This is a genomic window from Actinomadura madurae (genome assembly GCF_900115095.1).
Classification (GTDB): domain Bacteria; phylum Actinomycetota; class Actinomycetes; order Streptosporangiales; family Streptosporangiaceae; genus Spirillospora; species Spirillospora madurae.
Genome location: NZ_FOVH01000007.1, coordinates 115344 through 229439, shown reverse-complemented (window position 1 = coordinate 229439; position 114096 = coordinate 115344). Strand labels below are relative to the sequence as shown.

At 70.7% G+C, this 114096-nt stretch carries 95 protein-coding genes, 3 tRNA genes and 7 pseudogenes (2 of these 105 running past the window's edge); 62 read left to right on the top strand and 43 right to left on the bottom strand.

The window, feature by feature from the left end; translation table 11 throughout:
- The 6 genes from BM339_RS21285 to BM339_RS21260 all read right to left on the bottom strand — a co-directional run.
- Positions 1-232, bottom strand: the start of a protein-coding gene (locus BM339_RS21285; RefSeq protein ID WP_256255407.1) for a class II fructose-bisphosphate aldolase. Its footprint begins 581 nt before the window's first position; 232 of the gene's 813 nt are visible here — the first part of the coding sequence; its start codon is at positions 230-232; its stop codon lies off the left edge, out of view.
- A complete protein-coding gene (locus BM339_RS21280; protein WP_024936658.1) occupies positions 225-1148 on the bottom strand; it encodes a 1-phosphofructokinase family hexose kinase in 924 nt (307 codons plus the stop codon). Before BM339_RS21280 ends, BM339_RS21285 begins: the two co-directional genes overlap by 8 nt.
- Complete coding sequence (locus tag BM339_RS21275; protein WP_177287745.1) at positions 1145-2038, bottom strand: SIS domain-containing protein; 894 nt, start codon at positions 2036-2038, stop codon at positions 1145-1147. Before BM339_RS21275 ends, BM339_RS21280 begins: the two co-directional genes overlap by 4 nt.
- 63 nt (positions 2039-2101) lie before the next feature.
- Positions 2102-2923: a carbohydrate ABC transporter permease gene (locus tag BM339_RS21270; protein ID WP_083597808.1), complete on the bottom strand. Its 822-nt coding sequence runs from the start codon at positions 2921-2923 to the stop codon at positions 2102-2104.
- 26 nt (positions 2924-2949) lie between these two features.
- The gene (locus tag BM339_RS21265; RefSeq protein ID WP_075021976.1) at positions 2950-3897 is read right to left on the bottom strand and encodes a carbohydrate ABC transporter permease; all 948 of its coding nucleotides are present in this window, start codon (positions 3895-3897) and stop codon (positions 2950-2952) included.
- 1 nt (position 3898) lies between these two features.
- Positions 3899-5188, bottom strand: a complete 1290-nt coding sequence (locus BM339_RS21260) for an ABC transporter substrate-binding protein (protein WP_083597807.1) — start codon at positions 5186-5188, stop codon at positions 3899-3901.
- A gap of 99 nt (positions 5189-5287) precedes the next feature.
- Here BM339_RS21260 and BM339_RS21255 point away from each other — a divergent pair, with 99 nt between their 5' ends.
- Positions 5288-6340: an amidohydrolase family protein gene (locus tag BM339_RS21255; protein WP_075021975.1), complete on the top strand. Its 1053-nt coding sequence runs from the start codon at positions 5288-5290 to the stop codon at positions 6338-6340.
- Position 6341: 1 nt separating this feature from the next.
- Here the strand turns inward: BM339_RS21255 and BM339_RS21250 are convergent, their stop codons facing one another.
- From BM339_RS21250 to BM339_RS21230, 5 genes are all read right to left on the bottom strand, one after another.
- Positions 6342-7988 (bottom strand): hypothetical protein, encoded by a 1647-nt coding sequence (locus BM339_RS21250; RefSeq protein WP_075021974.1) that lies wholly within the window; start codon positions 7986-7988, stop codon positions 6342-6344.
- A complete protein-coding gene (melA, locus tag BM339_RS21245; protein WP_075021973.1) occupies positions 7985-9289 on the bottom strand; it encodes an alpha-glucosidase/alpha-galactosidase in 1305 nt (434 codons plus the stop codon). The genes BM339_RS21250 and melA overlap by 4 nt, the downstream gene beginning before the upstream one ends.
- 269 nt (positions 9290-9558) lie before the next feature.
- Positions 9559-12612, bottom strand: a complete 3054-nt coding sequence (locus BM339_RS21240) for a discoidin domain-containing protein (RefSeq protein ID WP_075021972.1) — start codon at positions 12610-12612, stop codon at positions 9559-9561.
- A gap of 14 nt (positions 12613-12626) precedes the next feature.
- The gene (locus BM339_RS52325; RefSeq protein ID WP_075021971.1) at positions 12627-13940 is read right to left on the bottom strand and encodes a beta-1,3-glucanase family protein; all 1314 of its coding nucleotides are present in this window, start codon (positions 13938-13940) and stop codon (positions 12627-12629) included.
- A gap of 90 nt (positions 13941-14030) precedes the next feature.
- A complete protein-coding gene (locus BM339_RS21230) occupies positions 14031-16208 on the bottom strand; it encodes a discoidin domain-containing protein (protein ID WP_075021970.1) in 2178 nt (725 codons plus the stop codon).
- 181 nt (positions 16209-16389) lie between these two features.
- Between BM339_RS21230 and BM339_RS21225 the strand changes: the two genes are divergently transcribed.
- From BM339_RS21225 to BM339_RS21205, 5 genes and pseudogenes are all read left to right on the top strand, one after another.
- The gene (locus BM339_RS21225) at positions 16390-17754 is read left to right on the top strand and encodes a S1 family peptidase (RefSeq protein WP_083597806.1); all 1365 of its coding nucleotides are present in this window, start codon (positions 16390-16392) and stop codon (positions 17752-17754) included.
- A gap of 185 nt (positions 17755-17939) precedes the next feature.
- Positions 17940-18509: a TerD family protein gene (locus BM339_RS21220; protein ID WP_021600514.1), complete on the top strand. Its 570-nt coding sequence runs from the start codon at positions 17940-17942 to the stop codon at positions 18507-18509.
- Positions 18510-18515: 6 nt separating this feature from the next.
- Entirely contained in the window at positions 18516-20246 is a 1731-nt protein-coding gene (locus tag BM339_RS52320) for a TerD family protein (RefSeq protein WP_075021969.1), read from the top strand.
- A 329-nt stretch (positions 20247-20575) separates the two neighbouring features.
- Positions 20576-21262, top strand: a pseudogene (locus tag BM339_RS21210) (glycoside hydrolase family 11 protein); the annotation flags it as partial.
- A 21-nt stretch (positions 21263-21283) separates the two neighbouring features.
- Positions 21284-21973 carry a polysaccharide deacetylase family protein gene (locus BM339_RS21205; RefSeq protein WP_075021968.1) on the top strand — a complete coding sequence of 230 codons (690 nt, stop codon included), beginning with the start codon at positions 21284-21286 and terminating at the stop codon, positions 21971-21973.
- Positions 21974-22045: 72 nt separating this feature from the next.
- Here the strand turns inward: BM339_RS21205 and BM339_RS21200 are convergent, their stop codons facing one another.
- The gene (locus tag BM339_RS21200; protein WP_075021967.1) at positions 22046-22522 is read right to left on the bottom strand and encodes a DUF4279 domain-containing protein; all 477 of its coding nucleotides are present in this window, start codon (positions 22520-22522) and stop codon (positions 22046-22048) included.
- Positions 22523-22614: 92 nt separating this feature from the next.
- On the opposite strand from BM339_RS21200, the gene BM339_RS21195 reads away from it, so the two are divergent.
- Positions 22615-23244, top strand: coding sequence for a ClpP family protease (locus BM339_RS21195; protein ID WP_024934846.1), 630 nt, complete (start codon positions 22615-22617; stop codon positions 23242-23244).
- Positions 23241-23843 carry a ClpP family protease gene (locus BM339_RS21190; protein WP_075021966.1) on the top strand — a complete coding sequence of 201 codons (603 nt, stop codon included), beginning with the start codon at positions 23241-23243 and terminating at the stop codon, positions 23841-23843. The genes BM339_RS21195 and BM339_RS21190 overlap by 4 nt, the downstream gene beginning before the upstream one ends.
- Before the next feature lie 8 nt (positions 23844-23851).
- On the opposite strand, the gene BM339_RS21185 is transcribed toward BM339_RS21190, so the two are convergent.
- Positions 23852-24229 carry a helix-turn-helix domain-containing protein gene (locus BM339_RS21185; RefSeq protein ID WP_021599657.1) on the bottom strand — a complete coding sequence of 126 codons (378 nt, stop codon included), beginning with the start codon at positions 24227-24229 and terminating at the stop codon, positions 23852-23854.
- Positions 24230-24334: 105 nt separating this feature from the next.
- On the opposite strand from BM339_RS21185, the gene BM339_RS21180 reads away from it, so the two are divergent.
- Positions 24335-25474 (top strand): NAD(P)/FAD-dependent oxidoreductase, encoded by a 1140-nt coding sequence (locus BM339_RS21180; RefSeq protein ID WP_177287744.1) that lies wholly within the window; start codon positions 24335-24337, stop codon positions 25472-25474.
- A 24-nt stretch (positions 25475-25498) separates the two neighbouring features.
- On the opposite strand, the gene BM339_RS21175 is transcribed toward BM339_RS21180, so the two are convergent.
- A complete protein-coding gene (locus tag BM339_RS21175) occupies positions 25499-26764 on the bottom strand; it encodes a hypothetical protein (RefSeq protein WP_021592868.1) in 1266 nt (421 codons plus the stop codon).
- A gap of 124 nt (positions 26765-26888) precedes the next feature.
- Here BM339_RS21175 and BM339_RS21170 point away from each other — a divergent pair, with 124 nt between their 5' ends.
- On the top strand, positions 26889-27974 hold the full coding sequence (locus tag BM339_RS21170) for an NAD(P)H-dependent amine dehydrogenase family protein (RefSeq protein WP_021592867.1): 1086 nt from the start codon (positions 26889-26891) through the stop codon (positions 27972-27974).
- 27 nt (positions 27975-28001) lie between these two features.
- Positions 28002-28736, top strand: coding sequence for a glucose 1-dehydrogenase (locus BM339_RS21165; RefSeq protein WP_021592866.1), 735 nt, complete (start codon positions 28002-28004; stop codon positions 28734-28736).
- 21 nt (positions 28737-28757) lie between these two features.
- On the opposite strand, the gene BM339_RS21160 is transcribed toward BM339_RS21165, so the two are convergent.
- Positions 28758-29642 carry a lytic polysaccharide monooxygenase auxiliary activity family 9 protein gene (locus tag BM339_RS21160; protein ID WP_244938603.1) on the bottom strand — a complete coding sequence of 295 codons (885 nt, stop codon included), beginning with the start codon at positions 29640-29642 and terminating at the stop codon, positions 28758-28760.
- Positions 29643-30013: 371 nt separating this feature from the next.
- On the opposite strand from BM339_RS21160, the gene BM339_RS21155 reads away from it, so the two are divergent.
- The 9 genes from BM339_RS21155 to BM339_RS21115 all read left to right on the top strand — a co-directional run bounded on the left by BM339_RS21155 (position 30014) and on the right by BM339_RS21115 (position 40563).
- On the top strand, positions 30014-31234 hold the full coding sequence (locus tag BM339_RS21155) for a cytochrome P450 family protein (protein ID WP_083597804.1): 1221 nt from the start codon (positions 30014-30016) through the stop codon (positions 31232-31234).
- A 220-nt stretch (positions 31235-31454) separates the two neighbouring features.
- On the top strand, positions 31455-33080 hold the full coding sequence (locus BM339_RS21150; RefSeq protein WP_024934848.1) for an ATP-binding protein: 1626 nt from the start codon (positions 31455-31457) through the stop codon (positions 33078-33080).
- 134 nt (positions 33081-33214) lie between these two features.
- Positions 33215-33619 carry a roadblock/LC7 domain-containing protein gene (locus tag BM339_RS21145; protein WP_024934849.1) on the top strand — a complete coding sequence of 135 codons (405 nt, stop codon included), beginning with the start codon at positions 33215-33217 and terminating at the stop codon, positions 33617-33619.
- Complete coding sequence (locus BM339_RS21140) at positions 33616-33978, top strand: DUF742 domain-containing protein (RefSeq protein WP_021592860.1); 363 nt, start codon at positions 33616-33618, stop codon at positions 33976-33978. The genes BM339_RS21145 and BM339_RS21140 overlap by 4 nt, the downstream gene beginning before the upstream one ends.
- Positions 33959-34600, top strand: coding sequence for a GTP-binding protein (locus BM339_RS21135; protein ID WP_024934850.1), 642 nt, complete (start codon positions 33959-33961; stop codon positions 34598-34600). The genes BM339_RS21140 and BM339_RS21135 overlap by 20 nt, the downstream gene beginning before the upstream one ends.
- Positions 34597-35832, top strand: coding sequence for a cytochrome P450 (locus BM339_RS21130; protein WP_021592858.1), 1236 nt, complete (start codon positions 34597-34599; stop codon positions 35830-35832). The genes BM339_RS21135 and BM339_RS21130 overlap by 4 nt, the downstream gene beginning before the upstream one ends.
- 23 nt (positions 35833-35855) lie before the next feature.
- Positions 35856-36035: a hypothetical protein gene (locus BM339_RS21125; protein WP_075021965.1), complete on the top strand. Its 180-nt coding sequence runs from the start codon at positions 35856-35858 to the stop codon at positions 36033-36035.
- Between the two features lie 91 nt (positions 36036-36126).
- Positions 36127-38487 (top strand): ATP-binding protein, encoded by a 2361-nt coding sequence (locus tag BM339_RS21120; RefSeq protein WP_075021964.1) that lies wholly within the window; start codon positions 36127-36129, stop codon positions 38485-38487.
- 9 nt (positions 38488-38496) lie between these two features.
- Positions 38497-40563, top strand: coding sequence for an ATP-binding protein (locus BM339_RS21115; RefSeq protein WP_143118539.1), 2067 nt, complete (start codon positions 38497-38499; stop codon positions 40561-40563).
- Here BM339_RS21115 and BM339_RS21110 read toward each other — a convergent pair.
- The 6 genes from BM339_RS21110 to mmsA form a co-directional block, all read right to left on the bottom strand.
- Positions 40553-41470: an FAD:protein FMN transferase gene (locus tag BM339_RS21110; protein ID WP_075021962.1), complete on the bottom strand. Its 918-nt coding sequence runs from the start codon at positions 41468-41470 to the stop codon at positions 40553-40555. The genes BM339_RS21115 and BM339_RS21110 overlap by 11 nt on opposite strands.
- A 402-nt stretch (positions 41471-41872) precedes the next feature.
- Complete coding sequence (locus BM339_RS21105; RefSeq protein ID WP_021592853.1) at positions 41873-42253, bottom strand: VOC family protein; 381 nt, start codon at positions 42251-42253, stop codon at positions 41873-41875.
- Between the two features lie 53 nt (positions 42254-42306).
- Positions 42307-43044 carry an AfsR/SARP family transcriptional regulator gene (locus BM339_RS21100; RefSeq protein ID WP_075021961.1) on the bottom strand — a complete coding sequence of 246 codons (738 nt, stop codon included), beginning with the start codon at positions 43042-43044 and terminating at the stop codon, positions 42307-42309.
- 163 nt (positions 43045-43207) lie between these two features.
- A complete protein-coding gene (locus tag BM339_RS21095) occupies positions 43208-44311 on the bottom strand; it encodes a substrate-binding domain-containing protein (RefSeq protein ID WP_021592851.1) in 1104 nt (367 codons plus the stop codon).
- An 83-nt stretch (positions 44312-44394) separates the two neighbouring features.
- The gene (gene mmsB, locus BM339_RS21090) at positions 44395-45717 is read right to left on the bottom strand and encodes a multiple monosaccharide ABC transporter permease (RefSeq protein ID WP_075021960.1); all 1323 of its coding nucleotides are present in this window, start codon (positions 45715-45717) and stop codon (positions 44395-44397) included.
- The gene (gene mmsA / locus BM339_RS21085; RefSeq protein ID WP_021592849.1) at positions 45714-47297 is read right to left on the bottom strand and encodes a multiple monosaccharide ABC transporter ATP-binding protein; all 1584 of its coding nucleotides are present in this window, start codon (positions 47295-47297) and stop codon (positions 45714-45716) included. The genes mmsB and mmsA overlap by 4 nt, the downstream gene beginning before the upstream one ends.
- Positions 47298-47598: 301 nt before the next feature.
- Between mmsA and BM339_RS21080 the strand changes: the two genes are divergently transcribed.
- Together BM339_RS21080 and BM339_RS21075 are read left to right on the top strand one after the other, a co-directional pair.
- Positions 47599-48810 (top strand): ROK family transcriptional regulator, encoded by a 1212-nt coding sequence (locus tag BM339_RS21080; RefSeq protein WP_021592848.1) that lies wholly within the window; start codon positions 47599-47601, stop codon positions 48808-48810.
- Positions 48811-48846: 36 nt separating this feature from the next.
- Positions 48847-49761 (top strand): ROK family protein, encoded by a 915-nt coding sequence (locus tag BM339_RS21075; RefSeq protein ID WP_075021959.1) that lies wholly within the window; start codon positions 48847-48849, stop codon positions 49759-49761.
- A gap of 83 nt (positions 49762-49844) precedes the next feature.
- Here BM339_RS21075 and BM339_RS21070 read toward each other — a convergent pair whose 3' ends face one another.
- On the bottom strand, positions 49845-53099 hold the full coding sequence (locus BM339_RS21070) for a GH92 family glycosyl hydrolase (protein ID WP_075021958.1): 3255 nt from the start codon (positions 53097-53099) through the stop codon (positions 49845-49847).
- A 129-nt stretch (positions 53100-53228) separates the two neighbouring features.
- Here BM339_RS21070 and BM339_RS21065 point away from each other — a divergent pair, with 129 nt between their 5' ends.
- Positions 53229-54245 carry a LacI family DNA-binding transcriptional regulator gene (locus BM339_RS21065; protein WP_033331045.1) on the top strand — a complete coding sequence of 339 codons (1017 nt, stop codon included), beginning with the start codon at positions 53229-53231 and terminating at the stop codon, positions 54243-54245.
- 11 nt (positions 54246-54256) lie between these two features.
- On the opposite strand, the gene BM339_RS21060 is transcribed toward BM339_RS21065, so the two are convergent.
- The 5 genes from BM339_RS21060 to BM339_RS21040 are packed head-to-tail and all read right to left on the bottom strand — an operon-like array spanning position 54257 to position 59832.
- A complete protein-coding gene (locus BM339_RS21060; protein ID WP_021592844.1) occupies positions 54257-55249 on the bottom strand; it encodes a LacI family DNA-binding transcriptional regulator in 993 nt (330 codons plus the stop codon).
- Positions 55246-56646: a GH1 family beta-glucosidase gene (locus tag BM339_RS21055; RefSeq protein ID WP_075021957.1), complete on the bottom strand. Its 1401-nt coding sequence runs from the start codon at positions 56644-56646 to the stop codon at positions 55246-55248. Before BM339_RS21055 ends, BM339_RS21060 begins: the two co-directional genes overlap by 4 nt.
- A 38-nt stretch (positions 56647-56684) precedes the next feature.
- Entirely contained in the window at positions 56685-57563 is an 879-nt protein-coding gene (locus BM339_RS21050; protein WP_111831404.1) for a carbohydrate ABC transporter permease, read from the bottom strand.
- Complete coding sequence (locus BM339_RS21045) at positions 57563-58534, bottom strand: carbohydrate ABC transporter permease (protein ID WP_021592841.1); 972 nt, start codon at positions 58532-58534, stop codon at positions 57563-57565. Before BM339_RS21045 ends, BM339_RS21050 begins: the two co-directional genes overlap by 1 nt.
- Complete coding sequence (locus BM339_RS21040; protein WP_075021956.1) at positions 58531-59832, bottom strand: ABC transporter substrate-binding protein; 1302 nt, start codon at positions 59830-59832, stop codon at positions 58531-58533. Before BM339_RS21040 ends, BM339_RS21045 begins: the two co-directional genes overlap by 4 nt.
- Positions 59833-60117: 285 nt before the next feature.
- Here BM339_RS21040 and BM339_RS21035 point away from each other — a divergent pair, with 285 nt between their 5' ends.
- Positions 60118-61509 carry a glycoside hydrolase family 16 protein gene (locus tag BM339_RS21035; protein ID WP_075021955.1) on the top strand — a complete coding sequence of 464 codons (1392 nt, stop codon included), beginning with the start codon at positions 60118-60120 and terminating at the stop codon, positions 61507-61509.
- Between the two features lie 69 nt (positions 61510-61578).
- On the opposite strand, the gene BM339_RS21030 is transcribed toward BM339_RS21035, so the two are convergent.
- The gene (locus BM339_RS21030; protein WP_218163714.1) at positions 61579-64740 is read right to left on the bottom strand and encodes a family 78 glycoside hydrolase catalytic domain; all 3162 of its coding nucleotides are present in this window, start codon (positions 64738-64740) and stop codon (positions 61579-61581) included.
- A 582-nt stretch (positions 64741-65322) separates the two neighbouring features.
- Between BM339_RS21030 and BM339_RS51545 the strand changes: the two are divergent.
- Positions 65323-65808, top strand: a pseudogene (locus BM339_RS51545) (DUF2637 domain-containing protein); the annotation flags it as partial.
- 159 nt (positions 65809-65967) lie between these two features.
- On the opposite strand, the gene BM339_RS51540 reads toward BM339_RS51545, so the two are convergent.
- Entirely contained in the window at positions 65968-66324 is a 357-nt protein-coding gene (locus BM339_RS51540) for a hypothetical protein (RefSeq protein ID WP_256255416.1), read from the bottom strand.
- Positions 66325-66653: 329 nt separating this feature from the next.
- Here BM339_RS51540 and BM339_RS49965 point away from each other — a divergent pair, with 329 nt between their 5' ends.
- The gene (locus tag BM339_RS49965) at positions 66654-66908 is read left to right on the top strand and encodes a hypothetical protein (RefSeq protein ID WP_177287735.1); all 255 of its coding nucleotides are present in this window, start codon (positions 66654-66656) and stop codon (positions 66906-66908) included.
- Between the two features lie 60 nt (positions 66909-66968).
- On the opposite strand, the pseudogene BM339_RS52670 reads toward BM339_RS49965, so the two are convergent.
- Positions 66969-67142, bottom strand: a pseudogene (locus BM339_RS52670) (DUF1254 domain-containing protein); the annotation flags it as partial.
- Positions 67143-67563: 421 nt separating this feature from the next.
- Here BM339_RS52670 and BM339_RS21015 point away from each other — a divergent pair.
- From BM339_RS21015 to BM339_RS21005, 3 genes are all read left to right on the top strand, one after another.
- Positions 67564-69021 carry an aldehyde dehydrogenase family protein gene (locus BM339_RS21015; protein WP_075021951.1) on the top strand — a complete coding sequence of 486 codons (1458 nt, stop codon included), beginning with the start codon at positions 67564-67566 and terminating at the stop codon, positions 69019-69021.
- A gap of 113 nt (positions 69022-69134) precedes the next feature.
- A complete protein-coding gene (locus tag BM339_RS21010; protein ID WP_075021950.1) occupies positions 69135-70766 on the top strand; it encodes a GMC family oxidoreductase in 1632 nt (543 codons plus the stop codon).
- Complete coding sequence (locus BM339_RS21005; RefSeq protein ID WP_075021949.1) at positions 70763-71248, top strand: hypothetical protein; 486 nt, start codon at positions 70763-70765, stop codon at positions 71246-71248. Before BM339_RS21010 ends, BM339_RS21005 begins: the two co-directional genes overlap by 4 nt.
- Positions 71249-71360: 112 nt before the next feature.
- On the opposite strand, the gene BM339_RS21000 is transcribed toward BM339_RS21005, so the two are convergent.
- Positions 71361-71621, bottom strand: coding sequence for a hypothetical protein (locus BM339_RS21000; RefSeq protein WP_075021948.1), 261 nt, complete (start codon positions 71619-71621; stop codon positions 71361-71363).
- 59 nt (positions 71622-71680) lie between these two features.
- Here BM339_RS21000 and BM339_RS52665 point away from each other — a divergent pair.
- From BM339_RS52665 to BM339_RS20940, 12 genes and pseudogenes are all read left to right on the top strand, one after another.
- A pseudogene (locus BM339_RS52665) lies at positions 71681-72049 on the top strand (pyridoxal-phosphate dependent enzyme); the annotation flags it as partial.
- Positions 72050-72176: 127 nt separating this feature from the next.
- Complete coding sequence (locus BM339_RS20990; protein WP_075021947.1) at positions 72177-72554, top strand: Rid family detoxifying hydrolase; 378 nt, start codon at positions 72177-72179, stop codon at positions 72552-72554.
- A 62-nt stretch (positions 72555-72616) separates the two neighbouring features.
- Positions 72617-73501, top strand: a complete 885-nt coding sequence (locus BM339_RS20985; protein WP_075021946.1) for a dihydrodipicolinate synthase family protein — start codon at positions 72617-72619, stop codon at positions 73499-73501.
- Between the two features lie 245 nt (positions 73502-73746).
- Complete coding sequence (locus BM339_RS20980) at positions 73747-77232, top strand: indolepyruvate ferredoxin oxidoreductase family protein (RefSeq protein WP_075021945.1); 3486 nt, start codon at positions 73747-73749, stop codon at positions 77230-77232.
- Positions 77233-77237: 5 nt separating this feature from the next.
- A complete protein-coding gene (locus BM339_RS20975) occupies positions 77238-78431 on the top strand; it encodes an NAD(P)/FAD-dependent oxidoreductase (protein ID WP_075021944.1) in 1194 nt (397 codons plus the stop codon).
- A 6-nt stretch (positions 78432-78437) separates the two neighbouring features.
- Complete coding sequence (locus tag BM339_RS20970; protein WP_075021943.1) at positions 78438-79541, top strand: proline racemase family protein; 1104 nt, start codon at positions 78438-78440, stop codon at positions 79539-79541.
- Positions 79538-80581 (top strand): proline racemase family protein, encoded by a 1044-nt coding sequence (locus tag BM339_RS20965; RefSeq protein ID WP_256255412.1) that lies wholly within the window; start codon positions 79538-79540, stop codon positions 80579-80581. Before BM339_RS20970 ends, BM339_RS20965 begins: the two co-directional genes overlap by 4 nt.
- Positions 80582-80715: 134 nt before the next feature.
- Positions 80716-82203, top strand: coding sequence for an aldehyde dehydrogenase family protein (locus BM339_RS20960; protein WP_075021941.1), 1488 nt, complete (start codon positions 80716-80718; stop codon positions 82201-82203).
- Positions 82204-82226: 23 nt separating this feature from the next.
- Positions 82227-82988, top strand: a complete 762-nt coding sequence (locus BM339_RS20955; RefSeq protein ID WP_075021940.1) for an SDR family oxidoreductase — start codon at positions 82227-82229, stop codon at positions 82986-82988.
- Positions 82985-83767: an SDR family oxidoreductase gene (locus BM339_RS20950; RefSeq protein WP_075021939.1), complete on the top strand. Its 783-nt coding sequence runs from the start codon at positions 82985-82987 to the stop codon at positions 83765-83767. Before BM339_RS20955 ends, BM339_RS20950 begins: the two co-directional genes overlap by 4 nt.
- Positions 83768-83851: 84 nt before the next feature.
- Entirely contained in the window at positions 83852-84913 is a 1062-nt protein-coding gene (locus BM339_RS20945) for a phosphotransferase family protein (RefSeq protein WP_075021938.1), read from the top strand.
- Positions 84913-86139 carry an acyl-CoA dehydrogenase family protein gene (locus tag BM339_RS20940; protein WP_075021937.1) on the top strand — a complete coding sequence of 409 codons (1227 nt, stop codon included), beginning with the start codon at positions 84913-84915 and terminating at the stop codon, positions 86137-86139. Before BM339_RS20945 ends, BM339_RS20940 begins: the two co-directional genes overlap by 1 nt.
- A gap of 75 nt (positions 86140-86214) precedes the next feature.
- On the opposite strand, the gene BM339_RS20935 is transcribed toward BM339_RS20940, so the two are convergent.
- The 5 genes and pseudogenes from BM339_RS20935 to BM339_RS20920 all read right to left on the bottom strand — a co-directional run bounded on the left by BM339_RS20935 (position 86215) and on the right by BM339_RS20920 (position 90350).
- Complete coding sequence (locus BM339_RS20935) at positions 86215-87204, bottom strand: NAD-dependent epimerase/dehydratase family protein (protein ID WP_075021936.1); 990 nt, start codon at positions 87202-87204, stop codon at positions 86215-86217.
- Between the two features lie 11 nt (positions 87205-87215).
- Entirely contained in the window at positions 87216-88091 is an 876-nt protein-coding gene (locus BM339_RS20930) for an SDR family NAD(P)-dependent oxidoreductase (RefSeq protein WP_075021935.1), read from the bottom strand.
- Positions 88092-88132: 41 nt separating this feature from the next.
- The gene (locus tag BM339_RS20925; protein WP_337959925.1) at positions 88133-88906 is read right to left on the bottom strand and encodes a phosphotriesterase family protein; all 774 of its coding nucleotides are present in this window, start codon (positions 88904-88906) and stop codon (positions 88133-88135) included.
- 100 nt (positions 88907-89006) lie between these two features.
- A pseudogene (locus BM339_RS52510) lies at positions 89007-89066 on the bottom strand (hypothetical protein); the annotation flags it as partial.
- Between the two features lie 87 nt (positions 89067-89153).
- Positions 89154-90350: a mandelate racemase/muconate lactonizing enzyme family protein gene (locus BM339_RS20920; RefSeq protein ID WP_177287743.1), complete on the bottom strand. Its 1197-nt coding sequence runs from the start codon at positions 90348-90350 to the stop codon at positions 89154-89156.
- A gap of 74 nt (positions 90351-90424) precedes the next feature.
- Here BM339_RS20920 and BM339_RS20915 point away from each other — a divergent pair, with 74 nt between their 5' ends.
- The 5 genes from BM339_RS20915 to BM339_RS20895 all read left to right on the top strand — a co-directional run bounded on the left by BM339_RS20915 (position 90425) and on the right by BM339_RS20895 (position 96641).
- A complete protein-coding gene (locus BM339_RS20915) occupies positions 90425-92089 on the top strand; it encodes an ABC transporter substrate-binding protein (RefSeq protein ID WP_083597801.1) in 1665 nt (554 codons plus the stop codon).
- 48 nt (positions 92090-92137) lie between these two features.
- A complete protein-coding gene (locus BM339_RS20910) occupies positions 92138-93190 on the top strand; it encodes an ABC transporter permease (RefSeq protein ID WP_083597800.1) in 1053 nt (350 codons plus the stop codon).
- Positions 93187-94071 (top strand): ABC transporter permease, encoded by an 885-nt coding sequence (locus BM339_RS20905; RefSeq protein ID WP_075021931.1) that lies wholly within the window; start codon positions 93187-93189, stop codon positions 94069-94071. The genes BM339_RS20910 and BM339_RS20905 overlap by 4 nt, the downstream gene beginning before the upstream one ends.
- Entirely contained in the window at positions 94068-95852 is a 1785-nt protein-coding gene (locus tag BM339_RS20900; RefSeq protein ID WP_075021930.1) for an ABC transporter ATP-binding protein, read from the top strand. Before BM339_RS20905 ends, BM339_RS20900 begins: the two co-directional genes overlap by 4 nt.
- A gap of 72 nt (positions 95853-95924) precedes the next feature.
- The gene (locus BM339_RS20895; RefSeq protein ID WP_083597798.1) at positions 95925-96641 is read left to right on the top strand and encodes a GntR family transcriptional regulator; all 717 of its coding nucleotides are present in this window, start codon (positions 95925-95927) and stop codon (positions 96639-96641) included.
- A gap of 290 nt (positions 96642-96931) precedes the next feature.
- Here BM339_RS20895 and BM339_RS51535 read toward each other — a convergent pair.
- A pseudogene (locus BM339_RS51535) lies at positions 96932-97054 on the bottom strand (NUDIX domain-containing protein); the annotation flags it as partial.
- Positions 97055-97275: 221 nt separating this feature from the next.
- Here BM339_RS51535 and BM339_RS52860 point away from each other — a divergent pair.
- Both BM339_RS52860 and BM339_RS52855 read left to right on the top strand, forming a co-directional pair.
- A pseudogene (locus BM339_RS52860) lies at positions 97276-97386 on the top strand (Lsr2 dimerization domain-containing protein); the annotation flags it as partial.
- A gap of 125 nt (positions 97387-97511) precedes the next feature.
- Positions 97512-97604, top strand: a complete 93-nt coding sequence (locus tag BM339_RS52855; RefSeq protein WP_420883412.1) for an Lsr2 family DNA-binding protein — start codon at positions 97512-97514, stop codon at positions 97602-97604.
- Positions 97605-97837: 233 nt separating this feature from the next.
- Here the strand turns inward: BM339_RS52855 and BM339_RS48790 are convergent, their stop codons facing one another.
- Positions 97838-98176 carry a class I SAM-dependent methyltransferase gene (locus tag BM339_RS48790; RefSeq protein ID WP_143118537.1) on the bottom strand — a complete coding sequence of 113 codons (339 nt, stop codon included), beginning with the start codon at positions 98174-98176 and terminating at the stop codon, positions 97838-97840.
- A 134-nt stretch (positions 98177-98310) separates the two neighbouring features.
- Between BM339_RS48790 and BM339_RS48785 the strand changes: the two genes are divergently transcribed.
- The 3 genes from BM339_RS48785 to BM339_RS49960 all read left to right on the top strand — a co-directional run bounded on the left by BM339_RS48785 (position 98311) and on the right by BM339_RS49960 (position 99528).
- Positions 98311-98520, top strand: coding sequence for a hypothetical protein (locus BM339_RS48785; protein ID WP_143118536.1), 210 nt, complete (start codon positions 98311-98313; stop codon positions 98518-98520).
- 72 nt (positions 98521-98592) lie between these two features.
- The gene (locus tag BM339_RS48780) at positions 98593-99108 is read left to right on the top strand and encodes a recombinase family protein (RefSeq protein ID WP_143118534.1); all 516 of its coding nucleotides are present in this window, start codon (positions 98593-98595) and stop codon (positions 99106-99108) included.
- 192 nt (positions 99109-99300) lie between these two features.
- A complete protein-coding gene (locus BM339_RS49960; protein WP_177287742.1) occupies positions 99301-99528 on the top strand; it encodes a hypothetical protein in 228 nt (75 codons plus the stop codon).
- A 50-nt stretch (positions 99529-99578) separates the two neighbouring features.
- Here BM339_RS49960 and BM339_RS20870 read toward each other — a convergent pair.
- From BM339_RS20870 to BM339_RS20860, 3 genes are all read right to left on the bottom strand, one after another.
- A tRNA-Val gene (locus BM339_RS20870) sits at positions 99579-99653 on the bottom strand.
- Positions 99654-99684: 31 nt separating this feature from the next.
- Positions 99685-99755 (bottom strand) — tRNA-Cys (locus BM339_RS20865).
- A gap of 40 nt (positions 99756-99795) precedes the next feature.
- A tRNA-Gly gene (locus BM339_RS20860) sits at positions 99796-99867 on the bottom strand.
- Between the two features lie 126 nt (positions 99868-99993).
- Between BM339_RS20860 and BM339_RS20855 the strand changes: the two genes are divergently transcribed.
- From BM339_RS20855 to BM339_RS20815, 9 genes are all read left to right on the top strand, one after another.
- A complete protein-coding gene (locus BM339_RS20855) occupies positions 99994-100698 on the top strand; it encodes an ArsR/SmtB family transcription factor (RefSeq protein WP_075021926.1) in 705 nt (234 codons plus the stop codon).
- Complete coding sequence (locus BM339_RS20850; protein WP_021592836.1) at positions 100695-101711, top strand: chorismate-binding protein; 1017 nt, start codon at positions 100695-100697, stop codon at positions 101709-101711. Before BM339_RS20855 ends, BM339_RS20850 begins: the two co-directional genes overlap by 4 nt.
- On the top strand, positions 101662-102498 hold the full coding sequence (locus BM339_RS20845) for an aminotransferase class IV (RefSeq protein WP_075021925.1): 837 nt from the start codon (positions 101662-101664) through the stop codon (positions 102496-102498). Before BM339_RS20850 ends, BM339_RS20845 begins: the two co-directional genes overlap by 50 nt.
- Positions 102499-102580: 82 nt before the next feature.
- Positions 102581-104008, top strand: a complete 1428-nt coding sequence (locus BM339_RS20840; protein ID WP_075021924.1) for an extracellular solute-binding protein — start codon at positions 102581-102583, stop codon at positions 104006-104008.
- Positions 103980-104924, top strand: coding sequence for a carbohydrate ABC transporter permease (locus BM339_RS20835; RefSeq protein WP_083597795.1), 945 nt, complete (start codon positions 103980-103982; stop codon positions 104922-104924). The genes BM339_RS20840 and BM339_RS20835 overlap by 29 nt, the downstream gene beginning before the upstream one ends.
- Positions 104921-105748, top strand: a complete 828-nt coding sequence (locus BM339_RS20830; protein WP_021592832.1) for a carbohydrate ABC transporter permease — start codon at positions 104921-104923, stop codon at positions 105746-105748. The genes BM339_RS20835 and BM339_RS20830 overlap by 4 nt, the downstream gene beginning before the upstream one ends.
- Entirely contained in the window at positions 105748-106872 is a 1125-nt protein-coding gene (locus BM339_RS20825) for an ABC transporter ATP-binding protein (RefSeq protein WP_075021923.1), read from the top strand. The genes BM339_RS20830 and BM339_RS20825 overlap by 1 nt, the downstream gene beginning before the upstream one ends.
- On the top strand, positions 106869-108065 hold the full coding sequence (locus BM339_RS20820; RefSeq protein WP_075021922.1) for a CehA/McbA family metallohydrolase: 1197 nt from the start codon (positions 106869-106871) through the stop codon (positions 108063-108065). The genes BM339_RS20825 and BM339_RS20820 overlap by 4 nt, the downstream gene beginning before the upstream one ends.
- Positions 108056-110779: a glycoside hydrolase family 38 N-terminal domain-containing protein gene (locus tag BM339_RS20815; protein WP_083597794.1), complete on the top strand. Its 2724-nt coding sequence runs from the start codon at positions 108056-108058 to the stop codon at positions 110777-110779. The genes BM339_RS20820 and BM339_RS20815 overlap by 10 nt, the downstream gene beginning before the upstream one ends.
- Here BM339_RS20815 and ppgK read toward each other — a convergent pair.
- Both ppgK and BM339_RS20805 read right to left on the bottom strand, forming a co-directional pair.
- On the bottom strand, positions 110776-111606 hold the full coding sequence (ppgK, locus tag BM339_RS20810) for a polyphosphate--glucose phosphotransferase (RefSeq protein WP_083597793.1): 831 nt from the start codon (positions 111604-111606) through the stop codon (positions 110776-110778). The genes BM339_RS20815 and ppgK overlap by 4 nt on opposite strands.
- 28 nt (positions 111607-111634) lie before the next feature.
- Positions 111635-111955: a DMT family transporter gene (locus tag BM339_RS20805; protein WP_021598702.1), complete on the bottom strand. Its 321-nt coding sequence runs from the start codon at positions 111953-111955 to the stop codon at positions 111635-111637.
- 108 nt (positions 111956-112063) lie between these two features.
- Here BM339_RS20805 and BM339_RS20800 point away from each other — a divergent pair, with 108 nt between their 5' ends.
- Positions 112064-112669 (top strand): TetR/AcrR family transcriptional regulator, encoded by a 606-nt coding sequence (locus tag BM339_RS20800; protein WP_075021920.1) that lies wholly within the window; start codon positions 112064-112066, stop codon positions 112667-112669.
- 53 nt (positions 112670-112722) lie between these two features.
- Positions 112723-114096 carry the 5' portion of a Si-specific NAD(P)(+) transhydrogenase gene (sthA, locus tag BM339_RS20795; RefSeq protein ID WP_075021919.1) on the top strand. Its footprint extends 30 nt past the window's final position, so 1374 of the gene's 1404 nt are visible here — the first part of the coding sequence; its start codon is at positions 112723-112725; the stop codon falls past the right edge of the window.

The window sequence follows — 114096 nt, the reverse complement described above, 5'->3', positions numbered from 1 at the left end:
TGGCGTGGTCGAGATGGGCGACGACCGGCACGGTGGCGGCCCGCCCGACCGCCAGCACCGCCCGCCCGAGCGGCGCGAGCGCGCCGTGGTAGGCGACGCAGTTCTCGCTGATCTGGAGCACGACCGGGGTCCCGGCCCGTTCCGCGCCCGTGACGATCGCCTCGGCCTGCTCCAGCTGGATCACGTTGAAGGCCCCGAGCCCGCGGCCGGGGGCGCCGACGACTTCACTCATGGGGACGAGCGGCATGGTTCTCCTCGGTCCGGAGGGTGACATGGGGGACGAGCGCGGGGATCTCGGCGGCGTCGATCTCGCCCGCGACGGGGGAGCGGACCGCGCACGCGGCCAGCGCGACGGCGTGCCGGAGCCGGTCCGGCCAGGGCAGGCCGTCGGCGATGCCCGCCGCCAGCCCGGCCACGAGCGCGTCGCCGGCGCCCGTCGGGTTCCCCGCGACGGGACGGTCCAGCGCCGCGCGCAGCACGCCGTCCGGGGTCGCGGCGACCAGGCCGTCCGCGCCGAGCGACGCCACCACGGTCCGCGCGCCCGCCTCGCGGAGCGCGCGGATCCCGGCGCCGGTGTCGCCGGTCCCGCTGACCCGGGCCAGCTCGTCGGCGTTCGGCTTCACCACGTCCGGGCGTCCGGCGAGCCCGAGCCGCAGCGCCTCGCCGTCGGCGTCCAGGATCACCGGGCCGGGGGCCAGCCGGGCGAGCACGGCGTAGGCGTCCGGGGGGACGCCCGGCGGCAGGCTCCCCGACAGGACGACGGCGGCGGCGTCCCGGGCCAGCGCCGCGTAGCCGTCCCGGAACGCCGCCCATTCGGCGGCGGTCACGACGGGACCGGGCTCGGTGAACATCGTCACGCCGCCGCCGACGATCGTGACCGTCCGGCGCGATTCCCCGGCCACCGGCGTGAACGCGGCGGGCACGCCGAGGGAGCCGAGGCCCTCCTCGATCTGCCGTCCCGCGGCGCCGCCGGCCAGCCCGGCGGCCACCACCTCGCGGCCGAGGCCGTGCAGCACCCGGGCGACGTTGACGCCCTTGCCGCCGGGCCGCCGGTGCACCGTCTCCACCCGGTTGACCTCGCCGAACCGCGCGTCTGGCACCTCGTAGGTGTCGTCGATCGCCGCGTTCAGCGTGACCGTGAGGATCATGCGCCGGACTCCAGGATCACCGAGCGGGTGAGGTGGCGGGGCCGCTCCGGGTCGAGGCCCGCCGCCCGCGCCCGCGCGACCGCGAGCCGCTGCGCCACGATCAGGTCGGCGAGCGGATCGGCCGGCGCGGCCCGCAGGAGCCCGCCCGTCGCGGCGACCTGGCCGGCGAGGCCGCCGGGCACCTCCCCGAACATCCACACCGCCCGGCCGGGGCCGGTGATGCTGATCGGGCCGTGCCGGTACTCCATCGCCGGGTACGCCTCCGTCCACAGGCCCGCGGCCTCGCGCATCTTCAGCGCGGCCTCCTGCGCTATGCCGACCGTCCAGCCGCGCCCGAGGAAGGTGATCTGCTCGACGCCCAGCAGCTCGGCCGGGAGCGGTCCGGACACGGCGGCCTCGGCGTCGGTGATCGCGGCCGCCAGGTCCTCGCCGAGGTGCGCGCGCAGCAGCGCCAGCTGGCTGGTGGCGAACCGGGTCTGGACGACCGACTCCTCGTCCGCGAAGTCCAGCGCGATCACCCGGCCCGCGCTCGCGGACACCGGGGTGTCCGGGTCGGCGGTGATCGCGGTCGTCGGGACGGTGCCGCCGAGCCGGTCGAGGACGTCGAGGACCTCGGTCGTCGTCCCGGACCGCGTCAGCGCCAGCACCCGGTCGTAGCGGCGGGCGAGCGGCGCCTCCGAGGCGGCGAACGCGTCGGTCTCGCCGTGCCCGGCCGCCTCGCGCAGCGCCGCGTAGGCCTGCGCCATGAACAGCGAGGTGCCGCACCCGACGACCGCCACCCGCTCCCCGCGGGCCGGCAGCGCGTCCCGGACCCGCGCGGCCATCCCGGCGGCCCGCCGCCAGCACTCCGGCTGCGCGGCGATCTCGGTCATGATGCGGTTGTCGGCCATGAACACTCCATCTCTGCACTGGTTTCGGGCAAGCGGGATCCGCGCCGCGTCGTCACCGGGGCGTCAGCCCTTCAGGCCGCTGAACGACATCGTCGCGATGAAGTGCCGCTGCGCCACGAGGAAGGCGACCAGCAGCGGCGCGGTGGCGAGCGTGTTGCCCGCCATCAGCGACGACCACTCCGTGTGCCGCGTCCCGGAGAACGTCGACAGGCCCATCTGGAGCGTGAACGTGTCCTCGGACGTGATCGCGATGAGCGGCCAGATGAGATCGTTCCAGGACCCGAGCAGCGTGAAGACGACCAGCGTCGCGAGCGCCGGGCGGGCCATCGGCAGGACGATCCGGAAGAACACCCCGAGCCGCCCGCAGCCGTCGATCCGCGCCGCCTCCTCCAGCTCCGGCGGCACGGACAGGAAGAACTGCCGCATGAGGAAGATGCCGAACGCGCTGGCCAGCCAGGGCACGAACGCGGCGCCGAGCGTGTCGATGAGGCCCAGCGTCCGGAAGATCAGGAACGTCGGGATCATCAGGAGCTGCACCGGGATCATGATCGTGACCATCACCGCGAGGAAGCCGAGCCGCCCGCCCGCGAACCGCAGCCGCGCGAACCCGTAGCCCGCGAGCGAGCACAGCACCACATGGGACAGCACGGCCACGGTGGACACGACGAGCGTGTTCAGGAACCAGCGCGGATAGTCGTTCTCGGTGAGGACCGTCCGGTATCCGTCCAGCGTGACGTGGTCCGGCAGCAACCGCGGGGGCAGCCGGTTCAGGTCGGCGTCCGGCATCAGCGACGTCAGCACCATCCACACCAGCGGCGCCGCGAACAGCACCGCCACCGGCACGAGGACGACGTGCAGCACCCACCGCCGATTCGCGCCGCTCATGGCTGTGCTCCTTGCGCGGACGAGGCTCATGGTCGTGCTCCCGCCGCCGTGCGCGCGGACCGCCGCAGCATGACGGCCGACACCACCAGCGTGAACACGAACAGCGCGTACGCCACCGCGGCCCCGTATCCGGCGGCGAACTGCTTGAACGCCTGCTCGTAGAGGTAGTAGACGATCACCGAGGTGGAGTCCAGCGGCTGCCCCTTGGTCGTGGTGTACACGAGGTCGAACAGCTGCAGCGACATGATCATCTGCCAGATCACGACGAACGTGGTCGCCGGCCGCAGCTGCGGCAGCGTCACGTTCCGGAACGCCTGCCAGGGGGTCGCGCCGTCCACCAGCGCCGCCTCCCGCAGCTCGCGCGGGACGTCCTGCAGCGCGGCGAGGTACACCACCACCGGCAGCCCGACCGACCACCACAGCGACACCGCCACCAGCGTGTACAGCGCCTGGCCGGGGTCCTGGAGGAACCCCGCGCCCGGCAGCCCGAGCGCCTTCACGCCGCCGTTGACGATGCCGAACTCGGGATCGAGCACGAAGTTGGACAGGATGCCGACGGCCGCCGCCGAGGTGACGTACGGGACGAAGATGCACGTCCGGTAGATCCCGATCCCGCGGATGCGCTGGTTCAGCGCCACCGCGAGCGGCAGCCCGAGCAGCACCGACCCCGGCACGTACAGGACGGTGTAGACGACCGTGTGCCACGCCGCGTCCCGCAGCGCCGGGTCGTGCACCATCTCGCGGTAGTTCGCCAGGCCGACGAACTCGCCGCTGGAGATCAGGTCGCTGTCGTGGAAGGACAGCCACAGCGCCCAGACCGCGGGGAAGATCGCCAGGCCCACGACCACCAGGGTCGCGGGCCCCACGAACCCCCACCCCACCAGGTGCGGCATGAGGCGCCGGCGCGCCGTCTTCCTGTGCCGCGCCCCGTGCGCCGCCTGCGCGAGAGGCGGCGGAGCGGTGCTCACCGTCATGTCACTTTTCCTTGGCGAGCAGGTCGTCCGTCTTCTTCGCGGCCTCGCCCAGCGTCTTGCTCGCGGGGTCCCCGGCGATGAGCGACGTGGTGATGGCGTTGCCTACCGCCTCGGAGAACTTCGCGTACGCCGCGCTGCTCGGGCGGGCCTTCTTCGCATTGGCGAGGTTCGCGACGAACTCGGCCGCTCCCGGGAAGTCGGCGACGTACTTCTTGTACTCGGGCAGCTGCGTCGTGGCCTTGCGCAGCGGCAGGTTGCCGACCGCGAGCGACCAGCGGGCGTCCTGCTCCGGCTTGGAGAGCCAGGCGGCGAACTCCTTGGCGGCCTTCTCGCGCCGCGACCCGTTGTCGAACAGCACCCAGAAGTCCGGGCCGGAGATCGTCTCGTGGTTGCCGTTGTAGCCGGGCAGCTGCACCGCGCCGTAGTCGATGCCGTGCTCCTTGAAGTCCAGCAGGGCGAACGGCCCGGTCACCACCATCGCGACCTTGCCGGACTGGAACAGCGGGAGGAACTTCTCGCCGTTCTGGTCGAGGTACACCGACTTGTCGTCGCGCGCCATGCCGCGCCAGAGGTCGAGGGCCGCGGCCGCCTGCGGGGTGTTGAACGCGGCCTTCTTGCCGTCCGGCGTCAGGATGCTCCCGCCCTGCTGCCACAGCATCGGCCACAGCCGCCAGACGGTGTCCTCGCCGCCGCTCACCGGGTAGGCGGTGCCGTAGACGTTCTTGCCCGGGTTGGTCAGCCTCTTGGCCGCGGCACGGAAGTCCTCCCACGTCCAGTCTGCCTTCGGGTGGGGGACGCCGGCGGCGTCGAACAGCTTCTTGTTGTAGACGACGCCGAGGTTGTCGACCACGGCCGGGACGCCCACCACCTTGCCGTCCACGGTCGCGGCGGCGCGCTCGGACTCCCAGAAGTCGGCCCAGCCGAACGAGGGGTCCTTCACGGTGTCCGACAGGTCGACGACCTTGCGGTTCTCGGCGAGGGCCGCCGTCCACGACCCGTACATGTACGCGATGTCCGGGGCGTCGCCGCCCGCGAGCGCCGCGGTCACCTTCTGCAGCATGTCGTCGACGTTGCTGGTCCCGAGCTGGGGGACGATCTCCACGTCCGGGTGCGCCCGGGAGTACTCCGCGGCGAGCTTCTTGAGCGGCTCGTCGTACGGAGCCGACTGCCCGTGCCACCAGGTGATCTTGACCTTCCCGCCGTCCGCGTCGTCGCCGCCGCAGCCGGCCGCGGTCAGGGCGAGCAGCGCCGCCGCCGCCAGCGCGACCGCACCGCGCAGTCCGTTGCCCATCGGCCCTCCCGAGGTTGGGTGTGGTTCGAAACCTTATGCTTACTTATGCTCGGAATAGAAGAGAAGAGAGCAGAAATCATCATCGATGGACGGGGTGAGATGTCCGAGTCCGGCGACCTGCGGCTGTCCGACTACGTTCCGCGCCCGAGCGTGGAGATCCCGGGAAGCGACGTCCCGCGCCCGCGGTTCCGGTGCGTGGACGCCCACAACCACCTCGGCCGCTGGCTCACCGGCGACGGCGGCTGGATGGCCCCCGACGTGGGGCGGCTCCTCGCGCTGATGGACGCGCACGACGTCGACGCGATCGTGAACCTGGACGGCATGTGGGGCGAGGAGCTGTCGGCCAACCTCGACCGCTACGACCGCGCCCACCCCGGCCGGTTCCTCACCTTCTGCCAGCTCGACTGGAACCTGCTGCGCGAACGCGACGGGATCGGCCGGCTCGTGCGCAGCCTGGAGAACTCGCGGACGCTCGGCGCGCGCGGCCTGAAGGTCTGGAAGACCCTCGGCCTGCACTACACGGACGCGGACGGCCGCCTCGTCCTGCCGGACGACCCGAGGCTCGCCCCGGTGTTCGAGGCGGCGGGAGCGCTCGGGCTGCCCGTCCTGATCCACACGGCCGACCCGGTGGCGTTCTTCGCCCCGGCCGACCGCCGCAACGAGCGGCTGGAGGAACTGCTCGCCCACCCCGACTGGCACTTCGGGCGCCCCGGCCTGCCGTCGTTCGCCCGGCTCATGGACGCCCTGGAGGGCCTGGTCGCGTCCCACCCGCGCACGACGTTCATCGGCGCGCACGTCGGCTGCTACGCCGAGGACCTCCGGTGGGTGTCACGGATGCTGGACGAGCACCCCAACCTGCACGTCGACATCGCCGGGCGGCTCGCCGAGCTCGGCCGCCGCCCCCGGGCGGCCCGTTCGCTGATGACGCGGCACCCCGGCCGCGTGCTGTTCGGCACCGACGCGTTCCCCCTGTCGGCCTCGTCCTACCCGACGCACTTCCGGTTCCTGGAGAGCGACGACGAGCACTTCCCCTACGCGCCGGACGAGGAGGTGCCGCCGCAGGGACGCTGGGCGATCTCCGCCCTCGACCTGCCGCCGGACGTCCTGGAGCAGGTGTACGCGGGCAACGCGCGGCGCCTCCTCTCGCTCTGACCTAGGGCCTGTTCTGCCGTACGAGCCGGACGAACCGGACGTCCAGGTCGTCACCGCGGCCGGTGGCGATCCGGAAGTCGGTGCCGCCGTTCAGCCCGTTCGCGAGGACCGGCCCGGGCAGCCGGAAGGTCGCGGTCTTCCACGACCCGTCGCCGGTGCGGCGGACGGCCGGTGAGCGCCCGCCCTCATGCTCGATCCACCAGTCGCCCGTGCCCGCGTCCCGGTACGTCACCTTGATCTGCACCGGTTCGCGCCGTCCGTCCAGGAAGCGGTCGTCGAGGTCGAAGTACAGCGATGTCTGCCCCTTCGCGCGGTCGGTCCGCAGCCCCTCGTAGGCCGTGCCGTTCTCCTCCGTCAGGACATGCGTGTGGACGTCGGCCGTGGAGCGACGTGCCCTGCCGTCCGGCGCGACGTCCCGCTGGACGAGCCAGCGTTCGAGGTTGCGCACCCATGGGCGGCTCGCCCATTCCCGGGCACCGGTGAACGGACCGGTCCGGTCCTTCCAGTAGGTGTCCTCCGCGTCGCGCAAAGCCGCCCACGCGTCAGGTGAATCGGCCGTGGTCTTGCCGATGCTCAGCCGCACCCAGTTCCAGTGATCCGGGTACTCCTTCATATAGGACGGGCCCGGGACCACGTATACCCAGTTCATTCTCAGTTGCAGCGACTTCAGGTTCGACTGCCGGACGGCATAGTACGGCTCGTCCGTCGTGTAGCCGCAATCGTTGAAGCACTCGTTCTCGGTGGCGACGACATGCCGCCCGTCGTGGACGGGCAGGCGTTCGTCCACCGTCATGTGCCCGTTCCGTTCGACACGGCTTCCGTACGAGGGCGCCTCGTTGAGATGGAAGTTGAACTCCTCGGTGATGCCCGTCCGGATGCCGAGACCCGCGTCGACCGCCTGCCTGGCGAACAGGTCCGTCTTCGACCCCCACGGCCCCCAGGGGTAGTCCTCGCCGGTGAACACGAGCTTGGTGCGGTAGGGGCCGAAGATCTCAACGAGATCGCGCCAGGCGTGCCGGTACCACGACCGGTACTTCTCGAATGTCAGCCCCTCCTCGGCGGCCTGGCTGATGACGTCGTAATCGAACTCCGCCCATGTGAACGCGCCCGGCACATAGACGAAACGCAGCCGCGGATCAGCGCGAAGGTTCTTCTCGACGAACAGCTTCCGGTAGACGCCGAGAAGCCGTCCCCACACGCATTCGTCCCAGATCGGCAGGTGGTACTGCCCGTCGTAATCGGGCCCGACCGGCTGCACCCGGCACTCGACGGCCGCCCATTCCGGAGCCCACCGCGACCCGCTGGCGAACACGCGCATCCAGAACGGCCGGCCGTCCGCGAGCTGGTCGCGTAACGACGCGAAGTCCATGCCCTGGGCGGAGCCGGTCGTGTCAGTGCGCAGTCGCTCGGGACCGTCCGGCTGAAGCTGCCGCCAGGTGAGGTCGAGACCGCGCGTCCCCACCTCGAACTCCGGCGCCGCCTTCTCGGAGAAGAACCCGGAGTTCGCCGACGGCCGGACCCAGCCCGGCAGCGTCCAGTCGTCGCCCGCCCGCACCCGCACGCCGCCGGTCACCGCGTCCGCCGCGCCCGCGCCGGCCATCGGGAGCAGCACCGCGATCGCGGCCAGGGCCGCCGCCGCCCGCCTCATGACAGGCCGGTCCGGCGCAGCGGCTCGGGCAGCAGGTCGCCGTGCGCCTTCACCATCTCGTCGCACAGCGTCCAGATCTCCTCGATCGTGAGCGTGGCGGCCGTGTTCGGGTCGGCCATGGCGGCGTGCCGGATGTGGTCGGGGCGCCCCTCCGCCGCCGCCCGCACGGTCAGCTCGCCGACGTTGACGAACGACCGGTTGAGCGCCGCGCACTGCGGCGGGAGGTCCCCGACCGCGGTCGGCTGCACGCCCTGCGCGTCCACCAGGCACGGCACCTCGACCGCGCACCCCTCCGGCAGGTTGCCGATCAGGCCCCGGTTCACCACATTGCCGTACACGACCCGGGGCCTGCCGGTGACCATGCTGTGGATGATCTGCGGCGCGTACTCCATGCTCCCCTCCACCGGGATCGGCTCACCCGCCGCCAGTGCCGCCCGCGTCGTGGCGTACTCGCGCAGGTTCTCCTCGCTGACCCGGATGTACTCGTCCACGGGGATGCGCAGCCGCGCCACCTCCGCGTCGTGCCGCATGAACCACGGGACGTACTCCGCCGAATGCTCGCTGGTCTCGGTCGGGTAGTGACCGAGCCGCCGGTACATCTCGACCCGCACGCGGCGCCGCAGCTCCGGGTCGCGCTCGATCGCCTCGTCCAGCCTGGGGTACAGGTCCTCGCCGTCCCGCTGGAACGTGAGCACCCACGCCTGGTGGTTGACGCCCGCGGCCAGGTACGACACCTCCTCGTACGGGACGCCTACCAGCTCCGCGAGGCCGCGGGTCGTCCAGTACACCGAATGGCACAGCCCCACGGCGTTGCGGACGGGCGTCGCGGCGGCGAGGTACCAGACGTTCATCGCCATCGGGTTGGTGTAGTTCAGCAGCCACGCGTCCGGGCAGCACTCCGCCATGTCCGCCGCGATCCCGTCCAGGACGGGGAAGGTGCGCAGCGCCCGGAAGATCCCGCCCACCCCGATCGTGTCGGCGATCGTCTGGCGGAGCCCGAACCGCGCCGGGACCTCGAAGTCGATGACGGTCGAGCCGTGCCCGCCCACCTGGATCATGTTGATCACGAAGTCGGCGCCGTCGAACGCCTCCCGCCGCTCCAGATGCGCCGTGATCACCGGCCGGGCGCCGCGCGCCTCGGCGATCCGCCGCGCCGCCGCCTCGGCCGTCGCCAGCCGCTCGGCGTCGACGTCGTGCAGCGCGATGCGGGCGTCCGCCAGCTCCGGGAACCCGAGCAGGTCGGCGAGCAGCGCCTGCGTGAACACCACACTCCCGGCCCCCACAAAAACAATCTTCGTCATCGGACGCCCCTCCCGGCCGACCCGTCCTGGCACCCTTCGGTCCAGGTAGAGCCAGGCACGCATGCGCAATCACGCTCGAAATATCCACCAATCATCCACAAACAAACACCACCACACAAGACCGAGCGGGCGTCGGCGGCCCATCTGGGCGCCGTCACCACCGAGCCGGCCACGGTCGCGCTGAGCACCGACAGGCCGGGACCGGTCAGCCCGAGGGGCCCCGCCGGCTCGTGGGAGGCGGCGGGGCCTTCGGGGTGGGGGAGCGGGGGCTACGGCCAGCTCTGGATGCCGGCGCCGTAGGGGTACAGGGGGTCGCCGTAGTCGGTGGGTGGGGGCTGGCCTGCGTCGATGCGGGCGTGGATCTCGGCGCGTTCGGCGGGCGTGGCGCCCAGGTCGTACGGGATGTTCCAGTTCTCCACGGCGTCCTCGGGCCGGTCGACGCCGCCCGGACGGAGGATCTGGTCGACAGTGCGCGGAAGCTGCCAGGGCAGCCGCCCGCGCGGCTCGTAGTCGCCGAACAGCAGGCCCGCGGTCGCCGGGCCCACCTCCTCGCCGCCCCGGTAGGTCATCACGATGGCGTCGGCGATGCCGTTCCATTCGCTGATCACCGTGGGCCTCGGCAGGTCCATCACCACGACCACGGGCACGCCCTGGTCATGGAACCGCCTGATGAGCGCGAGCTGGTCGGGCGGCAGGTAGGGCCGCTCGTTCACCCACGCGGTCGCGTGGGTGTAGGAGGGTTCGCCGACCGCGACGACCGCGAGGTCCGGTGCGGGGGCGCTGTCCTGGTGGACGGTGACGCCCGCCTTCGCGGCACGGGCCTTGATCGCGTCCAGCAGGGTGAGCGAGCCGTGGTTCGGGTGGAAGTAGCTCGTCCAGATGCAGCACGCGGCGCCGTCCGTGGCGCGCGGCCCGGCCACCACGAGGTCGTCGCCCTCCTTCAGCTTGAGCGGCAGGACGCCGTCGTTCTTCAGCAGGGTGATCGACTCGCGGGCGGCCTGGTTCGCGAGCGCCGCGTAGGACGGCTGGTGGAACCGGTAGGGGCCGTTCACCGGGTCGCCGTACGGCCGGTCGAAGATCCCGAGTTTGAACTTGAGCCGCAGGACGCGCCTGACCGCGTCGTCGATCCGGCTCACCGGCACCCGCGCCGTGAAGTCGGCCATCGAGAACCCGGCCGCGCCGGGGTCGGCGCCGCCCATCACGTCCGACCCGGCGTTGGCCGCGCTCACCCACGCGCCCGACGGCAGCCAGTCCGTGGTGATGAGCCCCGTGTAGCCGAGCTCGTCGCGCAGGTACCGCAGGATCGGCGCGCTGTTCCCGGCACCCGGCCCGCCCGGATCGAGGTACTCGCTGCCCGCGTACCCGGGCATGACGTTGACGGCGCCGGCGTCCAGCGCCGCCCGCCACGGGATCATGTGGTACTTGATCGTCACCTCGTCGTAGGTGATGCCGGCCTCGCCGCCGGCGCCCTCGCCGGGCCAGTGCTTGACGGTGGCGAGGACGGAGCCCGGGTTCAGCTCCGGGCCGCCCTGCAGCCCGGCGACCAGCGCGCGCACCTGGGCGGCGGCCACGCCGGCGTTCTCGCCGTTGCCCTCCTGGATCCGGGGATAGAGCACCTTCGTCCCGACCTCGGCGAGGGGGCCGAGGACGCCGCGGGCCCCGATCTCCAGCTCCTCGCGGCGCTGCATGTCGCCGAGCCTGTAGTCGAGGGGGTAGTTCTTCGCGGCGGCGAGGGCGCTCTGCAGGGGATAGGTCGTCTCGTAGCCCGCGATCGTGTCGCCCGCCGACACCGGCGGGATGCCGAGACGCGTGCCGGCCGCCGCGCGGAGCACGGTGTGGAGGTCGTTCGGCTGGGCCGGGCCGAAGTGCCAGCCCGACCGGGCGTACGCCTGCGCGTTGTAGAACATCTGGTACGCCTTCTCCTCGGTGGTCATCCTGCCGAGAAGGTCGTCGACGCGGTCCTCAACGGGCCGGCGCCAGTCCTCGTACGGCTCGATCGAGCCGTTCTTGTTCAGGTCGCGGGCTCCGTTGACGATGCCGACTCCGTCGTCCACCGTCTCGATCTCGGGGAGGTAGACGCTGAACGTCCGGATGTTCGAGGTGGTCCGCGCGCCGGAGCCGTTCACCGCGACGACGTACCACCGGTACGTCCAGCGGTCGCCGATGTCCCAGGACGGTGCGTAGCTCGTCCCGGACGTCTCGGCGACCTTGGTGTAGAGGTCCAGCAGCGGGCCGGACGCGGTGAAGTCGTAGTCCGTGCGGCTGATGTTGATCCACACCTCGTAGCGGGCCGCCCCGGGGACGCCCGCCCAGGACAGGACGGGACGTCGCGTGTTCGTCACCATCGCGTGGTCGGCGGGCGTCACCAGCGCGAACTGGCCGGTCGTGCCCGGCGCCTTGGAGGGCGCGGAGAGCAGGGGAGGCGTGGTGGACGACGAGTCGACGGTCCCGAAGACCTGGAACTCCCAGAACGAGTACCCGTAACCCGTCGCGCGGTCCGTGCCGGAGAACCGGATGTAGCGGCCCTTCCCGGTGACGTCGAGGTTCTCGACGCCTCCCTTGCCGGTGGTCGTGGAATAGAGGGTCGTCCAGGACGTGCCGTCGCCGGACACGTCGAGGCGGTAGCCGGTCGCGTACGCCGCCTCCCAGTTCAGCGTGACGCCGGTGATCGTCGCGGTGCCGCCGAGGTCGACGCGGAGCCACTGGTCGTCGCCGGCCTCGCTGGACCAGCGGGTCGTGGTGCGGCCGTCGAGTGCCGCCGCGGGCGCGTTGCCGCCCTCCCAGGAGGACGCCGTCACCTGCTTGAACGCCGAGATCGGCGTCGTTCCCGGTGGCGGCCCGGTCTCGGCCTCGCCGTAGACCGAGAACTCCCACAGGGAGTATCCGTAGCCGGTGGCACGGGCGGTCCCGTACATCCGGATGTAGCGGCCGCGACCGGTGACGTCGAGGGTCTGGTTCCCGCCGGAACCGGTGGTCGTGGAGTAGATGGACGTCCAGTCGGAGCCGTTGCCGGAGACCTGGATCTGGAAGGCGGCCGCGTACGCCGCCTCCCAGTTCAGGACGACCTGGCTGATGTCCCTGCTCTCCCCGAGGTCGATCCGCACCCACTGGGGGTCGCTGAAGGCGCTCGACCAGCGGGTGCCGGCGTTGCCGTCCACCGCGGCGGACGCGGGGTAGGCGTCGCCCTCGCTGGACGACGCCGTCGCGGGCTTGTTCAGGGACAGCAGCGTCGCGGCGCGGGCGGCGCGCGCGGGGACGGTCAGGAGTGCGGCGAGCACCGCCAGCACGGTGAGGGCGCTCGTGTACCGCTGTCGTGCGGTCATCGGGTTCTCCCGGGTTACCAGCCGACGGCGACGAGGAGGTACCGCGGGTCGCCGTGCGAGATGAAGGAGGAGCGGCCGGCGTAGTCGTCGTACGGGAAGCCGTAGGCCAGCCGCCCGATCGCGTGGTCGTGCCAGAACTTCGCGTAGTAGTTCGCGGGCGCGGCGTTGTAGAACAGCGCCGGGTCGGACCACTGCGACCGCGGCAGGTGCGCGACGTGCCGGTTGAGCGCCGAGCACATCCCGGCGTCGTTCGCGAGCGGCCCGGAGCACCCGGTGACCTGCTGCGTCGTGGCCGAGACGCCGACGGACGCGGCGTAGGAGGCGAAGTAGCCCGCCTGCGCGCCGCCCGGCTGGAAGACGGGCGAGTTGCCCGGCGCCGGGATGCGGTACGGGGCCTCGACGGTCGCCAGCGAGTCGAACTCCGGCGGCACCTCGTCCACGAACCGCTGGAACGTGGCCGCCCGGTCCTCGGCGAAGGTGGCCTGGTCCTCGCCGACGGACACGTCGTACCCGTCGTGCGCCCGCAGGCGCATCGCGAGCTTCAGGCCGAAGCCGTCGACCCGGGTGGTGTTGCCGTTGAAGACGTCGGCGCCGACCGTGAACTCGATGAAGTCCTGGTAGCGGCTGGTGGGCGAGCCGAGGAAGAAGTACATCCGCCCGGCGGAGTTGACGGGCATGTCCAGGTACGGCTGCTCGGCGATCGAGTGGGTCTGACCGTTGAAGCTCCAGTACACCTGGCTGTCGGGATACCGGCCGTTCGTCCGGTTGAGCACCTTGACCATGAGGACGTTCCGCGCCGGCGGGATCGTCGAGGTGTCGCCCCAGAAGTCGTCCTCGGGCGGCGTGGTCGTCCCGGTCGTGTGGACGGCCATGCCGAACAGCGAGTAGCCGTACTGGGTGCCGCGGCTCGTCCCGTACATGCGGACGTAGCGGCCCTTGCCGGTGACGGCGAGGGTCTGGCTCCCGCCGGATCCGGTGGTGGTGGAGTAGGTGGAGGTCCAGTCGGTGGCGTTGTCGGAGACCTGGATCTGGAAGGACCTGGCGTAGGCGGCCTCCCAGGAAAGGACGACCCGGCAGATCTCCTGGCTGGTGCCGAGGTCGATCTGGAGCCACTGGGGGTCGCCGAAGGCGCTCGACCAGCGGGTGGCGGGGTTCCCGTCCACGGCCGCCGAGGCGGGGAACGACGCGTTCTCGGTGGACGAGGCGCCGGCGGGACGGTTCAGGGCGGCGTCCGACGTCCCGCACGCGGCGGCGTTCGCGGGGGCGCCCGGCGCGAGGGCGGCGGGCAGGAGCAGGGACAGGGCGGCCATGGCCGCGGAAAGCCTCATGGCATCTCCGTTTCGAGGGGGGCGGAGAGGAGGGGCGCGAGCCCCCGCGGGCCCGCCCGGCGCGGACCCGCGGGGAGCGTCAGCCGGGGATCAGGGGTAGGCGACCACGGTGGCCGGGACGGTGTCGGTGCCGGACGCCTCCGGGCCGGTGTCGTTGACGACGTGCCGGATGACCCCGTTCCCGCCCAGCGAGACCGTGAGCAGGCCGTGGAACCGCACACCGGGCCGGTTCGGCACCTCGAACCCGCGCGCCGCCACGATCGACGGGTCGACGTTGAAGTAGCAGTAGCTGCCGAGCCCCCAGCCCTCGTGCGTGGTGACCGAGTCGGCCACCTTGTACGCGGCGTAGCCGTCGGGCGAGTCGGCGCGCCAGGCGGACTGGTCCGGCGGGTCGTACGGCATCTCGTTCTGGAAGAAGATCGTCCTGCCGCCGTCGCCGTTCCAGATCAGCTGGTACTTCTGGTAGTGCTCCACGAACAGGCCGTAGGCGGTGACGTCGTCGCCGTTGACGACCACCCCGTTGGCCGCGGTGTTGACCGTCCAGCCGACCCCGGCGCCGTGGTCGGCGCGCCACGCCCAGATGTGGTCGAGCAGGACGTCGTCGCTGTTGACCACCAGGCTCGTGGACGCCCTGCCGGGCCCGGCGCCGCCGATCCGGAAGAACACGTCCTGCACGGACGCGGGGTTGCCGGCGTGGTCGGCGTTCCCGTTCTCGGGCCCGAGCCGCAGCAGCACCGGCGACTCGACCGGCCCGGCGTCGAACAGCAGCCCGGCCAGCTTGACGCCGTCCACGTCGGCGACGTTCATCGCCGTCACGCCGTTGCCGGGGATGAGGGTCGGGTAGCCGACGCCGAGCACGACGGTGTCGGGACGGGTCACCTCGATCGTCCGGTCGAGGTGGTACACGCCGGGCGTGAACAGCAGGTTCAGGCCCTGGCTCAGCGCGGCGTTGATGGTGGCCGCCGAGTCGCCGGGCTTGGCCACGTAGAACCGCGTCAGCGGGATGGACGAACCGGGCGTCGACCCGCCGGACCAGGTCGTCCCGCGCGAGTCGCGCCGCAGACCAGGCACGAAGACGTTGTACGCGCCCGCCGCGTCGACGTACAGGTACGGCTTCTCGCGCGTCACCGGGCTGGTGTTCAGCGTCGTGTACGGCGGGTTCGGGAAGCTCTGCGCGGGCGCGCCCTCGACACCGGAGAACACCATGTTCCAGACGCCGTTGAGGTTGCCGCCGATCTGGCTGTCCCGGGTGAGCCACTGCTGCTGGGAGTACGGCTGCACCTGGCCGTCCACCTTCGAGTCGGCGATGTAGCCGCCGCTCGCCCAGCCGTAGCCGGTGGGGGCGAGGTTGAGGTCGCCGCGGACGTGGATCCGCCGGAACGGCGCCGCCTGCGACACCGCCCACTGGTTCGTCCCGCCGGGCGGGCTGATCGACAGGTTCTCGGCGGACCGCCAGAAGTTCTGCGTGGCGTTGCCGCCGAACCAGCCGGCGTCCACGGTGACCCCGTTGAGGGTGACGTCGTCGGGGTCGCGGCCGAGGCCGGCGATCGAGGTGTAGAAGCCGATGTTCGCGTTGACGTTGTAGCTGCCCGGCTTGAACAGCAGCGCGTACCGGGCCGTCCCGAACTGGTCGCTCTCCTGCTCGCGGAAGACGGCGTCGAGCCTGCCCTGGATGTCGGACGCGCTCATCGACGGGTCGAACACCAGCACGTTCGGCCCGAGGTCCCCGCCGCCGGGGAGCGGCCCGCCGCCGGAGCCGGTGTGCACGGCCATGCCGAACAGCGAGTAGCCGTACTGGGTGCCGCGGGCGGTTCCGTACATCCGGACGTAGCGGCCCTCGCCGGTGACGTCGAGGGTCTGGGTGCCGCCGCTCGCGTTCGTCGTGGAGTAGATCGAGGTCCAGTCGGAGGCGTTGCCGGAGACCTGGATCTGGAACGCCTTGCCGTACGCGGCCTCCCAGGTCAGGACGACCTGGCAGATCTCCTGGCTGGAGCCGAGGTCGACCTGTAACCACTGCGGATCGGTGAACGCGCTGGACCACCGTGTTCCGGAGTCACCGTCGACGGCCGCGGAGGCGGGGAAGGCCGCGTTCTCGGTGGTCGAGGCGGTGGCCGGGCGGTTTAGCGCGGCGTCCGCGGTGCCGCAGGCCGCCGCCGCGGCGCGTCCCGTGGGACCGGGGACGGCGAGGGCGAGAGCGAGCAGGAGCGCGAACGCGGCCGCCGGCCAGGCTCTCCCGAACGGCGGCGCAGGGGGTGGGACGGGATGCATGGCGCATCTCCTTCGGGGTGGGTGCGACTGAGCTGGGCCCCTTTGATCACGCTTTATTTCACAGCCTGATTTAAGGCGGGGAATATGTGGCCGTCAAGAGCCCCCCGAGACGTGTTGAACTCCCGCCCGCCGGGGCGCGTACCCCTCCGCGTAGATCGACACCCCGGAACCAGGAGGGTTCATGAGGCGCCGGAAGAGCGTGAGGAACAATCGGCTGCGCACCGTGGTCACGACGACCGCGGTGGCCGCCGGATCCGCCGGGCTCGTGGCCGGCTCGCTGTACGTCGTGCACGCCGAGGGACGGTCGGGCGGCCAGGAGGCGAAGCTCGCGGGGGACGCGCGGGCCGGGCGCCAGGGCGCGGGCCAGGACGCGGTGCGCGCCGCGCGGACGACCGGGCAGGCCGCCGCCAAGGCCGCCGGCATCGCCGACCGCCTCGGCGACCGCACGACCGGCGCCTACGTCGACTCGGCGGGACGCCCCGTCGTCACGGTCACCAACGCCACGGACGCTGCCGCGGTGCGGTCCGCCGGGGCCGTCCCCAAGATGGCGCAGCGCAGTCCCGCGACGCTGAAGCGTGTCACGAACACCCTCCAACGGTCGGTGGCGGACATCCCCGGCACCGGATGGGCGGTCGACCCCGCCACATCCAAGGTCACGGTGTGGACGGACGACACGGTCACCGGCACGCGGATGGCGGCAGTCCAGCGCACGACCCAGCAGATGGGCGCGGCGATCCGCATGGTGCGCATCCCCGGGAAGCTCCGCTCGTTCGCCCTCGGCGGCGACGCGATCTTCGGCGGGGGCGCCCGCTGCTCGCTCGGCTTCAACGTCAAGCGCGGCCAGCAGGACTTCTTCCTGACCGCGGGCCACTGCGGCAACGAGGTCCAGGAGTGGACCTCGGACCAGCAGGGCGCCGAGGCCGTCGGCACCACCGTGCAGAGCAGCTTCCCCGGCAACGACTTCGCGCTCGTGGAGAGCGCGGAGGGCGCCGCGGGCGAGAGCGCGGTCAACCTCTACAACGGCGAGTCGCAGGAGATCACCGAGGCCGCCGAGGCCGTGGTCGGCCAGCGCGTCCTGCGCAGCGGGAGCACCACCGGCGTCTCCGACGGCACCGTCACCGCGACCGGCGCCACGGTGAACTTCGCCGAGGGCACCGTCACCGGGATGATCCAGACCACCGTCTGCGCCGAGCCGGGCGACAGCGGCGGCCCGCTCTTCGCCGACACCACCGCCCTCGGCCTCACCTCCGGCGGCTCCGGCGACTGCCAGACCGGCGGCGTCACCTTCTTCCAGCCCGTCACCGAGGCCCTCGACGCCTTCGGCGCGGAGATCGGGGCGGCCAGCGGCGGCCAGGGCGCAGGCGGCGGCGAAGGGGCCGGCGGCGGCCAGGGCGCCGGTGGCGGTGAGGGCGCAGGCGGCGGCGAGGAGGCCGGGGGAGGCCAGGAAGGCGCCGGCGGCCAGGAGGGCGCCGGGGCTCCCGAAGGCGGCCAGGCTCCCGAAGGCGGTCAGCCCGCAGGGAACGGCGAGCCCTCCAGGGGCTACTGACCGGGAACGGCCAAGGAAGCCCAGTCCACATCCGGCCTGGGCTTCCTTCGGGCCCCGCGCCACCTGACAGGTCGCCCCGGACGTCACGGATCAGGTGACAACAGGGTGGATCGGCTGAAAGGCTTTCCTCGCACGACGCGCTCACGGGTTCGCGCGGCAAGGGGAATGGCGAGGAGGCGACGGCTGTGACCGTCTCGATGGTTAAGGGTCAGCGGATCTCGCTGGAGAAGCCCGGCGGCGCGCTGAGCATGGTCCGGATGGGCCTCGGCTGGGACGCGGTGAAGAAGAAGGGGTTCTTCGGATCCCGCGAGCGGGAGATCGATCTGGACGCCTCCTGCGTGCTCTTCGCCGACCGCAACCTCGCCGACGTGGTCTACTTCGGCAAGCTGGTCAGCGACGACGGCTCCGTCCGGCACACCGGCGACAACCTGACCGGGGCGGGCGACGGCGACGACGAGTCGGTGATCGTCGACCTGGCGCGGCTGCCGGTCCACGTCACCTCGCTGGTGTTCACGGTGAGCTCCTTCAACGGGCAGACCTTCAACGAGGTGGAGAACGCCTTCTGCCGCCTGGTCAACGAGGTGGACGGCGGCGAGATGGCCCGGTACACGCTGACCGGCGGCGGCGCCCACACCGCGATGGTGATGGCCCGCATCTACCGCCACGGCGGGGCCTGGAAGATGAACGCGATCGGCGAGCCGTGCCATGGCCGCACCTTCCAGGACATGCTGCCGACGATCGCCGCGCACTGCTGACCGCCGATGGCCGACCTCCCACGTGGCGGCAACGCTCCGCTGCCCGCCCGGCGGGTGACCGCCACCGTGTCCTGCGCCGTGCCCGTCGACGTCAGCGCCCTGCTCGTCGGGCCCGACCTGCGGGTGCGGTCGGACGCCGACCTGGTCTTCTTCAACGCCCCCGAGGCGCCCGGCGTCCGCTGGGCCGACGGCGGCGCCGGCCAGCGCGTCGAGCTCGACCTCGACGCGGTCCCCGCCGGGCTCACGGTGCTGATCGCGGTGAGCCTGGCGGGCGCGGGCTCCTTCGGGACGATGCCGCCGCCGCGGCTCCGCCTCACCGCGAGCGGCGGCGACCCCGCGGCCGAGTTCACCGTCCGGGGGCTCGGCCCGGAGAAGGCGATCATCGGGCTGGAGATCTACCGCCGCGCCGAGGCGTGGAAGGTGCGCGCCGTCGGCCAGGGCTACGCGGGGGGCCTGGCCGAGCTGGTGGAGGCGCACGGCATCGAGGTGGACGACCCCGGCGAGCAGGACGCCGCCATGGCCGCCCCGCCCCCGGGACCCGCGGTGGGCGCGCCCCCGCCTCCCCGGCCGCCGCAGCCGCCCCCCGCGCAGCCGCCCCCCGCGCAGCCGCCCCCCGCACAGCCGCCCCCCGCACAGCCGCCCTCGGCACCGCCGCCCCCCGCACAGCCGCCGCCGGCCTCGGCACCGCAGCCGCCCGCGCCGGGGCAGCCGTCGTCCACCGAGGTCGAGTACATCGAACGCTGCTGGCTGGTCTGGGAGGACGCCAGCCGTTCGGTGGCGGCCTTCCGCGCCGCCACCGAGCACGCGCTCACCCTCCGCAACGAGGAGATCGCCGGCCGGCAGCCGCGCGGGCGGTTCGAGCAGCTCATGCGGGAGGCCGACGAGCGCCTGCGCGCCGACGCCGGCCAGCTGCGCGACGAGCTGGCGAGAGTGGAGCCGCAGCTCACGCCCGAGGTGGCGCCGTTCGACGCGCCGTCCTGGCTGACCTGGCGGCCCGGCGTCGACCTCGCCGAGGGAATGCTGCTCGGCCGGCTGTCGACCGCCGAGCTGCCGGGCCTGCGGGTGCCGCTCGTGCTGCGGCTGCCCTGGCGCCGCGCCATGTGGATCTCGCGCGGCGTGATGCCCGGCGACGCGGCCGCCTACGCCTGGTCGCTCGCGACCCGGTTCCTCGCTGCCGTGCCGCCCGGCGTCCTCGGCCTGGAGGTGATCGACGCGGCCGGGCTCTCCGGCGCGGGCTGGCTGCACGGCTTCGACCCGGCCACCTGCGCCCGCCTGCTGGGCGGCGGCGTGGCCACCGGCCCGCACGCGGCCGAGCGGCTCCGCCGCCTCCTCGACCTGGTCGACCTGCGCCGCATCGGCGGCGCGGAGGAGTCCCTCGCGGGCCCGATGGGCGGCCCGCCGGTGCGCCTGGTGATGATCCTCGACGCCGGCGCCGCGCTCGACGGCGAGGACGCGGACCGGCTGCTGCGCCTGGTCGAGGACGGCCCGCTGGTCGGTGTCCCGGTGCTGCTGGTCGAGACCGACACGCCGGCGGCCGAGTCCGTCCGCGCCATGCGGGTCCGCCAGTCGTGCAACAACCTCCCGTCCAGCGAGGACGCCATCGGCGACTCCTGGGTGGGCGTCGACTGGACCCTCACCCCGGAGGTCCTCCCGGACGCCGGCGACGGCACGCGCCCACCGGCCCTGTTCACCCACGTCCTCGGCGCGCACGCCCGGAGCATCGCCTCCCACGGCTGAGCCAAGCCCCGGCGAACGGCATAGGGACGCCTCTCGAAACTTTCGAGAATTGCGTCCAGTGATCGCTCATCGAGCCTCGTGAGAATTGGATGCCGCACGCATTCGACACGCGTCCTGCGACGTCAACCGTCCTGTGGAACGATCTAGATTCGACCGGATGACCGAAATGTTTCGAAAGGAATCGTTGACACTGTCGGGGAAGCGCGCGCATACTCACACCCGATCGGCCGGTTCCGCCACCGGTTCCGCCGCCGGATCCACCCCTTCGGGGGCGCGGTCATCGGTGGCGGGACGGCCGAGCCCCCCGCCGATGCTCCCGAGGAGGAAGCATGTACGAGCACGCCACCCCCGCCGGCCCGATCACCCGCAGGCGCCTCATCGGCGCGGGCGCTCTCGGCGCGGCCCTGGTCGCGTCCGCCGCCCTGCTGCCCGGCTCGGCCGCCGCCGACACGGTCATCACCACCAACCAGACCGGGACCGACAACGGGTACTTCTACTCGTTCTGGACCGACGGCGGCGGGTCGGTGTCGATGACGCTGAGGAGCGGCGGCAGCTACAGCACCTCCTGGTCCAACGCCGGGAACTTCGTCGCGGGCAAGGGCTGGAGCAACGGCGGCCGCAGGACCGTGAACTACTCGGGCAGCTTCAACCCGTCCGGCAACGGATACCTGGCCCTCTACGGGTGGACGTCGAACCCGCTCGTCGAGTACTACATCGTCGACAACTGGGGCAGCTACCGGCCCACCGGAACCTACAAGGGCACCGTCACCAGCGACGGCGGCACCTACGACATCTACAAGACCACGCGGTACAACGCCCCGTCCGTCGAAGGCACCAGGACCTTCGACCAGTACTGGAGCGTCCGGCAGTCCAGGCGGACGGGGGGCTCCATCACCACCGGCAACCACTTCGACGCCTGGGCGCGCGCCGGCATGAACCTGGGCGCCTTCCGCTACTACATGATCATGGCCACGGAGGGCTACCAGAGCAGCGGCAGCTCCAGCATCACCGTCGGCTGAGCGCCGGAGGAGCCCGCCATGCGCACCGGATCACCCTTGCCCAGACGCACGCTGTCGACGGCACTGGCCGCCGCGGCGGCGGCGACCGCGGCCCTCGCCGTGACCGCCGCCCCCTCCCACGCCGCCGCCTGCAACGGATACATCGGGCTCACCTTCGACGACGGCCCGTCCAACGACAACACCCCGAGCCTGCTCAACGCGCTCACCCAGTACGGCCTGCGGGCGACGATGTTCAACCAGGGCCAGTACGCCGCCGCCTACCCGGCCCAGGTCCGGGCCCAGGTCAACGCCGGCATGTGGGTCGGCAACCACAGTCACACCCATCCGCACATGACCCAGCTCAGCGAGGCGCAGATGGACTCGGAGATCTCCCGGGCCCAGCAGGCCATCGCCGGCGCCGGAGGCGGCACTCCCCGGCTGTTCCGCCCGCCCTACGGCGAGACCGACGCGACCCTGCGCTCGGTGGAGACCAGGCACGGCCTCACCGAGATCATCTGGGACGTCGACTCGCAGGACTGGAACGGGGCGAGCACCGACGCGATCGTGCAGGCCGCCGGCCGCCTCACCGCCGGTCAGATCATCCTCATGCACGAATGGCCCGCCAACACGCGCGCGGCCATTCCGCGGATCGCCCAGGTCCTGGCCGCTCGCGGCCTCTGCGCGGGAATGATCTCACCGCGGACCGGCCGTGCCGTCGCCCCCGCCTGATCGAAGAACCGCGAGAGCCGGGCGCGGCGGCCCACAAGGCCGCCGCGCCCATCGCCGTCCGGAGCGGCCTGCTCAGCCGTAGGCGTACTCGTCGATGTCCAGCTCGGCGCGTGTGAGGCGGAGGAACTCCAGCACCCGCCCGTCCAGGTGCCAGCCCAGCAGCTGGTGCTGACCGGGGAGTTTCTCCAGGCCGCCGGCCGGGGCGGGCCGGGCCTCCTCCTCGCCGTCCGGATGCTCGAACACCCGCACCACCTGGAGGGTGGCCGCGCGCCACCCCTCACCGGCGCCGTCGAGTTCGAGGGCCAGGGCGCCGATGCGTTCCGCGTGCTCGAACAGCCTGTCCACGACCCGGGCGATCTGCTCGTCCACGGTGAGCCCGGGCCGGCGGCAGACGATCCGCCACGTGTGCGCGACGGGACGCGGCGGCCGCGCCAGACGGCTTCCGCGCACCTTGCTCTCGTCCGCCTCGATCCCGAGCCGCGCGCTGATCTCGGTGGCCGGCACCCGCGTCGATTTCAGAGCGAAGTAGACGTACTGGGACACCCGCATCCGGTGACCCTATCGACGCCGCTGCTGAGAGCGGATCCGCCGTGGGCGGATCGGACTATGACCACCGCATGGCCCCGCGCAGAGTGAAAGGCATGAGCGAGGAACCAGGAATCCCCATGTTCAACGAGCGCGTGCGGCGCGAGCTCTACCAGCAGCGTGTTCTCGTGCTCGACGGCCCACTCGACGACGACAACGGCACCCTGCTGGCGACGCAGCTGATCACCCTGGCGAAGGAGGACGCGTCGTCCGACATCGCGCTGTGGATCCATTCGCCCGGCGGGTCGGTGCCGTCGATGCTCGCCATCCGCGATGTCATGCGGCTCGTCCCGTGCGACGTGTCCACGGTGGTGCTCGGCATCGCCTACAGCGCCGGGCAGTTCCTGCTGTCGTCCGGCACCCGCGGCAAGCGCCGCGCCCTGCCGCACGCACGCGTGCTGATGCATCAGGGCTCCGCCGGGATCGCCGGCGCCGCCGTCGACATCGAACTGCAGGCCAACGACCTGCGGCACACCCGCGACACCGTCCTCGGCCTTATCGCCGAGGACACCGGCCAGCCCCTCGACCGGGTCTTCGAGGATTCGCTGCACGATCGCTGGTACACCGCGCAGGAGGCCCTCGAATACGGATTCATCGACTCCGTCGTCGGCACGCTGGACGACGTCGTCCCCGTGGTCCACCGCACCGTCGGGCTCGGCGTCCCGGCCGAAGGAGGCGTCCGATGAGCACCTACACGATCCCGAACGTCATCGCCCAGCACCCGCGCGGCGAGCGGATCATGGACGTCTACTCGCACCTGCTGACCGAGCGGATCATCTATCTCGGCACCGCCATCGACGCGGGCGTCGCGAACGCCCTCGTCGCGCAGCTGCTGTACCTGGAGGCCGACAACCCCGACGGCGACATCCAGCTCTACATCAACTGCGAGGGTGGTGACCCGAGCGCGATGCTCGCCGTCTACGACACGCTGCGCTACATCCGTCCCCAGGTGGCGACGACCTGCGTGGGGCAGGCGGTCGCCGTCGGCGCCGTGCTCCTCGCCGCGGGCACTCCCGGGAAGCGCGCCGCGCTGCCGCACACCCGCGTCGTCCTGCACCAGCCGGTGGGGCAGGGGCGCGGGGCGATCCCGGACCTCATCCTCCAGGCGGACGAGGTCGTCCGCGTCCGCGCGGACATCGAGGACATCCTCTCCCGGCACACCGGGCAGGACACCGCGACGCTGCGCACCGACACGGACCGGGACCGGGTGTTCACCGCGACGACGGCGCGGGACTACGGCCTCATCGACCACGTGATCGAGGAACGCCGGCCGCTCCCCATGTGAGGGACCGCCTAGGCGGCCAGCGCGTAGGCGACCTGGCAGGTGGGGCCCGCCGGAGCGGTTCCGGCGGGCATCGCCAGAAGGCTCGTCGCGATCGCGAGCGTCAGGTCGCCGAGCGTGACGTCCAGGGCGCCGGCCACCGCGGCGATCATCTCGCTGGACGGCTCCTTGACCCCGCGCTCCATCTCGGAGAGGTACTGCGGGGAGACGCCGGCGCGGCGGGCGGTCTCGACCAGGATCTCGCCGCGTTCCAGGCGCAGCCGCCGCAGGCACTGGCCGAGCGCGTCCCGCCACAGCGGTTCCGTCGGCTGGGGTGGCGCGGCCGGCCCGTGCGGCGGCTCGTGCGGCGGCTCGTCGGCGGGCATCAGCGGGCGGGCGGTCTCGGCCATGCCGTCATGGTAGATCGGCGGTACCGTCCACCCCCAGGCATTCCGCCCACCGCAGAACCGGGCCGCTCTCCCGCCGGAACGCCGGGGTCGGTCATCCTTGATGGCATGCGGATACTGGTCGTGGGCGCGGGGATCGTCGGGGCGGCGCTGGCGGACCGGCTCACCCGCCCGGGAGCCGGCGGCCGAGCGCGCCCGCGGGACGAGGTCACGGTGGTCGAGGCGCGGGAGCCCGGCGCCGGGACGTCCGGCACCGGCTACGCCTGGCTCAACGCCAACGACCCCGGCGACCCGGCCTACCACCGGTTCCGGACGGCGGCGCTGGCCGCGTGGCGGGACCTGGCCGCCGGGTTCGGCGCCCCGGCCTGGTACCACCCGGCGGGCTGCACGACGTGGGCGGCGGACGGGGACGCCCGCAGCCAGCTGGGGGACCGGGTCGCCCGCCTGGCCGGCCTCGGATACGCCGCCGAGCTCATCGACGCCGGCCGGTTGCGTGCGCTCGAACCGCACGTCCGAGCCCCACGGGACGCGATCATCGCGCACTACCGCGACGAGGGCTACGTGCACGGCGGCCCGGCCGCGCGGGCGCTGGCCCGGCGCGCGCGTGCGTCGGGCGCCGGGTTCGTCACCGGTCACTGCGCGGTCGCGCTCACCACCGAGGGCGAGCGCGTCACCGGCGTGCGGCTGGACGACGGCCGCGGCCTGGACGCCGACCTCACGGTCTGCGCCGCGGGCCGGCACGCGCCCGCGCTGCTGGCAACGGCCGGCGTCGCGCTCGCGCTGGTCGACCCGTCCGAGCCCGGCTCGGCCGCCCCCTGCCTCGTCGCCACCACCTCCGCGGCGCCGGGCGCCCTCAACGGGCTCGTGCACGCTCCCGGCCTGTCCGCCCGGCCGTCGGAGGACGGAGGTCTCGTGCTGGAGGCCGGCGATCTCGACGCCGGGGTCGACGAGTCGGCCACCCCGGAGCTGGTCCGGGAGGTGGGCGCCGAACTCCTCGCCCGTGCGCGCGCCGTCGTCCCCGGCCTGACCGCGGAGGTCGCCGCGGTGCGGCGGTGCGTCCGTCCCCTGCCCGCCGACGGGTATCCGCTCATCGGTTTCCAGCGGCGCGGTCTGTACACCGCCGTCACCCACAGCGGGATGACGCTCGCTCCCCACCTCGCTTCGCTGATCGACCAGGAGATCCACGGCCGCCCGTCGCCGGCGCTCGACGCCTACCGGCCGGATCGGGCGGGCCTGGACCGCTCGTGACCGGCGAGGCACCCCGCGCAGGCGTCAGACGGGAGTGATCGGCAGGGAGCGCCGCGGCTCGAAGGCGAACCCGGTGCCGGTGCTGAACCGGACGACGGCGACCTCGTCGGCCTCGGGGGTCGGCAGGTCGCGGCGGAGGACGTCCAGCCGCCATGCCCCGCCGGACCCGAGCGCGGCGGCCTCGACGTCGAGGCAGGGGTCGACGGCGCGGACGGCGGCTCGGAGCGGAGCCGTCCACTCGGGGCCGCACAGGGAGATCCAGGCACCGTCCTCGTGGGCGGGCGACGGGCGGACCTCGACGCTCCCGTCCCCGATGACGGCATCGACGTAGGCGGAGGGGTTGAGGAGCGGGTGCACCGCCAGCAGGCGGGCCGCTCCCCGCGCGTCCCCCGGCAGGTCCAGGGCGCGGGCGAGACGCTCCGCGGCGACGCCGGCGATCCCCACCAGCTGCTTGCGGCGGATCCGGAGCAGCTCGCCGTCGTCGGCGGCCCGCTCGGCCACGGCGAGGCCGAAGGCCCGGTCGAGCAGGTGCATCTGCAGGCAGACCTCGTCGGCGATCCGGGCCAGCGCGGATCGCGAGAAGGCGGCGAAGTCGAGGTCGGACAGCAGCGGTCCCGAGTAGTCGGCGAGGCCGTCGTCGGACGGGTCGATCGGCGCCAGGCCGAGGTTCGCGGCCCGGGAGCGCTCGTTGACGGCCAGCAGCGGGATGCCCCGCGCGTCCGGGTACGACTCGTCGATGATCACGGTCCACGCGCAGTGGGGGTGCCGGTCGGCCGGCGTCCGCGGGGGCCGGTGGATCGGCCGCACCTGAGCCTTCGGGTTGGTCGCGACCGCGGTCGCGTCGAAGGTCGGGTCCTCGATGTCGTGGCACATGGAGCGGACGTAGGCCTCGCCCATCGGCTCCACGTCCATCAGGGCGCCGCAGTGATCGAGGTGGAACTCGCCGTGCCACCGGTCGTGGACGGTGTAGCGGAAGTCCATGAACTGCGGCGGAGCGCCGATGTCGAGCTGGAGGCCCTTGAAGATGGTCGGGACGTCGCCCTTCCCGGGGACCTCGGGGGCGTAGCCGAGCGCCCGCTGCATCCGCCTGGTGTAGATCGGGCTCGACGCCGCCCACTCCTCGATCGCGATCCGCGCCATCTCCTCCCTTCCGAACGCCGAGATGCACCACGCCATCCCGGACCGGTCGATGAGCTGGCCGATCAGGAGCAGCTCGGGCACGACGACCGCGAGCTCCGCCCGGGACAGGTCGGCGTACCGGCTCGGGGGTGTCGCCGGCGGGTGGGCCATCTGCGGGACTCCTCGTACGCGTCGGATCGGTCGGGTTCACACTAGAACGCGTTCTACTATTTCTGGAATACTTTCCTGGACACCTGTCCGGCCGACGGGCGGCGCCCGCCCATCGAGGAGAGCCATGGCCATCCGCGTCCTGCACGTGGCGACCGGCAACGTCGGCCGCATCGCCCTGTCACAGCTGATCGAGGATCCCCGCTTCGAGCTGGCCGGCCTGGTGGTGTCGAGCCCGGAGAAGGTCGGGCGGGACGCCGGCGAGCTCGCCGGCCTCGGCGTCGTGACGGGCGTGGCGGCCACCGCCGACCTGGACGCGGCCCTGGCCGCGCGGCCGGAGTGCACGTCCTACTGCGCGATCGGCGAGGTCCGCCTGTTCGACGCGCTCGGCGACATCCAGAAGATCCTCGCCTCGGGCAGCAACGTCGTCGCCTCCTCGCCGGTGCCGCTCATCTACCCGTGGGGAGTGCTGCCGGACCGCATGATCGAGCCCGTCGAGGACGCCTGCCGGGCCGGCAGGACGAGCCTCTTCGCCACCGGAGTGGACCCCGGATGGGTCAACGACCTGCTGCCCTTCGCGATCGCCAGCACGTGCCAGCGGGTGGAGCAGGTGCGCTGCTCGGAGATCGCCGACTACGCGACCTACGACGGCGGACCGGTCATGTTCGACTTCATGGGCTTCGGCCGTCCTCCCGGGGACCTGCCGAAGATGTTCAAGCCGGGGATGCTGGCGGCGTCCTGGGGCGTCAGCCTCCGCATGCTGGCCCGGGGATTCGGCTTCGAGCTGGACGACATCACCGAGTGGTACGAGCTGGAGCCGGCGCCGGAGGCGTTCGACGTGGCCGCCGGGCACGTCCCCGCGGGCGGGATCGCCGGCATGCGGTTCCAGATCCGCGGCGTCGCCGGCGGCCGGGAGGTCCTCGTCATCGACCACACGACCCGGCTCCGCGGCGACCTGCGCCCCGACTGGCCGCAGCCGGCGCAGGACGGCGGCTCCTACCGGGTCGAGATCGTCGGCGAGCCGTCCTACCGCGTCGACGTCTGCCCGACCAGCGCCAGGGGGGACCACAACTACGCCGCGATCGCCGCGGGCGCCGGCCGCATCGTCAACGCGATCCCCGACGTCGTCGCGGCGCCGCCGGGCCTGCGGACCCCGCTCGACCTGCCCTTCAACACCGCCCGCGGCGTGTTCGCCGCGGCGCTGTCCGACTGAGACCGGCACGGCAGAAAGGACCCGGCGATGGGACGACTGGACGGGAAGACCGCCCTGATCAGCGGGGGTGCGCGCGGTATCGGGGAGGCCTCCGCGCGGGCCCTGGTGGCCGAGGGCGCCGCGGTCGTGATCGGCGACATCCTCGACGACGAGGGCAAGGCCGTCGCGGACGACCTGGGCGACGCGGCCCGCTACGTGCACCTCGACGTGACGAGCCCGGAGGACTGGGCGTCGGCCGTCGAGACCACCGTCGGCGAGTTCGGCGGCCTCACCGTGCTCTTCAACAACGCCGGGATCGCCAACGGCGCGGCGATCAACCGGTTCAAGCTGGAGAAGTGGCGGCAGATCATCGACGTCAACCTCACCGGCCCGTTCCTCGGCATCCGCGCGGCCACCGACGCGATGATCGCGTCCGGCGGCGGCTCGATCATCAACACCTCGTCCATCGAGGGCCTGCGCGGGACATCCTGGGCGCACGGCTACGTCGCCTCCAAGTGGGGGCTGCGGGGCCTGACCAAGTCGGTCGCCGTGGAGCTCGCCCCGCACGGCATCCGCGTCAACTCCCTCCACCCCGGCCTGATCCGGACCCCGATCACCGAGGGCATCCCCGACGACATGATCCCGGTGCCGCTCGGACGCCCCGGCCGCCCCGAGGAGGTCGCCTCCTTCGTGGTCTTCCTCGCCAGCGACGAGTCGTCCTACGCCACCGGCGCCGAGTTCGTCATGGACGGGGGCACCGTCAACCAGATCCCCCACAAGTGACCCGTCCGCCCGGCACGGGGCTCAGAGCTCCCGGCGGATCCGCATCCGGCGGACCGCCATGACGGCACCGCCGATCGTGAAGATCAGCACCGCCCCGGCGATGCCGCCCGCCGCGAGGAGCAGCTCCCAGCTCCGGTCGGAGGCCGGGGACGTGCCGGCCACCGGGCTGGGCGTGACGTCCACCGGTCCGGGGGAGCCGCCCGGTGCCTGCCCGCCCGGCGCAGGGGAGGCCTCGGAGCGCTCGGGGGAGGGGGCCTGCTTCGCGGGCCGCTTCCGCGCGGCGCCGAACGTGACGTCGGAGCAGGAGTAGTAGGTGTCGGGCGTGTCCGAGGTCTGCCAGACCGTGTAGATGAGGTGCCGTCCCGTCTTGCCGCGGGGGAGCCGTCCCGTGAAGACGTACGCCCCGTTCCGCCGCGGCGGGTCCTTCACCTTCAGGAACGGCTCGGCCTCCAGCGCCGACCAGGTCAGCGGGCGGGTGGGCCGGTAGCCGTCGCGGGTGATGTACAGCCGGAGACCGCCCCGGTGGGGGATCGACACCCGGTAGCGGAACGTGTGGCGGGCGGCGGCGGTCAGCCGGGTCGCGGGCCAGTCCGCCCGCGGCAGGTCCAGTCCGCGGAACCGCTCGATGCCCGCGCTGCACAGCTCGCCGTCCGGGATCATCCGCCGGTCGCGGCCGTTGACGTTCGGCACGCGCAGCTCGTCCCACTCGGCGAGCGCCGCGCCGCTCACCTTCGCCGCGGCCCGGCAGGCGGCGCTCGACCGTTCGGCGCCGCGCCCCGGCTCGCAGCCGGTCGCGCGGCTCGCCGGGTTCTCCAGCGCCCCGTGCGCCCCGGCCGGAGCGGCCGGGAGCGCCGTGCCGAGCAGGATCCCGAGCACGGTCGCGAAGGCCGGCACGCGAACGCCCACGTCAAAGCCCCCCTCAGATCGGAAACTCCCAGCAGTACGCATCCGGCCCGGGAGGGGGTTCACCCGCCGGAAACACCGGCTCTCCCTCGCCCTGTACGGACCGGAACTGCGCGACCGCAGCGATTGTCGGCAGATGAATTAAGAGAAAAGGAGCCTTTCCCACGGGAGTGGAAGCCGATTGTGAACAGCATCGAGCTCGGGGCGCCTTTTAGACGGTTCACCTATGTCCTCGACCGTCGATACGGCGGGAAGTTCGATGCGGCGAAAACGCCACATCATCGATCGTTCGGGATAGGTTGTCCGGGGTCGATCAAGACGATATTCATGAATCATCTCGCGATCACCCCTTACTTGCCTCTCCCTGGGATCGAATGACCACGCGCCTGCCCTCCTTCCCCGCCGCGGACGAGAGTCCGCTGGCCACCTGCGTACGGCTGCGGGAGATCGCTCCCATGGTCGAAGTCGAGTTCCCCGGGGGCGTCCCCGCCTACCTGGCACTGACCCACACCGCCGCACGGGAGATCCTCGCCGGAGACAACAAGACCTTCCTGCGGGACCCGGAGCACTGGCCCGCGCTGCACGACGGATCGATCCCCGACGACTGGCCCCTGCGCGCCATCGTCCAGGGCGGCCACCTGTCCACGAAGGACGGCGACGACCACCGGCGGCTGCGCGGCCTGGTCGGCAAGGCGTTCACGCCCGCGCGGGTGAAGGCGCTGGAGCCGCGTATCCAGCAGATCGTGGACGGTCTGCTGGACGACGTCGTGGCCGCCGGCGACGGCGTCGACATGGTTCCCGCTTTCACCGAGGCGCTCCCGATGTGGGTGATCTGCGAACTGTTCGGAGTGCCGGCCGAGGAGCGGCCGCGGATGCGCGACTGGACCGCCAGGCTGCTCGCGCACACCACCCCGCCGGAGGAGGCGTTCGCGACCCAGAACGCCCTCCAGGCATATCTGCATGAATTGGTGGAGCGCAGGCAGCGGATACCGGGCGACGACCTCACTTCCAGCCTCGTCCAGGCCCGCGACGAGAATGACAGGCTGACCACCGACGAACTGGTCGGCGTGCTGTGGCTGATGCTCGTCGCCGGTCACGAGACCACCGTCCACCTGCTCGGCAATGCCATCGTGGCGCTGGACCAGAATCCGGACCAGCTGGAAAGGGTCAAGGCCGAGCACCGGTGGGACGACGTGGTCGAGGAGACCCTGCGCTACCGCCACTCGGTGATGATGACCAGCTTCCGTTTCACCGCGGAGGACGTGACGATCGCCGGGGTGCGGATCCCCAAGGGGCAGGCGGTGGGCGTCGTCTACCAGGCGAGCGGCCTCGACCCGGCGGAGTACGGCGACACCGCGGACACCTTCGACTTCACCCGGGAGCAGAACCAGCGTCTCGTGTTCGGTCACGGCCCCAGGTACTGCATCGGCGCGGCGCTGGCGCGGCTGGAGGGCCGGCTGGCGCTCTCCGCGCTCTACCGGCGGCTGCCTGAACTCGCCCTCACCATCGAGCCCGCCGACATCCCCTACTCGCCGTCGTTCTTCACGGTCGGCCCGCTCTCCCTGCCGGTCGCCCTCGGCACCGTCAGGCCCTGAGCGGGCGCTCCCCGCCGCCGGATCGGCCGCCGACCGGCCCGGGGATCGCGGTCCGGAACGCGCGGGCCGCCGCATCGAAGATCGCCCGGGTTTTCCGGGAAAGCATGTGCGCGTGCGCTCCATGGTGCATTCTGATCACGCCTTTAAGTCCGTAATGGCCGCCGAGCGACGGGTCGACGAAGCCCCGCGCCCGCCGCCACCGCTCACAGGGACACGATGGATGGCAACACCAGCAGGTCGAGCACGCCTCGAACGCGCCGCGCTGGAACGCGCGTTCTGGATCTGGACGTTCGCGGCGATCGTCGTCGTCGGCGCCTGGCTGGGCGCGCTGCTCGCGGTGGACGGCCGGTCGCGCGCGCTGGTCGCGGTGGGGGGCGGCGTGGCGGCGCTGGCCATCAGCCTGGCGATCGGCGCGGCGGCCTACTTCGCCGAGTGCGCGCGGGGCTTCCGTGACCGGCTGGCCCGGATGGAAGGCGAGGGCGACCGGCTGGAGCGCAGGCTCCAGGAACTGCTCGACGGGCCGCTGCCCGCGCTGATCGGACGTCTCCACGACGGGGCGGCTCCGGACGAGACGCTCGCCGGGCCGCAACGGGACCACGTGCTGGGCCGCCTGGTGCACATGGTGGCCGACGGCGTCGCGACCAGCGAGCGCGGCGCCGCCCAGGCCAGGGCCGAGCTGGCCTCCCTGGAGGAGCAGGTCGCGCGGCTGGCCGACTCGACGCTGCCCCTCCTGATCGAGCGGATCCGCGGCGACCGCGCCTCGGCCGCGTCCGTGCTGGCCGAGATCCCGGCGCCCTCGCACGCGGCGCTGGACCGGCTCCTGCGCGAGCTCGCCGACGGCCTCGGCACGGGCGAGCGCACCAGGGCGGCCGCCATGGCGGCCTGCGCGAGCGCGGCGGCGCGGATCCAGGCGCAGACCACGCGCATGCTCGCCCAGCTGCGCGAGCTGGAGGACCAGTACAGCGAGGACGAGGTCTTCGGCGATCTGCTCGACCTCGACCACCACGTCTCCCAGATGGGACGCCTCGCCGACAGCATCGCGCTGCTCAGCGGCGGGCGCTCGGGGCGGCGCTGGACCAAGCCCATCGTGATGGAGAGCGTCATCCGCGGCGCCATGGGCCGGATCGCCTCCTACCAGCGCGTCCAGTACCACTCGACCACGACCGTCGCCGTCGCCGGGTTCGCCGCCGAGGGCGTCATGCACGCGCTGGGCGAGCTGATGGACAACGCCGCCAACTTCTCCCCGCACGGCACCGCCGTCCACGTGTACGCCGAGGAGGAGGACGCGGGCGTCGTCGTCACCATCGAGGACAGCGGGCTCGGGATGCGCCAGCGCGAGCGGGAGCGCGCCGAGCGGCTGGTCTCCGAGGCCGCCGACCTCTCGTCGCTGCCGGGGACCCGGCTCGGGCTGGCGGTGGTCGGGCGGCTCGCGGGCAAGCACGGCCTGAAGGTCAGCTTCCGGCCCTCGTCGCGCGGCGGCGTCGGCGTGGTCGTGCTGATCCCGCGCCAGCTCATCACCCAGCCCCTGGACACCGCCCCTGCGGGAACCCTCGCCGAGTCCCTCCGGAGCGCGCCGAGGGAGGACTCCTCCCACGCCCGCGAACCCGCCATGGCCACGGCGGGGGCGCCGAGCCAGGGCGGCTCCGACGGCAAGCTGCACCTGCCCAAACGCCGCCGCGGCGCCACACTCTCCGGGACGGTCCAGGAGCAGGCGGCCCCCGCCCCCCGGCCCCGAGACCCGGGTGCGCGGTTCGCCGCGTTCCGCGAGTCCGCCTCGGGCCGCCACCGGACGACCGGCGGCTCCGGGGAGCACGACACCACGTCCACCCAAGAACACGATCAGTAGGGCTCATGGCCCCGGCCCGTTCGGCGGACGGATCGCGGGGCCGACCCGGTCCCGGCATCCTCGCCCGGACCGGCAGGAACGACAGATAGGAGGCAGGGGCGCGCGTCTGCGGCCGGTGCCGCCCCGTGATCTCGATGAGCAGCGACGAGCGCCAACTCGATTGGCTCCTGGCGTCCCTCGTGGACCGAGCCCCCGGTATCGTGCACGTCCTGGTGCTGTCCAGGGACGGCCTGAAGATCTGCCACACCGACGGACTGGACAACGACAAGGCCGATCAGCTCGCGGCCATCGCCTCGGGCATCCAGAGCCTGTCCCTGACCGCCTCCCACGAGTTCGGCGCCGGTGTCGGCGCCGGCCAGTCGATGGTGGAGTTCGCCGGCGGGCTGCTGCTGATCATCCCCGCCGGCGAGGGGGCGCACCTGGCCGTCGTGGCCCGCGACGACGCCGACGTCGGCCTCGTCGGGCACAGCATGAACGAGCTCGTGGAACAGATCGGCGGCTATCTGACCGCGGCGCCGCGCACCGCCGCATCGAGATGAACCAGCGGCCCCTGGACCTCGACGATCCCGACCGGCTCTACACCGTGACCGGCGGGCGGAGCCGGGTGGACGGCGACGTCCTCGACCTCGTCACGCTGGTCATCGCCGAGAACGACCCGGCGCGCGGCATGCAGTCCGAGCATGTCGCGATCCTGCGGCTGTGCCGCCACCAGCCGATGGCCGTGGTCGAGCTGTCCTCCCATCTGAGACTGCCGGTGAGCGTGGTGAAGATCCTGCTGCTCGACCTGCGCGACACCGGCCACATCACCGTCCGCCATCCGACCTCGGCCACCGCGACGACCCACCTGGCCGACCCGGAAACGTTGAAACAGGTGCTCGTTGGACTCCAAGAACTCTGACCACCCGGCGGGGGCCGGTCCGGCCGGCGGGGTGCCGCTGCGCAGCACCGCGCGGGACGCCCTGAAGATCGTGATCGTGGGCGGCTTCGGCGTCGGGAAGACCACCATGGTCGGCTCGATCTCCGAGATCCGCCCGCTGAGCACCGAGGAGGTCATGACCAAGGCCGGGGTCGGCATCGACGACCCGAGCCGCGTCGCCGACAAGCGGACCACCACGGTCGCCTTCGACTTCGGCCGGATCTCCCTGGACGACCACCGCGTGCTCTACCTGTTCGGCGCCCCCGGCCAGAAGCGGTTCTGGTTCATCTGGGACCAGCTGTTCTCCGGCAGCCTCGGCGCGGTGGTGCTGGTGGACACGCGCCGCCTGGAGGACTCCTTCTACCCGCTCGACCGGCTGGAGCACCACCGGATGCCGTTCGTCGTCGCGGTCAACCGCTTCGACGACTCCGGTCCGCAACCGTCGCTCGACCAGGTGCGCGACGCGCTGTCGCTGGCCGAGGACGTCCCGCTGATCGACTGCGACGCCCGGGTCCGGGACTCCTGCAAGGGCGTGCTGATCGCGCTCGTCCGGCATCTCACCACGCTCCACGATCCCGCCGCACTCCAGGAGGCAGCGCAGTGACCGACGAGACCGGCCGGCCGCCCGCCGAGGAGAACGCCGTCCGCCTGTACGGGGAGGAGTTCGACCAGCGGCCGAAGGACTTCTTCGAGCGGATGCGCCGCGAGCACGGCCCGGTCGTGCCCGTCCTGCTCGAAGGCGACATCCCCGCCTGGTACGTGATCGGGTACCGGGAGGTCAACCACGTCACGTCCAACCCCGGCCTGTTCGCCCGCGACACCCGCCGCTGGAACGCCTGGGACATGGTGCCCGAGAACTGGTCCCTGCTGCCGTTCGTGGGCTGGAACCCGTCGGTGATGCTGGCCGAGGGCGCGGACCACAAGCGCCGCAGCGCGGCGATCAGCGACGCGCTCGACGCCGTCGACCGCACCGAGCTGAGCAACAGCTGCGAGCGCATCGCCGACCAGCTGATCGACGAGTTCGCCGGGGACGGCGAGGCCGACCTCGGCAGCCAGTTCGCCGACCGGCTCCCGCCGCTGGTGATGGTCGGGCTCTTCGGCGTCCCCGACTCCGATGCGCCGGACATGATGCGGGACATCCAGAACGTGGCGGGCTCCGACGAGAACGCCGTCTCGGCGTACCAGCGGCTCCAGAAGACCATGGGCAGGCTGGCCGAGTCCCGCAGAGCGCATCCCGGGCCGGACGTCACGTCCCGCCTGCTCCAGCACTCCGCGAACTACACCGTCGACGAGCTGGTCAGCGACCTGATCCCCATGATCAGCGCCGGGCACCTGCCCACCGGCCACTGGATCGGCAACACGCTGCGGCTGATGCTGGTCGACGACCAGTTCGCCGTGACTCTCCAGGGCGGCCGCGGCAGCGTCACGCAGGCGCTCAACCAGGTGCTGTGGGAGGACACGCCGTCCCAGAACAACATCGGCCGCTTCGCCGTGCACGCCTGCGAGCTGGGCGGGCGCAGGATCCGCCCCGGGGACATGCTGATCCTGGGGTGGGCCGCGGCGAACGCCGACCCCCAGGTCCAGCCGCCCGCGCAGGGCATGGGCGCGGGCAACCGCGCCCACCTGTCGTTCGGGCACGGCGACCACGGATGCCCCTTCCCGGCCCCGGAGCTCGCCGAGGTCATCGCCAGGACGGCGATCGAGGTGCTGCTCGACCGGCTGCCCGACATCGAGCTCGCGGTCGAACCCGACGAGCTGCTGTGGCTCCCGTCCTTCTGGGTCCGCCGCCTGGCCTCCCTGCCGGTCAGGTTCAGCCCGGCCATGACCGCCCACTGAGGCGCCACCGGAGCCGTTCGCCGGTGGACGCGCTCGAACGCCGCCTCGAACGCCGCCTCGAAGTCCGGCTCGTCCTGCGCGGGTCCCGGCGGCTGGTGCTCGCGGCGGCCCATCCCGGGCTGCACGTCCGGATGCAGACCTCCGCGCCTCGGGCGTGGACCCGCCGTGATCGTCTGTCGTTGCATTCGATGGAACCGTTTTGACCGGTGCATGGCCGTGTATGGGCGAGCCGGGTCACTAGGGTGGTGGCTGATCGGGTGTGACGAGGTGCGAGTCGGGCCGTGCGAGGCGGTGATGGCTCCAGCGGCATCGAGCGCGGCGAACGGGCATCGGCCGGCGCGGCTGCCCGCGGACACGACGAGCTTCGTGGGGCGGCGCCGGGAGCTGGCCGAGGTCAGACGGATGCTGTCGGAATCGCGGATGGTGACCCTGTCGGGGGTCGGCGGGGTCGGCAAGACGCGGCTCGCCACGCAGACGGCGGCGGCCGTGCGGCGGGCCTTCCCGGACGGCGTGCGGATGGTCGAGCTTGCCCAGGTGGAGAAGCCGGAGCTGCTGGTCACGACGGTCATGGAGGCACTGGAGATCAGGGACCACTCCCACCGCCCGCCGATGGACGTGCTGGTGGAGCGCCTGCGGGACAAGCACGCGCTGGTGGTCCTGGACAACTGCGAGCACCTCCACGACGAGTGCGCGGTGCTGGCCGAGACGTTGCTGCGCTCGGCCTCGAAGCTGCGCATCCTGGCCACGAGCCGGCACGTTCTGGGGATCTCCGGCGAGCAGACGCTCTCGGTGCCGCCCCTGTCGCTGAGCGGTCTCGACCCGCCCCCCAGGGCGGGCTGGGCGCCGCCGATGCCGGAGGCGGTGCAGCTATTCGCCGACCGCGCCCGTTCGGTGGTCCCCGACTTCGCCGTCACCGACGCCAACCGGGCGGCGGTGGAGGGGGTCTGCCGGCGTCTGGACGGCCTCCCGCTGGCCATCGAGCTGGCGGCGGTGCGGCTCCGGGTGCTGTCGGTGGAGCAGCTGCTGGAGCGGCTCGACGATCGTTTCCGGCTGCTCACCGGGGGATCGCGGGCGGTACTGCCCCGGCACCAGACGCTGCGCGCGCTGATCGACTGGAGCCACCTGCTCTGCACCGAGCAGGAGCGTGTGCTGTGGGCGAGGATGTCGGTCTTCACCGGCGGCTGCGACCTGGAGGCGGCCGAGGAGGTGTGCGCAGGCGGCCGGATCTCCCGGGCGGAGGTCGTCGACCTGGTCTCCGCCCTGGTGGAGAAGTCCATCCTGAGCCGTGAGGACCATGGGGGCGTCGTCCGGTACCGGCTGCTGGAGAGCATCCGGCAGTACGGCCGGGAGCGGCTCGCCGAATCCGGGGAGTCGGCGCGGTTCCGGCGCGGCCACCGCGACTTCTACCGGTGGATGGCGGCCGAGGGCCGCCGCAGGCTGTTCGGCCCCGACCAGACGGCCTGGCTCGAAAGGCTCCGGGTCGAGCACGCCAATCTGCGCGCCGCGCTGGAGTACTGCCTCGCCGACCCGGCCGAGGTCGAGGTCGCCCTGGGGATGGGCGCCGACCTGCTCTACCACTGGATCACCAGTTTCTACCTGACCGAGGGACGCGACTGGATGGACCGGGCGCTGGCCATGGACCTCGCGGCGACCGAGGTCCGGGCCAGGGCGCTGTGGTCCACCAGCTGGCTGGCGATCATTCAGGGCGACCTGGACGGCGCCGCCGCGATGCTGCGGGAGAGCCGGGCGATCGGGGAGCGGCTGGGCCGGGAGGAGATCCTGGGCTACGTGGCGCTGTACTGCGGGATGATCGCCATGTTCCGGCAGGACGCCGGCACCGCGATCGACCTCTACAAGGAGGCGGTGGAACGTCACACCGCCACGGGGGACCCGGTCGGCCATGCGCTGGCGCTCATCAGGCTCTCGCTCGCGCACTCCTTTCTGGGCGACTCGGCGCTCGCCGTCTCGATCGGCGAGCAGGGCATCGCGGTGTGCGAGGCGCACGGCGAGGGCTGGCACAGGGCGTACGCCATGATGGCCCTGGGGGTGGAGCTGTGGCGGCAGGGCGACGCCGCCCGCGCCACCTCGATGGAGCGGGAGAGCCTGCGCTTCAACCGCGCGCTCGGCGATCCTCTGGGCCTCGGGGTCAATCTGGAGGTGCTGGCCTGGGTCGCCGCCGGCGAGCGGCGGTTCACCCGGGCGGCCCGGCTGCTCGGGATCGCCCAGGCGGTGTGGGAGGCGGTCGGCGCGGTCCTGTCCGGATACGGGCACCTGATGCGTTACCACGACGCCTGCGTGGACGACACCCGCCGGGTGCTCGGCCCGTCGGCGTTCCGCACGGAGTTCGACCGCGGCGCGGCGCTGCCCGGCGAGGACGGGCTCGCCTACGCGCTGCAGGAGACCGCGGCCCCGGACGCGCCGGACCGCGACGCCGGCCGCTCCTCCCCGCTGACACCCCGGGAAACGCAGATCGCCCGGCTCGTCGCGGAGGGGGAGAGCAACAAGAGGATCGCCGCCGCACTGGTGATCTCCCAGCGCACCGTGGAGGGGCACATCGAGCACATCATGAACAAGCTCGGGTTCAACTCGCGGGTGCAGATCGCCGGCTGGATCAACGATCACGACAGGGCCGCCGGGGCGGGGCCTGACGGGTGACGGGGCGCCATGTCTGAACACGGCACCATGCCGGACCGGGCGGCGGACGGTTCCGCCTTCGTCGGACGCGTCCGGGAGCTCGCGAAGGCGCGGTACCTGCTGCCCGGCACGCGGCTGCTGACGTTGACCGGCGTCGGCGGCGTCGGCAAGACCCGCCTGGCGCTTCAGGTGGCCTCGACGCTGCGGACGCGGTTCCCGGCCGGGGTCCAGATCGTGGATCTGGCCATGGTGCGTGACGGTCGCCTGCTGGAGACGACGGTGGCGGCCGCGCTGGGACTGCGCGACACGGGCCGGCGGTCTCTGCCGGCCCTGGTGGATCACCTTGCCGACAAACGCCTCCTCCTCGTCCTGGACAACTGCGAGCACCTGCTGCAGGAGTGCGCCGAGCTGGCCGCCAGGCTGCTGAGCGGTGCGCCGCGGCTGCGGATCCTCACCACCAGCAGGCAGGCACTCGGAGTGGCGGGCGAGCAGGTGCTGGTGGTGCCGCCGCTCACCGTCCCGCCGGCCGGCACGGCCGTCCAGGAGATCCTGCGCAGCGATGCGGTCGCCCTGTTCGCCGAACGGGCGGCCCGGGCGCGGCCGGGCTTCACGGTGGACGCGGCGACGGCGCCGGAGGTCGCCGGGCTGTGCCGGCGCCTGGACGGGCTCCCGCTGGCCATCGAACTCGCCGCCGCGCGGCTGCGGACGATGCCGCTGAGGGAGCTGGCGGGCGAGCTCGATCGGCGCTTCGACCTGCTCGCCAGCCCCGACACCGCGCTGCTGCCGCGGCACCGCACCCTGTACGCGACCATCGACTGGAGCTTCGGGCTGTGCACGCCCGGTGAGCAACGGCTGTGGGCGCGGCTGGCGGTGTTCCCCGGCGGGGCGGATCTGGAGGACACCGAAGCGGTCTGCTCGGGCAACGGGCTCGAACCCGAGGACATCCTCGACCTGATCTCCGGGCTGGTCGACAAGTCCGTCCTGATCAGCGTCCGCGGCGACGGCCGCAGCCGCTACCGCATGCTGGAGAGCATCCGTGCCTACGGCCGCGAGCGGCTGGCGCCGGGGGACGCGCCGGCCCTGCACCGGCGGTACCGCGACCACTACCGGCGGCTGGCCGAGCAGAACCGGATCGATCTGCTGGTCCCCGACGAGTTCGATCGGTACCGGGCGACACTGGCGGAGATTCCGAACCTGCGCCTGGCGCTGGATCTGTGCCTTCGGCACGACGCCCCGTCCGCATTGCGGATCGCGATCTGCCTGTGGGCGGCGTGGCTGCTCTCGGGTGCCATCAACGAGGGCCGCGATTGGCTGGAACGCTCGATCGAACTGGCGCGCCCGGCCGCCGGCGACCGCGCCATGGGCCTGTGGGTCAACGTCCTGCTCGCCGCCTACCAGAACGATCTCGACGCGGCGAGGCGGCGTGCGGACGAGTGCGGCGCCGCCGCCGAAGGCTGCGGCGACGAGGCGGCGTTCGCGTTCTGCCTCCAGGCCCGCGGGGTGGTGGCGCTGGCCGAAGGGGACACCGGCCGGGGCTTCGCGCTTCTGGAGGACGCGCGTACCCGTCACCGCGCCCGTGACGACCTGGACGCCGTCGCCGTGAACCTGCACTATGCCGCCTCGTTCGGCGTGGCCGCCCACAGCCCGGGGCAGGCCGCGGCCCTGGGGGAGGAGCTCCTCGCCCTGGCCGAGGCCCACCGGGCGCACATCTTCGAGGCGTACGCGCTGATCACCCTGGGTTACGCGGCCTGGTGGCAGGGGGACCTGGCCCTGACCGGGGCCAGGATGCGCCAGGCGGCCACCCTGCTCACCGAGATCAGCGACCGGTGGGGGCTGATCCAGTGTCTGGAGGCCCTCGCGTGGACCGCCTGCGCGCAGGGGCACCACGACAGGGCCGCCCGGCTGCTGGGCGCGGCGGGCCGGCTCTGGCGGGCGTTCGACATCCCGCCTCTCGGGCTGCAGGTCTTCACGCGCTCCCACCGGGACTGCGATGCCCGGGCCCGCCGGGAACTCGGGGGGCCGGTGTTCGACGCGGCCTACGACTCGGGTGCGAGGCTGAGCCTGGACGCCGCCGTCTCCTACGCGATCAGCAACTGAGGGCCGGCCGGCGCTTCGATGCCACCGGCGGCCGGGACGGGCAGGCGGGCCAGTTCCCGACGGTGGTCACCTCGCCGTCGGCGTCCACCATCCGCGCCCGCAGGTCGCGGGAACCCAGCCACGTGGCGGCGGCGTTCCCGGCCGCGAGTGCGGCGATGCTGGCGGCCTTCGCGGCGACGCAGCACAGGCCGATGACCGAGACCGCGTGCCACGGCCGCCGCTCGTGGGCCGCGGGCCATGCGCGGCCGGTGCGCGGAGCGCTGCGCGGCAGCCTTGTCGGGGTGGCCCGCAGGCGGCGTGCCGGCCGGCCCGGCGCGGGCAGGAACGAGGTGGCCAGGCCGGGAGCCCGCAACACGATCTTCTGCCCGCGGCAGGGCTCGTCGCGATGCGGCCGGCCGTGTCCGCCGGCCATGTGGACCGGCCAGCCCGCCTCCGGGAGCCTGCCCGCGGTGGCGACGCTGCCGGGGAAGCAGACGCAGACGCCGCAGCCGGCCTCCCCGGCGGCGGCCTCGGCGGCCCGGTCGGCGGCGAACGCCACCGCCATGCCCCACAGGTCGAGGGTCGTCCCCGCCGGGATCGTCACCGTTCCCGGCGGGTCGTCGATCACGACCGTCCCGCTCGCGGCACCGCCGGCGCGGACGAGGGGATCGACCAGCCCGCCGGTCAGCTCGCAGGCGTGCAGGGCCGTCCACAGCACCGCGAGGAAGGTGGCGCCGATCCGTACCGGACGGCCGGCGGCGGCGTTGACCCGGGCCAGGTCCGCGTCGCGGCGGGCGCCGCACGCGGCGTCGATGTCGCGGATCACCCGATCGACGGCCCGCCGGGCGGCGCCGAGACGGCCGGGCTCCTCCACCATGACGGAGGCCACATCGCCCCAGAGAGGGAAGTTCTCCGTGCTGTGGGTCATCAAGCCGCTCCAAGGACGGGTCGGGAACACGGCGCCGGGCACCGCCGCCGCGGCGGGCACACCAGGCCGGCGCGCGGTAGGCGGTGTCCCCTCCGGGACGGCGGCTCCGGCAGCCGCCGGAGATCACGACCCCGGTGCCGGCCGGGCCCGCACCCGCCCAGGGTCTCGGACGGCGAGCGCGCTTGCGTGATCGGGTGCGTGCGCACATGGCGGGACGGCTGACACCGGCACCCGGTTCGCTCTCCCCGGCGCTGGAGTCGCGGTCGGTTCCTGCGTTGCCACCAGCATGCTCGGGACCGGCGGGCACGGGGAGGGTAGAAATACCCATACGGCTACCCGAACCCGGATGGCGGGGTTTCCGCTCGCCCGGCACCCGGGACGATGGCCTCGGCGGGAGCGGCCTTACGGCCAGGTGCGAGCCGAGCCGGCGAACGTCTCGGGATCGCTGTGCACGGGTACCACGCAGAGCAGGTGGCCGCCTGGCGCGCGCAGTGTGTGGGCGTCCTGCCAGCGGGACTCCGGTTCCGCGCCCAGCGCCGTCAGGCGGGCGACCTCCGCCGCCAGGTCGTCGGTCTCGATGTCGATGTGGTAGCGCGGCACGTCGTCGACCGACTGGACGACGGTGAACAGACCGGGGACGGCACGGTCGAGGACGGTGAACTGCTCTTCGCCCGGCGCGGGCCGGGCGGGAACGCCCAGCGCCGCGGACCAGAAGTCCACCGCCGCGCCAACCTCAGTGGCGGGGGTGTCGATGAGGATCCCGACCACGCGGCTGCGATGCATGGCGGAGAGGCTATCTGCGGCCGCACACCTTGCCAAGCTCCCGAGCCCACCGGCTACCGCGCCAGCAACTCGATGTACGTCCGCTGCAGGTCCGGATCCGGGTCCACGCCCAGTTCGCCGGAGAGCCGCGTGCGGATCGTCTCGTACCGCGTCAGCGCGTCGGCGCGGCGTCCGGACCGGCCGAGGGCGATGAGCAGGCGCGACCACAGGGGTTCCCGCAGCGGATATCGCGCGGCCAGTTCGCTCAGCTCCAAGATCAGCTCCCTGTGCCGGCCGGCGGCGAGATCCAGGTCGATCCGCCGTTCCAGAGCGGTGAGGTAGCGTTCGAGCAGCCAGGGCGCCTCCGATTCCCGGAGCCGGGCGGACGGCACCCCCTCCAGGGGCTCTCCGCGCCACAGGTCGAGCGCCTCGGCGAGCAACGCGCGCTCGGCCTCGGCGGTGGCCGCCGTACCGGCTCTGCTCAGGATGTTGAGGAACCGGAGGGAGTCGACGTTCCCGGGCTCGGTGCACAGGACATAGCCGCCGGCGGTCGAACCGATCGCCGCGGCGCCGAACCGGCTTCTCAGCCGGGCGATGTACGTCTGCACGCTGCGCCGCACGTTGTGCGGGCGGTCTTCCTCTCCCCACGCCGCCGCCGCGAGGCGGTCGACCGTCACCGCCTGGCCCGGCGACAGGGCCATGACGGCCAGCAGGACGCGCAGCCTTCCGGCCGTCGGCGCCGTCGGGCGGCCGTTCACCGCCACGAAGAACGGGCCCAGCAGACCGACGGAGATGACCTGTGCGGCGCGCATACCTTCGCTGGATCTCGCGAACTCGACCATAGCGGCATCGAACGCGCGTTCCACCCTCCCGACAACCGGCCGGACGAATTCGGACGAGATCGGACGGCCGGTGCCCGGATTCGCCGGGCGGACGGTCCGGCGGGGCCGATGCCCCGCCGGACCGTCCGGCCGCCTACTTGGTGAGCGGGGCGAGCTTGGGGTCGTCGGCGTACGCCTGGCCGGCGTTCTCCTTGGTCACGATGACCGGCGGGAGCAGGAACGCGGGGACCACCTTGACGCCGTTGTTGTAGGACTTGGTGTCGTTGATCTGGGGCTTTCCGCCGCCCTGCAGGGACTTGACCATGTTCACGGTCTCCGCGACGAGCTTGCGGGTGTCCTTGTTGATGGTGGAGTACTGCTCACCGGCCATGATCGACTTGACGGACTCGACCTCGGAGTCCTGCCCGGTGACGACGGGGAGCGGCTTGCCGGCGCCCTTGACCGAGGTGAGGATGGCGCGGGCCAGGGTGTCGTTCGGCGACAGCACGCCGTCGACGTTCTTCTTGCTGTAGGTGGAGGTCAACAGCGAGTCCATCCGCTGCTGCGCGTTCTCGGCCTTCCAGCCCTGGATGGCGGTCTGCTTGATGTCCGTCTGGCCGGAGCCGACCTTGACCTCGCCCTTGTCGATGAGCGGCTTGAGGACGCTCATCGCGCCGTCGAAGAAGACCGCGGAGTTGTTGTCGTCGGGCGAGCCGGAGAACAGCTCGATGGTCCAGGGGCCCTTCGCCTTCTTGGCCTTCATGCCGTCCAGCAGGGCCTGCCCCTGCAACTGGCCGACCTTGAAGTTGTCGAACGCGATGTAGTAGTCGACGTCCTTGGTGTTGGTGATGAGCCGGTCGTAGGCGATGACGATCGCGCCGGACTGCTTGGCCTGCGCCACCTGGGTGGACAGCTGCGCGGCGTCGGTCGCGCCGATGACGATGACCTTCGCGCCCTTGGTGACCATCGAGGAGATCTGCGCCTGCTGGTCGGCCACCGTGGTCGAGGCGCCCGCGTACTGGACGTCCGCCTTGAACCCGGCCTGCTTGAGGCCGCTGTTGAACAGGTCGCCGGCCAGGACCCAGTTCTCGGACGTCTTGGCGGGCAGCGCGACACCGATGAGGGAGTCCTTGGCGAAGCCCTTGTCGCCGTCCCCGCCGCTGCCGGAGCCTTCCCGTTCGTTGGAGCAGGACGCGGCGGTGAGCGCGAGCGTGGCCGCCGCGCCGACCGCCAGGGCCTTGGTGATGAGTGAGCGCATTGTCGGATGACCTTTCTCGGTGTCGTGCCGGGGGGTGGATCCGCGGCGGCGGCGGTGGAGCCCGCCGGTCGGCCGCGGGAGGGTCAGCCGGCGGCCGCGGCCTTGTCCGCCCTGTCGGCCGTGCCGGCCTCGTGAGACGGCGGCGGCGTCGCGTCCGGTGGCGACGACGGTCCGCCGTCCCGCCGGAACGGACGCATGATCGATCCGATGACCGAGAAGCGGCCCTGCCGGTTGTTGTAGACGTCCAGCGCGGCGGCGAGCAGGAGCACCAGGCCCTTGATGATCTGCACCCGGTCCGAGCCGACGCCCTCCAGCTGCAGGCCGTTGTTGAGCAGGGCCATGACCAGGCCGCCGACGATCGAGCCGCTGATGGTGCCGAGGCCGCCGCTGACGGCGGCGCCGCCGATGAACACCGCCGCGATCGCGTCCAGCTCCCAGTTCAGGCCGTCCTGCGGTCCGGAGGCGGCGGACCGGGCCACGAAGATCATGCCGGCCAGCGCGGCGAGGATCCCCATGTTCGTCATCACGAAGAAGTTGACCCGGCGGAGCTTCACCCCCGACAGCTCGGCGGCGCGGGCGTTGCCGCCGACCGCGTAGATGTGCCGGCCGCCGGCGGCGTTGCGCGTGTAGAACGAGTAGGCGATCACCAGGGCGGCCAGGATGATGCCGGAGATCGGCAGGCTGGTGCCGACCCGGCCGCCGGCGAAGCGCAGCGTGGTGAAGACGATGACGCCGAGCATCACCGCGAGCCGGATCCCCGAGACCCACAGCGGGGTGAGGTCCGCGTCCATCTGCTGCCGCACCTGCCGGGCGCGCCACTCCCGCCAGACGACCGCGGCGCAGGCGGCCAGGCCGAGCAGCAGGGTCGGGTTGTTGTAGCCGGTGTCGGGCCCGATCTCGGGCAGGTAGCCCGCGCCGATCTTGCGGAAGCCCTCCGGGACCGGCACCGTGTCGGCGTTGCCGACGTACTGGTTCGCGCCGCGGAACAGCAGCATCCCCGCCAGCGTGACGATGAACGCCGGCACCCCGGCGTAGGCGACCCAGAAGCCCTGCCAGGCGCCGATGAGGGCGCCGACGAGCAGGCCGAACACGATCGCCGCGGGCCATGGCAGGTCGTACTCCTGCATCGCCTTGGCGACCACGATGCCGGTGAACGCGGCGACCGAGCCGACCGACAGGTCGATGTGCCCGGCGACGATCACCATCAGCATGCCGACGGCGAGGATCAGGATGTAGGAGTACTGGCTGACGACCGCGATGAGGTTGCCCGAGGTCAGGGTGAGGCCGTCGGTGAGGACCTGGAACAGCAGCACGATCGCCACCAGCGTGAAGATCATGCCGAACTGGCGGGCGTTGGAGGTGGTACCCCCGAAGAGGTTCTTCTTCAGCTCTTGGTATCGGCTCATGGCGTCGCCGTCTTCTTGGTCGAGGTCATCTGCTTCATGAGGAGTTCGGGGTCGGCCTCGTCGCGCGGCACCACGCCGGTGATGGTCCCCTCGAACACCGTGTAGATCCGGTCGCACAGGCCGATCAGCTCGGGCAGCTCGGAGGAGATGACGATGACCCCCTTGCCCTGCTCGGCGAGCCGCTGGATGATCCCGTAGATCTCGTACTTGGCGCCCACGTCGATGCCGCGCGTCGGCTCGTCCAGGATCAGCAGATCGGGGTCGGTGAACATCCACTTCGCCAGGACGACCTTCTGCTGGTTGCCGCCGGAGAGCTTGGTGACGCCCTCGTCGACCGTCGGCGTCTTGATCCGCAGGCTCCGGCGGTACTCGTCGGCGACCTTGTGCTCCCGGACCCGGTCGATCACGCCGCGCCGGGCGATCTTCGACAGCTTGGCGGCGACGACCGAGGTCTTGATGTCGTCGAGGAGGTTGAGCCCGATCGCCTTGCGGTCCTCGCTCACGTAGGCCAGGCCGTTCTTGATGGCGTCGGCGACCGTCTTGAGCTGGATCTCCCTGCCGTCCTTGTAGACGTGCCCGCCTTCCCAGACCCCGTAGGACCGGCCGAACAGGCTCATCGCGAGCTCGGTGCGCCCGGCGCCCATGAGCCCGGCGAAGCCGACGATCTCGCCGCGGCGGACGGTGAAGCCGGAGTCGCGGCACACCAGCCGCTCGGCGGAGACGGGGTGGCGCACGGTCCAGTCGCGGACCTCGAAGAACACCTCGCCGATGGCGGGGGTGTGCTCGGGGAACCGGCCGCTCAGCTCGCGGCCCACCATGCCGCGCACGATGCGGTCCTCATCGACCCCGTCGGCCTGGACGTCGAGCGTCTCGATGGTCCGCCCGTCGCGCAGGATGGTGATCGAGTCGGCGACGGCCGCGATCTCGTTGAGCTTGTGCGAGATCATGATCGAGGTGATGCCCCGCCGCTTGAACTCGCGCAGCAGGTCCAGCAGGTGCCGCGAGTCGGTCTCGTTCAGGGCCGCGGTCGGCTCGTCCAGGATCAGCAGCTTCACGTCCTTGGCGAACGCCTTGGCGATCTCGACCAGCTGCTGCTTGCCGACGCCGATGTCGCTGACGAACGCGTCGGGGTCCTCCTTGAGGCCCACCTGCTCCATCAGCTCGAGGACGCGGTGGCGCGCGCCCTTCCAGTCGATCACGCCGCCCCGCCGCGGCTCGTTGCCGAGGAAGACGTTCTCGGTGATCGACATCCCCGGCACCAGCGCGAGCTCCTGGTGGATGATCACGATGCCGGCGTGCTCGCTCGCCCGGATGTCGCCGAACCTGACCTCCTCGCCGCGGTAGACGATCTCCCCGCTGTAGGTGCCGTGCGGGTGCACGCCGCTCAGCACCTTCATGAGGGTGGACTTCCCGGCGCCGTTCTCGCCGCAGATGGCGTGGATCTCGCCGGTGCGGACCGCCAGGTTGACGTCCGCCAGGGCGGTCACGCCCGGGAACGTCTTGGTGATCGAACGCATCTCCAGCAGGAACGGGGCGGGACCGGCGTCCTCGCCGGGGCGCGTGTCCTTCGCGGGGTTCATGTCCGATGCCCCCCGCTCCGCAGCCCGCCACGGCTGCGCGTGTCCGGTCCCGGGGGGACGCGGCGTGCCTCTGACATCAGCTTCTCCGATGGTCTCGCGTCGCCGGCGGCCGTGGGTCGGGAGGGTCCGGCGTGACCCGGCGGCCGCCGGCGTGTGACGCGCGTTACGTCCAGAGCACCTTAAATCCAATTGTTTTACAAAGTCAAAGCCACGGGCCAGAATGGAGTCGGCGCCGGTCAGGGGGACCGGCGCCGGGCAGAAAGGACCTTCGTTGCGGCGAGCAGGCACGAACCTTCCCAAGGTGGGGCGCTACAACCGGGCGGTGGTGCTCGACCAGATCCAGCTCGCCGACGGCATCAGCCGGGCCGAGATCGCCGAGCGCACCGGGCTCACGCCGCAGACCGTCTCCGGGATCACGCGCAAGCTGCTCGACGAGGGGATCGTGCGCGAGGACGGGTCCAGCCGCGTCGAGGGGCTCGGGAAGCCCCGCACGACCCTGCGGATCAACAGCGACGCCGGCAGCGCCGTGGGGCTCCACTTCGACCCGGTGGAGCTCGCCTGCGTGGTCGTCGACCTGGTCGGGCACCCGCTGGTGCTGAAGCGCCGCCCGACGCCCGCCGGCGCCCGGCCGGACGAGGTCGTCGCGGCCATGGCGGACCTGGCCGGCGACGTCCTCGCCGAGGCCGACGTGCCGCGCGAGCGCGTGCTCGGCCTCGGCCTCGCCAGCCCCGGCCCGATCGACCAGGACAGCGGGATGGTCGTCGCGCCGCCCAAGCTCGCCCACTGGACGCGGGTGCCGATGAAGCAGCTGCTGAGCGAGGCCACCGGCCTGCCGGTCACGCTGGACAACGACGCCACCGCCGCCGCGATCGGCGAACGCTGGTCGGGCGCCGGCCGGGGGGTCGCCGACTTCGCCTACTTCTTCTTCGGCACCGGCATCGGCGGCGGGCTGATCCTTGGCCACCAGGTCCACCGGGGCGGCTCGCTCAATGCCGCGGAGTTCGGGCACACCTCCGTCCGGCTGGACGGCCCGCGCTGCTACTGCGGAAACCGGGGGTGCCTGGAGAGCCTGGTCAGCCCCGCCGCCATCGCCGCCGAGACGCGGCGCAGGCTGGGCGAGGAGCCCGCCGGAAGCGTGCTCGCGGAGCCGTTCCGGCGCGACCCGGCCGCCGTCGACCACGAGGCGGTCCTCACCGCCGCCGCACAGGGCGACCCGCTCGCGGCCGCGGTCATCGGCGATGCCGCCGACCTCGTCGCCGCCGTCGCCGTCAACGTCGTCAACATCGCCGACGTGGACCTGATCGTGCTGGGCGGGCACGGCATCAGGCGCGTCGAGAAGCTCTACCTCGACGCCGTCACCGAGGCCCTCGCGTCCAGGCCGCTGTCCCGCCACGTCCGGGTCGCCGAAGCGGCGGTCTCGCCCCTCGGCCCCGACGCCGCCGTGGTCGGCGCGGCGTCGCTCGTCCTGCACGCCACCTACTCGCCACAGCTCTCGGCGCTCCTCGAGGTCTGACCAGAGCGATCCCGGGCTCCCACCAAGGAAGTGTTCATGGACCATGACGTCGTGCTCGCGGTGGACATCGGCGGCACCAAGATCAGCGCCGGCCTGGTCGGCGCGGACGGGCGGGTGCACCGGCAGGCCGAAGTCGCCACCCCCGCCACCGAAGCGCTCCTGGACGAGGCCATGCGCGGATTGCTCTCCTCGGTGTCCGAGGGCGCGGCTCCGCGCGCGGTCGGGCTCGCCTCCGCGGGGCCGGTCGACCCGCGGCGCGGCCGGGTGAGCCCGGTGAACATCCCGGCGTGGCGCGACTTCCCGCTGCTCGACCTGGTCGGCGCCATCGTGCCCGGCGTGCCCTCCGTCCTGGTCGGGGACGGGATCGCGGCGGCGCTGGGCGAGCACTGGCTCGGCGCGGGCCGCGGCGTGGAGTCGATGCTCGGGATCGTCGTCTCCACGGGCGTCGGCGGCGGTCTCGTCCTCGCCGGCGCGTCCTACCCGGGCCCGAGCGGCAACGCCGGGCACATCGGCCACGTCGTCGCCGACCCCGCGGGCCCGCCCTGCACCTGCGGGGCGACCGGATGCGTCGAGGCCTACGCCAGCGGCCCGTCCATGGTCCGGTGGGCCCGCGGCCGGGGATGGAAGGGCGCCGACGCCCGCGCCCTGTCCGCCGACGCCTCCCAGGGCGACGGCGTCGCGCTCGCCGCGTTCGACCAGGGCACCCGGGCGCTGGCCCGCGGCATCGCCGCCACGAGCGCGCTGTGCGACCTGGACCGCGTCGTGATCGGGGGCGGTGTCGCGGCGGCCGGCGAGGTGCTGTTCGCGCCGCTGCGCGCGCACCTGGCCGGTTTCCTCACGCTGGACTACGTCCGGCGGCTGACCGTCGTCCCGTCCGAGCTCGGCCGTACCGCCGGCCTGCTCGGCGCCGCCCGCAGCGCGCTCCCGGCCTCCCACCCCGCGGCCGCCTAGGTTCTGCCGCTCAGACTCGCGCCGACGGCGACGGGCCGTGCCACCCCCGGTGGCACGGCCCGTCGCTCTCAGGGGTCACCAGGTCATGCGAACGCCCACGCGAACACGTGGAGGGACCCTCCACTCTCGGGAGCGTTCAGCGTCATGCTCTTCACCTGCTTGGCCGGGTCGAGGTCGATCGGGGTCGCACCGAAGACGTAGACGTTGATCTCGTCCCTCGTCCCGTCGTCGTTGTTGCGGTAGGGGGTCGTGGCCACGATCTCGTTGCCGAAGCGCGGGGGATACGCGTCGGCGCCGAGCGCCCAGTCGCTGAACGCCAGCTCGCTGCGCTGGGTCGACCCGTCGGCGTACGTGATCGTCACCGTGGACGGGGCGTCTCCGTTGCCCGCGGAGCCGAGGAACGCGAGCTTGGCCGCCTTAAGCCCGTCCGGCAGCTCGACGGTCTGCCCCTGCGCGTGCACGTTGTCCATCTGGCCGGGCCTGCGCGCCGGCCAGTCGAACGTGAATCCGTTCCAGGACACCTGCTCACCCGGGGACAGCCCGGCCGCGGCGAGCGCCTGGGCCGAGTACGACCAGCCGCCGCCGTCGAAGTTGGCCATGCCGGAGGCGCCGTCCTCGGAGATGCCGGCGTTGTTCTGGTACCACTCGATCGTCCCCTTGCGGGCCACGTTGAGGGTGAGGCCCGCGTCGCCGGCGCCGGGTATCGAGATCGGCACGGTGTGGAAGTCGATCTTCGCGTCGGCGGCCACCGAGACCGTGATCTTCTGGTCGGCGTGGCCGGACGCCGGGACCCGGAGCGTGCCGGACGACGGCGTCAGCGTGACGCCCGGAGGCGGCGCGGCCTTCCACTCGACCTCGCCTCCCGACGCCAGCGCCTGGACGCGCAGCGTCGTGGTGGTGCTGCCGCCGGGCTCCACCGGGACGAGGCCCGGGTCGACCGCCGTGAGGTAGCTCTTACCGCCCTCGGTGAACGACGGCGGCGCGTCCGACTCGGCCGACCCGAACCCGGTGTTCGGCGACGTGCCGAGGGTGAAGTCGAGCGTCCCGCCCGACCGCGCGAACGACTCGGGCAGCCAGGCCTTCGAGGTGGCCTTCCCGTTCACCTTGAGCGCCTGGATGTAGCGGGACGTCTCCGCGCCCGGCGCCTTGATCGTGACCTTCTGGCCGGAGGAGCGCCGCACCTCGATCTTGGAGAAGGCGGGCCCGTTCACCATCAGCTCGGCACGGCCCGGGATCGCCGGGTACACGCCCATCGACGCCCACACGTACCAGGCGGACATCGTCCCGAGGTCGTCGTTGCCGACCAGGCCGTCGGGGGTCGGCTTGAACAGCTCGGCGCGCGCCCGGTGCACGACGTCCTGCGTGCGGTACGGGCGGCCCGCCCACGCGTACAGCCACGGCGACTGGAGCGAGGGCTCGTTGCCGAGGTAGGCGAGCGGCTTGTGCGGGCCCGCGTTGAGCTCGGCGAAGAACGCGTCGAGCCGCTTGGCGGCGGCGTCGCGCCCGCCCATCGCGTTGAACAGGCTCTTCACGTCCGCGTAGGTCATCCAGTGGTACTGGGCGCCGTTGCCCTCCACGTACCAGTTGGAGTCCGCGGGGTCGAACGGGCTGAGGAACGAGCCGTCGGCGAACCGCGGCTGGATCCAGCCGTTGAGCGGGTTGTAGAGGTTCTGCCAGCCGTGCGAGCGCGCCATGAACTTCTCCGCCGTGGCCTTGTCGCCGAGCCGCTCGGCCACCTGGGCGATGCCGAAGTCGGCCAGGTTGTACTCCATGGTCGTGGCGGGGTCGCCCGGCACGTAGCCGATCTTGAGATAGGAGGCGTTCCCGGGCCGCTCGGTGTACCCGGACTTGGCCCCGATGCGCTCCGCCCCGGCCACCATTGAGGCGAGGGCGCCCTTGGCGTCGAAGTCGCGCGCCCCGAACGCGTAGGCGCTCGCGATCATCGAGTGGTACGGGTCGCCGTTCATCACGCCGGTGATGGTGTTCTGGTGGGACCAGCGGTCCCAGACGTCGCCGATGGCGCGGGCGTTCTCATGCAGCGACCGCGCGATGTCGCTCGCCACGTCCGGCGCCAGGAAGGCGAGGAGCTGGATCTCGCTGCGGTAGATGTCCCAGCCGGAGAACGTCGCGTAGTGGTGGCGGCCCCTGGGGGCCTTGTGGGTGCGGTAGTCGAACCCTGTGTAGGTGCCGTCCACGTCGTCGAACACGTACGGCTGGAGGAACGAGTGGTAGAGCGCGGTGTAGAACGTCCGGAGGGTGTCGGGCGTGCCGCCCTCGACCCTGATCTGCCCGAGGCGGCGCTGCCAGGCGTCACGCGTGGCGGTGCGCACCGCATCGAACGGCTTGCGGCCGATCTCGGCCCGGAGGTTCTTCTTCGCGCCGTCGATGCTCACGTACGACAGGCCCGTGCGCATCTGGACGGGCGCGCCGCCGTCGAACTGGAGGTACACGCCGGAGCCGGGGCCCTTGACGGTCACGTCCCCGGCGAAGGTGCGCTGGGACGGGGCTACGGGACGCCCGTCCCGGCCGTTGTTGACCCGGCCGCTCGTCTTGCGCGGCGACTGCGGGACATCGGCGGGCGACTTGCCCCGGACGCGCTCGTTGCCGGGCTTGACCGAGTCGTCCTTCCAGGTCCCGGACGCGGTGATCGGGCGGTCGAAGGTGGCGTGGAAGTAGACGTAGTACTTGGTGGACGTCCCGCAGAACCCGCCCGTCCTGGCCCAGCCCGAGACCGTGTTGCCGCTGATCGTCGCCTCGGCGTCGTCGACGCCGTTGATGGAGCCGGTGACGTTCAGCAGCAGGGTGCCCGGCTTGCCGGCCGGGAAGGTGAAGCGGCCGACGCCCGCGCGCGTCGAGGCCGTCAGTTCGGTCTTGACGCCAGAGTCGGCGGTGACGGCGTAGTAGCCGGGGTTCGCCTGCTCGTTCTCGTGCTTGAAGGTCTGGACGTAGTCCGAGCCGTGGGTGGCGGGGGAGGCGCCGATCGTCCCGGAGATCGGGATGACGGGGAAGTCCTGCGCGCCGGTGCAGCCGGGGCCCGAGATGTGGCTCATCGAGAACCCGCGCAGCCGGTCGTCCTCGTACTTGTAGCCGCCTCCGGACGTGCGGACGGTGTCGGGACTCCACTGCATCATCCCGAACGGGGCCGCGGCGCCGGGGAAGTTCATCCCGGCCCCGCCGCCGTGGCCGAAGTCGGGACCTCCGTCCTTGGTGCCGACGAACGGGTTGACGTACGAGGTGAGGTCCGGGGCCGCATGCGCCGCCGTGGCGGCGGGGACCGCGGCGGAGGCCAAGGGGAGCAGGAGGACGGCGAGGCCGCCCGCAAGCCGGCGTCTGAGCATGAGTGTCTCCTCAGTGGGACGCACGGACGTATGACAACGTTGTCAGGATGGTGATCTCCCGACACCGGCGCGTCAACGACCGAATCCGGCCATGGCGAAACTTCCCCCGGTCATGGTGACATCGTTGTCATGATGAACAGGGGGGCGCCGCGGCCGACCATGCGCGATGTGGCCGCGGCGGCGGGGGTCAGCCTCAAGACGGTGTCGCGCGTGGTGAACAACGAGTCCGGCGTCCGGCCCGAGACCGAGGCGGCGGTCCGCGACGCCATCGCGCTCCTCGGCTTCCACCGCAACGACCTGGCGCGCACCCTGCGCGGCGGCCCGACCGGCACCATCGGCCTGGTCATCCAGGACGTGGCCAACCCCTTCTACTCGCTGGTGGCGCGCGGGGTGGAGGACGTCGCCCGCGAGGCCGGACGGCTGATGATCCTCGGCAGCTCCGGCGACGGGCACCTGCGCGAGCACGTGTACCGGCGGGAGCGCGAGCTCACCGCGTCCCTCTGCGAGCGCCGGGTGGACGGCCTGCTGATCGTCTCGTCGGGCGCCGCCGACCGCCGGCTCGCCGAGTACGGCACGCCGGTGGTCTACATCGACCAGCCCGGTCCGCTCGACGTCGACACCGTCCTCACCGACAACGCCGGCGGGGCGCGCGCCGCCGTCCGGCACCTGCTGGCGCGCGGCCACCGCCGGATCGCTTGCCTGCTCGACCGGACGGAGGTCTTCACCGCCCGCGAGCGCCACCGCGGCTACCTCGCCGCCCTGGCCGAGCGGGGGATCGCGGAGGACCCGGCCATCGCCCGCATGATGATCCAGGACGCGGTGGGCGCCGAGCGGACGATGGCCGAGCTGCTCGGCCTGCCCGATCCGCCGACCGCCGTCCTCACCGGCAACAACCTGCTGACGGCCGGCGCGCTGCGGGCGATCCGGGCCGCGGCCGGGCCGGTCGCGCTGGTGGGGTTCGACGACTTCGAGCTGGCCGACCTGCTCTCGGTCACGGTCGTCGCGCACGACCCCGCCGCGATGGGGCGCCGCGCCGCCGAGCTGCTGGAGCGCCGCATCGGCGGGCACGCGGGCCCTCCCGAGCACGTCCTGAACCCCACCCGCCTGGTGGAGCGGGGCTCGGGAGAGATCCCCCCGCCGGGCTAGAGCCGTGCCGGTCAGGTGGAGTCGCGGACGATGAGCTCGACGGGGAAGATCACCGGGTCGGCCTTGGGGTCCACCCCGTCCAGCAGCATCTGGACGATGGTCCGGGCGACCTCGGCGATCGGCTGGCGGACGGTGGTCAGCGGCGGATCGGTGAAGCGGGCGGCGTCGATGTCGTCGAAGCCGACGACGGCGACGTCGTCGGGGACGCGGCGGCCCGCCCTCCGCAGCGCGTGCAGGGCGCCGGTCGCCATCAGGTCGCTCGCGGCGAACACCGCGTCGAGATCGGGATCGTCCTCCAGGAGCTGGGTCATCGCGGCCGCCCCCGACTCGCGGGTGAAGTCGCCGATGGCGGCCAGCGACCGGCGGCCGGTGCCGGACAGGAGTTCGCGGTAGCCGGCCATCCGGTCCAGCCCCGCGGACATGTCGGGCGGGCCGCTGATGGTGGCGATGCGCCGCCGCCCCCGGGACAGCAGGTGCTGCACGGCGGCCCGCGCGCCCCCGACGTTGTCGGCGTCGCAGTAGGGGGGCCTCGCCGTGGACACCGGGCGGCCGTGCGACACCACCGGCACGCCGGTCCGCAGGAGCGCCGCGGGCAGGGGGTCCGCGCCGTGCAGGGACAGCAGGATGACGCCGTCCACGTGGCCGCCCGCGACGTACCGCTCGACCCTGGCCTGCCCGCCCGGCGAGGACGGCATCATGAGCACGACCTGCCGGTCCGCGGCCTCCAGCTCCTGGCTCACCGTCCGGATGACCTGGGAGAAGAAGGGGTCGTCGGAGAAGACGCGGGCGGGCGGCTCGGAGACCACCAGCCCGATCGACCCCGTGCGCTGGGTGACCAGGCTGCGGGCCGCCGAGTTCGGGACGTAGCCGAGTTCCTCCACCGCCCGCAGTACGGCCGTGCGGATGTCGGGGTTCACGGTGTCCGCCCCGTTGACCACGCGCGACACCGTGGCGCGGGAGACCCCGGCCCTGGCCGCCACGGCCTCCAGCGTGGGACGTTTCATGCAGGCTTTCCCCCGAGTCCGTTGCGGGCGATGACGTCGCGGAACCACCGCGCGCTGTCCTTGGCCAGGCGGCGCTGGTCGGCGTAGTCGACGTAGACGATCCCGAATCGCTTCCCGTAGCCTTCGGCCCATTCGAAATTGTCCAGAAGCGACCATACGAGATACCCCCGCAGGTCCGCACCGGCGGTGAGCGCGGCGTGCGCGGCGCGCAGATGCCCGTCGAGGTAGCGGATGCGGGCGTCGTCGCGCACCCGCCCCTCCTCGTCGGGGACGTCCTCGAACGCGGCGCCGTTCTCGGTGACGACGAGGGGCACGCCCGGGTAGTCCCGGCTGAGGCGGATCAGCAGGTCGCCCAGGCCGTCCGGCACGATGGGCCAGCCCATCGCCGTGTGCGGCGGCCCGGCCTGCGGGAACGCGATGCCCTCGGACCCGGGGTAGACGGGGTTCGGCGGGGTGCCGGGGGAGGCCGCCACATAGGTCGGGTTGTAGTAGTTGATGCCGAGCGAGTCGATCGGCTCGGCGATCACGGCCAGGTCGTCGCCGCGGACGTGGTCGAGCCCGCCGTCGCGGGAGGCCACCGCCAGCACCGGCTCGGAGTACGCGCCGCGCAGCACCGGGTCGAGGAACTGCCGGTTGAGCAGCGCGTCGACCAGGTCGGCGGCGGCCGCGTCCGGTTCGGAGCCGCCGGCGGCGACGATCGGGGCGAGGTTCAGGGTCAGCGAGATCCGCTCGGCCCCGCCGGCGCGCAGCCGCCGGGCGGCCAGTCCGTGCGCCACGAGCAGGTGGTGCGCGGCGCGGAAGGCGTCGGCGGCGCTGGTCCGGCCGGGGGCGTGCACGCCCGCGGCGTAGCCGAGGTACGCGGCCACCCACGGCTCGTTGATCGTCGTCCAGGTGTCGACGCGGTCGGCGAGGCGGTCGTGGACGAGGCCGGCGTAGTCCGCGAACCGCAGGGCGGTGTCGCGGGCCGTCCACCCGCCGCGGTCCTCCAGCGTCTGCGGCAGGTCCCAGTGGTAGAGGGTGGCGTACGGCGTGATCCCGGCCTGGAGCAGCTCGTCGACCAGCCGGTCGTAGAAGCCGATGCCGCGGGGGTTGACCGGGCCGGAGCCGTCGGGCTGCACCCGCGGCCAGGCCACCGAGAAGCGGTAGACGCTCAGCCCGAGGCCGGCCATCAGGCCGACGTCGTCGCGGAACCGGTGGTAGTGGTCGCACGCGACGTCGCCGGTGTGCCCGCCCGCGACCTTGCCGGGGACTTGGCTGAAGGTGTCCCAGATCGAGGGGCCGCGGCCGTCGTCCCGCGCCGCGCCCTCGATCTGGTACGCCGCGGTGGCGGCCCCCCAGACGAAGCCGGGCGGGAAGGTGAGGGGCCGGTGGTCGGTCTGGAGCGTGGTGGCCGTCATCGTCCTGGCTGTTCTCTCCGCTGGTGAGGGGTGGATCGTCATGCCTTGAGGGCGCCGTCCATGATCCCGCTGATGATCTGCCGCCCGAACAGCACGAAGACGGCGAGCAGCGGCAGCGTCGCCACCGCGGTGCCGGTGAACATCAGCGAGTAGTCGGTGTAGTAGGCGCCGTTCAGCAGGTTGAGCGAGTACTGGACGGTGGGGTTGTCGGGGTTGAGCACCGCCAGCGGCCAGATGAACTCGTTCCAGGTCTGCATGAAGGTGAACAGGCCGAGGACGGCCATGGCGGGGCGCAGGACCGGCAGCACGACGCTCCAGTAGATGCGGAAGGTCGAGCAGCCGTCGATGCGGGCGCTCTCGATGAGCTCGTCCGGGACGGCCTGCATCGTGTACTGCCGCATCATGAACACGCCGAACCCGGTGACCAGGAACGGCACGATGACGGCCTGGAGCTTCCCCGTCCAGCCGATCTCGGCCATCAGCATGTACAGCGGGATGATGCCCATCTGCACCGGCACCATCATGGTCGCCAGCATGACCAGCAGCAGCGCGCCGCGGCCGCGGAAGCGCAGCTTGGCGAAGGCGAAGCCGGCGAGCGAGGCGAACAGGAGCGTGGAGACGGTCACCGCCGTGGCCGCGATGGCGGAGTTGACCAGCCCGAGGGTGAAGTGCGCCTGCTCGTTGCCGAACAGCCGGGACAGGTTGCGGCCCAGCTCGCCGCCCGGGAGGAGCGGCGGCGGCGTCGACCCGACGACGTCGTTGGTGCGGGTCGCGACGACGAGCATCCAGTAGATGGGGAACACCGACAGCACGATCGTCGCCAGCAGCGTGATCCGGGTGAGCGGGCCGGCGTCCCAGAGCGCCGCGACGGCGCCGCCGCGCCTCGCCCGGGGCCTGCCGGGCGTCCTCTGGATCATCATTTCGTTCCTCCGACACGGCGCAGCCACACGAAGTTGAGGAGGGATCCCAGGAGGATGAGCATGAAGAGCATCCAGGAGACGGCGGACGCGTAGCCGTAGTCGAACCGCCGGAACGCGTTCTCGAACATGTACATGGTGACCGTCTGGAACTGCCGCAGCGATCCCCCGGCCATGTCGCCGTTGCCGAACAGCAGCGGCTCGGTGAACAGCTGGAACCCGCCGATCGTGGAGACGATCGCGGTGAAGATGATGGTCGGCCGCAGCATCGGCAGCGTGATCGACCAGAACTGGCGGGCGCGGGACGCCCCGTCGATCGCCGCGGCCTCGTACAGGTCGCGCGGGATCGACTGCATCGCGGCCAGGTAGATCAGCGCGTTGTAGCCCGTCCACCGCCAGTCGACCATCACCGAGACCGCGATCCAGGCCGTCGAGCGCCGCGCGGCCCAGTCGAGATGGTCGGCCCCGAACCAGCCGAGCACCCAGTTGACCATGCCGAAGTCCCGGCTGAACAGCTGGCCGAAGACGATGGCCACCGCGGCGATCGAGGTGACCATCGGGACGAGCACGCCCATCCGCACCAGCGTCCGCGCCCGCATCCGCTGGTTGAGCGCGTTCGCCAGCACCAGCGCGAGCAGCAGCTGCGGGACGGTGGCGATGACGAACATGCCGAGGGTGTTGCGGACCGCGTTCCAGAACTGCGGGTCGGTCAGGACGAGCCGGAAGTTCTCCAGGCCCACGAACTCGTGGGTGCCGAGCAGTTCCCAGTCGTGCAGGGCCACCCAGACCGTGTAGCCCATCGGGAAGAGCCCGAAGAGGAAGAAGAGCAGGAAGTACGGGGAGATGAACAGGTAGGGCGAGAACTTCACGTCCCACCTGGCGAGCACGGTGCGCACCCCGCGGCGCCGGGGCGGGGCCCCGGGCGGCGGCGCCGCCCGGGACTCCGCGCGGGAACCGATGGAGACCGTCATCGAGCCTCGCGTTCGGCGTCGTCGAGGGCCTTCTTCCACGCCGCGTCGGGGGAGAGCCGGCCCTGCTCCAGCGCGAGCAGCGCGTCCTCGAAGCGCTGCTGCACCGGGTTGGAGTCGGCGCCCAGGTAGAGCGGCTTGATCGACTTCGCGCCGCGGGCGTAGATCCGCCCGACCGGGGCGTCGTTGAAGTACTCGTTCTTGAAGGACGTCACCGCGGGGTCGTCCAGCGCCTGCGGGGACGAGGGCAGGTTGTTGCGCGCCTTGAACGCGGCGATCTGGCTCTTCACGCTGGTGAGGTACTTGGCCAGCTCGGCCGCCTCCTTGACGTGCTTGCTCTGCTTGGGCACGGCGAGGAAGGAGCCGCCGCGGCTGCCCGAGCCGCCCGGGATCGCCGCGACGTCCCACTTGCCGGACGCCTCCGCGCCGGCGTTCTCCTTGATGACGCCGAGCATCCAGGACGGGCACGCGATGGTCGCGAACTTGGCCTGCTTGAAGCCGGAGCCCCAGCTCGGCTCGAACGACTTCAGCCCGGCCGACAGCCCGGCCTGCTGGATCTTCAGGGTCGTGTCCCACGCGCTCCGGACCGCGGGGTTGCTCCCGGCCACGAGCTTGCCGGAGGGGTCGAAGAACGTGTGGCCGACGCTCTGGCTCGCGGTCTGGGCGAGGATCGTGTTGTAGAGGTTCACCGAGCCGTCGACGAACTTGGAGTCCTTCGCCTTGGCGGCGTACTTCTGGCCGGTGGCGATGTAGGCGTCCCAGGTCGGCCAGAGCTTGCCGACCTCCTCGCGGCCGGTCGGCAGGCCCGCCTTCTTGAACAGGTCGGTGCGGTAGCACATGGCCAGGCCGCCGATGTCGGTGCCGAGGCCGACCAGGTACTTGCCGTCGGAGCTGAGCGCCTGCTTCCACTTCCAGTCGAGGAAGCCGCCCTTGAGCGAGCCCGCCCCGTGGTCGAGCAGGTTCACGAACTTGTCGGGGTTCGCCATGAACTTGGTGAGGATCCCCTCCTCGATGGCGACGACGTCGCCGGCGCCGCTGCCCGCGGCGATCCACTGCTCCAGGCGGGGCAGGTACTCGTCGAGCTGCACCACGTTGCGGTGCTTGATCGTGACGCCGGGGTGGGCGGCCTCGTACTGCTTGAACAGCTCCTCGTAGCCGAAGGTGCTGAAGGTGTCGACGGTCAGCGTGACCGAGCCGTCCGAGCCGGTTCCGGAGTCCGCGTCTCCGCAGGCGGAGAGGCCGAGCGCCAGGACGGCGACGGAGACGAGGCCGGACGCGAGGCGGCGGTGGGATCTGCGCATGGCTGTCCTCGGGGGTGGTTTGGGGGTCGACCGGGGTCGGTCGAGAGAGCGCTCTCGCAGAGAATGGCTTCACCAGGCACGACTGTCAAGAGAGCGGCCATCTCGCATGGACCAGGGGAAATTCGCAATGGACATAGCACCTGCTCAGACATGGTGCTCGCCTTAGAATCTTGAAGAGAGCGCTCTCTCACTCTTGACGGGTTCGCGCGGACGGACGACATTGGCCCCACCAGAGGGCAGGCACCCCCGCGCTTGCTCCACCCCATCTCTGGAGGTCCCCCCGCTATGACCCCACTGAGACGTCCCCGCCTCTGGCGCAGATGCGCACTCGCCGTGGCCGCCGTCGCGCTTCCCGCGGCGGTCGCGACGGCCGCGCTGTCACCGTCGGCCGGCGCGTCCGTCCCACCTCCGCCGGACGGCTGGAGCCTGGTCTGGAGCGACGACTTCGACGGTCCGGCCGGCGCGCCCCCCTCGTCCGCGAACTGGATCATCGATACCGGCCACGGCTACCCGGGCGGCCCCGGCAACTGGGGCACCGGCGAGATCCAGCGGTACACCGCCGACCCCGCCAACCTCGGCCTGGACGGCGGCGGCAACCTGCGGATCACCCCGGTCAAGTCCTCCTCGGGGGAGTGGACGTCGGCCCGGATCGAGACCCAGCGCACCAACTTCAAGCCCGCCGACGGCCGCGTCCTGCGCATCGAGGGACGCATCCAGATGCCCAACGTCACCGGCAACCAGGCCCTCGGCTACTGGCCGGCGTTCTGGGCCCTGGGGTCCCCGTACCGGGGGAACTACCAGAACTGGCCGGCGATCGGCGAGTTCGACATCATGGAGAACGTCAACGGGCTCAACTCGGTCTGGGGCGTCCTGCACTGCGGCACCAACCCGGGCGGGGCGTGCAACGAGACCAACGGGATCGGCGCCAACCGCGCCTGCCCGGGGTCGTCCTGCCAGTCGGCGATGCACACCTACCGCTTCGAATGGGACCGCAGCGTCAGCCCCAACCAGCTGCGCTGGTACGTGGACGGCCAGCAGTTCCACAGCATCAGCCAGAGCCAGCTCGACGCCACGACGTGGGCGAACATGACCGGGCACGCCGGCTACTTCCTGCTGCTCAACGTGGCCATGGGCGGCGGGTTCCCGGACGGCGTCGCCGGGCACGCCACCCCGACGGGCGACACCGTCTCGGGACGCCCCATGCTCGTCGACTACGTCGCGGTCTGGCAGAGCGGCGGCGGCAGCACGCCCCCGCCGGGCGACCACGTCGACGCCCGGTCGACCATCCAGGCGGAGAGCCGCCAGGCCGAGTCGGGCACGCAGAATGAGACCACGACCGACTCCGGGGGCGGCCAGAACGTCGGCTTCCTCAGCAACGGCGACTGGCTCCGCTACGACAACGTCGACTTCGGCGGCACGCCGGCGACGCAGTTCAAGGCGCGGGTCGCCTCGGGCGCGCCGGCCGGGGTCAGCGGCCTGGTGCAGGTCCGGCTGGGCAGCCCGACGGGCCAGGTGCTCGGCAGCTTCGCCGTGGCCAACACCGGGGGCTGGCAGAGCTGGCGGACGGTTCCCGCCAACATCTCGGGCGTGACCGGCAGGCACACCGTCTACATCACCTTCAGCAGCGGCCAGCCGGCCGACTTCGTCAACCTCAACTGGTTCACGTTCTCCAGCTGAGGGTCACCACCGGCCGCCGCCGACCCCACCGGGGGCCGGCGGCGGCCACGTGGTTTCAACCGTGCTCGGTCACTTGGCGGAGTGGAACGAGTAGTCGCCGGAGCCGACCTGGAAGACGGCGTACCCGTCGCGCATGCCGCGGAACGCCGCGTCGGGAGCCGCCTTGACCGCGTCGCGGTCGCGCGCGGGGACGAGGATCTCGGCCGTCGCGCCCACGGGCACGCCGACGCGAAGCGTGAAGCGACCGTGATCGAGGGTCCAGGCCGAACTCACCCGGCCGAGCGGGGACTGGACGTGGCCCGAGGCGTTCTTCAGACCGCCGATCGGATGGGGCTGGATCTTGATCTTCGTGTAGCCGGGCGCCGCCGGCTCGATCCCCGCGACGCGCTGGTAGAGCCAGTCGTCGACCGTGCCCATGAAGGCGTGGTCGTGCGAGCGCGAGGTGTTCTGCCACTCCTCCCACATCGTCGTGGCGCCGAGGGCCTGGAACCAGTAGCCCCAGCCGGGGTACGTGGGGTTGGTGGCGACCTTGTAGGCGAGGTCTCCGTTGCCGGAGTCGGTCAGCACCGGAAGGATGATCTTCGTACCCAGCGCGCCGGTGTTGAGGTGGTCTCCGCGGGTCCTGATGTCGTTGACGAGGTTGGCGAGCACGGCCGGCCGGTCGGCCTTGGAGACCAAGCCGAAGCTCAGCGGCAGGAGGTTCGAGGTCTGGCGATAGCCCGCTGATCTGTCGTCGTGGTAGGCCTTGGCCGACGTGTCGAAGAACGTCGCGTTGAAGGCGCTCGCCGTCTTGGCCGCCAGGGCGTCGAAGTGCGCGGCGTCGCCGCCGTGGCCGAGGGCGCGCGCGATCTGGGCCATGGTCGTCGCCGTCTTGTAGATGTAGGCGGTTCCGACGAGCCGGGTGCCCTCCGGCGGGAACGCGGCGCCGGGCGCGAGCCAGTCGCCGTAGCTGAAGCCCGTGTAGATGTGGCCCGTCTTCGCGATCGTCTGCTCGTAGTGGTCGAGCCACTTCTTCATCGCGCCGTAGTTGTCGGCGAGAGGACGGATGTCACCGTAGTACCAGTACAGATCCCAGTTGATCAGCACGAAGCTCGCCGACCAGACCGGATCCGTCACACCCTTGGCCCCCACGGTGGCGGGCACGGTGTGGCCGATCGTCCCGTCCGGATTCTGGTCGTCGCGGTGGGTGCGCATCCAGTTCTCGTAGAAGTTCACCATGTCGAAGCTGGCGATCGCGGAGTCGGCGGTGAGGTGCGCGTCCGCGGCGTAGGGACGCTTCTCGTACATCGGAGTGTCGGTCGGGATCGAGTGCAGATTGTTCAGAGTCGTGTTCGCCTGGGCGTCGTGATAGCGGTTGAGCAACCGACTGGAGCTGGTGAAGCCGCCGGTGGCGGTCACCGCCGTGTGTACGCGCTCGCCCTGGACCGACGCCACGGTGACCCCGGCCGGCGCATCGACCTGGACGTAGCGGAAGCCGTTGTAGCTGTAGCTGGGCCGGTAGCTTTCCAGGCCGCCGCCCTTGAGCGTGTACGAGTACGACTGCAACCCGGCGTTGTCGACCGTGCCGTCCGAGCGCAGTTTCTCCCCGTAGGTGATCGACACCACGGCGCCGGCCGGCCCCCGCATCGCGACGCGCGCCCACCCGGCCGTGGGGGTGCCGAAGTCGTGGACCCGTACGCCGTCGCGGGGTGCGGTGACGCGCTTCACCGGCAGCCTGCCGGTCACCTTGATCGGCGGGAACGCCGCCGCGCGGAGGGTCCCCTTGGGCGCGGTGACGGCGAGCGCGGGCTTCCAGGCGGCGTCGTCGAACCCGGGCCGGTTCCAGCCGGGCTGCTCCAGCCGCGCGTCGTACGTCTCGCCGTACAGGACGGACTCGGTGCGCGTCGGGCCGTCGGCCGCCTTCCAGCCGCCGTCGCTGGTCACCTGCTGGGTGCTGCCGTCTTCGTAGGTGATGTCGAGTTCGAGCTTCAGCTTCGGGTCGCTGTGCCAGGGCGAGTCATTCCACTCGCCGGGTTTGGTCATGGCGTAGTACCCGCGTCCCAGGCTCACCCCGAGCGCGTTGCCGCCGGCTCGCAGCGCTTTGGTCACGTCGTACGTCGAGTACAGGACGGTCTTGTCGTAGACCGTGAACGCCGGGTCGAGTTCGTGATCACCGACCCGCTTCCCGTTGAGGTAGAGCTTGTAGTAGCCGAGCCCCGCGATGTACGCGCGGGCGGACGCGATCCGCTTGCGGGCGGTGAACTCCCTGCGCAGCAGCGGCTCAGGCGGGCTCGGCGCGCTGACCGAGCTGTACCAGGGGGCGTCGCCGTAGTGTGCGGCCTCCATGGCCGCGGGCCAGGCCGAGTCGTCGAAGTCCGGTTGCTGCCAGCCGGTCGCCGCCGTGTCGGCCGATTTCCAGGCGTCGTCGGTGACGAGGTCGAGCGGGTCACCGGTCGAGCCCTGAACGTGCAGCCTGCCGATCAGCCCGGCCGGGCCGGCGGCGGCGTTGGCCGCCTCGATCGCGATCACGTTGCGGCCGGAGCGCAGGTCGTCCGAGATGTCGACGACGGTCGCCGTGTTCCAGGAGTCGGCCACGTCCGGCGAGCGGGCTGTCTCCTTGCCGTTCACGTACAGGGTGAACCTGTCATCGGCGCTCAGCTTGAACTGGGCCGAAGTGACCCGGTCGCCGGCGGGAAGGTCGAACGCACGCCGGAAGTAGCGGGTCGCGACCGGCGCCGAGTCGGCCGGCTCGCCCTCGGGATACCAGATCCAGTCGGCACCCGTGAGCGGTATGTCGGCCGGTTTCGACGGCGAACCGATCCATGTCCCCCGGAACTCGCCCGGAGTGAGGAACGCCGTCTCGAACCGCGCCGGCCGGCTCCACCGCGAAGCCCGGTGAGCGGCGTCCCAGACCCGCACCCGCCAGAAGTAGCGCGTGCGCGAACGCAGGGCGGGTCCCGCGTACTCGATGTCAAAGGAGCGTGACGAGCGCACCTTGCCGCTGTCCCACACGTCCGCCGGTCCGTCGCGCGTGGTCGACACCTCCACCTCGTACGCCGACTGCCCTGCGCCGCGCGCGTGTGCGCTCAGAGTCCAGCCGAGCCGCGGCTTCGCGTCGTCGACCCCGAGCGGGTCGACCTGATGCTCGACCGTCAGACCGCCGACCTGAACGTCGCCGGCCGCCCGGGTGGCGCCGGCGGCCTGGGCGGGTGCCGCCCCCAGGGCCGACAAGGCCAGCACCACTGTCGTCACGCGATGGATCATTGCGCTCCCTCTGCATCGGCCCCGACGGCGTCATTTTAAAACGTTTTAATCTCTGGCATAACATCGTTACACTGCTGCAACAGAGCTCACAAGAAGCTGTCCAGATGCGGCCATGCGTCCGCGAGAGGGGCCCTCAGTCGGCAAGCGCACCTGAAAGACGCGCATCATCGCTGCTCAAGGGCTTTACAGGCCAGCGGTCAGGACATGCCGTCGGCAGGACCACGCCCGCAGAGCCAGGCCGATCGCCGGGCACGCGTCGCCCTACGGACCGCTGACTCGGTCGGACGCTGACCAGGACGGAGACCGACGGTTAAAACGTTGTAAGCCGATGCCCGTACCAGACCGCGCTGGACGAACCGGATGTGCCCGAGGTCATCGAACACGAGCGGATGAGGCACAGGGACGAGAAAGCCCAGGTCGGCGCTTGCGGCCTGACCTGGGCTTGGGTGGTGGGCGATACTGGGATTGAACCAGTGGCCTCTACCGTGTCAAGGTAGTCCGCGCTCATGCGTGACCTGCAGCGCTGCGCGAATGCGCAGGTCAGGGGCCTCGATAGGGCGCAGTTGAGCGATGTCCGGCGACGTTGAGGAAAGGTGCCGTCGCCCAGATATCGCCCAGCCCGGTCGGAAGCGGATCATGGTTTCTGTGGATCTCGGGGCTTCTGCCATCGGGGGACGGGGTGGTGATCGGCTGATCCGGTGCTGCACCACCGTCAGTGTGGTGGTGCTGGCGGGTATCGCGGCGGTGCTGTCGTACACGCATATGTTCGAGTTGGTCGTGCGGTACGGGGAGGCGTCGTGGACGGCGGCGCTGTTGCCGGTGTCGGTGGACGGGATGATCGTGGCGTCTTCCATGACGTTGCTGGCCGATTCGCGCGCTGGCTGGCGGGGCGGTCTGCTGCCGTGGACGTTGCTGTTGGTGGGGAGTGCGGCGAGTCTGGCGGCCAATGTGGCGGTGGCCGAGCCGTCGATGGTGGGCCGGTTGATCGCGGCGTGGCCAAGCTGCGCGCTGATCGGGTCATATGAGCTGCTGATGCGCCAGGTCAGAAACGGTGCGCGACGGAATACTCCGGCCGCGCCTCACGAGTCAGCACCCCGAACGGCAGTCAAGACGGATGGCTCAGACGAGGTGCTTACGGCTCCTCATAAGGGCCTGGCCAGGGATGACCCTGGGTCATATGCAGCCCCTATGACCGGGGACGCCTTGTCAGACGGCTCATACGGCGCCCAGATGCACGGCACTGAGGTCTTCATAGGAGACGCAGGGGACGAGGCCGCCGCCGTGCGAGGAGCGGGGCAGGCTGATCCGGGACGCGGCAGATCGGTGGGCATACTGCAACGTCAGGCCTGGCAGTGGGCGGTGAGCAACCGTACGTTGGCGGGGGATCTTCCTTCGGGCAAGGTGATCGCCGAGCGCTTCGAGCGCTTCGAGCGCTTCGAGCGCTTCGAGCGCTTCGAGCGCTTCGAGCGCTGCGAACGTTGGGGGCGACTGGTCAAACAGGCCGGCCCGGACGGCAGATTCGACCAGAAGCTCCTGCGCAGGTGTGAACCCCGGGCGGGGCACACACAGCATCTACGGCACTGCGGCCAGGACAATCACGCGGGGGGCTGGTCGTGGAGGTGCAGCCGCCACCGACCCGAACGTGACCGCCATAACCCCGAGCCCCTGGGCAGGTCGTCGGCCATCACTCCGCCCCGCGTGACATCGGCCGGGCCGCCGCCCGCTCAGCCGGACCCGCCGCCACCCCTGCCGCCGACCTCTCCGCTGGATCCGCCGCGTGTGGAACAGCCGACCGAGTCAGCCGCCACGCTATCCCCCAGCCGCCTGGGACGGAGGCTGCGCTCTCGGCGAGTGCGTATCGTCGCCCTGGCCGTGATGACCCGCCTTCCGCAAGCGAGAAGTTGCTTCTGGACGGCTTCGCCGAGGTGGGCATCAGCGAAGGCCGGCGCCCGTCCGCTGAGGTGACCGACCCCGTCATCCGGTCGGCCATGGCTGCCGCCCCGCAACTCGGAGACGACCTCCTGGCGGTCCAACGGGACCGCTGCCGCGGCTGGCGCTATAGCCTTGACCTGGGTGATTACGGCACGAACCGTTTCGAGCGCCCGGCACAACTCGTCGAAGAAGCCGATCCCGGCGGCACCTATCGTGTGCGGTGACTCGACCGGCCCCTCGATGACGGCCGACCGTGCGCGTTCGTCGGCGGACGGTGTCGATCGGTACCGCGAGACCGGTTCGGAGACCGCGGCGAGATCGTCCGGGCCGTCGACGAGGGTGCGCCCGATCAGCCACACGGTATCGGTCGGGGAATCGAGTGTGGACTCATCGCCGTCCAGGCGTCTGGACGGGCAGGTGATCGTGAACCGGCCGGGTTCGTGCCCGGTGGTCCGGCTGCTGACGTAGGCCCAAGCACCAGCGGATAGCCCTACAGGTAAGCCTTTATCGCTGCTGAAACCGTGGAACCTGCTCTGGTCACGATGTCGTCGATCGAGCTCCCGGAGATGCCGCCGAGGTCCGTGGTGATGGTCATGAGCTACTCCGTCCTCTGCCCAGCGGGTTGTCGTCGCGGAGGTTGCCCGATGCGCCGGTCAGGTGTGGGCGACGGTGTCGGCCGCAGGACGAACTCTAGTGCATTGTAAACAATCGACGATTGGTTACCGTGGGGGACCTGTCTCGAAGCATGCAGCGTGGGTGGCTTAGACAGGCAGGTGGAGTGGCGATTCGGCCGGCCAACCCTGATCGCTCGGCACCCGGTCTTGTCATTGAAGAAAGCGTGTCGTAAGGTGCTGATTGTTAACAATCTGGAGGTTGTGGATGAATGGGCAGCCCGCACCGAGCACCGGCGGAGAGATCCGCAACTACGTCGGCGGCTCCACGGTCGAGGCGTCGGGGCAGGGCACGGTCGAGGTGCTCAACCCCGCCGACGGGGCGACGCTCGCCTGGTTCCGCGAGTCGACGGCTGTCGACGTCGACAAGGCCGTTCGCGCGGCATCCGCGGCCTTCCCCTCCTGGGCGGCCCGCACCCCGCGTGATCGTGCGAACCTGCTCCGCCGGATCGCGGACGCGATGGAGGCGCACCTCGACGAGCTGGCCAAGCTGGAGGTCGTCGACGCCGGTAAACCCTGGTCGGCCAGCCGTGGGATCGAGCTGCCGGGTCTGCTGGACGCGCTGCGGCTTTTCGCCGGCCTACCGGGAATCGGCAGTGCGCAGCCGGCCGGCGAGTACCACGAGGGACACACGTCATTCCTCCGGCGCGAGCCCATCGGCGTCGCGGCGGCGATCACCCCGTGGAACTATCCACTCTGGCAGGCGATCTGGAAGATCGCTCCGGCGCTCGCGGTCGGAAACACGGTGGTCGTCAAACCGGCCGAGGACACTCCGCTGTCCACACTCCGCTTCGTCGAGCTCGCGGGCGAAATCCTGCCGCCCGGCGTGCTCAATCTCGTCCACGGGCGTGGCGACACCACGGGACAGGCGCTGGTGGCCCACCCCGAGGTGGGCGTCGTGTCGTTCACCGGATCGACCCGGGCCGGTCGCGTGATCGCCGCGGTGGCGGCAGCGGGCCCCAAGCGTTTGGTGCTGGAGCTCGGCGGCAATGCCCCGGTGATCGTCTTCGACGATGTCGATCTGGAGAGGACGGCGTATCACGTCGCCGGCACGGCGCTCTTCAACGCCGGCCAGGAATGCATGGCCGCCACGCGCGTGATCGTCCAGGAGGGCCTCCACGACCGGTTCGTCGAGGCTGTGGCCGGAGCCATGGAGAGCCTCACGGTGATGGGCGACCCGCTCGATCCGGCCACGAATCTGGGGCCGCTCATCTCGGCGGCACAGCGCGACCGTGTCCAGGCTCTCGTCGACGGGGTTCCCGGACGGGCGAAGGTCGTCTTGGGAGGGCGGCCGGCCGACGGAGCGGGATACTTCTACCCGCCCACCTTGGTCACCGGTCTCGAGCAGTCGGACGAGATCGTGCAGACCGAGATCTTCGGGCCGGTCGCGACCGTGCAGAGCTTTGCCGACGAGGCGCAGGCGATCGCGTTGGCCAACGACGTCGAGCAGGGCCTTGCCGGATCTGTCTGGACACGTGATGTCGGCCGGGCCATGCGCGTCGCCAATGCGATCGAGTTCGGGAGCGTCTGGATCAACACGCACATGGCGCACGGGCCCGAGATGCCCGTCGGCGGCTTTCGGGGCTCGGGCTATGGAAAGGAAGGCGGCCTGGCGGGCCTCGACGAGTTCAGCCGCACGAAGCAGATCACCGTCAACTTGCATTGATCGGAAGCAAGGGCCAGGTCGGGACCGATGGCACGGCGGCACACCTGCTTGTGGTCGGTCCACACGAAATCTAGACTGCAAATTGTTTACAAAAGCCAGGAAGGGCTGATTGGATGACGCCACCCCTCCCTTTGGACCAGGCCGACGTCGTGGTCGTCGGAGCGGGCCCGTCCGGTGCCGTCATCAGCGGAACGCTCGCTCCGCTGGGCTTGAAGGTCGTGTGCCTCGAACAGGGCGACTGGATGAATCCCACCGATTTCGCCGGCAACCATCCGGAATGGGAGCTGCTGGTGCAGCAGCAGTGGGCGCATGACCCGAACCACCGCCGGCTGCCCGCCGACTACCCAGTGGACGTATCGGACTCCGACCTCGCGCCGGTCATGTTCAACGCCGTGGGCGGATCGTCGATCTACTACGGCGCGCACTGGCACCGGCTGCTGCCGTGCGATTTCCACGTGCGCACACTCGACGGCGTCGCGGACGACTGGCCGATCACCTACTCGGACCTGGCGCCCTACTACGCGAAGGCGGAGGCGTTGACCGGGGTCTCCGGTGTGAGCGGCGACCCCGCCTACCCTGATCACGAGGATGATTACCCACTGCCTCCGCTGCCGTTCGGGAAGGTCGGGCTCCGCGCCGCCCAAGGCGCGAACAAGCTGGGCTGGCATTGGTGGCCGGGCATCAACGCGATCCCGAGCGCCGACTTCAGGAACCTCAGCAAGTGCGCGCGCTACGGAGTCTGCGAGTGGGGCTGCCCACAGTCGGCCAAGGCCTCCGCGGACGTGGCATGGTGGCCGCACGCGCTACGGTCCGGCGCGGCGCTCATCACGGGTGCGCGCGCCCGCCGGATCGAGACCGGACCGGGTGGGCGCGCCACCGGAGTCACCTGGATCGACCGTGCCGGGAGGGAGCACTTCCAACCGGGCAAAGCCGTGGTGATGTGCGGCAACGGCATCGGGACGCCCCGGCTGCTGCTGCTGTCCGACTCGCCGGCCCATCCGGACGGCCTGGCCAACTCCTCGGGCCTGGTGGGCAAGAACCTGCAGCTGCACCCGAACTCCGCGGTGTACGGCAGCTACGAGGAGGATCTTGAGAGCTGGCTCGGTCCGACCGGCCAGGCCATCCACTCGCTCGAGTTCTACGACACCCGGCCGGAGCACGACTTCGTCCGCGGCGCCAAACTGCACGCGATCGCCGCACCCGGCCCGCTCACGGCCATCGAGGTCCGCCGGTGGGGGCGGTCGTTCGACGACCTCTGGGGCGAGCCGATCCACGAGGCGGCGGCGACCCACGGACGGGGCATCTTCTGGGCTGCGAACACCGAGGATCTTCCCGACGAGCGCAACCAGGTGACGCTCTCCGATCACCTGGTCGACGGCGACGGCATTCCGGCGCCGAAGGTGAGCTACCGCGTCAGCGAGAACACGCGGCGGATCCTCGCGTTCACGGTGGACCGCATGCGCGAGCTGCACGAAGCCTCAGGTGCCACCGAGGTCATCTCCTTCCCTCTGCTCCCCGACCAGCCCGGCCACCTGCTCGGTACCGCTCGGATGGGCCATGACCCGGCGACGTCCGTGGTCAACTCCTTCGGCCAGGCGCACGACGTCGACAACCTGTTCATCGCAGACGGGAGCATCTTCGTGACCACGGGATCGGTGAATCCGACGGGAACCATCCACGCACTGGCCCTGCGCGTCGCCGAGGGCGTCGCGGCGTACGCCAAGAAAAAGGAGGTGCCCGCATGACGTCCCCGGGTGGCAACGTTCTCCGCCTGTCCGCGCCGGCGAGAATCACGCCTCGCGCGCTCACCGATGCCGAACTCGCCGCGGCCCGTGCGATCGCGGACGTGCTCGTGCCACGCGCCGGGGTCCATCCGGCCGCGACAGAGGATCCCGAGTACGACGGCTACCTGGCCCGGGCGCTCGCGGCGCGCCGAGACGCGTTCGAGACCGTCACGGCGGCCCTGGCGGAGATCGACACCTCCGATCCCGGGGTCCTGTGGGATCAGCTGCGCGCCATGGACGAGGAACGTCGAGATGACTTCCAGGCCCTGTCGGCGGTGATCGTCGGCGCCTGGCTGATCAATCCGGCGACCCGCGAGCGCATCGGCTATCCCGGGCAGCGTGCGGTGGGCTTTCCATTCGACGCGGGGACCGAGGAACTGGCCGGCGGTCTCCTGGACCCGGTGCTCGAGCGCGGCCCGGTCGGGCGTCCCGCACCCGCCTGAGAAATCCCGGTTGCATACCAGGCAAATCTGCCATGCATTGTTAACAATCATCAATCGAACAATGTCCAACAGGTCCCGCAAGATCGAATGTTGGGAAGACCGCGTGCACGTGTCATCGCCAAGCCGCCGACCGGATCTCCAGGACGTCCTGGTCGCGCGTCGTGAGCAGGACGGCCGGGAGCGTCGTACGCCGCTGATCGACGACCCCCGCCTGGACGAGGCGATGGGCCGGCCCGCCGCGGCACTCGGCGCGACCGTCGTGCGGGCGGGCACCACCCCGGAGCAGGTCTTCGGGACTTGCGATGAGCCGGCCGACAAGCACGGACTGGCCAAGCCGCACCCGTTCGACCACGCGGATGTCATAGCCGGCCACGGTTCACTCCCGATCGAGATCCTCGAGGACGCGCCGGAGGCGGGGACGTCGTCGTTCCGACCGGAGGCGGGGGGCTGCCGGCCTCGATGGCGCTCGTGGTCAAGACGCTGGCTCCCCGCGTCCGCGTCGTCGGGGTCGAGCCCGCCGGCAGCGCGGCGATGCGACGATCCGTCGACGCCGGCCGGCCGGTCGGCCTGGAGCGGGCCGGGCACTCGATCGCCGACGGGCTGGTCAGCCCATGGCCCGGTGAGCTGCCGTACCCGATCGTCCGCGACCACGTCGACGACATCGTGCTGGTCGACGACGACGCAATCCTGGAGGCGATGGCGTTGGCGTATCGCGCCTTGCGGGTGGCCGTCGAGCCCTCGGCGGCTGCCTCATTGGCCGCGCTTCTCGCGCATCGGTGGCCCGGAGGCACCGAGGTCGCGGTGGCCACCGGTGGCAACTTCGATCCACGGCTCCTGGCTCATGTGATGAGCGGCGGCGGCGGAGTGGCAGAGCCGGGCTGCCGACAAGCCCGCACAACCCGATCACGACACGAAAGCCAGGTAGATCATGGCCCGTACCCCCCTCGTCACCGAGCGACTTCCCGCGCCCGTGCTTCCGTACTCGACCGCGGTCTCCGGGGCGGCGCGGCTGTGGCTCAGCGGCATCGTGGGCAACCGCCCGGGCACGCCGGACCTGGCGGGGGAGACGGCTGCCGACCAGCTCGTCCAGGTCCTGGCCAATCTCGATGCGGTTCTGGCCGGGGCCGGCAAGAGCGAGGCAGACGTCCTGAAGGTGACGTTGTACCTGACCGACATGTCCGAGTTCGCCGCGGTCAACGACGTGTACGCCCAGTACTTCACCAAGCCTTACCCCGCGCGCACGGCGATCGCGGTCGCCGCGCTCCCGATCGGCGCGCGCATCGAGGCGGACGTGGTCGTCGGGTGACGTCCTGAACCAGGGGCGCGTTCGGGCAGCGATTGTAAACAATAAATCATTCAAGGAGAGTCATGGAGCTTCACGGACTCATGTCCGCCCTGGCGACGCCGTTCACGGCCGGGGGCGCAAGCCTCGACGAGGCCGCCCTGCGCAGCCACGTGGACAGCCAGATCCAGGGCGGTGTCCACGCGCTGATCCCGTGCGGATCGACCGGCGAGTTCACGACCCTGACGGTGGACGAGCGCCGCCTGGTGACCGAGATCGTCATCGACCAGGCCGCCGGCCGTGTCCCGGTCGTGCCCCACGTCGGGGCGCTCACCGCTAGGGACGCGATTGCGCTGGGCCGGCACGCCGAGGAGAAGGGCGCCGACGCCCTGATGGTGGTCGCGCCGTTCTACGAGGCGCTGCCGATGGAGGACGTGCTCGGCTTCTACCGCAAGGTCGCCGGGGCGGTGTCGGTTCCGATCATGGTCTACAACGCCCCGCTGGCGACCGGCGTCAATATCGATCCGGACACCATGGCCTCGCTCGCTCGCGAGGTCGAGCAGATCAAGTACGTGAAGGACACCAGTTGCGACATGCACCAGGCCGGGATCCTGATCCACGAGTACGGGGACGCCTTCAAGACCTTCGTCGGACTGGACACCCTCTACTTCACCTCGCTCGCGGTCGGTGGTGCGGGCGCCATCAACGGGGCGGCCAACTTGATCGCTCCCGAGTTGGTCGCGGTCTGGGACGCGATTCAGGCCAATAACCTCGCGGACGCCCGCAAGGCCTGGAATCTCGCGTACCCGGTCATGCGATTCCTCACCACCGTCCCGTACAACGCGGGTGTCAAGGCCGGGCTCGACATCCTCGGGAAGTCGTTCGGCGACCCGCGCGAGCCCCTCGGCGCGCTGCCCGCGGAGGCCCGGAGCCCGCTTGAGGCGGCCCTCAAGCGGATCGCCTCCGCCTGATCCTCCGCACGTATCGACGAGCCGCACCAGATGCTCTCCGTTCCAGGTGACACCTCCCCGGACCGGGGACCCGCGCCGTGGCGTGCTGGGACAGACCTTCCAGCTCGCCACGGCCGCACACCACGACGGGCCTGCGTGGCCGACATGAGGCGCCGGGGACGTCTTCCCGGCGAGTTCCGAACTGCAACTGCCCGGACAGGCTCGGTCGAGCCTCCACCGGCTCTCCACGTGAACAGGTGCCATTGATGAGTGACAAGACCGCCGTCGCGCAGCGGCTCGAGGACAAGTACGCGGTCGAGGACGGTCAGATCTACCTCTCCGGGCTCCAAGCCCTCGTTCGTCTGCCGATGGACCAGCGCCGGCGCGACGAGAGGAACGGCCGCAATACTTCGGCGTTCATCTCCGGCTACGAGGGGTCGCCGCTCGCCGGATACGACCTCGAGTTGCAGCGTCGGGGAAGTCGGCTCGACGAGCTGGGAATCGTCTTCACCCCCGGCCTCAACGAGGAACTGGCAGCGACCGCGGTCGTCGGCAGCCAGATGGTGGGCAACGTCGCGGGTCGAACCGTGGACGGCGTCGCAGGCTACTGGTTCGGGAAGGCGCCCGGACTCGACCGGGCCGCTGACGCATTGAGGCACGCCAACCTCGCGGGTACCAGCCCCGAAGGGGGAGCGTTGGCGCTCGTCGGCGACGACTCGGTGGCCAAGTCCTCCACCGTGCCCAGTGCTTCCGAGATGGCTCTCGCCGAGCTCGGCATGCCGGTCCTGGTGCCGTCGGACGCGCAGGACGTGCTCGACTTCGGCATCCACGGAATGGCGATGTCGCGATTCAGCGGGCTGTGGGTAAGCCTCAAGATCGCCACGAACGTGGCGGACGGTCACTCCACCGCCGCCGTCGGTCTGGACACGCCGCGGGTCGTCGTTCCCGGCAACATCGTCGACGGGAAACCCTACGTTCACGAGCCGAGCTTGATGCTCGGCCAACCCTACCTCGCGGCGTTGGAGCGGAGCATGGTGCACCAGCGCCTCGAGTTGGCGGGGCGCTACGCCCGTGCCAACCGCCTCAACCGGGTGTACGACGCATCCGCCGCCAGGGTCGGGATCGTGGCCGCGGGAAGCACCTACCTCGACCTACGCCAAGCCCTCGACTCGCTGGGTCTCGCACCGGCGGAGGCGGAGGCCGCCGGACTCCGCATCCTGCGTCTCGGCATGGTCTGGCCGCTGGACCCCGAGGAGATCGCCGCGTTCAGCGAGGGCCTCGACGAGATCATTGTCGTCGAGGAGAAGCGTCCCTTCATTGAGGCCGGCATCCGGAACATCCTCTACGGGCGCAACGGAGCCCCGGTCGTCGTCGGCAAGACCGACATCAACGGATCCGAGCTCTTCCGCGCGGACAACGACCTCGGCGCCGACCGGATCGCCACCGGACTGCGTCGGCGGCTCGCATCGCATTACGATCTTCCGGAGCCGGTGGCGACGCCGGGCAGGAGCCTGCTCGGCCGGCCGCTCGCACTGCTCCCACGCACGCCGTACTTCTGCTCTGGTTGCCCGCACAACAGGTCCACTCAGGTGCCGGACGGCTCACTCGTATCGGCAGGCATCGGTTGTCACGGCATGGTCGGCCTGGTGGCCTCCGGCCAGGTCGGTGACGTCATGGGGCTGACCCAGATGGGCGGCGAGGGAGCGAGCTGGATCGGTCTCTCGCCGTTCGTGGAGACGCCACATATGTTCCAGAACATTGGCGATGGCACATTCCACCATTCCGGGAGCCTGGCGGTGCGGGCCGCGGTCGCATCCGGCGTCAACATCACCTACAAGCTGCTCTACAACTCCGCCGTCGCGATGACCGGCGGACAGGACGCCGTGGGCGGGATGAGCGTGGCCAAGGTGAGCCAGGCTCTCTTGGCCGAAGGGGTCGCCAAGGTGGTGATCACCACGGACGACGTGAGGCGGTACCGCAGGGCCAGGCTGCCGCGCGGGGTGGCGGTCCACGACCGAGGCGATCTGGTGGAGGTGCAGCGGGAACTGGCGGACACCCCGGGTGTCACGGTGCTCATCCACGATCAGGAATGCGCTGCCGAGCTGAGGCGCAAGCGCAAGCGCGGCAAGGCCGTGGAGCCTGCGCAGCGCGCGTTCATCAACGGACGCGTTTGCGAGGGCTGCGGCGACTGCGGCCAGAAGTCGAACTGCCTGTCGGTCCAGCCCGTAGAGACCGAGTTCGGCCGGAAGACACAGATCCATCAGCCGTCCTGCAACAAGGACTTCTCCTGCCTCGACGGGGACTGTCCGTCCTTCCTCACCGTGGTCCCGGGGGAGAAGGTCGCGCGAGGCCGCCGAGACGCCCCACCGATCGATGCGGCGGCGTTGCCGGAGCCGGCGCAGGTGGTTGATCCCAACCGGTTCAGCGTGCGCATCACCGGGGTGGGCGGCACGGGCGTGGTGACGATGGCGCAGGTGGTGGCCACCGCCGCGGCTCGCTCCGGGTTTGAGGTCCGTGCTCTGGACCAGACCGGGCTGTCCCAGAAGGGCGGCGCGGTCGTCTCCGATCTCAAGGTCACCCGCGAGCCCATCGAGCTGGCGGCGAAGGTCGGCGCCGGTGAATGCGACCTGTACCTGGGCTGCGACGTTCTGGTCGCCGCCTCGGAGGACAACCTCGGCACCGCCTCACCGGAGCGGACAGTCGCGGTCGTGTCCACCGCCGAGGTGCCCACGGGGGCGATGGTCGCCGACACCACCGTGCACTTCCCCGCGGCGCGGGACACGCTCGGCCGTATCGGCGACCGGACGCGCAAGGACGCCGGCCGCTTCGTCGATGCGCGTGAGGCGACCCTCGACCTGTTCGGTGACGATCAGTACGCGAACATGTTCCTCGTCGGCGTCGCGCTTCAGCTCGGCGCTCTACCCGTGCCCGCCGACCAGATCGAGGCGACGATCGCGCTCAACGGTGTCGCCGTCGAGCGCAACACGCAGGCGTTTCGGCGTGGCCGGCAGCTGATCGCGGACCCCGACTCGTTCTGCGCCGCCCTGCGGAACGGCGGAACCGTCGACGCGAACGATACCGCCGAGGCTCCCGAGGCCGGTCTCGAGGATATCGTCCGCCTTCGGATCGCTGAGCTCACCGCGTACCACAACGCGGCGTACGCGGACCGGTATGCCTCGGTCGTCGAACGAGTCCGGGCCGCGGAGGAGCGCGTGGCGGGCGCTCAGGCCACCACCCTGACGGTCGAAGTCGCCCGGCACCTGTTCAAGCTGATGGCGTACAAGGACGAGTACGAGGTCGCCCGGCTCAGCGTCCGTCCCGGGCTCGTCACCGAGCTCGAGGAGCAGTTCGGCCCCGGGGCGAGCTACCGCTACCGGCTGCATCCGCCGGTCCTGCGGGCCCTGGGCATGAAGAAGAAGATCAGCCTGGGGCCGTGGTTCCGCATTGTTTTCCGGGCGCTCTACCGAATGAGACGGGTCCGCGGTACCCGCTTCGACGTGTTCGGCTACGCGAAGGTCCGTCGCACCGAGCGGGCGCTCGTCGGCGAGTACACGGCCCTGGTCGAGCAGCTGCTGGAACGACTCGACGAAAACAACGTCGACGCCGTTGCGGAGGTTGCGGCGCTGCCCGACATGGTGCGCGGCTACGAGGAAGTCAAGATGCGGAATGTCGAGCTCTACCGCGCCGAGGTCGCGCGCAAGCTCGCCGGGCTGGACTCGTCCGGCCGCATCGCGTCGCCGGCGGGAGGGTGAGCGCGATGAGCGGTTATGACGTCCTCGTCATCGGCGGCGGCATGGCCGGAGCGTCCATCGGCTACGAGATCGCGGCGGACCACAGCGTCGGTCTGCTCGACATGGAGTCCACGCTGGCCTACCACACCACCGGCCGGTCGGCGGCGGTGTTCGTCGAGGTGCTGGGATCGGCCCTCGTCAGGGGTCTCACCCTCGCGAGCCGGGAGCACCTCTCCGACGGAGAAGACTGGTTCGACTCGCCGGCGATGAAACCGCTGCCGTCCCTGATCGTGGCGACGCCGGGAGACGAAGAGAAACTCCGTGCCTGGCACGCAGAGGTGAGTGCGCAGGTTCCGGACCTCGCGATCGTGGACGCCACCGAGGTGCTCGAACTCAACCCGGTGCTGCGCTCGGGGTACTACCGCATCGGTGCCTACGAGCCTCGGGCGATGGAGATGGACGTCCACACGATTCACTCCGCCTACCTCCGCGGCCTGCGCCGCCGCGCCGGAAAGGTGCATCCCGCGGCACCGGTCGTGGCCGCCACGCGCGCCGGGAACGTCTGGAGGGTGGTCTTGCGCGACGGCAGCGTGGTGGAAGCCGAGACGGTGGTCAACGCCGCGGGCGCGTGGGCCGACGAGGTCGCGCGGATCTTCCGGGTGGCCCCGGTGGGGATCACTCCGCTGCGCCGCAGCATGTTCGGGGTCCGTGCGCCGGAGGGCTGCGAAGTCTCACGGATCCCCCTGACCAACGAAGTCGAGAGCAGGTTCTACTTCAAGCCCGAGGGCGACGGATTCATCTGCTCGCCGGTCGACGAGACTCCGCACGAGCCGGCCGACGCCAAGGCCGACCCGCTGGAGATCGCGAGGGCACTGGACGCGCTCGGTGAGGCGACGGTCATCGGCGCGCGGAGTGTGCGATCGGAGTGGGGTGGACTTCGCAGCTTCGTCGCCGACCGGCACCCGGTCGTCGGGTTCGACTCATCCGTCGACGGCTTCTTTTGGTACGCCGGGCAGGGGGGATACGGCATCCAGACGGCGCCCGCGCTGTCCCGCGTCGGTGCGGCACTGCTCGCCGGCCGCGGACTGCCGGACGATGTTGCCGGGTACGGCGTCACCGCCGAGAAGCTGTCGCCGCATCGGCCCGAACTGGCCTCGGCGCGCGCCGGCCGCGGGAATGTCCCGGGCGCGGAGTCGGAACCCCACGAGGACGAGGAGTAGGCGTACATGCGGTGGGACAAGGTTTACAACGTCGTCGGATGCCATGCGGCGGGCATGGTCGGTGACGTGGTGGTCGGCGGCGTGCCTTCGGTGCCGGGGGAGACCGTCTTCGAGAAGATGCAGTACTTCCAGCGGAACCTCGATCACATCCGCCGCACGCTGATGTACGAGCCGCGCACCGTGTCGGGTCTCAATTTCGTCGTGCCGGCCGGCGACCCGGAGGCGGCGTACGGCTACATCATCGCCGAGCCGATCGAGTACGTCGCGATGTCGGGGAGCAACACGCTGTGCGTTGCCACCGTGCTGCTCGAGACGGGGATGGTTCCGATGGTCGAGCCGGTCACCGAGCTGACCTTGGAAGCACCCGCCGGCCTCATCCGCCTGCGCTGCGAATGCAGGGACGGCAAGGTCACGAACGTCTCCTTCCTGAACCAGCCCTCGTTCGTCTACCACCACCAGGCACCGGTCGAGGTTGCCGGGTCCGGGACGATCCCGGTCGATGTCGCCTGGGGAGGAATGACTTACGCCATCGTCGACGCCGAAGCTCTCGGCTTCCGGCTCACCGAGGATGAGGCGCGCGATCTGGTCGCGCTCGGGCAGCGGATCAAGGCTGCCGCCGCCGAGCAACTCCCGGTGGTCCACCCGCTGGAACCGCGGCACCACGGCATCACGCAGACCGAGTTCGCCGGCCCGCTGCGGATGGTCGACAGTGTACTGACTTCGCGCAACGCGGTCGTGATATCGCCAGGCGTGGTCGACCGGAGTCCGTGCGGGACCGGCACCTCGGCACGGCTGGCCCTCCTGCACGCACAAGGCGAACTCGAGATCGGGCAGCCGTTCGTGCACGAGTCGATCCTGGGCACCAGATTCACCGCCGAGGTCGAGAGCACCACGACGGTCGGTGCGTACCCGGCCGTGTCGCCCCGGGTGGGCGGTCAGGCATGGATCAACTCGACGATGCAGGTGGGTGTCGATCCCACGGACCCCTTCCCTGAGGGCTACATGCTCGGCGACAAGTTCGTCGACGACATCGACAGCCTGAGCCTCATCCCCCCGAGCCCGCCACCGGTGCCCACGACCATGGGAAAGGAGGACGGCCCGTGCGAATGAGACAGATGATCCACCTGGTCAGCGCCCACAATGAGGGCATGCGAGCCGACGTCGTCGTCGGTGGGCTGCCGCCGGTGCCGGGCGAGACCGTCCGCGACAAGATGCTCTACTTCCAGAACAATCTTGACCGCATCCGCAAGATGCTCGTCCTGGAGCCACTGACCTGGGGCGTGTCCGTGAACTTCGTGGTGCCATCGAACCACCCTGATGCGGACTTCGGCTACATCATCGCGTTGCCGACCGAGTACGTCGCGATGTCCGGCAGCAACACGATGTGCGTCGCCACGGTCCTGCTCGAGACCGGCATGGTTCCGATGGTCGAGCCGGTCACCGAGTTGACCCTGGAGGCGCCGGCCGGGCCGATCCGGATTCGTGCCGAATGCCGGGACGGCAAGGTGCTCAGCACGTCGTTCCTCAACCAGCCGGCCTTCGTCTACCACCAACGGGCGCCCATTGACGTCCCCGGCATCGGCACCGTTCCCGTCGACGTCGCGTGGGGTGGCATGACCTACGCGATCGTCGACGCCGAGACTCTGGGCTTCAAGATCACCCGCGATGAGGCCGCACGGCTCGTGGAGGTCGGGCAGCGGGTCAAGAAGGCCGCCCACGAGCAACTGGAGGCCGTGCACCCGCTCGAACCGCGCTTCAACGGAATCACCCAGACCTTGATCGCGGGACCGCTTCGTGAGGAAGGCGGCGTCCTGCGATCACGCAACACCGTCGTGGTGAGCCCGGGCGGGCTGGATCGGTGCCCGTGCGGCACCGGCACCTCCGCGCGCCTCGCGCTTCTCCACGCCCGCGGTGACATCGAGGTCGGTCAGACCTTCATCCACGAGAGCGTCCTGGACACCACCTTCACCGCGTCGATCGACGAGATCACCACCGTCGGTGATCTGCCCGCCGTGCGCCCCCGGGTGGCAGGCCAGTCGTGGATCACGGCGGTCAAGCAGATCGGGCTCGACCCGACCGATCCATTCCCGGAGGGCTTCGCGCTCGCGGACTACTGGAAGGAAGTCCCGAAGCTCAAGCGTGTCGAATGAACTCCCCGGCATCATGCCGGGCCGCCGTGTCGAGTGAAACCAAGCCCTTGTCGACAGACGTGACCGAAGATAATCGTGACGATTGTCGACAATCAACAATTGCTGTCAGTGATGACTTCGACGAAGGACCAAGGATGGATGCGCTCGAATTTGTGAAGTCCGTACCGACCCAGGCTTTCATCGACGGAGCGTTCGTCGACCCGGCCTCGCGCGGAACCCTGGACTCGTTCGCACCGGCGACGGGCGAGATCTTCGCCCAGATCGCCGACTGCGGCGAGGCCGATGTGGACGCTGCCGTCGCAGCCGCACGGAAGGCATTCGACGACGGTCGGTGGTCGCGCCTGGCGCCCGAGAAGCGCAAGGCCGCGATGCTCGGTTTCGCCGACCTCATCGAGTCGAGGTCTCAGCAGTTCATCGACATCGAGTCGATCGATGCGGGCAAGCCGGTCCACGATCTCGAGACCATCGACGTCCCCCACGTCGTCAGCACTATCCGTCACTACGCCGAGATGATCGACAAGGTCTACGGCAAGGTGGCACCCACCAGTGAGAAGAACCTCGCACTGGTCGTGAAGGAGCCGGTCGGTGTCGTCGGCGCGGTGCTTCCGTGGAATTTTCCGATCGCCATCGCGAGCCAGAAGCTCGGCCCCGCCCTGGCCGCGGGGAACTCCGTGGTCGTCAAGCCGCCGGAGCAGGCGTCGCTGAGCACCATCTACCTCGCTCAGCTTGCCGCCGAGGCCGGCATTCCCGACGGTGTCATCAATGTGCTGCCCGGACGTGGCGAGATCGCGGGCCGGGCGCTCGGCCTGCACATGGACGTCGACGCGATCACCTTCACCGGTTCCACCGCGGTGGGGCAGGCGTTCCTGCGCTACTCCTCGGAAAGCAACATGAAGAGGGTCGTGCTCGAGTGCGGCGGCAAGAGCGCGGGGATCGTGCTGAGTGACGCCGGCCGCAACCTGGAGGCGGTCGCGCTCCAAACATCGATCGCCGGCTTCTGGAATGCCGGCCAGAACTGCACCTGCGGATCACGGATCCTGGTGCACAAGTCACTCCACAAGGACTTCGTCGAGACACTTTCGGCTATCGCTTCACAGTGGAAAGTGGGTTCGCCGCGCGATTCGGAGTCCCAGATCGGACCGATCATCGAAGCGTCGGCCCTGGACAGGATTCTCGGCCACATCGACGAGGCGGCGGCCTCCGGTGCGCAGGTCGCGTTCGGTGGAAAGCGCCTCTACGAGGAGACTGGCGGCTGGTTCGTCCAACCGACCGTCATCGACAACGTCCGACCCGGCCAGAGAATCTGGCGCGAGGAAGTGTTCGGGCCGGTCGTCGGGGTGACTCCATTCGAGACGGATGACGAAGCGGTCGCCTTGGCCAACGATTCGTCGTATGGCTTGCACGCGACCTTGTACACCCATGACCTCGACCGTGCCGTCAAGGTGTCGCGGCGGGTCCGTGCGGGCGTCATCGCGGTCAACGAGTACAGCGAGGGCAGCCTCGCCACCCCGTTCGGCGGCTACAAGATGTCGGGCTTCGGCGGTCACGACAACGGCACCGAGGCGCTTGAGCAGTACACCGAGACCAAGACGATCTGGATGGCGCTCGGCGACGACGCCTGACGGCCCGAAGGAGAAGAAGTCCGATGAACGACAGGTTCGCCGGTCGTACCGCGATCGTGACCGGTGCCAGCAGAGGCATCGGCCTGGCCATTGCCGAGCGGCTCGTGGCCGACGGTGCGAAGGTGGTCATCACCGCTCGGAACAAGGACGCTCTGGACGAGGCGGTGGACGTGCTCGGCGGACCGGAGCACGCGCTCGCCGTCGCGGGCAGCGCCGACGACCCCGGGCATCAGGCCGACGCAGTGGGGCATGCGGTCGAAAGGTTCGGCAGCCTCGACATGCTGGTCAACAATGCGGCGATCAGCATGGGCTACGGCTGCCCGATGGTCGAACTCGCACCGGATGCCGTGCGCAAGATCGTCGAGGTGAACTGCCTCGCCGCACTGGCCTGGGTACAGCAGGCACATCGCGCCTGGATGAAGGAGCACGGTGGTGCCATCGTCAACGTCTCGTCCGTGGCGTCGCTTCGCGCCGCCCCGGACATCGGCCTCTACGGCGCGACCAAGGCGATGCTGACCCACATGACCGAGCAGCTCGCCGTCGAGCTCGCCCCGGACATTCGTGTCAACTCGATTGCGCCGGCCATGGTGAAGACGAAGTTTGCGGCGCCTCTTTACGAGGGCCGCGAGGCTGAACTCGCGGAGAGGTATCCGCTCAAGCGTCTCGGCATGCCGGAGGACATCGGCGGCGTCGTTGCGTTTCTGCTGTCCGAGGACGCCGCCTGGATGACCGGTCAGCAACTGGTCGTCGACGGAGGCGTGATGTCGATTGGAATGGCCGGATGAGCATTCAGGGAAAGGGTGTCGTCGTGACCGGCGCCGGGCACGGCATAGGCAGGGCGATCGCAGCCCGGCTGGCGACCGAAGGGGCGCGGGTCGTCGTCAACGACCTGGGCGTGGCTGCGACCGCGGCGGTCGCGGAGGACATCGGCGGCTACGCCGTCGCCGGCGACGCGGGCAGTGAAACCGGTGTGGCGGATCTTGTCGAACGAGCACAAGAGCACCTCGGGAACATCGACGTCTGGTTCGCGAACGCCGGGACCGAGGGGGGCGTCGGGCTGGACGCTCCCGAGGCGGAGTGGGCGGGGGCGCTCGACGTGAACCTGCTCGGGCACGTGCGCGCCGCGCGCAGGCTCGTTCCGGGCTGGGTCGACCGCGGACAAGGTCGCTTCGTGGTCACCGCGTCGGCCGCCGGACTCCTCACCATGCTGGGCAGTCCGGTGTACTCCGTCACCAAGCACGGTGCGGTGGCCTTCGCCGAGTGGCTCTCGGCGACCTACCGTCACCGGGGAGTCGTCGTGCAGACGATCTGTCCGCTGGGCGTGCGGACCCGGATGTACGAGGCGTCGGGCGCGTTCCAGGAGCTGCTGAACCACAGCGACGTCCTGTCGCCGGACGAACTCGCCGAGACGGTGTGGCGGGCGATGCAGGACGACAGGTTCTATATCCTCCCGTACCCGGAGGTTGCCGACTACTACGTCGGACGGGCCGGCGACCCGGAGCGGTGGCTGCGCGGCATGAACAAGCTGCAGCAGGGCCTGGAGCAGAAAGGCGTCAGCACGTGATGGGGCAGTTGCCCCCGGCTCAAGCTGTCCGACCCATCGTGATCTCAGGCCGAGCCCGACATCGTCGGCGCCCAGGCCCTCGGCATGGTCGGCTGTCGACATGGGCACGGTGATCTGCCTGTGACGTCCGAAGCACCGCCAGGACTCGACCTCGAACGCCTCGCGCGCTGGCTGTCCGACACCCTTCCGAGCGCCGACGGTGGACTGACTGCAACGCTGATCGCCGGAGGCAAGTCCAACCTGACGTACGTCGTGGCGGACGGCGACCGTGAGTGGATCGTGCGCCGGCCCCCGATGGGACATGTGCTGCCGACGGCACACGACATGGCACGGGAATACCGGGTGATGTCGGCGCTGAAGGACACGCCCGTGCCGGTACCGCGCACATATGCGCTCTGTCAGGACGACTCCGTCATCGGTGCGCCGTTCTATGTAATGGAGCGATGTGCCGGGACGCCGTACCGTCGGGCGGTCGAGCTCGCCGAGCACGGGCGAGAACGCACGCGGACCATCGCCACGCAGCTCGTCGACATTCTGGCGGCCTTGCATCAGGTGGAGCCGGGTGAGGTCGGGCTGGATGACTTCGGGAAGCCGGCCGGCTTCCTGACCCGGCAGGTCCACCGCTGGAAGAAGCAGCTCGACGCGTCTCACCATCGCGATCTGCCCGCTGTCGACGAGCTGTATGCGCGTCTGGCCGCGGACGTACCACCGGACTCCGGAACCGCTGTCGTGCACGGCGACTACCGCCTGGACAACGTGCTCGTCTCCTCGGACGACCGGGCGACCGCGGTGCTGGACTGGGAGATGGCCACGCTCGGTGACCCGCTGACCGACCTGGCGTTGATGCTGGTGTACCACCGGCTAGGCGAGGTCCTCTCCGGCGACGGCTTCAGCGACGCCGCTTCGGCTCCCGGTTTCCTCACAGAGGACGAGATCATCATGCGGTATGCCGACGGCAGCGACCGCGACCTGTCCCGCTTCGGCTTCTACCTCGGACTCGCGACGTTCAAGCTCGCCGCAATCCTCGAGGGCATCCACTTCCGCCACCTCCACGGCCAGACGGTCGGAGAGGGCTTCGACACGATCGGCGACGCGATCCACCCGCTGCTCGAGGGTGGTCTCACCGCGATGAAGGAGTACCACTGATGGATTTCGAGTACGACACGAGGACCGCCGAGCTCCGGGCATCGCTGCTCGAGTTCATGGACAGCCATGTGTACCCGGCGGAACAGACGTATCAGGACCAGCTCGCGCAGCTCGATGACCCGTGGGCCTGGGACTCGGCACCGATCCTCGCTGAGCTGCGGGCCGAGGCGCGCGAGCGCGGGCTCTGGAACCTCTTCCTGCCCGGACAGGACGGCGCCGGTCTGACAAACGTGCAGTACGCGCCGCTGGCCGAGATCACCGGGCGCAGCCTTCACGTGGCGCCGCCCGCGCTGAACTGCGCGGCCCCCGACACGGGCAACATGGAGGTGCTCTCGCTGTTCGGCTCTCCCGAGCAGCGGGAACGCTGGCTCGATCCGCTGCTGGAAGGCGGAATCCGGTCGGCGTTCGCGATGACCGAGCCCGCGGTCGCGTCCTCCGACGCCACCAACATCTCGACCCGGATCGAGCGCGACGGTGACGAGTACGTCCTCAACGGCCGCAAGTGGTGGATCAGCGGTGCGATGAACCCGAACGCGAAGGTCTTCGTCGTGATGGGCAAGACCGATCCGTCCGCAGACCGGCATCGCCAGCAGTCGATGATCCTCGTGGAACGCGACACTCCCGGCGTCGAGATCCACCGCGGCATGCACGTCCTGGGGTACCCCGACCACGAGCATGGGGGACATGCGGAGCTCTCGTTCACGGATGTGCGCGTCCCGGCGAGCAACCTGATCGGCGCCGAGGGCGGCGGATTCGCCATCGCGCAGGCAAGGCTCGGGCCCGGCCGGATCCATCACTGCATGCGCAGCATCGGCCTCGCCGAGCGTGCCGTCGAGCTCATGTGCGATCGTGTCGCGAACCGCGTCGCCTTCGGCAAGCCGCTCTCGGAGCAGGGCGTTGTCCGGGATTGGATCGCCGAGTCGCGAGTGCGCTTGGAGCAACTGCGTCTGCTCGTGCTCAAGGCGGCTTGGCTGATGGACACGGTCGGCAGCAAGGGTGCCCACACCGAGATCCAGGCGATCAAGATCGCAACGCCGACGACCGTCCAGTGGATCGTCGACAAGGCGATCCAGGCGCACGGAGCCGGGGGACTGTCGCAGGACTTTCCGCTGGCCAACATGTTCGCGTTCATCCGGACGCTGAGGCTCGCCGACGGACCGGACGAAGTGCACAAGAACGCGCTTGCGAAGAGCGAGCTGAGTCGACGGGCCAGGGCGGAACGATGACTACGCTCGACGAACTGCGGCAGAAGGTCGACGACTTCCGATGCCACTCGGCCGCGGACGCAAGAACGCTGTGGATCATTTTCCGTCTGGCAGATGGGTGTCGTACCATGCTGCGGCGTCGGTGATCGCCTGGTCGAGGTCGCCGGGGTGGTAGTCGAGTTCGCGGCTCGCTTTGCTCCAGTCCGACGCCTGGGGTGAGCAGAGGTACTTGGCCATTCCGGGATCCATATCCGGTTCCTTGCCAGTGAAGCGAGCCAGGAACGCGGCGAACGCACCGTACGTACGGAACATTCCGGCCGACAGCGTCACTGGACGCCGCCGCGCCCCGACGAGTTCGCCGGCGCGAGCGAAGACGTCGGCGTAGGACAGGTTGTGGCCCGTGAGGTTGTAGCCCTCTCCGGTGCCACCCCTCACCGCAGCTGCCAGCGCGCCCTCTGATACAGCCCGGACGTCACAGAACGACCCCGTTCCAGGCGGTGCGTAGACCGTCTTGCCGGCGCGCAGATCGCGGATGATGCGTCCGAACTGGAAGGTGTGGTCGTAGGGGCCGACCATGAACCCGGGATAGACGACCACGACATCGAGACCCTCGTCGAGGCGCCGGCGCACAGCTGCCTCCCCGGCCATTTTGGTGTCGGCATAGTCGTAGCCGATGCCAGTGAATGGATGCTCGCCGTGGCGTTCCGGCAAGGGTGAGCCGTCGGCGTTGTAGCCGTGGACATCGAGCGTGCTGGTATGGATGAATCGCTTGACGCCGGCGCGGAGCGCGGCGTCGGCGAGCAGGCCGGCACCCTCGACGTTGACCCGCCGTCGGCGCGCGGCGAGACCGCTCCAGGTAGAGGTGTCGCCGGCGACGTTGAAGACCCAGTCCTGGCCGTCGACGAGCTCGGGTAGCCGGTCGGGATCGCCGAGGTCGGCGAGCCGGACCCGGAGTGAGAGATCGTCGAGGAATCGTGTCGACGAACCAGGTGCCCCTGTCGCGACAACCTCGTGCCCTGCGGCGATGAGCGTCCGTACGAGGTTCCCGCCGAAGAAGCCGGTGGCACCGGTGACGAGGCAACGCATCGGGTTCCTCCTCAGAAATCGTTGCTGCGTGGTTCGTGATCGACGGCGCCGGGGGTGGTGACGCCTCGTTGGCGGAGGTAGCGATCACGGCCCTTGCGCCCCAGGTGGTTCAGCACAGGAAGCAGGGGCGGGATCAGCCATGGGAAGGCCTCGACGGTTCTGCTCAGGATGCTGTCCTGGTAAGGCACGTAGATCTCGAGGCGCCTGGTGCGGAGGGCCCGTTCGAAGCCATCGGCCACTTGCCCGGCGGTCGCGAACTTGCCGACGAAGTTCAACGGGCCGGCTCCGTGGAGAGCTTCGTACATCAGCATCGGGGTGTCGGTCGAGCCGGGATAGACGCCCGACACCGCCACTCCGGAGCCGCGGAGTTCGTTGCTGAGAGCGCAGAGGTAGGCGCGCAAGCCGGCCTTGGCGGCGGAGTACGCCGCCGAGCCGGGCAAAGCGGCGATGCCACCGAGCGAGACCGTGGCGAGGAGATGTCCGCGGCCGCGCTCTGCGAAGATGCGCGCGGCGGTCGCGAGCAGATGGATCGGACCGGTCAGCATGACCATGAGCTGCTGGTCCACCAGGTTGAGTGGAACGTCGATCGCAGCGCCCGGAAGATTGATGCCCGCGTTGCACACCAGCAGTTCGAGGTCGTCCGCCCACTCGTCCTCGATGCGACAGGTCAGGGCGGCGACGGCGGCGGCGTCGCCCAGATCGCAGCCGACGGCTTCGACAGCGGGAAGCCCAGCCAGGGCCTTGACCGCCTCAACTCGTCGATCGACTCCGATGATGCGGTAACCCTGTGCGGACAGCCTGCGGGCGAGTTCGGTGCCGATTCCTCCCGCCGCTCCGGTAAGGAGCGCGGCGCGTCGCGGACCGGTCTGCGGAAACCTCTCGGGCATGACGGAACTCCGTGGTGCCGACGATGTCGTCACGAGCGGCCTCAGTTCCGCGACAGGTAGCGACGCGGGTTGTCGACCAGCATCGTGGTGATCTGTTCCTCGCTCAGGCCTGCCTGCCGGAGCTTCGGCAGCACCTCGTTGGGGATGAAGGTGAAGTGCCAGTCGGGCACGACCTGCTCCGGGAATCCCGGCTGGAACCAGTCGTTGTGGCACGCAGCGTCATGTGCCAGCAGCATCCGGTCGGCGTAGCCCTCCGAGACGAGTTGCACGACCGTGGCAACACGCTGCTCGGTGGGCAGCAGGTTGTCGAGCCCGAAACGGTCCATGCCCAGATAGGAGCCACCGTCGATGATCCGGTGCAGGTAGTCCAGGTCGGCGCTGTCGCCGCAGTGGCCGATCACCAGTTTGCCGGGGTCCACGCCGGCCTTCGTGAAGTACTCCTGCGCGAGCAGTCCGGTGCCGTGCGGAGCGCTGGTGTGGACGGTGATCGGGGCACCGGTCTCGCGGCTGGCCTCTGCCACCGCAGCGAAGACCCTCTCGACCCCGTCGGTGAGCGTCGAGTCGATGGCGCACTTGAGGAATCCGGCCTTTACCGACGTACCGCCGATTCCCTCGGTCAGGTCTTTGAGGAACATGCCGACCATGGGTTCGTCGCCGCCGAGCGGAGTGCCGGGACCGTGAAAGGAGAAGAAGAACGGGACGCTGTCGAAGGTGTAGATACCGGTCGCCGGAATGATGTTCAGGTCGACTCGTTCGTTCACGTCGATGACGCGTTGGATATCGCGGCCGAGGCCGAGGACGGTCGGGTCGAGGATCGTGTCGACGCCGGCCGTTTTGAGGGCGCCGAGCCGGGCTACCGCAATCCGCGATCCGTGCGTCCTCGTCCCACAGCTCGGGGTAGTTGTGCTCGATCTCGTGATCGAGGATGAAGACGTGTTCGTGCACCAGCGTGGCGCCGAGGCTGCCGACGTCCATCGGTCCGCGAACACTTTCGACGGTAGTCATGGGAATGCCTCCGGACGTCGGTGTGGTCGGGCACGGTGATCGCGCCCCCATTTCCATCTACTGCAGCGAATAGACAGCCGTAGGAGCGCCGAACACGGATTCGTCGACCTCGACGCCGAGGCCGGGCGCGTCGTTCCAGTGAATGTCCCCGTCGATCACGGTCGGCCCCGTTGCGTTGCCGCCGGCGGGCCGGTACGACGCGGGCATGCCCTCGTGGCTGAAGAACGAAGCGGACAGGAAGTTCCCCGCCGGGATCGTCGCCGCCAGTTGCACCGTCGCGCCGCTGGCGAGGTCGGCCCCCATCGGCTCGTCGACCAGGATCATGACGCCTGCGGCGACACAGATGTCGCGGATCTTGGCAGCCTTCGTCAGTCCGCCGACCCGGGTCGGCTTGAGGTTGAGAGCGTCGGCGAGGCCGAGCCCGACCACGGACAACATGTCCGCGGGCTCCTTCACGCTCTCGTCGACCAGCATCGGCCGGTCTGTGTGCCGGCGCACGCGCTCGAGTTCGGCGACCGTCCGGCACGGCTGTTCGATGTAGGTCTCGACGCCTTCCACGGCGCCAAGGAACCGCAGGGTCTGGGCGACCGTCCAGCCGGCGTTCGCGTCGCTGGTCAGAAAGGAGGAGTTCTCCGGGAGGACGTCCACGACGGCGTGCACCCGATCGGCGTCCTGGAGAGGGTCGTTGCCCAGTTTGAGCTGCCAGTGACGGAAGCCGTGCTCGGCGTAGCGGCCGACCTTCTCGGCCATCTCAGCCGGGTGCCCGAGCCCGACCGCGGTGAAGGTTCCGAACGTCGACTGCTGGACGCCCCCGAGAAGCCGGGCCACCGGCTGACCGAGCAGCTTGCCGCGCAGGTCCCACATCGCATTGTCGATCACGGCCTTGCCCGGCAGGTGGCCGATCAGAGCCGCGTCCATCCGTGTCACCAGGGTGTCGGCCTCGAAGACGTTCGCCTCGAGCACGACAGGCGCGAGCTCGGCGACGGTGGCATGCAGGCTTCCGGGAAAGCCGTCCATGTAGTTGCCGCCGAGGGTGCATGCCTCTGCGTAGCCGACGGTGCCGTCCTCGGCCGTCACGCGTACGACGGTGCTCGCCAGGGAACGGACCACCCGGTTGTGCGACATGACGTACTCGCCGTCGAACACGGGCAGATCCGCCCGGTAGCACGCGATCTCTTTGATCTTGATGGCTTGGCTCCTCGCTGTCTCGAGCCGAACGAACTTCCACCGATGCCTTGCCGAAAGCGCGTTCAACGATATAGCTTTCTGCTCATTGTAAACAATCATCCATCTATGGATGGTTGCTCTTGTGGTGAGAGGTGAGAATCATGGGCGCTCTCGACCGGCCCGTGGGAGACTCGACCGCCGACCTCCCGGGCCTGTCTCGCCGGAGCGTGCTCGCCGGCGGGCTGGGCATCGGTGCGGGGCTGCTGTTGGCGGGATGCAGCAGCTCGAGCTCGTCGTCGAGGAGCCCGGCCGCAGTGCCGAGCGCGCTCCCCGGGGGGACTCCGGTACCCGGCGGAACGCTGCGAGTGGGTGTGGCCAGTGGCGGGCCGAGTGAGAACCTCTTCCCGGGAACGGCTGCGGTCGGTCCCGATTTCATTCGTGTCGCCCAGCTCTTCACCCCGCTGTTCTACGCGGGGTCAGGTGACAAGCTGTTCCCGCTGGAGCCGGGCCTGGCACTCAGTGCGGAGCCGAACGCCGATGCGACCTCGTGGACCTTCCGCCTCCGTGACGGCGTGACCTGGCACGACGGGAAGTCCTTCGGCGCCCACGACGTCGTCTACGACCTGCGGACCTGGATGTCCGATCCGGCGACGAACTACGGGGCCGGCTTCCTCCTGGGGCTGGTCGACTTCGCGAACGTCAAGGCGGTCGACAAGCTGACGGTGCGGGTTCCCCTGAAGCGTCCCTACGCCCAGTTCCCGACGCTCTTCACCCACTACAACCTCTGGATCACGCCCGAGGGCAAGACCCCGGCCGAGATCGCCCGGAACCCGATCGGAACCGGGGCGTTCAAGTTCCAGTCCTTCACGGCCGGCAAGCAGAGCGTTCTCGTCCGCAATCCGAATTTCTGGGATGCGCCGAAGCCGTACTTCGAATCCGTCGTGGTCGAGTCGTCGTTCAGCGACAGCACGGCGATGGTGAACGCGCTGCTCGCCGGCTCCATCGACATCGCGTCCTCGCCCGACTATGCGGTGGCGGCACAGCAGAGGTCCAACCCGAAGGTGGTCCTTCTGGAGTCGAAGAGCGCGTACGCGCAACCCGTCTTCGCGATGCGGGTCGACCAGGGGCCCTTCGCCGACGTCCGGGTTCGGCAGGCGTTCAAGTACCTCGTGAACCGCCAGCAGCTCATCGACAGCGCGGCGGCGGGCTTCGGGAACGTCGCCTACGACCTCGTCGGGCCCGGCAACCAGTACTACGCAACGGATCTCAAGCGGGAGTTCGACCCCGACAAGGCCCGAGGTCTGTTCAAGGCGGCCGGTGTCCTCGGCGAGACGTTCGTGCTGCCGAGTCCGCCGCTCATCGGTCTGGACAAAGCGGCAACCGTCCTGGCCCAGCAGGCGAAGGCCGCGGGCGTAAACGTCCAGGTCAAGACGACGTCTCCGGCGACGTACTGGACCCCGGCCGAGCAAGTGTACGTTCGGCCCTTCGCCGTGGACTACATCTTCGCGTTCGCGTCGCTGGCCGGCGTCTACTCAGCTCATGTACTGCAGGACGCTCCGTTCCGTGACACGTGGTGGGGTAAGCAGTCGCCGGGTGGGCGGCAGGCGAACGATCTCATCCTGCAAGCGATGGCCACTTTGGACGAGACCAAGGCCGCAAGCCTCTGGCGCGAAGTCCAGCAACAGCAGTTCGACGAGGGCGGCTATCTCTGCTGGAGCAACCAGCCCTGGCTTGACATCGTCAGTCCCAGGCTTCGCGGGTTGAAGCAGACGGGGGGCATCAACCTGAACGTCTCGCGGTTCAGCGACGGCTGGTTCGCCAAGTAGGGCGCGGATCGGTGATGTGGGACCGGAACGATCAGTGAGGACCATGGCATGACGACCGATGTTGCTGCACCTCATGCCGCACCGGGGTCATCCGGCCCGCGGGCGCGGCGGCTTCGATGGCCGGGGCCGCCCGTGGTCGGGTTCCTGGGCCGACGCTCGGCGGCTGGACTGCTGACGGTGTTCGTCGTCTCGGTACTGGCATTCGTCTGCACGAAACTCCTGCCGGGCGACACGGCCGAACTGGTTCTGGGGCGCAACGCCTCACCACGAGCCCTGGAAGCGATGCGTGAACGGCTCGGGAGCAACGATCCACTTGTGTTGCAGTACTTCCATTGGCTGCGCGGCCTGTTGACGGGTGACTTCGGGGAGTCTGCCGTCGCTCTGGCCCAGTACCAGGGCAACGCATCGATCTCGGCCACGCTGGGCGACCCGCTCGTCAACAGCCTGGTGCTGGGCGGGCTCACCGCGGCACTGCTGGTGCCCCTGACGATGGTCCTCGGCGCCATCTCCGGTGTGCGCGCCGGCAAGCTCACCGACCACCTCATCTCCGGTCCGTCGCTGGTGCTCGGCGGTCTTCCCGAATTCGTCACGGGAAGCCTGCTGATCGCCGTCTTCTTCACCTGGCTGCAGTGGTTGCCGCCGGTCTCTCTGGTCTCCCCGGGCGCGTCGCCCTTCGGGCAACCCGACGCTCTCGTGCTTCCGATCCTCACCTTGCTGATCGTCACGGTCGGATCCGGCACCCGCCAGGTCCGGGCCGGGGTCATCCAGGCCCTGACGACGGACTACGTGCTCTACGCCCGGCTCAACGGAGTGCCCGAGCGCCGGGTGCTTCGCCGGTACGCCCTGCGCAACGCGCTGGCGACGAGCGTGCAGACCATCGCTCAGAACCTCCAGTATCTGGCCGGCGGGATCATCATCGTCGAGGCGCTCTTCACCTACCCGGGCATCGGCAACTACCTGCTCAATGCGGTGAACACCCGGGACACCAACGAGGTTCTCGCGGCCTCGATGATTCTCGCCGCTCTGTACACGGTCATCAACATCGTCGCCGATGTCGTTGTGGTGTTCCTGGTGCCCAAGCTCAGGACGGAGATGCTGTGACCGCGCCGAAAGCAGTCCTGATCCGGGCCCAGACGATCAGGCGTCCACGATCACCGCGCGCATTGCGAAGCGTGCTTCGCTCGTGGGGTGGCCGCATCGGCCTCGTGCTGCTGGGTGTGGTCGTCCTCATGGCCTTCCTCGGCCCGCTCGTCGCTCCGCACGACCCCACCGAGACCCTGGGCGTCCCGGGTGCGCCGCCGAGCCCGGACTACGCGCTGGGTCTCGATTCGATCGGTCGTGACGTGTTGAGCCGGCTGCTCAACGGCGGACGCTCGACGCTCCTCATGGCAGTCGGCGCAACGATTCTCACGTACGCAGGGGGTGTGGTCGTCGGGCTGGTGGCGGGAATCTCCCGGTCGTTCCTCGACGCGTTCTTGATGCGCGGGATGGATGTCCTTTTGTCCATGCCGGCGTTGCTGGTGGTCCTGCTGCTGCGTACCGGGCTTGGGAACAACTCGGCGGTCCTGATGAGCGCTACGGCGCTCGTCCTCATCCCAGGGGTTGCGCGCATCACCCGTTCCGCGGCACTCGGGGTGTCGACGACGGGTTATGTCGAGGCCGCGATGGCACGGGGCGAGCCGAAGGCCTCGCTTCTCGTCCGCGAGGTGCTGCCGAACATCCGGGGCACCCTCATCGCCGATGTCGGCCTGCGGTTCAGCTGGGCGATCATCGTGATCGCGAGTGTGAACTTCCTGGGGATCGGCCTGGAGCCACCGTCCGCCGACTGGGGCCTGATGGTCTCCGAGAACCGCGTCATCATCGGATCGAACCCGTGGTCCGTCGCCGGTCCGGCCGCGGTCCTCGGCCTCTTGGTCATCGGACTCAACCTCATCGGCGACTCCTACGTCCGCAACTCCGACCGTTCAGAGGAGTCTTCATGAGTTTGCTGGCGCTGGAAGGGCTACGCGTGTCGGTGGGCGACGACTTCATCGTCGACGACGTCGATCTCTCGCTCGAGGAAGGCGAGATCGTGTGTCTCGTCGGAGAGTCGGGATCGGGTAAAACCACTGCGGCGCTTGCGGCGTTCGGCTGGTGCGCACCCGGTCTTCGCATCGAGGGCCGGGTCTCGATCGCGGACTCGGACGTCACCGCCCGCTCCCGGGCTCGGTCCGTGCGCGGAGACCTGATCTCGTACGTACCCCAGAGCCCTGGCACTGCGCTGAACCCGGCGCACCGGGTGCTGGACACTTTGAACGACATGGTTCGCAGTGCGCCTCGAGCACCGGGCGGCGAGGACGTGCTGCTGGGCAGCTTGGCCGCGGTCGGCCTGACCCCAGAGCGCCAGTTCGGACGCCGGTTCCCGCACCAGCTGTCCGGCGGTCAGCAGCAGCGGGTCTGCATCGCCGCCGCCCTGGCGTCGCAGTCGAAGGTGATCGTGCTCGACGAGCCCACGACGGGACTCGATGTCGTCACGCAGGCCAAGATCCTCGAAGGCCTGGTACAGCTGCGCGACGAGGAGTCCGTCGCGATGCTCTACATCACGCATGATCTCGCCGTAGCGGCCAAGATCGCGGATCGGATCGTCGTCATGTACGGCGGATATGTGGTCGAACAGGGGAGCGCCTCCGAGGTCCTGAGGCGCCCCAGGCACCCGTACACGCGTGCGCTGATGGCCGCGACTCCGGATCATCGGATCTCGCGAGAGCTCGAAGCCCTCCCGGGCGGCCCGGTCGACCTCCGGAACCGGACTGCCGGTTGCGCGTTCGCGCCGCGCTGCGGGCAGAAGGTCGAGTCGTGCGAGCTCCACCTGCCGGCGCTGTCGCAGATCGGGGACGCCCACCTCGTTCGCTGCACGGAGTCGCTCCGCACGCCGGCTCTCGACTTGACCCTGGCCACGCCGGCGGCCTCCCGTGTGAAGGCCGACGCGGCGCCAGTGCTCGAGGTCGCGCACCTGGAAGCACGTCATGCGACGAGGTCGGAATCCATAGTTGCGGCGCGCGGCATCTCGTTCTCCGTTCAGCCGGGTCAGTGCGTGGCACTGGTCGGCGAGTCCGGCAGTGGCAAGACCACCATCGCGCGCTCGGTCGTCGGCCTGCACCGGCACTGGTCCGGCGCGATCCGCCTTGATGGCGAGGAGGTCGCGCACGCCACGAAGGATCGGGCGCGCAAGCAACTTCAACGTGTCCAGATGGTCTTCCAGAATCCGGCGGACACCCTGAATCCCCGCCATTCGGTGGGTGCCGCGATTTCACGATCGGCGATGGTACTCAGGGGACTGAGCCGGACTGAGGCGGGTGCGGAGGTCGAGCGGCTGCTGGAAGCAGTCCGCCTTCCTGCCCGATACGCCGAGCGGTACCCCGGGGAGCTCTCCGGTGGGCAGCGGCAACGGGTCTCGATCGCCCGCGCGCTGGCGGCCGATCCCGGACTGATCGTCTGCGACGAGATCACCTCCGCCCTGGACGTCTCGGTTCAGGCGGTGGTGCTTGATGTCCTCGACGACTTGCGTCGGTCGGTTGACCTGTCCCTGCTCTTCATCACCCATGACTTGGCCGTGGTCTCCACGATCGCCGACCAGGTCCTGGTCCTGGAGCAAGGACTGATCTGCGAGTCGGGGCCGGTCAGAGGGGTTCTCGACCAGCCCAAGAGCGACTACACCAAGCGTCTTCTCGCGGCGGCGCCCAGCCTGTCCGAGCAGACCGCCGACCACGTGTTCAAGCCCTAAGGCCCGAAGCGAAGAATGTGCGTGCGAGGCGAGGGACGCCGTCGAAGGGATCACCCACCTGCCTATGGTTAAATGTCGACAGTCGATGAGGGAACAAAAACAATGGTGAGTCTTCCGCAGATTCCGCAGACAACACAGGCGGACGAGGCTGTCGTGATTCTTAGAGAGGCGATCCTCTCGGGTGTTCTGAAGCAGGGCACGCCCTTGCGTGAGATTCAGTTGGCAGATGGCCTGGCCATCGGACGTGGGCCTCTTCGCGAGGCGTTGCTCCGTCTGGAGGAGGAGGGCCTTGTCCAGCGCGAGGCGTATCGCGGATCGTTCGTGGCGGAAGTCAGCGTCGATACGATCACGGAGATCGAAGAGTTGCGCACCGTCCTGGAGCCGTTCGCCGCGTTCGCGGGGCTGCGCCGCTTGCGCGAGGGGCCTGTTCACGACAACCTGGTCGCGGCGGTCGAGTCGCTCGAGCGTGCCGCTGCGGAGCATGACTACAAAGGTGGCGTGGAAGCGCACCTGGCGGTGCACCGCGCCATCTACGAGGCATCGGACAACCAGGTTCTGATCGGGATCTGGTCGTCGTGGCAGAACCAGATGAGGCTGTTCATGACGCTGGAGCACCGCAGACTCGGAGATCTGAGAGAGATCGCCATGGGGCACCGGCTCCTGCTCACCACCCTGGAGTCCGGAGACCGACGCGCGATACGCCGCGGGTTCGCCGAGCACATTCGACCGGAGTGGGTGGCGGCCGACTTCGACCAACTGCGGTCGAACGACGGCGACAACAACCGCTGATCGTTTGCAGCGTGGATCGTTGCTTCGCAACGAACTGCCAACGGCGACGGCGCGCCGCCGTTGGCAGTTCGCTCTGTGAGGAATCCGAGTGATCCGTAGTTTGTTCAACGATGGCCGGCAGGTCAGGTCGAAGGTCAATTTTTCGCTGAGCTTCCCGTGAAGTGGCAGCGCCGTCGCCTACTTCCCGGGAGCCGTCTTCGAATATCGCAAGATTTTCTCCGCGCACGAGGATCGCCGTGGCAAACGAGTTTTCCTGGAGTTCGACGGCGTTTACCGGGACGCTGTGATACTTCGCGGGTCTCTCGGACGGCGGCCTGGGTGACGGACTCGCCGAGGTCGATCGTGCCTCCTGGGAGCGCCCAGTTGCCGTTGTCGGTGCGGCGGATCAACGTCCTGGCCCATGATGCCTTCACCGTATATGCGGAGTCCTCATTCCGGTTTAGGTGTCCGGCAACGGGCAATCCCGCAGAGCGTGGCGTCCAGTGGTAGGACCACCACTGGCGTCGACGGTCCGTCGAGTGAATTCTGCTTTTCTGCGTAGGATGCGGAATCTTGTTTGGTTTCTCCTGGCCAACCCATGTGTCTGAGTCAGCTATCGTTAAGGTGCTCGTAAGTTGAAATGAGGGAGAAGTAAATGGCCCAGCAGGTGCGAGTCACCATGACGGGTGACCTCGACGGCAGTGAGGCGAGCGAGACCGTGTCGTTCGCCGTGGACGGCAGAGAGTACGAAATCGACTTGAACGAGAAGAACGTGAGCAAACTGCGGAGCAGCTTGCACGCTTACATGGAGAGTGGTCGCCGGCTCAAGGAACTCGGCGCGGAAAGGCTTCATCCCACAAGGGCGCTAGTAGCCGTGAACGCTCCGCTGAGATCCGCGAGTGGGCGAAGAACCACGGCATCAAGGTCAGCGATCGTGGCCGCATTCCGGTTAACTTGATTGAGCAGTACGAGGCTGCGCACTAGCTCCAGCTCCGGCTAATTCCGAGATGGGCTGCCTTCGGGACTCATCTGCTCGCGCTCGCTGCACCGCGCCTGCTCTCTGCGGTAAATTTCGCGATTGCGGCTCGATCTCATCGACAAGGAACGGCTGCGGGGACGGGCGTAGGCGGCACTCATCGAGAAACGTTGCTGATAGATGTCGCCGAAACCACCCGATCGTCTTGGCTTGTTCCCGCTGCAAGGCCGGCGGGCCTGGTCTACCAGGTGAACACCATGCGGCTGTCGTGTTTGATGATGTGCAGTCCGGCGGGAAGGTGCTCGTCGGGTGTGTCGGCGGGATGGATGGTTATGTGCGGCTGGGCGTCTGGGGCAGCGTTCCAGGCGCGGATGTGCTGGGTGGTGCGTTCGGCGAGTTCGGTGCCGCGGGGGCCGTGGCCGATGGCTCCGACTTCCCAGCGGGATGGTGGTCCGGCGGTGACGCGCCGGGAGGTCAGATAGGCGAGCGAGTTGTTTCGGCGAGCGCGGGGTTGACGGGGGTTGCGGGGGTGGCGCGTCTGCTGCGTACTGCGGTGTCGTCGGCCTTGATCCGACCCCATGCCCAGCATGTTGCCTTGACCACGGTGGACCAGGCGAGCGTTGATCGCCCCCCGGGCGGCGCTGGCGAGAGGGGTTCCCTTCGGGCGCCGTCCTGGGGCCTGACCGTGGCGTGCTCAGCCGCGGGAAGTCAGTCATGACCGGCCGCCTTGGCTGCTCCGGCCCGCGCTCTTCCCGCCCTGCCCAGAGCGGCGAGGGCAGTTCTGATCGTGGCGAACCGCTGGAGGTGCATGTGGAGATCCTCAGCGTCGGTGGCCAGGAAGGCGCTGCCCTCCGAAGGGCGCAGGTCCTGATCATCCGCGATCTCCTGCAGTGGGCGGCCGACGAAAACACCGACACCACCTGAATACCCCAGTAGCCCTGCGGTCAGGCGGCAGCATGCGCGGGGCGCCGTCGTACCGCACTCAGGAGTCGTGCAATGAGTGCACACATCGACGGGACGCCCTACCCGGGCGGAGCGCGCTTTTCCGAAGAACCCATCACGATCACTTCTCGTCCAGGACGGGGCACCACACAGGCGGCCAGCCTGGTCGATCCATTCGATGGGCTGCGGGTGGCCTGGTGCGGGCGTACCTCCACCGACGACATGCGGGATCCCACCCTGTCGCTGCCCCGGCAGTTGGATAACAGCCGCCAGGCACTGCCAGCCGGGGCACTCATGGTCGCCCACTTCTACGGCATCGAATCGGGCCGCAAGAACCTCGAAGACCGCGGGCGCGGCACCGCCCACACCCGCTTCCACATCCCCATACCCCGCGACGGCGGCATCCAGGACCTGCTCGCCGAAGCCACCCGACCCGACCGGCGCTTCGACGCGGTGGTGTGCGAATCGATCGACCGGATCTCTCGCCGCACCTTTACGGCACCAAGATCGAACACGAGCTGGAACAAGCCGGCATTCCGCTGTTCGCTGCCGACGAGCCCATCACCCTGACCGGCAAACGCGCCACCGCGATCCTCACCCGCCGCGTCAAGCGGCCGGCCTGGGATGGCGATCCCGAACACCCTGACCCGGGCACGCGCCGTCCACCGATCCTGCGGGGCTTCACCTTCCACGAGGGGCGGCACACCCAGCGAACCTGGCTCGCTGAAGATGGCATTCCCGATGTGGCCCATGCTGCCCGGGATGACCGACGTCTACGAACATGTGACGCCGCCGATGAGGGAACAGGTCCTGCGGGCGCTGCAGCGGCGGTGGGAGACCTCACTGCTGGCCCTGCGATCCGACGAGCGGGACCGGCTCATCGCGGCCCTGCCACAGACGGACAGACTCATCGGTAAACTGCGGACGAGGCACCAGGCCGAGGCGACGGGCGAGAACATCATCGCCCAGATATCGCCCAACCAGGCCTGAGGCCTCGCTCGTCAACAACACAAGCAGGGCCTCTGACCTGCGCTGACGCGTGGTGGGCGATACTGGGATTGAACCAGTGGCCTCTACCGTGTCAAGGTAGCGCTCTCCCACTGAGCTAATCGCCCGTTCCGCGGCCTCCGGGGGAGGTACGGGTTGAGGTGGAGACGGGATTTGAACCCGTGTACACGGCTTTGCAGGCCGTTGCCTCGCCTCTCGGCCACTCCACCAGAAGGAGACCTCTGGGTCATAGCCGGAAAGGCCCCTCAGAGCGGAAGACGGGATTTGAACCCGCGACCCTCACCTTGGCAAGGTGATGCTCTACCCCTGAGCCACTTCCGCGTGCGCCCTGCGGCGACGGAGGAAACATTAGCGCGTCCGGGGCCGTTCCCCAAACCGGTTTCCCGGCGGGCCGCGTCGCGGATGCTTCGGCGCGGGTCGAAGGACGGGTCGCTTAGGGTCGGTGGCATGGGCTCCGAACAGGTCGTGAGTGTCGATTTCGCGCCGGTGGCGGCGCTGCTCGCGGATCGGGCGCGGGCCGCGATGCTGACCGCGCTGCTCGACGGGCGGCCGCTCGCGGCGGGGGAGCTGGCGCGGACGGCGGGGGTGAGCGCGCAGACGGCGAGCGCGCATCTGGCCCGGCTGCTGGACGGCGGGTTCGTCACGGTCGTCAAGCAGGGGCGGCACCGGTACTACCGGTTGCGGGGCAGCGAGGTGGCGCAGGTGATCGAGGCGCTGTCGCGGATCAGCCCGCCGGTGCGGGTGCGGAGCCTGCGGCAGTCGCGGGACGCGCGGCGGCTGCACGAGGCGCGGACGTGCTACGACCACCTGGCGGGCGTCGCGGGGGTGACGCTGTTCGCGGCGCTGGTCGACGGCGGCCTGATCGAGCCGGCCGGCGGCGACGCCTACGAGGTGACCGAGAAGGGCGAGGACCGGCTGGCGGTGCTGGGCCTGGACCTGGCGGCGCTGCGGCGGGGGCGGCGCAGGTTCGCCTGGCACTGCCTGGACTGGACGGAGCGGCGGCCGCATCTGAACGGGGCGTTGGGGGCGGCGCTGACCGAGCGGATGATCGAGCTGGGCTGGTTCGAGCGGGGGCCGACGCGGCGGGCGCTGGCCGTGACGGAGGCGGGCCTGGCGGGCCTCGCGGATTCGTTCGGGTGCGTGCTGGGGTGAGCTTCGCGTACGCCGGAGGTCTGCTGGCCACCGGTCTCGCCGACGTCACCACCGATCCGGCGGCACTGGACTCGGCGGGCTGGTGGGCGGTGGTGGTGACCTACGAGGGGAAGGCCACGTGCGCCCGGTTCGAGACGGTGCGGCCCGCGCCGCACCCTGGGGGTGTGTGGGCGGGAACGGGGGAGTGGAGCACTTCCCTTGACCAGGCCGCCTACGCCGCCGGGGTCGAACGCATCCGCGAGGCCATCGCGGACGGGATCGTCTACCAGGCGAACCTGTGCCGGGTGATGTCGGCGGAGCTGCCGCGAAGGGCCGACATCACCGGGTTGGGAGCGCGGCTCGCGGCCGGGCATCCGGCGCCCTACGCCATGACGCTGAAACTGCCCGGCCTCGAGGTCGCCTCCGCCTCGCCCGAGCTGTATCTGAGCCGGGACGGGGACGTGGTCGAGTCCCGTCCGATCAAGGGGACCGGACGGACGGCGGACGACCTGCTGCCCAAGGACCGCGCCGAGAACGTGATGATCGTCGACCTCGTCCGGAACGATCTGGGCAGGGTCGCCGAGACCGGCTCGGTGACCGTGCCGGGGCTGTGCGAGCTGGAGGAGCACCCGGGGCTCGTCCACCTGGTGTCGACGGTCCGGGCGCGGCTCGCCGGAGGCGGCTGGCCCGAGCTGCTCGCCGCGACGTTTCCTCCCGGTTCGGTGACGGGTGCCCCGAAGTCGAGCGCGCTGACCCTGCTCGAAGAGCTCGAACCCGTCCCGCGGGGGCCGTACTGTGGGGCCATCGGCTGGGTGGACGCGGACTCCCGGCGCGGTGCCCTCGCGGTGGGCATCCGGACTTTCTGGGCGGACGGCGGCCTGCTGCGGTTCGGCACGGGCGCGGGCATCACGTGGGGGTCCGACCCGCTCCGCGAATGGCGCGAGACCGAGCTGAAGGCGGCTCGGCTATTGGAGGTGGCTTCCGGTGACGGCGCAGGCCAGGATCTGGCTGAACGGGGAACTGGTCGACCCTGAACGGGCGACGGTGTCGGTCTTCGACCACGGGATGCTCGTCGGGGACGGGGTCTTCGAGACGGTGAAGGCGACGAACGGGGTGCCGTTCGCGCTGACCCGGCATCTGGCGCGGCTGGCCCGCTCGGCGGCCGGGCTGGGCCTGCCCGACCCCGACCAGGACGCCCTCGCCCAGGGCACCCTGGAGGTCCTCGCCGCCGCGCCGAAGTGGCCGCTGGCCCGCATCCGCATCACCTACACCAGCGGGCCCGGCCCGCTCGGCTCGAACCGGGGCGACGAGGGGCCGACCGTGTCGATCATCGCCGGGCCGCAGGCGCCGTTCCCGGCGACGGCGGACGTGACCGTCGTGCCGTGGCCGCGCAACGAGCGCGGCGCGCTGTGCGGCCTGAAGACCACGTCCTACGCGGAGAACGCCCTGGCCCTCGCCTACGCCGGCGAGCGCGGCGGGGGCGAGGCGATCTTCGGCAACCTCGCCGGGAACCTGTGCGAGGGGACGGGCAGCAACATCTTCGTCGTCCTCGGCGGCCGGCTGCTCACGCCGCCGCTGTCGTCCGGCTGCCTGGCCGGGGTGACGCGGGCGCTGACGCTGGAGTGGTGCGGCGGCGAGGAGGAGGACCTCGCGCTGGACGACCTGTACCGGGCGGAGGAGGCGTTCCTGACGTCCACGACCCGGGACGTCCAGCCGATCCGGGCCGTGGACGGGACGGTCCTCCCGGCGGCCCCCGGCCCGATCACCGCCAAGGCCGTGGAGGCGTTCGCCGCCCGCTCCGCGGAGCTGATGGACCCCTGAGCCGGAGAAAATGATCTCCAGGGCCTTTACGTGATCGATTTCTTCGTTCACGTTCGAGGGTGACGCTTGTAGGAGGTCACCCATGGTCTTCTCCAGTAGGGGCTTCTCCAGGAGGCGGATCGGCGCGGCGGCCGCGCTCGTCATGGCGGGCGCGGTGCTCGCCGGGTGCGGCGGCGGCGGATCCCCGACGGATCCCGACCGGGGCAAGGACGCCAAGAGCTTCTCCCTGACCATCACCCGCAACGCGATCGAGGGCGGCAAGAACACCGAAGAGGCCGAGTGGATCACCAGGACGGTGATCCCGGGGTTCGTCGCGGCGCAGAAGGCCAAGGGCATCACCGCGAAGGTGACCTTCCGCGGCCAGGGCGTGGACGACGAGGCCTACAAGACGAAGCTCGCCCTCGACCTGAAGTCCCGGTCGGGCGCCGACATCATGGACATCGACGGCATCTGGGTCGGCGAGTTCGCCCAGGCCGGCTACATCGCGCCGCTGCCGGAGGTCGTGGGCTCCCCGGCGGACGCCTGGGAGGGCTGGACGCAGATCCCTGGATCGGTCCAGAAGCTGGCGATGTTCGATGGCAAGCGCTACGGAGTGCCGCCGCAGACCGACGGACGCCTGATCTTCTTCAACAAGAAGCTGTTCGCGCAGGCCGGGCTGCCGGCCGGCTGGCAGCCGAAGACCTGGCAGGACGTCCTCGCGGCGGGCCGCGCGCTGAAGAAGGTCCCCGGCGTGACCCCCGTCCAGCTGAACGCGGGCACCGCCATGGGCGAGGCGACCAGCATGCAGGGCGCGCTGCCCCTGCTCGCCGGCGCCGGCGCCGAGATCTACGCGGACGGCAAGTGGACGAGCGGCGGCCAGGCCGTCAAGCAGGTCCTCGGCCTGTACGCGCAGATCTACGGCGCCGAGGGACTCGGCGATCCCAAGCTCCAGCAGGAGGCCAAGGGACGCGACAAGTCGTTCGAGGAGTTCGCCGCGGGCAAGATCGGAATCCTGTTCGAGGGCGACTACTTCTGGCGGGACGTCCTCAACCCGAAGACCGGCGTCGCGAAGATGAGGACCCGCGACCAGGACGTCGGCTACGCGCTGATCCCCGCCGTCTCGCCGGGCAAGGGCGTGCGCGGGCAGTCGTTCGTGAGCATGTCGGGCGGATCGGTGACCGTCCTGAACCCGAACACCGAGTACCCGCAGCAGGCGTTCGAGCTGCTGGCGTTCATGAACTCGCCGGAGATGGTGAAGGCGCGGACGGCCGGCACGCCCGAGATCACGTCCCGGACGGACGTCAACACGGAGATTCTCGCGGGCGACCCGTTCCTGAGGTTCGTGTCGGAGAAGGTGCTCCCGGTCACGTCCTACCGCCCGGGTCTCGCCGTGTATCCGCAGGTGTCGACGGCTCTGCAGGAGGCCACCGCCGCCGTGGTGTCGGGCAAGAGCCCGGACCAGGCCGCCGCCGAGTACGCCAGGAAGCTCGAAGGGATCGTCGGTGGCGCCGCCCACGTCGCCCCGCGCTGACGTCACGGTCCCGGCCGCGCCGTCCGCCGGGGACGACGCGGCCGGGCTGGGCAGGGGACGCGCCGCCGCGTTCGTCGCGCCCGCGCTGGTGCTCATCGCGGTGTTCCTTGTCTTCCCGGCGCTCTGGACGCTCTACCTGGGCGCGACCGACTACCGGCTCACCGGCATCGCGGCCAGCGAGCCGCAGGTGACCGGGACCGCCAACTACCGGGAGGCACTCGGCGACGGGGACTTCCACCGGTCGCTCTGGCTGACGCTCCAGTTCGTGCTCGGCTCGGCGGTGATCGGCCAGACCGTCCTCGGGTTCGCGATCGCGTGGGTCATGCGCGACCGGTCAGGCCTGGTCAGGCGGCTGGTCGAGGGCCTGGTCCTGCTCGCGTGGATCCTGCCGTCCTCGGTCATCGCGTTCCTCTGGATCGCGCTGCTCGACCGCGACGGCGGCACCCTCAACGCCCTGTTCGGGACGCCGGGCACGGCGTGGCTGCTCGACCATCCGATGGCGTGCGTCATCGTGTTCAACGTCTGGCGCGGTACCGCGTTCTCGATGATGCTCTACGGCGCGGCGATCGGGACCGTCCCGCCGTCCCATCTGGAGACGGCGCGGCTCGCGGGCGCCTCCACCTGGCAGACGCTGCGGGACGCGGTCCTCCCGCGCATCCGCGGGCACGTCCTGACGAGCCTGCTGCTGATCAGCCTGTGGACGTTCAACGACTTCACCCCGTTCCTGATCACCGCCGGCGGCCCGGACGGGCGCTCGGAGATCATGTCGGTGTACGTGTACCGGACGGCGCTCGGCGACGGCCGGCTCGGCTTCGGCGCCGCCGTCTCGCTGCTGATGATCCTGATCAACCTGGTGATCGCGCTGGTCTACCTGCGGGCCCTGCGCGCCCGCGGGACGAAGGAGGCCGCCGCGTGAACGAGACCGTCCGGGAGGTGCTCCGCAGGCTCGGGCTGGCCACGTTCGTCTCGGCCGTCCTCGGGTTCTTCGCGCTCCCGCTGCTCTGGCTGGCGTTCGCGCCGTTCGACGCGAACCCGGGCATCGCGGCGTCGGTGCCCGAGTTCACCCTGCACAACTTCCAGGTCCTGATGGACAACCCGTACGCGCTGGCCTCGCTGCGCAACTCGGTGCTGCTGGCGGCCGGGACGGCCGCGCTCGTCGTCACGTCCGCGGCGCTCGCCGCGTACGCGCTGAGCCGGGTCCGGGTGCCCGGGCGGGACGTGCTCCTCTACGTCCTGCTCCTGCTGTCGTCCATCATCACCGGCACCGCGGCGATGGTGCCGGTCTTCCTGCTGGCCTTCAACCTGCACCTGATCGACTCGCGGCTGGGCGTGGTCCTGGTGCTGACCGGCGGGCTGCTCCCGGCGGCGATCTTCCTGCTGAAGGACTTCACCGACGCGACGCCCACGTCCTACGAGGAGGCCGCGCGGGTGTTCGGGGCGTCGCCGCTGCAGATCCTGCGGCACGTGGTCGTCCCGGTCATCCGGCCGGGCCTCGCCACCGTCACGGTGTGGACGGTCGCGCAGGTCTGGGGCGACTTCCTGATGCCGTTCCTGCTGCTGCGCGATCCGGACAAGGCGCCCGCCTCGGTGATCATGTACACGTTCTACACCGAGGGCGGCCAGCCGGACCTGGCCTTGATCTCCACCTTCTCGCTGCTGTACTCCCTGCCGGTGGTGCTCATGTACCTGTTCGTGAGCCGCCGGTACGGGTTCCGCTTCCACGGAGGGATCAAGCGCTGATGCCGGGCATCACCATCCAGAAGCTGACGAAGGTCTACCCGGGGGGCGTCCTGGCGCTGGACGCCCTCAACCTCGACGTGGCGGACGGCGAGTTCTTCGCGCTGCTCGGACCGTCCGGCTGCGGCAAGACGACGCTGCTCCGCACCATCGCGGGCCTGGAGGCGGCGACGCGCGGCACGATCGGCATCGGCGACCGGGACGTGACGCGGCTCCAGCCGGGACGGCGCGGCGTCGGCATGGTGTTCCAGGACTACGCGCTGTTCCCGCACATGACCGTCCGGGACAACGTCGCCTACCCGCTGCGGATCGCGAAGATGGGCCGCGCCGAACGGTACCGGCGCGCCGCCGACGCGATCGGGCAGCTCGGCCTGAAGGAGCTGACCCACCGGCGGCCCGGGGAGCTGTCCGGGGGCCAGCAGCAGCGGGTCGCGCTGGCCCGGGCCCTGGTGGCGAACCCGGACGTCCTCCTGCTGGACGAGCCCCTGTCGAACCTGGACGCCCGGCTCCGGCTGGAGGCCCGCACGTTCCTCAAGCGGTTCCAGTACCGGTTCGCCGTCACCACCGTCTTCGTCACGCACGACCAGGCGGAGGCCCTGGCGCTCGCCGACCGGATCGCGGTGATGGAGAAGGGCGTGATCCGGCAGATCGGGACCCCGGCCGAGGTGTTCCGGCGTCCGGCCAACCTCTTCGTGGCCTCGTTCATCGGCTCGACGCCCATGAACCTGCTGCCGGGGACGGTCCGGAACGGGCTCGTCGCCGTCGGCGGCACGGAGCTGCCCCTCCCGGACGAGGCGCGCGGGCTGGTGCGGGACGGGGAGGAGGTCGTGTACGGGGTACGTCCCGAATATATGGATTTCAGCACCGAGCCGGAGGACGCCGCACTCGGCGGGAGGGTCTCCGTCGTGGAGAACCTCGGCGGCTCTTCGCTCGTGACCCTGGACGTGGACGGCGAGTCCGTGCGGGTCGTCGTGGGGGAGGGGTTCGAAACGCGGCCCTACGCCGAGGGGTGGGCGCGTCCCCGTCCCGGGCGCGTCCTGCTCTACCGCGACGGCGAGCTGGTGACGGGCGGCGCCGGGACCGGGCGGGCGGATGCGCCCTTGGCGAAGGACGGGGGAGCCGGATGACCGTGCACCGCGGACGCTGGAGCCTGGAGGACCATCTCGAACAGGGGTTGCGCGCACTCCCTTTCGACGTCCCCTCGGGCACGGCGTCGGTCACGGTCGAACTCTCCCACGACGGCGGTGTCATCGACCTCGGCTGCCATGGCCCCGACGGGTTCCGCGGCTGGTCCGGCGGGGCGCGCCGCCGGTACACGGTGGGTGCGGAGTGGGCGACGCCCGGCTACATCCCTGGGGAGCTCGAACCGGGCACATGGCACGTCTGGCTCGGCCTGCACCGGATACCACCTGACGGCGTTCCCTACGAGGTCACCATCACGACCTCTGGGGCGTCACCGCGGCGGTCGGACGATCCACCACCGCCGCGGCCCGAGCGTCCGCCGCGCCGCGATCTGCCCGCCCCGGACGGGTTCCGGTGGCTCGCGGGCGACCTGCACTCGCACACCGTCCACAGCGACGGCACGCTCACCGTCCACGAGCTGGCGTGCCTCGCCGCGTCCCGCGGGCTGGACTTCCTGGCGGTGACCGACCACAACACCGTCAGCCACCATCCGGAGCTGGCCGCGGCCGGGGCGCACGCGGGCGTCCTGCTGCTGCCGGGCCAGGAGGTCACCACCGACCTCGGGCACGCCAACGTGTTCGGCCCCACCGGCTGGGTCGACTTCCGGCGGCCGAGCGCCGACTGGGCCGCGTTCGCCCGCGCCCGCGGCGGGCTCATGTCGATCAACCACCCGCTCAGCGGCGACTGCGCCTGGCGCCGCCCGCTGCCCGCGGACGACCGGCCGCGGTTCGCCGAGATCTGGCACTCGTCCTGGTGGGACCGGCGCTGGGGCGCCCCGCTGGCCTGGGCCGACGTGTGGCGGCCCGAGGGCGTGGTCCCGCTCGGCGGCAGCGACTTCCACGACCCGGCGCAGCACAAGACCCTCGGCGAGCCCGTCACCTGGGTCCTGGCCGAGGGCGAGGACGTGCTGGGCGGGCTCGCGGCCGGCCGGACGTCGGTGTCCGCCGCGCCGGACGCGCCCGTCCTGCTGCGCGACGGCGGGGAGCTGGTCGCGATCGGCGCGGACGGGACCGTGCTCGTCCGCCCGGACGGGCGGCGCGCCGCCGTCCGCGGCGACCGCGTCCGGGTCCCCGCGGACCATCCGGGCATGCACCGCCTGGAGACCCACGAGAACGAGGTGATCGCACTGTGCGGGTAGGCAGGCCGGAAGAGCGTCCCGAGATCGTCGTCGTCCCCCACACCCACTGGGACCGCGAGTGGTACCTGCCGTTCCAGCGGTTCCGGCTCCGGCTGGTGTCGCTGCTCGACGGCGTCATCGACGGGATGGAGGCCGATCCCCGCTGGCACTTCACGCTGGACGGGCAGATGGCGGCGGTGGACGACTACCTGGACATCCGCCCCGAACGGCGGGAGCGGCTGGCCGCGCTCGTCCGGGAGGGCCGGCTCGCCGTCGGGCCCTGGCAGATCCTGCACGACGAGTTCCTGTGCTCGGGGGAGAACATCGTCCGGAACCTGGAGCTCGGCATGCGGCGCGCGGAGGAGCTGGGCGCAGCCATGATGGTCGGCTACCTGCCCGACCAGTTCGGGCACTGCGCGCAGACGCCGCAGATCCTGCGGCTCGCGGGGATCGAGCACGCGTGCCTGTGGCGCGGCGTCCCCGACCGGGTCCGGACCCGCGCGTTCGCCTGGGAGGCCCCGGACGGGACGGCGATCCGCACCCAGTACCTCCCCGAGGGCGGCTACGGGAACGCCGCGTCCATGTTCGAGGAGTTCGGGAACGGTGCCTCGCTGCTTCCGGGGCGCGCCGCCGGCTTCGCCGAGTCGATGGGCCGCTGGTACCCCGACGGAGGCCCGCTGCTGGCCATGTACGGGGCCGATCACACCGCGCCCGCCCCCGACCTCGCCGACCGGGTCGCCTCCGCCGGGCTCGGCATGCGGCTGGACACCCTCGCCGGCTACTTCGCGGGGGAGGATCCGTCCGTCGACGGCCTCCCGCGCATCCGGGGCGAGCTGCGGTCGCACGCCCGCGCGAACATCCTGCCCGGCGTGCTCTCCGCACGCGTCCGGCTCAAGCAGATGATGGGACGCGCCGAGCGCCTCGTGGAGCGGTACGCCGAGCCGCTCGCCGCGCTCTGGTACTCCGGGGACGCGCAGCGCTTCCTCGACCTGGCCTGGCGGCGCCTCATCGAGGCGAGCTGCCACGACTCGGTCACCGGCTGCGGCAGCGACGAGACCGCCGAGCAGGTCGCCGCGCACATGGCCGAGGCCGAGCAGCTCGGGCGGGCCGTCTGCGACCTCGTCACCGCCGAGCGGGCCGCCGCGGTGCCGCTCGGCTCCCACCTGGTGTTCAACCCCACCCCGGCCGCCCGGACGGGCCTGGTCGTCCTGGACGTCCCGTGCGACGGGGAACCCGGGCTGGTGAGCGGCGACGGGCGGCCGGTGCCCGTCCAGACGCTCGACGTCGCGCCGACCGTCCTGGACGACGCCGTCCACCCCGCCTCCGCGCTGCCGATCCTGCTGGAGCGGGTGTACGGGCGGGTGCTGTTCGGGCAGGAGATCCGCGACTGGTCGGTGTCCCGGGAGGACCGCACGCTCACCTTCCACGTGACGGCGCGCGCCGGCGTCCCGTTCGACATCGGCGACGTCCGGGAGGCGCTGCGCGGCGCGGACGGGGAGTGGCGCGTCCGGATCCTGGCGGACCCGCGCCGCACCGTCGCCGCACTCGTCGACGTGCCCGCGCTGGGGCTGACCACCGTCCGGCCGGTTCCCCCGGCGGGGCCCGCGGAAGGGCCGGTGCGGGCCGAGGGGAACATCCTCGACAACGGCCTTCTGCGCGCCGAAGTGCGCGACGACGGCAACCTCGTGCTGCGCACGCCGTCCGGCCACGTCGTCGAGGGCGTCGGGCGGATCGTGGACGGCGGCGACCTCGGCGACTCCTACAACCACGCTCCGCCCGCCGCCGACACGATTATCGGCGACCCGGGCACCGTCGCCGTCCGCCCGGTCTCCGAGGGACCGCTCGTCGCCGCGCTCGACATCGTCCGGACGTACAGCTGGCCCGCCTCCGGCGACGTGCCGGGCGACGCCCGCTCCGAGGCCACGGAGGACGTCACCGTCACCACCCGGGCCGAGCTGCGCGCGGGCGAGCCGTTCCTGCGGCTCCGCGTCACGTTCGACAACCGCTGCGACGACCATCGCGTCCGGCTGCACCTGCCCCTGCCGCGCCAGGCGGACACGTCCTTCGCCGAAGGGCAGTTCGCGATCACCGAGCGGGGGCTGACGGCCGAGGGCGGGTTCGGGGAGCGGCCCGTGCCGACGTTCCCCGCGTCCGGGTTCGTCGCCGCGGGCGGCCTCGCCGTCCTGCTGGAGCACGCCACCGAGTACGAGGTCACCGGCGGCGGGCGCGAGATGGCCCTCACCCTGCTGCGCTCCATCGGCTACCTGTCCCGGGACCGCAACGCCTACCGCGACCAGCCGGCCGGGCCGCAGCTCCCGACCCCCGGGGCGCAGTGCCGGGGCGAGCGGACGGTCGGCCTGGCGGTCATGCCCTACACCGGCGAACGGCCCGGCGCCGATGTGCTCCGGGCGGCCGAGACCCACCGCCACGACCTGCTCACCGCCCCCGGTTACGGCCACGCCACCGCGCCCGCCCCGGCCTCCCGGGAAGGGATCGCGATCACGGGCGACGGTGTCGTCATGACCTCGCTCCGCACCCGCGACGGCTGGATCGAGACGCGCATGGTCGCCCAGTGCGCGGAGCCCACCACCGCCGTCCTGCACGGGGACTTCACCGAGGGCACCCGCGTCGACCTGCGCGGACGGCCCGGCGTCCCGCTCGACGTGCACGACGGGACGGCCGCCCTGGCGCTGCGGCCCTGGGAGATCGCGACCGTCCGGCTCCGGGCGTCCTAGCGCGCGGCCTTCGCCGTCCCGCGCCGCCGCTGCGCACCGGTGCCGCCGACCGCCCGCACCCGGGCCGGGGCGGTCTCCGCCGGGTGCGCGGCGGCGGCCGCCATGGCCGCGCCGACGATGCCGGCGTTGTTCACCAGCCGCGCCGGGACGATCTCCGCCCGGACGCCCTCGATCAGCGGCACGAAGTGCTCCGACCGCCGGCTCACCCCACCGCCCACGATGATCAGGGAGGGGGAGATCAGCGCCTCCAGGTGGCGCATGTACGTGCCGAGCCGCCTCGCCCACTGCTCCCAGCTGAGACCGCGGTCGGTGCGCGCCTTCGCCGACGCGCGGACCTCGGCGTCCTTCCCCTTGATCTGGATGTGCCCGAACTCGGTGTTCGGGACGAGGACGCCGTCGGTGAACAGCGCGCTGCCGATGCCCGTCCCCAGCGTGAGCAGGACGACGGTGCCGCTCCTGCCGCGTCCGGCGCCGAGCCGCATCTCCGCGATGCCCGCCGCGTCCGCGTCGTTGAGCAGCGTGATCTCCCGCCCGGTCGCCTTCGCGATCAGCGACGCCGCGTCCAGCCCGATCCAGCGCTTGGACACGTTCGCCGCCGACAGCGCCACGCCGTCGATCACCACGCCGGGATAGGTGACGCCGACGGGACCGTCCCACCCGAAATGGTCCACGATCTCGGCGAGGACCTTCGCGACAGGCTTCGGCCTGGACGGCTGCGGCGTCGCCATCCGGAACCGCTCCCGGGTGAACTCGCCGGTCGACAGGTCCACCGGCGCGCCCTTGATCCCCGACCCGCCGATGTCGATCCCCAGCATCTCCCTTGCCATGCCTCCACTGTGCCCGATCCCCGCCGGGCTAAGAGCCCTCCGTGAGCTGGAGGCCGGCCACGCCGACCAGGATGAGGGCGAGGAACAGCAGCCGGGCGGGCGCCGTGCTCTCCCCGAACGCGACCATGCCGACGGCCGCCACGCCGGCCGCTCCCAGCCCGACGAAGACCGCGTAGGCGGTGCCGACCGGCAGGGTCCGCAGGGACACCGACAGCACGACGACGCTGAGCAGCGCCACCGAGAGCCCGATCACGGTCGGCCACAGCCTCGTCATGCCGTCCGATTCCTTCAGGGCCGCCGCCCACACCAGCTCCATCATCCCGGCGACCAGCAAGAACACCCACGCCATCCCGTCCTCCGGGCGCTAATAGGAGAAGTTTCCGCTTAGTGAGGTTAACTGGAGAAATCTCCGGATACAACTCCGTTACGCTGCCGTACTGTGCCGAGAGGGGACGCGATGAGACAGCTGCCCGTCGTCGGCAGCCCGCCCGCCGAGCGCGCGGACGCCGCGCTCAACCGGCGCCGCATCCTGCGCGCCGCCGCCCGCCTCATCGAGGCCCGCGGGCCCGAGGCGGTCTCCATGGACGAGGTGGCGCGCGAGGCCGGCGTCGGCGTCGGCACCGTGTACCGGCGCTTCGGCGACCGGGCCCGCCTCGTCTACGCCGTGATCGACGACCGCGAGCGCGACTTCCAGACCGCCTTCCTGCACGGCCCGCCGCCGCTCGGCCCCGGCGCGGCCCCCGCCGACCGCCTCCGCGCCTTCCTGCACGCGCTGGCCGACCGCACCGACGCCCAGGCCGACCTGCTGGCGATGGCCGAGTCCGACCCGCCCGACGCCCGGTTCCGGGACGGCTCCTACGCCCTCTACCACATGCACCTGGCGATGCTCATCGGGCGGATCCGCCCCGCCGCCGACGCCGCCTACCTCGCCGACGCGCTCCTCGCCCCGCTGGCCGCGAACCTCTTCCTGTACCAGCGCCGCACGCGCGGCATGCCCCTCGACCGCGTCAAGGCCGGCCTGGACGCGCTCGCCACGGGCCTCCTCACGCCGGACGATTCCTGATCTGTCGGGCGAAACCCTTTATCGAAACGGCGGCGGGCCGTCAGACTGAGGGAGTGACTGACTTCGATCTTCTCGTGCTCGGGTCGGGACCCGGCGGGCAGCGCGCGGCCATCGCCGCCGCCAAGCTCGGCCGCAAGGTCGGCATCGTGGACCGCCGCGACATGATCGGCGGCGTCTGCATCAACACCGGGACGATCCCGTCCAAGACCATGCGCGAGGCCGTGCTGTACCTCACCGGCCTCAACCAGCGCGAGCTCTACGGGCAGAGCTACCGGGTCAAGGACGAGATCACGGTCGCCGACCTCGGCATGCGCACCCAGCACGTCATCGGCCGGGAGACCGACGTCGTCCGCAGCCAGCTCGCCCGCAACCACGTCTCGGTCATGCCCGGCACGGGACGCTTCCTGGAGCCCCACACCATCGGCATCACGGGCGCCGGCGACCGCGAGCAGAAGGTCACCGCCGACCGCATCGTGATCGCCACCGGCACCCGCCCGGCCCGCCCCGACACCGTCGACTTCGACGACCGGACGATCATCGACTCCGACGGCATCATCAACATGGACCGCATCCCGGAGACCATGGTCGTCGTCGGCGCAGGCGTGATCGGCATCGAGTACGCCTCGATGTTCGCCGCCCTCGGCACCAAGGTCACCGTGGTCGAGCGGCGCGAGCGGATGCTGGACTTCTGCGACCTGGAGATCGTCGAGGCGCTCAAGTACCACCTGCGCGACCTCGCCGTCACCTTCCGGTTCCGGGAGAGCGTCGCGTCCGTCGAGCGGATGGCGCACGGCGCGATCACCGTCCTGGGGAGCGGCAAGCGCATCCCCGCCGACACCGTCATGTACTCGGCCGGGCGGCACGGCATGACCGGCGACCTGAGCCTGGACGCGGCCGGCCTCGCCGCGGACCGCCGCGGCCGGATCAAGGTCGACGACGACTACCGCACCGAGGTCCCGCACATCTACGCGGTCGGGGACGTGATCGGCTTCCCGTCCCTGGCGGCCACCTCGATGGAGCAGGGCCGCCTCGCCGCCCACCACGCGTGCGGCGAGCCCGTCTCGGAGATCCACGAGACGCAGCCGATCGGCATCTACACCATCCCCGAGATCAGCTTCGTCGGCCGCACCGAGGACGAGCTGACCGAGGCCAAGGTCCCCTTCGAGGTGGGCGTCTCCCGCTACCGCGAGCTCGCCCGCGGCCAGATCATCGGGGACTCCTACGGAATGCTGAAGCTCCTCGTCTCACCCGACGACCGCCGCCTCCTCGGCGTCCACGTCTTCGGCACCGGCGCCACCGAGCTCGTCCACATCGGCCAGACGGTCATGGGCTGCGGAGGCACCATCGACTACTTGGTCAACGCCGTCTTCAACTACCCCACCCTCGCCGAGTCCTACAAGGTCGCCGCCCTGGACGCGATGAACAAG

What these genes read in the sequence shown, in the direction of transcription:
- BM339_RS21280 (WP_024936658.1), bottom strand. Translation starts at nt 1,148, where the DNA reads ATGATCCTCACGGTCACGCTGAACGCGGCGATCGACGACACCTACGAG.
- BM339_RS21275 (WP_177287745.1), bottom strand. Translation starts at nt 2,038, where the DNA reads ATGGCCGACAACCGCATCATGACCGAGATCGCCGCGCAGCCGGAGTGC.
- BM339_RS21270 (WP_083597808.1), bottom strand. Translation starts at nt 2,923, where the DNA reads ATGAGCGGCGCGAATCGGCGGTGGGTGCTGCACGTCGTCCTCGTGCCG.
- BM339_RS21265 (WP_075021976.1), bottom strand. Translation starts at nt 3,897, where the DNA reads ATGACGGTGAGCACCGCTCCGCCGCCTCTCGCGCAGGCGGCGCACGGG.
- BM339_RS21260 (WP_083597807.1), bottom strand. Translation starts at nt 5,188, where the DNA reads ATGGGCAACGGACTGCGCGGTGCGGTCGCGCTGGCGGCGGCGGCGCTG.
- BM339_RS21255 (WP_075021975.1), top strand. Translation starts at nt 5,288, where the DNA reads ATGTCCGAGTCCGGCGACCTGCGGCTGTCCGACTACGTTCCGCGCCCG.
- BM339_RS21250 (WP_075021974.1), bottom strand. Translation starts at nt 7,988, where the DNA reads ATGAGGCGGGCGGCGGCGGCCCTGGCCGCGATCGCGGTGCTGCTCCCG.
- melA (WP_075021973.1), bottom strand. Translation starts at nt 9,289, where the DNA reads ATGACGAAGATTGTTTTTGTGGGGGCCGGGAGTGTGGTGTTCACGCAG.
- BM339_RS21240 (WP_075021972.1), bottom strand. Translation starts at nt 12,612, where the DNA reads ATGACCGCACGACAGCGGTACACGAGCGCCCTCACCGTGCTGGCGGTG.
- BM339_RS52325 (WP_075021971.1), bottom strand. Translation starts at nt 13,940, where the DNA reads ATGAGGCTTTCCGCGGCCATGGCCGCCCTGTCCCTGCTCCTGCCCGCC.
- BM339_RS21230 (WP_075021970.1), bottom strand. Translation starts at nt 16,208, where the DNA reads ATGCATCCCGTCCCACCCCCTGCGCCGCCGTTCGGGAGAGCCTGGCCG.
- BM339_RS21225 (WP_083597806.1), top strand. Translation starts at nt 16,390, where the DNA reads ATGAGGCGCCGGAAGAGCGTGAGGAACAATCGGCTGCGCACCGTGGTC.
- BM339_RS52320 (WP_075021969.1), top strand. Translation starts at nt 18,516, where the DNA reads ATGGCCGACCTCCCACGTGGCGGCAACGCTCCGCTGCCCGCCCGGCGG.
- BM339_RS21205 (WP_075021968.1), top strand. Translation starts at nt 21,284, where the DNA reads ATGCGCACCGGATCACCCTTGCCCAGACGCACGCTGTCGACGGCACTG.
- BM339_RS21200 (WP_075021967.1), bottom strand. Translation starts at nt 22,522, where the DNA reads ATGCGGGTGTCCCAGTACGTCTACTTCGCTCTGAAATCGACGCGGGTG.
- BM339_RS21195 (WP_024934846.1), top strand. Translation starts at nt 22,615, where the DNA reads ATGAGCGAGGAACCAGGAATCCCCATGTTCAACGAGCGCGTGCGGCGC.
- BM339_RS21190 (WP_075021966.1), top strand. Translation starts at nt 23,241, where the DNA reads ATGAGCACCTACACGATCCCGAACGTCATCGCCCAGCACCCGCGCGGC.
- BM339_RS21185 (WP_021599657.1), bottom strand. Translation starts at nt 24,229, where the DNA reads ATGGCCGAGACCGCCCGCCCGCTGATGCCCGCCGACGAGCCGCCGCAC.
- BM339_RS21180 (WP_177287744.1), top strand. Translation starts at nt 24,335, where the DNA reads ATGCGGATACTGGTCGTGGGCGCGGGGATCGTCGGGGCGGCGCTGGCG.
- BM339_RS21175 (WP_021592868.1), bottom strand. Translation starts at nt 26,764, where the DNA reads ATGGCCCACCCGCCGGCGACACCCCCGAGCCGGTACGCCGACCTGTCC.
- BM339_RS21170 (WP_021592867.1), top strand. Translation starts at nt 26,889, where the DNA reads ATGGCCATCCGCGTCCTGCACGTGGCGACCGGCAACGTCGGCCGCATC.
- BM339_RS21165 (WP_021592866.1), top strand. Translation starts at nt 28,002, where the DNA reads ATGGGACGACTGGACGGGAAGACCGCCCTGATCAGCGGGGGTGCGCGC.
- BM339_RS21155 (WP_083597804.1), top strand. Translation starts at nt 30,014, where the DNA reads ATGACCACGCGCCTGCCCTCCTTCCCCGCCGCGGACGAGAGTCCGCTG.
- BM339_RS21150 (WP_024934848.1), top strand. Translation starts at nt 31,455, where the DNA reads ATGGCAACACCAGCAGGTCGAGCACGCCTCGAACGCGCCGCGCTGGAA.
- BM339_RS21145 (WP_024934849.1), top strand. Translation starts at nt 33,215, where the DNA reads ATGAGCAGCGACGAGCGCCAACTCGATTGGCTCCTGGCGTCCCTCGTG.
- BM339_RS21140 (WP_021592860.1), top strand. Translation starts at nt 33,616, where the DNA reads ATGAACCAGCGGCCCCTGGACCTCGACGATCCCGACCGGCTCTACACC.
- BM339_RS21120 (WP_075021964.1), top strand. Translation starts at nt 36,127, where the DNA reads ATGGCTCCAGCGGCATCGAGCGCGGCGAACGGGCATCGGCCGGCGCGG.
- BM339_RS21115 (WP_143118539.1), top strand. Translation starts at nt 38,497, where the DNA reads ATGTCTGAACACGGCACCATGCCGGACCGGGCGGCGGACGGTTCCGCC.
- BM339_RS21110 (WP_075021962.1), bottom strand. Translation starts at nt 41,470, where the DNA reads ATGACCCACAGCACGGAGAACTTCCCTCTCTGGGGCGATGTGGCCTCC.
- BM339_RS21105 (WP_021592853.1), bottom strand. Translation starts at nt 42,253, where the DNA reads ATGCATCGCAGCCGCGTGGTCGGGATCCTCATCGACACCCCCGCCACT.
- BM339_RS21100 (WP_075021961.1), bottom strand. Translation starts at nt 43,044, where the DNA reads ATGCGCGCCGCACAGGTCATCTCCGTCGGTCTGCTGGGCCCGTTCTTC.
- BM339_RS21095 (WP_021592851.1), bottom strand. Translation starts at nt 44,311, where the DNA reads ATGCGCTCACTCATCACCAAGGCCCTGGCGGTCGGCGCGGCGGCCACG.
- mmsB (WP_075021960.1), bottom strand. Translation starts at nt 45,717, where the DNA reads ATGAGCCGATACCAAGAGCTGAAGAAGAACCTCTTCGGGGGTACCACC.
- mmsA (WP_021592849.1), bottom strand. Translation starts at nt 47,297, where the DNA reads ATGAACCCCGCGAAGGACACGCGCCCCGGCGAGGACGCCGGTCCCGCC.
- BM339_RS21075 (WP_075021959.1), top strand. Translation starts at nt 48,847, where the DNA reads ATGGACCATGACGTCGTGCTCGCGGTGGACATCGGCGGCACCAAGATC.
- BM339_RS21070 (WP_075021958.1), bottom strand. Translation starts at nt 53,099, where the DNA reads ATGCTCAGACGCCGGCTTGCGGGCGGCCTCGCCGTCCTCCTGCTCCCC.
- BM339_RS21065 (WP_033331045.1), top strand. Translation starts at nt 53,229, where the DNA reads ATGATGAACAGGGGGGCGCCGCGGCCGACCATGCGCGATGTGGCCGCG.
- BM339_RS21060 (WP_021592844.1), bottom strand. Translation starts at nt 55,249, where the DNA reads ATGAAACGTCCCACGCTGGAGGCCGTGGCGGCCAGGGCCGGGGTCTCC.
- BM339_RS21055 (WP_075021957.1), bottom strand. Translation starts at nt 56,646, where the DNA reads ATGACGGCCACCACGCTCCAGACCGACCACCGGCCCCTCACCTTCCCG.
- BM339_RS21050 (WP_111831404.1), bottom strand. Translation starts at nt 57,563, where the DNA reads ATGATCCAGAGGACGCCCGGCAGGCCCCGGGCGAGGCGCGGCGGCGCC.
- BM339_RS21045 (WP_021592841.1), bottom strand. Translation starts at nt 58,534, where the DNA reads ATGACGGTCTCCATCGGTTCCCGCGCGGAGTCCCGGGCGGCGCCGCCG.
- BM339_RS21040 (WP_075021956.1), bottom strand. Translation starts at nt 59,832, where the DNA reads ATGCGCAGATCCCACCGCCGCCTCGCGTCCGGCCTCGTCTCCGTCGCC.
- BM339_RS21035 (WP_075021955.1), top strand. Translation starts at nt 60,118, where the DNA reads ATGACCCCACTGAGACGTCCCCGCCTCTGGCGCAGATGCGCACTCGCC.
- BM339_RS51540 (WP_256255416.1), bottom strand. Translation starts at nt 66,324, where the DNA reads ATGCTGTGTGTGCCCCGCCCGGGGTTCACACCTGCGCAGGAGCTTCTG.
- BM339_RS21015 (WP_075021951.1), top strand. Translation starts at nt 67,564, where the DNA reads ATGAATGGGCAGCCCGCACCGAGCACCGGCGGAGAGATCCGCAACTAC.
- BM339_RS21010 (WP_075021950.1), top strand. Translation starts at nt 69,135, where the DNA reads ATGACGCCACCCCTCCCTTTGGACCAGGCCGACGTCGTGGTCGTCGGA.
- BM339_RS21005 (WP_075021949.1), top strand. Translation starts at nt 70,763, where the DNA reads ATGACGTCCCCGGGTGGCAACGTTCTCCGCCTGTCCGCGCCGGCGAGA.
- BM339_RS20990 (WP_075021947.1), top strand. Translation starts at nt 72,177, where the DNA reads ATGGCCCGTACCCCCCTCGTCACCGAGCGACTTCCCGCGCCCGTGCTT.
- BM339_RS20985 (WP_075021946.1), top strand. Translation starts at nt 72,617, where the DNA reads ATGGAGCTTCACGGACTCATGTCCGCCCTGGCGACGCCGTTCACGGCC.
- BM339_RS20980 (WP_075021945.1), top strand. Translation starts at nt 73,747, where the DNA reads ATGAGTGACAAGACCGCCGTCGCGCAGCGGCTCGAGGACAAGTACGCG.
- BM339_RS20975 (WP_075021944.1), top strand. Translation starts at nt 77,238, where the DNA reads ATGAGCGGTTATGACGTCCTCGTCATCGGCGGCGGCATGGCCGGAGCG.
- BM339_RS20970 (WP_075021943.1), top strand. Translation starts at nt 78,438, where the DNA reads ATGCGGTGGGACAAGGTTTACAACGTCGTCGGATGCCATGCGGCGGGC.
- BM339_RS20965 (WP_256255412.1), top strand. Translation starts at nt 79,538, where the DNA reads ATGAGACAGATGATCCACCTGGTCAGCGCCCACAATGAGGGCATGCGA.
- BM339_RS20960 (WP_075021941.1), top strand. Translation starts at nt 80,716, where the DNA reads ATGGATGCGCTCGAATTTGTGAAGTCCGTACCGACCCAGGCTTTCATC.
- BM339_RS20955 (WP_075021940.1), top strand. Translation starts at nt 82,227, where the DNA reads ATGAACGACAGGTTCGCCGGTCGTACCGCGATCGTGACCGGTGCCAGC.
- BM339_RS20950 (WP_075021939.1), top strand. Translation starts at nt 82,985, where the DNA reads ATGAGCATTCAGGGAAAGGGTGTCGTCGTGACCGGCGCCGGGCACGGC.
- BM339_RS20945 (WP_075021938.1), top strand. Translation starts at nt 83,852, where the DNA reads ATGGTCGGCTGTCGACATGGGCACGGTGATCTGCCTGTGACGTCCGAA.
- BM339_RS20940 (WP_075021937.1), top strand. Translation starts at nt 84,913, where the DNA reads ATGGATTTCGAGTACGACACGAGGACCGCCGAGCTCCGGGCATCGCTG.
- BM339_RS20935 (WP_075021936.1), bottom strand. Translation starts at nt 87,204, where the DNA reads ATGCGTTGCCTCGTCACCGGTGCCACCGGCTTCTTCGGCGGGAACCTC.
- BM339_RS20930 (WP_075021935.1), bottom strand. Translation starts at nt 88,091, where the DNA reads ATGCCCGAGAGGTTTCCGCAGACCGGTCCGCGACGCGCCGCGCTCCTT.
- BM339_RS20915 (WP_083597801.1), top strand. Translation starts at nt 90,425, where the DNA reads ATGGGCGCTCTCGACCGGCCCGTGGGAGACTCGACCGCCGACCTCCCG.
- BM339_RS20910 (WP_083597800.1), top strand. Translation starts at nt 92,138, where the DNA reads ATGACGACCGATGTTGCTGCACCTCATGCCGCACCGGGGTCATCCGGC.
- BM339_RS20900 (WP_075021930.1), top strand. Translation starts at nt 94,068, where the DNA reads ATGAGTTTGCTGGCGCTGGAAGGGCTACGCGTGTCGGTGGGCGACGAC.
- BM339_RS20895 (WP_083597798.1), top strand. Translation starts at nt 95,925, where the DNA reads ATGTCGACAGTCGATGAGGGAACAAAAACAATGGTGAGTCTTCCGCAG.
- BM339_RS48790 (WP_143118537.1), bottom strand. Translation starts at nt 98,176, where the DNA reads ATGGGGTCGGATCAAGGCCGACGACACCGCAGTACGCAGCAGACGCGC.
- BM339_RS48785 (WP_143118536.1), top strand. Translation starts at nt 98,311, where the DNA reads ATGACCGGCCGCCTTGGCTGCTCCGGCCCGCGCTCTTCCCGCCCTGCC.
- BM339_RS48780 (WP_143118534.1), top strand. Translation starts at nt 98,593, where the DNA reads ATGAGTGCACACATCGACGGGACGCCCTACCCGGGCGGAGCGCGCTTT.
- BM339_RS49960 (WP_177287742.1), top strand. Translation starts at nt 99,301, where the DNA reads ATGACCGACGTCTACGAACATGTGACGCCGCCGATGAGGGAACAGGTC.
- BM339_RS20855 (WP_075021926.1), top strand. Translation starts at nt 99,994, where the DNA reads ATGGGCTCCGAACAGGTCGTGAGTGTCGATTTCGCGCCGGTGGCGGCG.
- BM339_RS20840 (WP_075021924.1), top strand. Translation starts at nt 102,581, where the DNA reads ATGGTCTTCTCCAGTAGGGGCTTCTCCAGGAGGCGGATCGGCGCGGCG.
- BM339_RS20825 (WP_075021923.1), top strand. Translation starts at nt 105,748, where the DNA reads ATGCCGGGCATCACCATCCAGAAGCTGACGAAGGTCTACCCGGGGGGC.
- BM339_RS20820 (WP_075021922.1), top strand. Translation starts at nt 106,869, where the DNA reads ATGACCGTGCACCGCGGACGCTGGAGCCTGGAGGACCATCTCGAACAG.
- ppgK (WP_083597793.1), bottom strand. Translation starts at nt 111,606, where the DNA reads ATGGCAAGGGAGATGCTGGGGATCGACATCGGCGGGTCGGGGATCAAG.
- BM339_RS20805 (WP_021598702.1), bottom strand. Translation starts at nt 111,955, where the DNA reads ATGGCGTGGGTGTTCTTGCTGGTCGCCGGGATGATGGAGCTGGTGTGG.
- BM339_RS20800 (WP_075021920.1), top strand. Translation starts at nt 112,064, where the DNA reads ATGAGACAGCTGCCCGTCGTCGGCAGCCCGCCCGCCGAGCGCGCGGAC.